We start from the raw sequence: 98,016 nt of genomic DNA, 5'->3' as shown, positions 1-98,016 counted from the left end.
GACGCCGTCATGGGCCACTCGATCGGTGAGATCACGGCCGCCCATGTGGCCGGGGTGCTCTCGCTGGCGGACGCGGCGGCGGTGGTCGCCGCGCGGGGCCGGCTGATGCAGGCGCTGCCGTCCGGTGGCGCGATGGTGGCGGTGGCAGCCACCGAGGCCGAGGTCGCCGAACTCCTCGGTGACGGCGTTGATCTGGCGGCGGTGAACGGTCCTTCGTCGGTGGTCCTCTCCGGCGAGGAGGCGGCCGTGCTGAAGGGCGTTGAAGCCCTCAAGGCCCAGGGCCGCAAGGTCAAGCAGCTGACCGTCTCGCACGCCTTCCACTCGGCGCTGATGGAGCCGATGCTGGCGGAGTTCGCCACCGTGCTCGCCGAGGTGGTCTGGCGCGAACCGCGGCTCCCGGTGATCTCCAACGTCACCGGCCGACCGGCCGAGCCCGGCCAACTGGCCGACCCCGCCTACTGGGTGGACCACGTGCGGCGCCCGGTCCGGTTCGCCGACGGCATCGCCGCCGCGGCCGGGGACGGCACCGCACTGTTCGTCGAACTGGGCCCCGGCGCCGCGCTCAGCAGCGCGGTGGCGGAGTCCGCCGGCGACGGCGCGCTCTGCGTCGCGGCCCTGCGCGACGGCCGCCCCGAGGCGCACACCGTGCTGGCCGCGGTGGCCGAACTCCTCGTCCGGGGCGTCGCGGTGGACTGGTCCGGCCTCCTGCCCGCCGACCCGGGCCACCTGGAGCTGCCGACCTACGCCTTCGACCACCGGCAGTACTGGCTGCAGCCCGCCCCGGCCGCCGACGCCGCCTTCCTGGGGCTGACCGAGACCGACCACCCGCTGCTCGGCGCGGTGATGCACCTGCCGCAGAACGACGGCCTGGTGTTCACCTCCCGGCTCTCGCTGCGCACGCACCCGTGGCTCGCCGACCACGCCGTCGGCGGGGTCGTCCTGCTGCCCGGCACCGGCCTGGTCGAGCTGGCCGTCCGGGCCGGCGACGAGGCCGGCTGCGGCGCCCTGGACGAACTGGTCATCGAGGCACCGCTGGTGGTGCCGGACCACGGCGGCGTCCGGGTCCAGGTCGCGCTCGGCGGCCCGGACCAGCGGGGCACCCGGACGGTGGAGGTGTACTCCGCCCGGGAGGACGCGGTGGAGGCCGGTACGGACGGCTGGACCCGCCACGCCACCGGCACCCTGCGGCCGGCCGGGACCGGCGCCGCACCGGAGTTCGACCTCACCGTCTGGCCGCCGCCCGGCGCCCAGCCGGTCGAGGTCGACGTCGAGGGCTTCTACGCCGACCTGATCCGGCTCGGCTACACCTACGGCCCGTCGTTCCAGGGCCTGCGGGCGGTCTGGCGGCGCGGCGAGGAGGTCTTCGCCGAGATCGCCCTGCCGGAGGACCACCGCGAGGGGGCGGGCCGCTTCGGCATCCATCCCGCGCTGCTCGACGCCGCCCTGCACGCCAACGGCTTCGTCCGCCCGGCCGACACCCCCGAGGCGGCGGACGAGCCCCGGACGGTCCTGCCGTTCGCCTGGAACGGGCTCACCCTGCACGCCGTCGGCGCCTCGGCGCTGCGGGTCCGGGTGGCACCGTCGGGCCAGGACGCGGTGTCGCTCCAGGCCGCCGACGAGACCGGCGGTCCGGTCCTGACGCTGGACTCCCTGGTGTTCCGCGCCGTCTCCGCCGAGCAGTTGGAGGCGGCGGCGGGTGCGCCGGGCGGCGACTCGCTGTTCCGGGTGGCGTGGACGGCCCTGCCGTCGCCGCCGCCGCTCGCGGCCGCGCCGAGCCGGGTGTCCGTCGCCACCGCCGACGAGGTGACCGCGCTGGCCGCGGCGGGCGGGGTGCCGGACGCCGTGGTGCTGACGGCGGCCGGCGCGGACGCGCTGGAGCTCGGCACCCGGGTGCTCGACGTGCTCCAGGCGTGGCTGGTCGCTCCGGCCCCGGAGACCTCCCGACTGGTCGTGGCGACCAGCGGCGCGGTGCCCGCCGGTGGCGACGCCGCGGTGACCGACCCGGCCGGCAGCGCCGTCTGGGGCCTGGTCCGGGCCGCCCAGGTGGAGAACCCCGACCGGATCGTCCTGCTCGACACCGCTGCCGGCACCGACGCCGACGCGGTCCTCGCCGCCGTGCTGGCCACCGGTGAGCCGCAGGTCGCGGTTCGCGGTCCGGTGCTCTCCGCGCCGCGCCTGGTCCGGGCCGGCGCCGTCGACCGGGCGGAGCCGGTGCTGGACCGGGCGGGGACGGTGCTGGTCACCGGTGGTACCGGGTCGCTGGGTGCGGTGCTGGCCCGGCACCTGGTGACCGAGCACGGGATCCGGCATCTGGTGCTGACCAGCCGGCGGGGCCTGGAGGCCGACGGTGCCCGGGAGTTGGTGGCCGAGCTGCACGCGCTCGGCGCCGAGTCGGTGGCCGTACCGGCCTGCGACGTGACCGACCGGGACGCACTGGCCGCACTGCTCGCCTCCGTGGTCGACGAGCGTCCGCTGACGGCCGTCGTGCACACCGCGGGCGTCCTGGACGACGGGGTGATCGGCGCGCTGACGCCCGAGCGGCTGGCCCGGGTCTTCGCCCCGAAGGTGACCGCCGTCGGCCACCTTGACGAGCTCACCCGCGAACTCGCCCCCGACCTGGCGGCGTTCGTCGTCTACTCCTCCGCCTCCGGCCTGTTCGGCTCCGCCGGCCAGGGCAACTACGCGGCGGCCAACGCCTACCTCGACGGCCTGATGGCCAGGCGCCGGTCGGCCGGCCTGCCGGCGCTCTCGCTCGCCTGGGGCCCGTGGGAGCAGAGCGCCACCGGGATGACCACCGGCGCCGAGGCGGCCGGGCGCACCCGGACGAACCGCCGCGGCGGCATTCTCGCGCTCGGGCCGGCGGAGGGCACCGCGCTGTTCGACGCCGCGCTCGGCGCGGACGAGGCGCTGCTGGTGCCGATCAAGCTGGACCTGCGGGCGATCAGGGCCGAGGCCGCGACCGGCGGGGGAGTACCGCCCCTGCTGCGCGGCCAGGTGAGGGCCGGCCGCCAGGTGGCCCGGGCCGCGTCCGGCGACGGCGGCGACGGCCTGGTGCGCCGGCTCACCGGGCTCGCCCGGGCCGACCAGGAGGCCCTGCTGGTGGACCTCCTGCGGGCCCAGGTCGCGCTGGTCCTGGGCCACACCGGACCGGACGGGGTGGTGGCCGGGACGTCCTTCAAGGACGCCGGATTCGACTCGCTCACCTCGGTCGAGCTGCGCAACCGGCTCCGCGAGGCCACCGGCCTCAATCTGTCCGCCACCGTGGTCTTCGACTACCCGACCCCGCTCGCCCTGGCCCGCCACGTGCACGGCGAGCTGCTCCCGGACGGCGCGGCGAGCGGCCCGGAAGTGGACGAGGACCGGCTGCGGCACGCCCTGGTCTCCCTCCCGATGGCCCGATTCCGGGAGGCCGGGCTGATGGAAGCCCTGGTCAGGCTGGTCGCACTGGACACCGGCGGACCGGCGGCCGACGCGGCGGACGAGGACGACCGGCCGGGCACGCTCGCCGACCTGGACGTCGACGACCTCGTCCAACTGGCGCTCGGCGGCGACGACGACGAGGGCCTCGAAAGCTGATGCGGTACAACGTGAATGGGGCAGTGAAGTGAGTACTTCATACGAGAAGCTTGTCGAGGCGCTGCGGAAGTCGCTCGAAGAGGTCGGCTCGCTGAAGAAGCGGAACCGCCAACTCGTCAGCGCCTCCAGCGAGCCTGTGGCGATCGTGGGTATGGCGTGCCGGCTGCCCGGTGGTGTCGACAGCCCGGAGGGGCTGTGGGACCTGGTCAGCGAGGGCCGGGACGGTGTCTCGGGCTTCCCCTCCGACCGGGGCTGGGACCTCGACGGGCTGTTCGACGAGGACCCGGAGAACCGCGGCACCTCCTACGTCGACCAGGGCGGCTTCCTGCACGAGGCCGGTCTCTTCGACGGGGGCTTCTTCGGGATCTCGCCGCGCGAGGCGCTCGCCATGGATCCGCAGCAGCGCCTGCTGCTGGAGACCTCCTGGGAGGCGCTGGAGCGGGCCGGCATCGACCCGGCCACGCTCAAGGGCAGCGATGTCGGGGTCTTCAACGGGATCATGGGCGTCGACTACTTCGCCGGCGGTAGCGTGCCGCCGGAGCTGGAGGGCTTCACCGGGACGGGCGCGGCCGCCAGCGTGGCGTCCGGCCGGATCTCCTACGTGTTCGGCTTCGAGGGCCCGGCGGTGACGCTCGACACCGCCTGCTCCTCCTCGCTGGTGGCGATCCACCTGGCGGCCCAGGCGCTGCGCCGCGGCGAGTGCTCGATGGCGCTGGCCGGCGGCGCGACCGTGATGGCCACCCCCGGCCTCTTCATCGACTTCTCGCGCCAGCGCGGGCTGGCGGCGGACGGCCGGTGCAAGGCGTACGCGGACGCGGCGGACGGCACGGGCTGGGCCGAGGGCGCGGGCGTGGTCGTGCTGGAGCGGCTCTCCGAGGCGCGGCGCAAGGGGCACCGGGTACTCGCGGTGGTCCGCGGCAGCGCGGTGAACCAGGACGGCGCGTCGAACGGTCTGACCGCGCCGAACGGTCCCTCGCAGCAGCGGGTGATCCGCAAGGCGCTGGCCAACGCGGGTCTTTCCACCGCGGATGTGGACCTGGTGGAGGGCCACGGCACGGGCACGGTGCTGGGTGACCCGATCGAGGCGCAGGCCCTGCTGGCCACCTACGGCCAGGACCGGCCCGCCGAGCGGCCGTTGCGGCTCGGCTCGCTGAAGTCCAACATCGGCCACACCCAGGCCGCCGCCGGGGTGTCGGGCGTGATCAAGATGGTGCAGGCGCTGCGGCACGGCGTCATGCCGCCCACCCTGCACGTGGACGCGCCGTCCACCCAGGTCGACTGGTCCGCCGGTGCGGTGGAGCTGCTGACCGAGGCACGGGACTGGCCGGAGACCGGCCGCCCCCGCCGGGCGGCGGTGTCCGGCTTCGGCGTCAGCGGCACCAACGCGCACCTGATCCTGGAGCAGGCCCCCGAGGAGGAGGCGCGGCCGGCGGCCGTGCCCGAGGGCGTCGTCCCGCTGGTGCTGTCGGCCGCCTCGGCCGCCGCCCTGGCCGGCCAGGCCGGGCGGCTGGCCGCCTTCGTCGAGGCGTCCTCCGTCGACGGGCCCGGGGCCGGGGCGCCGGTCGCGGTGGCGGGTGCGCTGCTCGCCCAACGCGCGGTGCTGGGCGAGCGGGCGGTGCTGGTGGCCGGCTCGCGCGCGGAGACACTGGCGGGCCTGGCCGCGCTGGCACGCGGCGAGTCCGCGCCCGCCGGGGCGAGTGGCAGCGCGTCCCCGTCCGGCGGCCCGGGGAAGGTGGTCCTGGTCTTCCCGGGTCAGGGTTCGCAGCGGGTCGGGATGGGCCGGGAGCTGGCGGAGCGGTACCCGGTGTTCGCCGAGGCCTTCGAGGCTGCGTGTGCGGCGTTGGACGAGCGGTTGGCGGGCTGGACCGAGCACCCGGTCAAGGACGTGGTGCTGGGCACGGCCGGATCGCTGGACCAGACCGTGTACACCCAGGCCGGGTTGTTCGCCGTGGAGACGGCGTTGTTCCGGCTGATCGAGTCCTGGGGCGTCCGGCCGGACGCGGTGATGGGCCACTCGATCGGTGAGATCACGGCCGCGCACGTGGCCGGGGTGCTCTCGCTGGCGGACGCGGCGGCGGTGGTCGCAGCGCGGGGCCGGCTGATGCAGGCGCTGCCGTCCGGCGGCGCGATGGTCGCGGTCGCCGCGACCGAGGCCGAGGTAGCCGAACTCCTCGATGACGGCGTGGACCTGGCGGCGGTGAACGGCCCGTCGTCGGTGGTGCTCTCCGGCGAGGAGGCGGCGGTCCTGAAGGCCGCGGAGCAACTGCGGGAGCAGGGCCGCAAGGTCAAGCAGCTGACCGTCTCGCACGCCTTCCACTCGGCGCTGATGGAGCCGATGCTGGCGGAGTTCGCCGCCGTGCTCGCCGACGTCGCCTGGGGCGAGGCACAGGTCCCGATCGTCTCCAACGTGACCGGACAGGTGGCCACGCCCGGTCAACTGGCCGATCCCGCCTACTGGGTGGACCATGTCCGCCGCCCGGTCCGGTTCGCCGACGGCATCGCCACGGCGGCCGACGGCGGCTCCGCACTCTTCGTCGAGCTGGGCCCCGGCGCCGCGCTGAGCGGCGTGGTCGCGGAGTCCGCCGGTGAGCGCGCGGTCGCGGTGGCCGCGCTGCGCGACGGCCGCCCCGAGGCGCACACCGTGCTGGCCTCGGTCGCCGAACTCTTCGTCCGTGGCATCGAGGTGGACTGGGCGAAGACGCTGCCCGCCGGCTTCACGCCCACCCATCTGGAGCTGCCCACCTACGCCTTCGAGCACGAGCACTACTGGCTCCCGGCCACCCCGCTGACCGACGCCACCTCGCTCGGCCAGGGCAAGGCCGACCACCCGCTGCTCGGCGCGGTCGTCCAACTGCCGCAGTCCGACGGCCTGGTGTTCACCTCCCGGCTGTCGCTGCGCACGCACGCCTGGCTCGCCGACCACGCCGTCGGGGGAGTGGTCCTCGTCCCCGGGACCGGTCTGGTGGAGCTGGCCGTGCGGGCCGGCGACGAGGTCGGTTGCGGGGTGCTGGACGAACTCGTCATCGAGGCACCGCTGGTGGTGCCCGAGCACGGCGGCCTGCGGGTCCAGGTCGCCGTCGGCGGCCCGGACGAGCGGGGCGCCCGCACGGTGGAGGTGTACTCCGCCCGCGAGGACGCGGTGGAGGGCACCGACACCGCAGGAGCCATGGACGCCTGGGTCCGCCACGCCACCGGCACACTGCTGCCGACGACGGCCGGCGCCGCCGAGCCGGAGTTCGACTTCACCGCCTGGCCGCCGCCCGGCGCGCAGCCGGTGGACATCACCGGCGGCTACGACCTGCTCGACCGCGCGGGGTACGCCTACGGCCGGTCGTTCCAGTGCGTGCGTGCGGTCTGGCGGCGCGGCGAGGAGATCTTCGCCGAGGTGGCCCTGCCGGACGAACTGCGCGAGCGGGCCGCCGGGTTCGGCATCCACCCCGGCCTGCTCGACGCCGCCCTGCACTCCAGCATGCTGGACGCGGCGGCCGCGCTGAGCGGCGCCCGGCCGGACGACGCACCGGACGAGGAGCCGGTGGTCCGGCTGCCGTTCGCCTGGAACGGGCTGGTGCTGCACGCGGCCGGGGCCGCCTCGGTCCGGGTGCGGGTCGCCCGGCCGGGGCCGGACGCCCTCTCGCTGGAGGCCGTCGACGACGCCGGCGGGCTCGTCCTGACGCTGGACTCGCTGGTCTCCCGCGCCGTCTCCGCCGAGCAGTTGGAGGCGGCGGCGGGGACGCCGGGCAGCGACGCGCTGTACCGGGTGGAGTGGACCGAGTCGGCCACCCTGCCCGCCGCCCCCACCCCCGGCCCGGTCCCCGCCCGGGTCACCGCCCCGGCGGACCTGGCGGCACTGTTCGAGGGCGAGGGCGAGGGCGAGGGCGAGGGTGAGGGCACCGGCGCCGCCGCGCCGACGGCGGTGCTGCTGGAGGCCGTCACCGACGGCCCCGGGGACACCCCGCTCGCGCTGACCCGGCGGGTGCTGGAGGTCGTCCGGGCCTGGCTGGCCGGGCCCGCCCCGGCGCGGGCCCGGCTGGTGGTGGCGACCAGGGGCGCGGTGCCCGCCGGCGGCGACGCCGCGGTGACCGACCCGGCCGGCGCCGCCGTCTGGGGTCTGCTCCGGGCGGCGCAGGCGGAGAACCCGGACCGGATCGTGCTGCTCGACGCCGAGTCCGGCACCGACCTCGACGCGGTCCTGACCGCCGTCCTGGCCACCGGTGAACCGCAGGTCGCCCTGCGCGGTGCGGCCCTGTCCGTGCCGCGCCTCGCCCGGGCCGGTATCGCCCGGGGCACCGCGCCGGTGCTGGACCGGGCGGGGACGGTGCTGGTCACCGGTGGTACCGGGTCGCTGGGTGCGGTGCTGGCCCGGCACCTGGTGACCGAGCACGGGATCCGGCATCTGGTGCTGACCAGCCGGCGGGGCCTGGAGGCCGACGGTGCGCGGGAGTTGGTGGCCGAACTGTACGCGCTGGGCGCCGAGTCGGTGGCGGTGCCGGCCTGTGACGTGACCGACCGGGACGCGGTGGCGGACTTGCTGACCGCCGCCCGGCGCGACGGTCACCGGCTGACCGCCGTGGTCCACGCGGCGGGTGTCTTCGACGGCGGTGTGGTCGGCGAGATCGACCCGGAGCGGCTGGAGCGCGTCTTCGCACCGAAGGCGACGGCGACCCGGCACCTGGACGAGCTGACCCGTGAACTCGCCCCGGACCTGGACGTGTTCATCACGTACTCCTCCGTCTCGGCGGTGTTCCTGGGCGCGGGCACCGGCGCCTACGCGGCGGCGAACGCCTACCTGGACGGGCTGATGGCCCGGCGCCGGGCGGACGGCCTGCCCGCGCTGTCGCTGGCCTGGGGCCCGTGGGCGCAGAGCGACGGCATGGGCGCCGACCTGGACGAGCTGTCCCGGAGCCGGATGAACCGGCGCGGCGGCGCCCAGCCGCTGACGCCGGCGGAGGGCATGGAGCTCTTCGACACCGCGCTGCACAGTGACCGGGCGCTGCTCGTCCCGGTCAAGCTGGACCTGCGGGCCCTGCGCACGGCCGCCACGGCCGGCGCCGGGGTGCCGCCCCTGCTGCTGGGCCTGGTCCGCCCCGGCCGGCAGTCGGCGCGGGCCGCCGCGACCGGCGCCGGCGGCGGACTCGCCGGCCGGCTGGCCGGGCTGGCCGCGGCCGAGCGCGAGGCGCTGCTGCTGGAGCTGGTCCGGACGCACGTCGCGTCGGTGCTCGGCCACGCGGGCGCGGCGAAGGTCGCGGCGGAGCGGGCCTTCAAGGACGCCGGCTTCGACTCGCTGACCTCCGTCGAGCTGCGCAACCGGCTGCGCGAGGCCACCGGCCTCAGCCTGCCCGCCACGGCCGTCTTCGACTACCCCACCCCGCTCGCCCTGGCCCGCTACCTGGACGGCGAGTTCGACGGCACGGCGGTCGCGGCGGGGCCGGTGGTACCGGCGGCGGCCGTGCACGATCCGGCCGATCCGGTGGCGATCGTCGGCATGGCCTGCCGGCTGCCCGGCGGGGTGGCCACCCCGGAGGACCTGTGGCAGCTGGTCACCGAGGGGCGGGACGGCGTGTCGCTGTTCCCCTCCGACCGCGGCTGGGGCCTGGACGAGCTGTTCGACGCCGACCCGGAGAGCGAGGGCACCTCCTACGTCAGCCAGGGCGGCTTCCTGCACGAGGCACCGCTGTTCGACCCGGCCTTCTTCGGGATCTCGCCGCGTGAGGCGCTGGCGATGGACCCGCAGCAGCGGCTGCTGCTGGAGACCTCCTGGGAGGCGATGGAACGGGCCGGCATCGACCCGGGCTCGCTGAAGGGCACCGAGGTCGGGGTGTTCAACGGCATCATGGGCGTCGACTACTACGCCGGTGGCAGCGTGCCGCCGGAGCTGGGCGGCTTCGCGCTGACCGGCGCCGGCGCCAGTGTGGCCTCGGGGCGGGTGTCCTACGTGTTCGGCTTCGAGGGCCCGGCGGTCACCGTGGACACGGCGTGCTCGTCGTCGCTGGTGGCGATCCACCTGGCCGCCCAGGCGCTGCGCCAGGGCGAGTGCTCGCTGGCCCTGGCCGGTGGTTCGACGGTGATGTCCAGCCCGAGCATGTTCATGGAGTTCTCGCGGCAGAAGGCGCTGGCGACGGACGGCCGCTGCAAGTCCTACGCGGACGCCGCCGACGGCACCGGCTGGGCCGAGGGCGCCGGTGTGGTGGTGCTGGAGCGGCTCTCCGAGGCGCGGCGCAACGGCCACCCGGTGCTCGCGGTGCTGCGCGGGTCCGCGGTGAACCAGGACGGCGCGTCCAACGGTCTGACCGCGCCGAACGGCCCCTCCCAGCAGCGGGTGATCCGCAAGGCGCTGGCGGCGGCCGGGCTGTCGACGGCCGATGTGGACCTGGTCGAGGGCCACGGCACGGGCACCGTCCTGGGGGACCCGATCGAGGCGCAGGCGCTGCTGGCCACCTACGGTCGCGGCCGTGACCCGGAGCGCCCGCTCTGGCTGGGCTCGCTGAAGTCCAACATCGGCCACGCCCAGGCGGCGGCGGGTGTCTCGGGTGTGATCAAGATGGTGCAGGCGCTGCGGCACGGCGTGATGCCCGCGACCCTGCACGTGGACGCGCCCTCCTCGCAGGTGGACTGGACGGCGGGCGCCGTCGAGCTGCTGACCGAGGCGCGGGAGTGGCCCGAGGTGGACCGGCCGCGCCGGGCCGGGGTCTCCTCCTTCGGCCTGAGCGGGACCAACGCGCACGTGATCCTGGAGCAGGCCCCCGAGGAGCAGCCGGCCGAGGCCGGGCCCGCCCCCGACGCCGTGGTGCCGCTGGTCGTCTCGGCGAAGAACGCCGCCTCGCTGGCGGCCCAGGGCGGGCGGCTGACGGAGCTCGCCGGGGCGGCCGCCCCGGCGGCGCTGGCCGGTGCGCTGCTCTCCCGGCGGGCGCTGCTCTCCGAGCGCGCGGTGGTGGTGGCCGGGTCCCCGGCGGAGGCGTCGGCCGGGCTGGCCGCGCTGGCCCGGGGCGAGTCCGCCGCCGGGCTGGTGACGGGCACCGCGGGCACGGTGGGCAAGCTCGTCCTGGTCTTCCCCGGCCAGGGCGCGCAGTGGGCCGGGATGGGCCGTGAACTGCTGGACACCTCACCGGTGTTCGCCGAGCGCATCGCCGAGTGCGCCCGGGCGCTCGGCCCCTGGGTGGACTGGTCGCTGGAGGAGGTGCTGCGCGGCGAGGCGCCGGCCGAGGTCCTGGACCGGGCCGATGTGGTGCAGCCCGCGAGCTTCGCGGTGATGGTCGGTCTGGCCGCCGTCTGGGCGTCGGTGGGGGTGATCCCGGACGCGGTGCTGGGGCACTCGCAGGGCGAGATCGCGGCGGCCTGCGTGGCCGGTGCGCTCTCCCTGGAGGACGCGGCCCGGATCGTCGCGGTGCGCAGCCGGGTGATCGCCGGTCAGCTGGCCGGGCTCGGCGGGATGGCCTCGGTGGCGCTCTCCGAGGCCGAGGCGCTGGCCCGGTTGGAGCGCTGGGCGGGCCGGCTGGAGGTCGCGGTGGTCAACGGCCCCGCGTCGGTGGTGGTCGCCGGTGACCTCGACGTGCTGGACGAGGCCGTCGAGGTGCTGGCCGCCGACGGGGTACGGGTGCGCCGGGTCGCGGTGGACTTCGCCTCCCACACCCGGCACGCCGAGGCCCTGGAGGAGGTCCTGGCGGAGGCGTTCGCGGACATCCGCGGCCGGGCGCCGCTGGTCCCGCTCTTCTCGACGGTGACCGGTGAGTGGGTCCGCGAGGCCGGCGTGATCGACGGCGGCTACGTGTACCGCAACCTGCGGAGCCAGGTCCGCTTCGGCCCGGCGGTCGCCGCGCTGCTCGCCGAGGACCACACGGTGTTCGTGGAGGCCAGTACCCACCCGGTGCTGGCCCAGCCGATCACCGAGGTCGCCGACGGGGTCGGGGTCGAGGTCCTGGTGACCGGTTCGCTGCGGCGGGATGAGGGCGGCCCGTGCCGCCTGCTGGCCTCCATGGCCGAACTCTTCGTCCGCGGTGTGGCGGTGGACTGGACGGGCGTGCTGCCCGACGCGGCCGGTGGCGCCGAGGTGGACCTGCCGACCTACGCCTTCGACCACCAGCACTATTGGCTCCCGATGACCGCGGCGGCCACCGACGCGACCTCGCTGGGCCTGGCGGGGGTGGACCACCCGCTGCTCGGCGCGGTGGTGGAGGTGCCGGAGACCGGCGGGGTGCTGTGCACCTCCCGGCTCTCCCTGCGCACCCATCCCTGGCTGGCCGACCACGCGGTCGGCGACGTCGTGCTGGTGCCCGGGACGGGCCTGGTGGAGCTGGCCGTGCGGGCCGGTGACGAGGTCGGCTGCGGCACGCTGGACGAGCTGGTGATCGAGGCCCCGCTGATCCTGCCCGAGCAGGGCGGCGTCCGGGTGCAGGTCACCGTCGGCGGTCCGGACGAGGGCGGTGCCCGCACGGTCGCCGTGTACTCGACCCGCGAGGAGGCCGTCGGCGACCCGTGGACCCGGCACGCCACCGGTGTCCTGACGGCCACGGCCCGGGCGTCCGGGTCGCGGTTCGACTTCAGCGCCTGGCCGCCGCCCGGCGCGGAGCGGGTGGAGATCGGTCCCGAGGAGTTCTACGCCGGTCTGCTGGAGCACAACTACGTCTACGGGCCGGTGTTCCGGGGCCTGCGGGCGGCCTGGCGGCGCGGTGACGAGGTCTTCGCCGAGATCGCCCTGCCGGAGGACCACCGGGGCAGCGCCGCCGGGTTCGGCATCCACCCGGCGCTGCTGGACGCGGCCCTGCACGCGAAGGCCTTCCTGAGCACGGGCGACCACCGGACGATGCTGCCGTTCGCCTGGAACGGCCTGGTCCTGCACGCCGCGGGCGCCTCGTCGCTGCGGGTGCGGGTCGCCCAGCCGGCGCCCGACGCGCTCTCGCTGGAGGCGGTCGACGAGGCCGGCGGCGCCGTCCTGACGGCCGACTCGCTGGTGTTCCGCCCGGTGTCCGCCGAGCAGTTGGGCGCGGCGGCGGGCCGCGCGGGCGGCGACTCGCTGTTCCGGGTGGACTGGACGGAGGTGCTCCCGGACGGGGCCGCCGGCTCGCCGTCCTGGGTACGGCTGTCCACCGCCGAGGAGGTGGCCACCCTCGCGGAGGACGCGCTGTCCGGGGCGGCCGTCCCGGAGACCGCGATCCTGGAGGCGGTCACCGGCGGCGACGCGGACACCCCGCTGGACGTGACGGACCGGGTGCTGGAGGTCGTCCAGACCTGGCTGGCCGGCGCCGGGCTGGAGGAGACCCGGCTGGTGGTGGTGACCAGGGGCGCGGTGCCCGCCGGTGGCGACGCCACGGTGACGGACCCGGCCGGCGCCGCCGTCTGGGGTCTGGTCCGCGCGGCGCAGGCGGAGAACCCGGACCGGATCGTGCTGCTGGACACCGACGCGTCCGACCTGTCGGAGGTCGAGCCGCTGCTGGGGCCGGTGCTGGCCGTCGGTGAGCCGCAGGTCGCGGTGCGCGGCGCGACGCTCCACGTGCCCCGGCTCGCCCGGGCCGGCGCCGTCGACCGGGCGGAGCCGGTGCTGGACCGGGCGGGGACGGTGCTGGTCACCGGTGGTACCGGGTCGCTGGGTGCGGTGCTGGCCCGGCACCTGGTGACCGAGCACGGGATCCGGCATCTGGTGCTGACCAGCCGGCGGGGCCTGGAGGCCGACGGCGCCCGGGAGTTGGTGGCCGAGCTGCACGCGCTCGGCGCCGAGTCGGTGGCGGTGCCGGCCTGTGACGTGACCGACCGGGACGCGGTGGCGGAGCTGCTGGCCGCCGTCCGGCGCGACGGCCGCCGGCTGACCGCGGTGCTGCACGCCGCGGGCCTGTTCGACGCGGGCGTGATCGGCGAGGTCGACCGGGAGCGGCTGGAGCGGGTGTTCGCGGCGAAGGTGACCGCGACCCGGCACCTGGACGAGCTGACCCGCGAACTGGCCCCGGAGTTGGACGCGTTCGTGGTCTACTCGTCGGTGTCGGCGGTGTTCCTTGGCGCGGGCACCGGCGCCTACGCGGCGGCGAACGCCTACATGGACGGGCTGATGGCCCGGCGCCGGGCGGCCGGTCTGCCGGCGCTGTCGCTGGCCTGGGGCCTGTGGGAGCAGGAGACCGGCATGGCGGCCGGCACCGACGACCTCACCCGCAGCCGGCTGAACCGGCGCGGCGGTCTGCTGGGCATGACCCCGGCCGAGGGCATGGAGCTGTTCGACACCGCGCTGCGCGGTGACCGGGCGCTGCTGGTGCCGGCCAAGCTGGACCTGCGCGCGCTGCGCGCCGACGCCGCGGCCGGGCGCGAGGCACCGCCGCTGCTGCGCGGCCTGGTGCGCGCGAGCCGGCAGCTGGCCCGGGCCGCGGTCTCGGGGGACGAGCGGCGCAAGCTGGCCGAGCGGCTGGCCGGGCTGCCCGGCGCGGAGCGCGCGACGCTCCTGCTGGACGTGGTCCGGGCCCAGGTCGCCGTCGTCCTCGGCTACAGCGCGTCCCACCACATCGACGTGGACCAGGGCCTCTTCGAGATCGGCTTCGACTCGTTGACCGCGCTCGAACTGCGCAACCGGCTGGGCGAACTGATGGGGGCGAAGCTCTCGGCCGGTCTTGTTTTCGATCACCCGACGCCGGGGATGATTGTCGCGCACATGCAAGAGCGCATGTTCGGCGAGGGCACGGGGGGTGTCGCGGCCATCTCGGTCTGAGCCGCCACGGCCGGGCCCCTGTCGCAGCCCCGGAGCGGTCCGGCGAGCGGCCCGGCCGACAAGCCGATGAACGACCCCGATGAACGACCCCGAACGAGCGGCCCTGATCCGGCTCGCGGACAAGAGAGGAGATGACGACGTGTTCGACGCGGACGCCTACCTCCGGCGCATCGGTTGCGCCGGGCAGACGCGCGTGGACATCGAGACGCTGCGCACCCTGCACAAGCGGCATCTCATGGCGATCCCGTACAACATCGCCGCCCAGGACTTCACCGACGGCATCAACCTCGTCGACCTCGACGAGGACGCCGTGTTCGAGACGGCCGTCGTCGAGGGACGGGGCGGCACCTGCTTCCAGCTGAACCGGCTGTTCTTCCGGCTGCTGGGCACCCTCGGCTACGAGGTCTCCCTGATGGCGGCCAGTACCGCCGAGGGCAGGGAGAACTTCGGCACCGAGATCGAGCACATGTTCGTCCGGGTGGCGCTGGACGGCGCCGAGTGGCTGGTCGACGTGGGCTACCCGGGGCCGTCCTACCTCGAACCGCTGCTCGTCACCGACGCGGTGCAGACCCAGTACGGCTGCCAGTACCGGCTGGTGGACCGGGGCGACGGTGAGACGGCGCTGCAGCGCCGGGGGCGGGTGACCCGCTGGAGCGTCGTCTACACCTTCAAGCTGCTGCCCCGGCGGTGGAGCGACTGGAAGGCACTGGAGGACCGCGCCCGGGAGAACCCGGCGCCGCCCCCCGAGGGGGACATGCAGGGCGTCCTCTACGGCCGGGCGTTCGAGGACGGCCAGGCCGTCCTGAAGGGCCGCCGGCACCTGACGGTCCGGGACGGACGGGAGCGGGTGCGCACCGTCGTCGACGACGACGAGCACCGTGTGCTCGTCGGCACGATCGTGTCCGGGGACCTCCCCTGACCGGCGGGAACACCGCCGGGAGCACTTCCGGCAGCACCATTCGCAGACGATGTACGACAATTCTGGAAGGGAATCCAATGGCGAAGAACTCGGCCGATGTGGTTGTCATCGGCGGCGGCCCGGCCGGCGCGGTCAGCGCCTTTGTCCTGGCCAAGCAGGGTCATTCCGTGGTGCTCCTGGAGCGCGACGAGTTTCCGCGCTTCCACATCGGTGAGTCCCTGCTGCCCTACATGATGGGGCTTTTCGACCGGATCGGCCTGCGCGAGGCGCTGGAATCCCGCGGATACGTCCCGAAGTTCGGTGGCGAATTCATCGACCCGACGGAGAAGAAGTTCTTCTCGGGCGTCTTCCGCGCGGACTTCAGCAAGCAGGGCGAGGGGCGCTTCGACCGCGCCTTCCAGGTCGAGCGGGCCCGGTTCGACGCGATGCTCGTCGAGGAGGCGGCCAAGGCGGGCGCCGAGGTCCACCTGGGCGCCGGCGTCAAGGACCTGCTGATGGAGGGCGACCGGATGGTCGGCGTCAGCTACGAGAAGGACGGCGAGGAGCACGAGGTCCGGGCGACCTACGTGATCGACGCCAGCGGCCGGTCCGGGCGGATCGCCAACAAGTTCGGGCTCCGCAAGACGCTGGAGAAGCTCCGGATGGTCGGGGTGTTCCGGCACTACGAGGGCCTCGACGAGAAGCACAACCTCGGGGCCGAGGGCGACATCCAGGTCGGCGCGCACAACGACGGCTGGGTGTGGGCGATCCCGATCTCCAAGGAGGTCATCAGCGTCGGCACCGTGATGCCGCGTGACACCTTCCGGGCGGCGGGCTCGCCGGAGGCGGCGTTCGACGAGCACCTGAACCGGGTGCCGCGGATCACCGCGCGGCTCACCGGCACCCGGCCGAGCATGGACCTCAAGATCGAGACCGACTACTGCTACCACGCGGACACCGTCACCGGCCCCGGCTGGGTGATGGTCGGCGACGCGGGCTGCTTCGGCGACCCGATGTTCTCCGGCGGCGTGCTGGTCGCGACCGCCACCGCCACCCGCGCCGCCGAGACCCTCGACGCGGCGCTGAAGTCCCCGGCGGACGCCGACGCGCTGATCGACGAGTACTCGAACTACTTCAAGACCGGGTACGACACCTACATCCGGCTGATCCACGCCTTCTACGACGGTGAGCTGGTCTCGGTGGCCGCCGACGCCGGCCGGACCACCTCCCGCGACGCGCTGGAGCGCTACCTGATCCGGCTGATCGGCGGCGACTTCTGGAGCGAGCACAACGCCGTCGCCCAGGAGATGCGCCGGCGCCCGGAGTGGGACACCTTCGCGCCGTTCCAGCGGGTCTTCGGCTGCCCGTCCTACCCGCAGCTCGACGAGCACGACCGCAAGGAGCGGGCCGAGGCCCGCATCCTGCGGGTGACCACCGGCCAGTAACGGCCGGGCACGTCCTGCGCACGCCCGGGATCCCGGCGGCCGACCGCCGCCGGGGCCCCGGGCGCGGGTCCGGGCCCGGGTGGCACCGGAGCAGGGGCCCCACCGCGGGCGCACCACCGAAGAGTCGGCGTTCGACGTTCTACAGGACAGGTTGAAGCGGCGTGAGAGAACAAGTTCCGGTGCGCATCGGCGACCGTTCGTACGACGTGCTCATCGGCCCGGGAGTGCGCTCCTCGCTGGCCGAGGTGATCCGGGGGCTCGGTGCCCGGCGGGTGGCGGTGGTGTCGGCGCGCCCCGCCCAGTGGGTGCCCGACACGGGTGTCGAGACCCTGCTGCTGCCCGCCCGGGACGGCGAGCCGGACAAGAACCTCGCCACCGTCGAGGCGCTCTGCGCGGAGTTCGTGCGGTTCGGGCTGACCCGCTCCGACGCCGTGGTCTCCTGCGGCGGCGGCACCACCACCGACGTGGTCGGCCTGGCGGCGGCCCTCTACCACCGCGGGGTGCCCGTCGTGCACCTGCCGACCACGCTGCTGGCCCAGGTGGACGCCAGCGTCGGCGGCAAGACGGCGGTCAACCTGCCGTCCGGCAAGAACCTGGTGGGCGCCTACTGGCAGCCCGCCGCGGTGCTCTGCGACACCGACTACCTGGCGACGCTGCCGCACCGCGAGATGCTCAACGGCCTCGGCGAGATCGCCCGGTGCCACTTCATCGGCGCCGGCGACCTGCGCCCGCTGGCCCTGGCGGACCGGATCGCCGCCAGCGTGACGCTCAAGGCCGGCATCGTCTCGGCCGACGAACGCGACACCGGACTTCGGCACCTGCTCAACTACGGCCACACCCTGGGCCACGCCCTGGAGGTGGCCACCGACTTCGCACTGCGCCACGGCGAGGCGGTCGCCGTCGGCACCGTCTTCGCGGGCCTGCTCGCGGGCGTCCTGGACCGGATCGACCCCGCCCGGGTGGACGAGCACCGGGCGGTCGTCGCCTCCTACGGCCTGCCCGGCGCGCTGCCCGAGGGCGTGCGGCCGGGCGAACTGGTCGAGCTGATGCGGCGGGACAAGAAGGCCCTCAGCGGGCTGGCCTTCGTGCTGGACGGCCCGGCGGGCGCGGAACTGGTCCACGACGTGCCCGAGCGGGCCGTCCTGGAGGCCCTGGCGCGGATGCCGCGCCGGCCGCTCGCCCGGCTCGTCGGGCACGGCGCCGACGGGCCCGCCGGGACGGGGGCGGCGGTGTCATGAGGTACTCACCACGGCGGCCGCCCGGCGGCCCGCCTGCCGCGCGGACCGGCCCGGCGGAACGGCTGCTCGCCGACCGCCTCGCCGCCGCGCTGGCCAGGCCCGCCGCGCAGCAGCCCGGCTGGCCGGACCGGGCCCGCGCGCAGGAGGTCGTCGCCCGGCTGCGCGCCGCCGCACCGATCGTCACGCCCGCCGAGACCGCCCGGCTCGCCGAGCGGCTGGCGGCCGTCGCCCGGGGCGAGGCCTTCCTGCTCCAGGGCGGCGACTGCGCGGAGACCTTCGCCGACAACACCGAGCCGCACCTGCGCGCCAACCTCGGCCTGCTGCAGCGGATGGCCCTGGTGCTCGCCCACACCACCGGGCTGCCGGTGGTGCCGGTCGCCCGGGCCGCCGGCCAGTACGCCAAGCCGCGCTCCCACCAGGTCGACGCCCACGGCCTGCCGGTCTACCGGGGCGACATCGTCAACGGCGTCGAACCCACGCCCGCCGCCCGCACCCCGGACCCGGAGCGGATGCTGCGGGCCCACGCCGAGGCCTCGCGGACGGTGGCCATCGCCCGCCGGCTCCGCCGGGACGGCCTGGGCGACCCGCACGCGCTGCACGCCGAGAACCTCCGCTTCGTCCGCGACGCGCCCGGGGGCCACCGGTACGCGCCGGCGGCCGAGGAGATCGGCCGCGGCCTGGGCCTCCCGGCCGGCCCGGGAGCCGACGGCGGGACGGCGCCCGGGAGCGAGGTCTACGTCAGCCACGAGGCCCTGCTGCTGGACTACGAGAGCGCCCTGCTCCGGGTGACGGACGACGGGCCGGAGCCGCTGTACTCCAGCGGACTGGCGCACTTCCTCTGGATCGGCGAGCGCACCCGCGGGCCCGAGGACGCGCACATCGCCTTCGCGGAGCTGCTGGCCAACCCGATCGGCGTGAAGATCGGCCCGGGCACCACCCCCGAGCAGGCGGTCGAGTACGTGCGCCGGCTCGACCCGCACGGCACCCCCGGGCGGCTGACGCTGATCAGCCGGATGGGGCACGCGCGGGTCCGCGAGGTGCTCCCGCCGATCGTCGAGAAGGTCACCGCCTCCGGCCACCAGGTGGTCTGGCAGTGCGACCCGATGCACGGCAACTCCCGCACCGCGGACAACGGGTACAAGACCCGCCACTACGACCACGTCGTCGAGGAGATCGCCGGCTTCCTCGACGTCCACCGCGCGCTCGGCACCCACCCCGGCGGCCTCCACCTGGAGTCGACCGGCGAGGACGTCACCGAGTGCCTCGGCGGCGCCCGGGGGATCGCCGAGCACGAGCTGCCCGGCAACTACCGGACCGCCTGCGATCCGCGCCTGAACGCCGAGCAGTCGATGGAACTCGCCTTCACCGTCGCGGAGATGTTCGCGGAGACGGTCGCACAGGGCACCGCACCCCGCCCCGGGAGGCCACGATGACCGACGCCCCGCAGCACGCCGTCCCGCCCGGCCCGCCGATCGGCGGGGCCACCCGGCTGTACGCCGTCCTCGGCGACCCGGTCGCCCAGGTGCAGTCACCCGGGCTGCTGAACCCGCTGTTCGCCCGGCTCGGCATCGACGCGGTGCTCGTCCCGGTGCACGCCCGGCCGGGGGACCTGGCCACGGTGGTCCGCGGCCTGCAGCACATCGGCAACCTGGACGGCCTGTTCGTCACCGTGCCGCACAAGGCCGCCGCCGCCGGCCTCGCCGACCGGCGCAGCCGCACCGTGGAGATCACCGGCACCGCCAACGTGCTGCGCCGCGAACCCGACGGCGGCTGGCTCGCCGAGAACTTCGACGGCTCCGGCTTCGTCGCGGGCCTGGCGCGGGCCGGCCACGACGTCCGCGGCCGCCGGGTCGCGCTGGCCGGCGCCGGCGGGGCGGGCAGCGCCATCGCGGCCGCCGTGCTCGCCGCGGGCGCGGAGCGGCTCGCCGTCACCGACCCGGACGGGCCCCGGCTGGCCGCGCTCGTCGCACGGCTGGCCGAGCACTGGCCCGGCCGGGTCCGGGCCTCGGCCGAACCGCCCCTGCACGACAGCGACATCGCGGTGAACGCCAGCCCGCTGGGCCTGCGCCCGGGCGACCCGCTGCCGTTCCGGCCGGACGCCCTCGCGCCCGGCGCCGTGGTGGCGGACATCATCATGCAACCGAGGGAGACGCCGCTGCTGCGGCTGGCGGCCGCCCTGGGGTTCGACGTCCACCACGGAATCCACATGCTGAACGGTCAGGTGGACGAGTACCGCGCATTCTTCGGGCTGCGCTGACGGGTGATCGGCAGGTCGGGGCCGACGACTACCAGAACGAGGGATGCGGGCCGCCGAGGGCGGCGCCTACTGTGAGGCCGCAATACCTTGCGTGAAATCCCAGGGGCCATTGTTCCGCTCTTCCGTCGGCCACGCGCCCCGCCCGCTCAATCCCGCCAGGCCGTCCAAAAGCGGAGACCAGTTCGTAGCGGAGATTTGGAGAGACATGAACGCGCGACCGGCACCGGAATTCCCCTCCTGGCCGCAGTACGACGACGACGAGCGGAGCGGCCTGATACGCGCTCTGGAGCAGGGCCAGTGGTGGCGCATGGGCGGGGACGAGGTGAACTCCTTCGAGCGCGAGTTCGCCGACCACCACGGCGCACCGCACGCCCTGGCGGTCACCAACGGCACGCACGCGCTGGAGCTGGCGCTGCAGTGTCTGGGCGCCGGCCCGGGCACCGAGGTCATCGTGCCGGGCTTCACCTTCATCTCCTCCTCCCAGGCCGCCCAACGGCTCGGCGCGGTCGCCGTCCCCGTCGACGTCGACCCGGTGACCTACAACATCGACGTGGCGGCCGTGGCCGCCGCGATCACCCCGCGCACCCGGGTGATCATGCCCGTGCACATGGCCGGGCTCATCGCGGACATGGACGCCCTCGGCAAGCTCTCCGAGTCCACCGGCGTCCCGCTGCTCCAGGACGCCGCGCACGCGCACGGCGCGCGCTGGCAGGGCAAGCGGGTCGGCGAGCTCGGCTCGGTGGCCGCCTTCAGCTTCCAGAACGGCAAGCTGATGACCGCCGGCGAGGGCGGCGCCCTGCTGTTCCCCGAGTCGGAGCTGTACGAGGCCGCGTTCCTGCGGCACAGCTGCGGCCGGCCGCGCACCGACCGCCGGTACTTCCACCAGATCGCCGGCACCAACATGCGGCTCAACGAGTTCTCGGCCTCCGTGCTCCGCGCCCAGCTGCGCCGCCTCGACGCCCAGACCGACCTGCGCGAGGAGCGCTGGAACCTGCTGTCCGGCCTGCTCGGCGCGATCGACGGCGTCGTCCCCCAGGGCAGCGACCCGCGGGCCGACCGCAACTCGCACTACATGGCGATGTTCCGGATCCCCGGCATCTCCGAGGAGGGCCGCAACGAGCTCGTCGACCGCCTGGTCGACGCCGGCCTGCCGGCCTTCGCCGCGTTCCGCGCGATCTACCGCACCGACGCGTTCTGGGAGACCGCCGCCCCCGACGAGACCCCGGAGGCGGTCGCCGAGCGCTGCCCCAACACCGAGGCCGTCAGCCGGGACTGCGTCTGGCTGCACCACCGCGTCCTGCTCGCCTCCGAGGAGGCCCTGCACGCCACCGCCGCGATCGTCGCCGACGCAGTGGCAGCCCTGTGAGGCATCGCGCCGCCGTCGTCGGGCTCGGCTGGGCCGGCCGGGAGCTCTGGCTCTCGCGGCTCAGGACGCACGAGGACTTCGACGTGGTCGCCGTCGTCGACCCCGACCCGGCGCTGCGGGCGGCGGTCGGCGAGGCGACGGGCATCCCCGCCCACGCGGCGGTGGACGCGCTGCACCCCGAGGACGTCGACGTCGCCGTCGTCGCCGTGCCCAACCACCTGCACGCCGAGGTGGCCGCGGCGCTGCTGCGGCGAGGCCTCGCGGTCTTCCTGGAGAAGCCGGTCTGCCTGACCTCCGCCGAGGCGGACGACCTGGCGCGGGCCGAGCTCGACGGCGGCATGCTGCTGGCCGGCAGCGCCGCCCGGCACCGCGCCGACGTCCGCGAACTGGCCGCGCTCGTCCCCGACCTGGGGCGGGTGCGGCACGTCGACCTGTCGTGGGTGCGGGCCCGCGGCGTCCCGAAGGCCGGCGGCTGGTTCACCCGGCGCAGCACGGCCGGCGGCGGGGTGCTGGTCGACCTCGGCTGGCACCTGCTGGACGCGCTGGCCGCCCTGGTCGGGCCGGCCGAGTTCGCCCAGGTGGTCGGCGCGACCTCCGACGACTTCGTCAACGTCGGCGCCTGGTCCGCCGCCTGGCGCCAGGACCGGCCCGCCGACGCGCTCACCGGCGACGTGGAGGACACCGCCCGCGGCTTCCTGGTCCGCGAGGACGGCATCTCCGTCTCGCTGCGGGCCAGTTGGGCCTCCCACGAGGCCCTGGACGTCTCCCGGATCGTGGTCGAGGGCAGCGCCGGCAGCGCGGAACTGCGCTGCACCTTCGGCTTCAGCCCCAACCGGCAGCCCGAGCCGGTCCTGACCCTGACCCGGGAGGGCACCACCCGTCGGATCGCCGTGCCGGCGGAGCCGATCGGGGCCGAGTACCGGCGCCAACTGGACGGCCTCGGGGCACTGCTGGCCGACCCCGCCCATCGCGGCCGGGCCATCGCGCAGGCGCGTGGCACGGTCCAGCTCATCGAGAGTTTCTACGAGTCGGCCCGCGTTGCCGGCCGGGCGCGATCCGCCCGTCCCGCAGCCGCCCACGAGGAGGTGAGGACCTCATGACCGCCACATCGGCACCCGGGTCCGCCACGACCACGGACAGAGCAGCGAACCCCCGGCAGGCGGTCGTCTTCGACCTGGACGGGGTCATCGTCGACAGTTTCGCCGTGATGGGCCAGGCGTTCTCCATCGCCTACGCCGAGATCGTCGGCGGCGGCCCGGCGCCCTTCGAGGAGTACCAGCGCCACCAGGGCCGCTACTTCCCCGACATCATGCGGATCATGGGCCTGCCGCTGGAGATGGAGGCGCCCTTCGTCCGCGAGAGCTACCGGCTCGCGCACCAGGTGCAGGTCTTCGACGGCATCCCCGAACTGCTCCAGGAGCTCCGTGACCGGGGCCTGCGGATGGCCGTGGCCACCGGCAAGGCCGGCGACCGGGCCCGCTCCCTGCTCGACGGCCTGGGCCTGCTCCCGTACTTCGCCCACGTGATCGGCTCCGACGAGGTGGCCCGGCCCAAGCCCGCCCCCGACATCGTGCTGCGCGCGCTGGAGCTGCTGGACGTACCCGCCGACCAGGCCATCATGATCGGTGACGCGCCGACCGACCTGGCCAGCGCCCGCGGCGCCGGCGTCGCCTCCGCCGCCGCCCTCTGGGCCGGTCCGGACGAGGCCGAGCTGCTCGCGGCCGGCCCCGACGTGGTGCTGCGCCGCCCGGTCGAGCTGCTCGCCCTCTGCCCGGCCCTCAGCGAGCGCTGACCCGACCGCGCGGAGGCGGCACACCATGCGGACCGGCGAGAACGGACCGGCACTGGGGCCCGGCGGCGCGGCGGACGCCGAGGAGGCGCCGCGCTACCTCGGCATCGACGTCGGCGGCACCAAGGTCGCCCTGCGGGCGGAGTCGGCGACGGGCCGGGCCGAGGAGACCTCCTTCGCCTGGGGCCCGGGCCGCGACGCCGACCACGACCTGGCCCGGCTCGCCGAGCACGTCGGCGCGCTGGCGGCCCGGTCGGGCGCGCCCTTCCGGGCCGTCGGTGTCGCGATGCCCGCCACCGTCGGCCCGGACGAGCGGGTCACCGCCTGGCCCAGCCGGCCGGAGTGGACCGGTCTGCCCCTGGGCCCGGCGCTGCGGGCGCTGTTCCCCGGGGCGGCCGTCGTCTGGGCGGACGACGGGGACCTCGCGGCCCTCGCCGAGGCCGAGGCGGCGGCCTGCGCCGACCTCCTCTACCTGGGCGTCGGCACCGGCGTCGGCGGCGGCCTCGTGCTCGGCGGCCGGCTCTGCCCGGGCCCGGCGCACGGCTCCTTCGAACTCGGCCACCTGGTCGTCGAACTGGACGGCCCGGTCTGCGTCTGCGGCCGCCGGGGGTGCCTCCAGGCGACCGCCTCCGGGCCCGCCACCCTGGCCCGCGCCGAGCGGCTGCGCGGCGCGCCCGTCACCTTCGACGAGCTGCGGGCGGGGCTGCGGGCCGGGCAGTCCTGGGCCGTCACGGCACTCGACCGGACCGGCCGCGCCCTGGCCGCCGCCGCCGTGGGCGTGGCGGAGCTGCTCCACCCCCGGCTCGCCGTGCTCGGCGGCGGCTTCGCGGCCGGGATCCCCGAACTCGCCGACCGGACGGCCGAGCACCTCGCCGCGCTCGCCCGGCCGGGCCTGGCCCCGCTGCCGGTCGCCCCGGCCCGGCTGGGCGGGCTCTCCTCGCTGCGCGGCGCCGTGCTGCTGGCCCGCGGGCAGTAGGGCGCGGGACGGCCCGCCCGGACCAGCCGGTCCGGGCGGGCCGTCGCCGCGTCAGCCCCCGTGGCCCGCCGCGCCCGCCGGTACGGCGGCTGTCAGCCCGGCCCGCAGCCCGTCCACCAGCGCGGCCGCGCCCGCCGGCTCGCCGGCCGCGCCGAACACGTGGTAGTCCGGGCGGACCAGCAGCGCGCTCGCCCCGTACCGCGCCAGGTAGGCCCCGTAGACGCCGTCCGTGTCCACCACCCGGACCTCGCCCGACTCCCCGGCGCCGCCGTCCCCCTGCCCGTCCCGGGTCCGGCCGGCCGGCAGCAGCCGCACCACGTGCGCCCGCAGCCCGGCCAGGAAGGAGAGCCGCTCCGCGCCGAGCCGGGCGTCCGCCCCGGGCGCGAGCAGCAGCACGAAGCCGCGCCCGACCACCTCGTCGAACAGGCCGCGGCCGCCGGGCCCGTCGACCACCCCCTGCGGCACGACCTCGCCGGCCGGCCTGAGCGGTCCGTCGCCCCCGCCGCCGTACAGCAGGCCCTCGGTGAGGGGCTTGGCCGGCTCCGGCCGGGTCGGGCCCCGGCCGTGCCGGTTGGCCAGCACCGTGGCGTCCCGCTCGGCGGCGGCGGCCGGGTCGGTCACGCAGATCACCCGGCCCAGCTGGACCGAGGCCAGGATCGACTCCCTGACCTGCGCCCGGCGTTCCCCGGTGTAGGTGTCCAGCACCGCCTCGTCGGCGAGACCCCGCAGCACGAGGTCAAGCTTCCACGACAGGTTGACCACGTCCCGGATGCCCGAGCACATGCCCTGCCCGGCGAACGGCGGCATCAGATGGGCCGCGTCACCGGCCAGCAGCACCCGGCCCGCCCGCCAGCGGTCGGCCCACCGGGCCTGGAACATGTAGGTGGTGCTGCGCAGCAGGGTGGCGGTGTCCGGCGTGACCCCGAACGGGGCGAGCAGCCGCCAGGCCGTCTCCTCGCGGTTCAGCTCGGCGGCCCGCTCGCCCGGCAGCCGCATGAACTCCCAGCGCCGGTGCCCGGGGCCGCTGCCCACCAGCGTGGTGGGCCGGGCCGGGTCGCAGATCTGCAGGTTGGTCGGTACGAACGCCCGCGGCTCGCGCAGTTCTACGTCGCACAGCAGCCACTCGTAGGAGAAGCCGAGGTCGGTGACGGGGACGTCGAGGTGGTCCCGGACGAAGCTGTTGGCGCCGTCGCAGCCGACCACCCAGCGGGCCGAGACCGTCCGCGCCGCGCCGTCCTCGTCCTCGGCCGTCACCAGGACCCGGTCGCCGTGGTCGGCGATCCCGACGACCTGCCGGCCGCGCTCCACGGTGATCCCGGGCAGCCGCGCGGTCCGGGCGGCCAGCAGCTCCTCCAGGGCGGGCTGGTGCATGGTGTTGGCATCCGGCCAGCCGTACGGGCCCGGGGTCCGGAACTCGATGTCCAGCAGGGTCTCGCCGTCCGCCGTCCGCCACTGGTAGCCGGAGGCCGGTTCGGTGATCCGGCCGAGGTCCGGGCCGATCCCGCAGGCGGCGAGCAGCCGGGCGGTCTCCCCGTCGAAGCTGGTCGCCCGGGGCAGTGTGTACGGGCGCCGGCGGCGTTCCAGCACGGTCGTCCGCCAGCCGTGCTGGGCGAGCAGGACGGCGAGCGCGGCCCCGATCGGCCCGTTGCCGACGACGACCACGTCCGTGTCCGTCGGGCCGGTCGGGGGCTCGTGCGGTGACACCTTGGGCATAGGGACCCCTCATCGCAGGGAGGCGGCGGACCGGTGCGGACCGGTGCACGGCGGGTGGGCACGGCGGCGGGAACACGGCGGAGGAGCGCGCAGGCGCTGCTCGGACGCCGCGGCGGCTGCGCGCGACAACGGGGCGCGACAGCCCTGGCAGGAACATCGGAAGACTACTACCGCGACCCGCGTGAAGCGTCAACGTCCGCCCCGGCTATCAGATCGGGGGATACCACGACCGGTCTTGATCGGCCTACTGTGCGGACGTCCCGAAGAATCCGGGGACCCGTGCGCAGTCCGCCCGCCACCGCCTTCCGGCGTGGGCCCGCGGCCGCGCCACGGACCGTTGCCCGAAGGGAAGATCCGGCATGGCCCAAGCGACGACCGCCCACTACGAGAAGTGGGTCAGTGTCTTCCACCCGGTGCCGACGAGCACCGTGCGGCTCGTCTGCCTGCCCTACGCCGGCGGGTCCGCGAGCTTCTTCTTCCCGGTGTCGCGGGTGCTCGCCCCGAAGGGGATCGAGGTGCTGGCGATCCAGTACCCGGGCCGTCAGATGCGCCACCAGGAGCCGGGCATCGACAACATCCCCGAGTTCGCGGACGAGATCTTCGCGGCGGTGCGCCACCTGGACGACAAGCCGCTGGCGCTGTTCGGCCACAGCATGGGCGCGGTGCTCGCGTACGAGGTGGCCCTGCGCCTGCGGCGGGCCGGACTCCCGGCACCGGTACGCCTGTTCGCCTCCGGCCGGCGGGCGCCGTCCCGCTACCGCGACGAGAACGTCCACACCGGCTCGGACGCCGACGTGGTGGCCGAGCTCAAGGCGCTGAGCGGTACCAGCCAGCTCATGCTGGCCGATCCGGAGAACCTGGCGATGATCCTGCCGGCCATCCGCAGCGACTACACCGCCATCGAGCGCTACCGGCACGACCCCGACCAGCGGCTGGACTGCCCGCTGACGGTGCTCGCCGGCGACAGCGACCCGCGGGTGTCGATCGACGAGGCGCGGGCCTGGGAGGAGCACACCACCGGGGCGACCGAGCTGGAGGTCCTCCCCGGCGGACACTTCTTCCTCGCCGACCGGAGCGCCGAGGTGATCGAGCTGCTGGCCCGGAGACTCACCGGGCAGGACGCCGCAACCAACCGCTGAACCACCTCCTGGAATGGGTCGACATGCGAACCGCCGCACCCGTGCCGACGATCGGTCAGCACTCGCTCCTGGTGTTCCTCCTCCAGGTCGCCGTGCTGCTCCTCCTGGCACTCGTCCTCGGCCGGCTGGCCCAGCGCTTCAACCTGCCCGCGGTGGCCGGTGAGCTGTGCGCGGGCGTCCTGCTCGGGCCCTCGGTCCTCGAACCGCTGCTGCCGGGCTTCTCCGACTGGCTGCTGCCGCAGAAGCCGGACCAGCTGCACCTGCTGGACGCCGTCGGGCAGCTCGGCGTGCTGCTGCTCGTCGGGGTCACCGGCGCGGAGCTGAAGTTCGCCCTGGTCCGCCGGCGCGGGCTGACCGCGGCGCGGGTCAGCATCGCCGGCCTGCTGCTGCCGCTGGGCCTCGGGATCGGCACCGGCTACCTGCTGCCGCGGTCCTTCCTGCCGAGCGGCGCGGACCCGGCGGTGTTCGCGCTCTTCCTCGGCGTGGCGATGTGCGTCACGGCGATCCCGGTGATCGCCAAGACCCTGCTGGACATGAAGCTGCTGCACCGCGACATCGGCCAGCTCATCCTGGCCGCGGGCGTGGTCGACGACGTGGTGGGCTGGTTCCTGCTCTCCGTCGTCTCGGCGATGGCCACCGCCGGGCTGACCGCCGGGGTGGTCACCACCGCGGTGCTGTACCCGATCGGCGTGGTGGTCTTCGCCCTGGTGGTCGGCCGCCCGCTGGTCGGCCGGGCCCTGCGCGCGGCCGGCCGGTCGGAGGGCCCGATGCCGACGATCGCCACCGCCGTGGTGCTGGTGCTGTTCAGCGCGGCGGCGACGCAGGCGATGCACCTGGAGGCCATCTTCGGCGCCTTCGTCTGCGGTGTGCTGATCGGCACCAGCGGCGAGCTGGACCCGGCGAAGCTGGAGCCGCTGCGGACCACGGTGCTGGCCTTCCTGGCCCCGCTCTTCTTCGCCACCGCCGGCCTGCGGATGGACCTCACCGCGCTGGGCCGCCCGATCGTCCTGGGCGTCGCGGTCGCGGTGCTCGCCGTGGCGATCTTCGGCAAGTTCGTGGGGGCCTTCATCGGGGCCAGGCTCAGCCGGCTCAACCGCTGGGAGGCGCTGGCGCTCGGTGCCGGGATGAACTCCCGCGGCGTCGTGGAGGTGATCGTCGCGATGACCGGCCTGCGGCTCGGCGTCCTGAACACCGAGACGTACACCATCATCATCCTCGTCGCGATCGTGACCTCGCTGATGGCGCCGCCCATCCTGCGGTACGCGATGACCCGCGCCGAGGAGGTGGCCGGGGCCGAACTCGGCCTGGGCGACCAGCACACCGACCCGGTACAGACCCCCGACCGGGCACCCGGCGCGATCCGCGTCTCCGACCAGCGAGGTGACTCATGACCACGATGCTTCTCCTGAACGGCCCCAACCTCGGGATCCTCGGCCAGCGCGAGCCGGAGATCTACGGCACCGACACGCTGGCCGACATCGAGAAGGCCGTCGCCGAGGAGGTGAGCGGCGTGGGCTGGGAGGTCCGCTCGATCCAGCACGACTCCGAGGGCGACCTCGTCCGGGCCATCCACGAGCACCGGCTCAGCAGTGTCGGCGCGGTGGTCAACCCCGGCGCGCTGATGATCGCCGGGTGGAGCCTGCGCGACGCGCTGGCGAGCTATCCGCAGCCCTGGGTCGAGGTGCACCTGAGCAACGTCTGGGCGCGCGAGCAGTTCCGGCACGAGTCGGTGATCGCCCCGCTGGCCGGCGGTGTGGTGGTCGGGCTCGGCGCCTTCGGCTACCGCCTGGCGGCCCGCGCCCTGGTGCACCTGACCGCCGCCGACCGCTGACGACCCGCCGGGCCGCCGCGGCCGGCCCGCCGCGTACGGCCGGGGGACACCGCCGGCCCGTCAGACACCTCCGGACCGTCCGGACCACGCGTTGAGAGGAAGACCCGGCCCATGAGGCTCAAGCTCCACGAAGTCGGCGACGGCGACAAGGTCGCCCTGCTCGTCCACAGCATCATCTCGTCGTCGGACACCTGGAGCCGGGTGGCGCCCCGGCTGGCCGACCGCGGCTACCGGGTGATCATGCCGGACCTGCGCGGCCACGGCGAGAGCCCGCAGGCCGACTCCTACTCGCCGGAGCTGCTCGCCGCCGACCTGGTGGAGTCGCTGCCGGCCGGCGCGGACCTCGCGATCGGCCACTCCTTCGGCGCCTCGGTGCTCTCGCTGGCGGTGGAGGGGCTGCGCCCGGCCAAGGTGGTCTACAGCGACCCCGCCTGGCGTTTCACCGAGAAGGCGGTCGCGGAGATCCGCGAGTTCGCCCAGTTCACCAAGGTGGCGACCGCCGAGGCCATCCGCCCGATGTTCCCGCGCTGGCAGCCCGAGGACATCGAGGCCGAGCTCGCCGGGTACGCGCGGTGGGACGTCCGGGCCGTCGACTGGCTGGAGAGCTCGCACAGCTACGTACCGGCCCGCCCGGTCGTGCCCTCGCTGGTCCAGGGCGCCGGCGACCACCACCTCGTCCCGGACGAGCTGGCCGAGACCCTGCGCGCGAGCGGGTTCGAGGTGCGGTACGTGGCGGACACCGGCCACTGCATCCACCGGGACGACCTGGACGGCTTCCTGGCCTCCCTCGAAGGCTGGATCTGACCCTATGGGCAACGGAAGTTGACGTCCAATCAGGCCGCTCGGCCGGCGACGCGACACGGTCGCCGGCCGAGCGGCCGAACGGTGATCGGCCTGCGTGGTAGTGTCGCCGCGTGAGCTCTGGCCGCCTTGATCACGCACATGAAGGCACTTCTCCGACCGACGGGAAACCGCAGGTCGTCCACGGTTCCTTCGCCCTGCAGGTCGGCTTCTCGGCGCCGCCGGAGCAGGTCTTCGCGGCCTTCGCCGAGCCCGCGCTGCGCACCCGCTGGTTCCGCCTCCCCGGCTCCTCGAAGCACGCCACCCACGCGCTGGACTTCCGGGTCGGCGGCAGCGAGGTGGCGACCAACCTGTTCGTCTCCGGGGACATCGAGGAGCGGCTCGAATACCGCTCCCGGTTCCACGACATCGTGCCCGGCGAGCGCATCGTCTACGTGTACGAGGCCCACGTGGACGGCCTGCGCCGCTGGGTCTCCCTGGTGACGCTCGAACTCGTCGCCCAGGGCGCCGGATCCCGGCTCGACTGGACCGAGCAGTACGCGTACCTGGTGCTGAGCGGGGACGGCACCCAGGACACCGCCCACCTCCAGGGCGGCACCCGGCTGATGCTCAACGGACTGTCCGCCGTGGTCGACCCGGAGCGCTACCGGGGCCTGGCGAAGATCCGCCCCGAAGAGTCCTGACCCTTCGTCAGTTTCTCGCGAGAGGCGCAGCCGGCACGGGCGGCCCCCTGTCGAGGGGGCCGCCCGGACCCCCGGCCGCGCCGGGACCTCGGGCGGAAGCCGGGATCCGCTCGCGCGGGGGCGACGAAGCGTCAGGTGTTCGAGGCGCGCACCGCGGTGAGGGTGGCCGGCTCCGGCTCCGCCGGGCTCGGCGCGGGACGGCGGCGCCGGGCGAGGGCGAGGAGGAGGGCGCCCGCGGCGGCGCCGGCGAGGAGGACGATCGCGGCGACCGAGGCCGCGCGGCCGACGGCGTCGGTGAAGGCCTGGGCCACGTCCTGCGGCCGCGGGTTCCGGAGGGCGCCGAGCCGCTCGCCGAAGCGGCTGGTCATCAGGGTGCCGAGGACGCTGGTGCCGAGCACCGCGCCGACCTGGCGGGCGGCGTTGACCGTGCCGGCGGCCGCGCCCTCCTTGCCGCGCGGCACATGGCCGACCGCCAGCGCGGTCGAGGGCGCGCCGGCCAGGCCGCAGCCGAAGCCGAACAGCACCAGCGCCGGGGCGTAGCCGCCGAACCCGTCGGCCGGTTCGACGGTGGCGAACAGGCCGGCGCCCGCCGCCGCCAGCAGCAGCCCGGTGATGATGAGCCGGGCCGCGCCGAACCGTGGCCCGAGGATCCCGGCGACCGCCGAGGCCAGGATGAACATGCCGAATTCCGTGAGGAGTTGGACGCCCACCTGGAGCGCGGTCAGTCCGCGCACCTGCTGCAGCCAGAGCACCTGGAGCATGGCGAGGCCGACGAAGCCGAACAGGACGGTGCCGGCCAGCAGCAGCGCCGCGCTGTACGAGGGGTCGCGCATCAGCCGCAGGTCGAGCAGCGGGTGGGTGCGGCGCAGTTCGACCACGACGAAGGCGGCGAGCAGGACGGCCGCGCCGAGGGCGGCGGCCAGTGGGGCGCCGCCGAGGTAGCTGTGGTGGCCGCCGTCGATCAGCCAGTAGATGAGCAGGGCGAGCCCGCCGGTGGCGAGGATCTGCCCGGGCCAGTCCAGGCGGACGCCCTCGGCCCGGGACTCGGTCACGCCGAACAGGGCGGCGGCGCCGGCGAGCGCGGCGATCACGGGGCCGAGCCAGAACGCGGTGTGCCAGGTCGACCAGCGCAGCGCCAGCCCGGCCGTGATCGGCCCGAGGGCGAGGCCGAGGCCGGAGGCGGCGGCCCAGGCGGCGATCGCGCCGGCCCGCCGGCGCGGGTCGGGGAAGGCGTCGGTCACCAGGGCGAGCGAGCTGGGGGTGATCAGCGCGCCGCCGAGTCCGGCCACCGCCTGCCCGAGCAGGACGGTGGACAGGCTCCCGGCGAACACCAGGACCACCCCGCCGGCGGCCATCGCGAGCGCGCCCAGCAGGAAGATCCGCCGGCGGCCCCAGCGGTCGGCGAACGCGCCGCCGCCCAGTACGACGGAGGCCACCACCAGGGTGTACATGCTCGGGATCCAGACCAGGTCCGCGGCGTCGAGGCCGAGGTCGGCGCGGACCGCGCCCAGCGTGCCGATGGTCTGGGTGGTCTGGATGAAGACGGTGAAGAGGCCGAGGCAGGCGGCCAGCAGCACGGTCCCGGTGCGGTCAGTGCGCGGCATCGGGCACCTCCGGGGTGCGGGGCGCGGCGGTGCGGGGGGCGGTCACGAGAGCTCCCAAGGGTGTGGGTTTGACATCGCGACTCACTGTAGCGCTGTGCGTTTGATAATCCAACTATGCAGGTGGATGGCGTGACGCAGCGGCGGGGCGCCCGGTGGATCCGAGGCGCCCCGCCGCTGCGGAGGAGTGGTCGGTCAGCTGGGCGTGCTGCCCGAGGCGCCGGGGCACGGCGGGAGGGTCGAGGGCGCGACGGTCGCACAGTTCGCCGTGGCCACCGTCGGCCCGGACGCCGTCGCCGAGTTCGCGGACGCCGTCGCCGTGGAGGGCGTCACGCTGGCGGTGGACGGGCCGGGCGGCGAGGACGAGGTGGGGCCGGCGGACTTGGTCGACGACGAGGCCGACGCCGAACCGGTGCTCGCCGAGGACGACGGGCCGGAGGACGGCCCGGACGGCGTGCCCGAGGAGCTGGAGGCCGAGGCCGACCCGGTCGACGGACCGGTCGAGCCCGAGGTCGAGCCGGAGGTCGAGGGCGAGCCCGAACCCGAGGTGGAGCCCGACATCGACGCCGACGGGGAGACCGGCTTCATCGGAGCGGCCGGCGGGATGCCCGGCACCAGGACCTCCGGCGGCTGGACCGTCTTGTCCACCACCTTGATCTGCCCGGTCACGCGGGCGAACCAGCCACCGGTGGTGATGTCCACCAGGACGAGCTCCGTCACCGGCTTCGGCGCCGCCACCACGATGACCAGCGAGGACGGCTGGAAGCCGGTCCACGACTTGCCCGTGTACTTGGCGTCGCTCACCAGCTCCGGCGGCTTCAGCGGGTTCCCGCAGCTGCAGCGCACCCGCGGTACGCCCTGCGCGTCGACCAGGACGGCGGTGCCGGCCTGCAGCACCGACTGGTAGGCGACCGACGCCCCGCCCTTGTAGCTGTGGTTGGTGACCCGGGTGTCCACCCGCAGGTAGGCGGAGGTCAGCGAGCGCAGATAGCCCGGGATGGCGGACTGCTCGATCCCCTGGGCGGCCGCCCAGGCCCGGCCGGTGTCCCCGGTCGACGTCATGGAGATCAGCCGTTCGACGTCGCAGGCCGGCTTGGACTTCTCACCGGCGTAGAGTCCGGCCGAGGAGCCCTGCACGGTGCGGATGCCGCCCGGCGAGGCCGCGGCGGTGCTCTTCGTGGCGCCGCCCGGACTGCCCGGGGCCGACGCGGGAGAGGAGACCGCGGTGGTCTCGACCGACTGGGTGAACGGCGCCGGTCCCGGATCGCCCGGAGTCTGCAGCGCCACCTCGTTCGCGGCCGGGATGGCATCGCTGGGGGTACCGCTCCCGCCGCCGCTGTTGACGATCAGCACCGTCGCCAGCACGGCCAGCGCCGCGGTGCCCCCGGCCAGCGCCAGCTTCGCGCGGGACCGCCACCACGGCGTCGGACGCCCGCCCGGCCCACCGGCGGAGGAGCCGCCGGAGGAGCCGCCCGGCCCGGACGGCCCGGACGGGGGAACGGACGGCGGTCCCGGCGGGCCGCTGGACGGCGGCCCGGAGAGCGGGCCGGACGGCGGTCCGGACGGGGGCCCGGAGAGGGGCGGTTGGGAACTCATCGAGGCTCCGTTTCGCGGGCGGCCGGCGAAACGACCGGCACAGAAGGCTCCTGTCACTGGCTTCCATTTCTGCCCCCGCCCGGCAACCGCCGCAACAGCACGCCACCGCCGGCTCGCCGTGCGCACACAGCGCGCGCGGCCCGGTCCTGGGTGACGCTGGACTCAGACGCGAGGGGGGCACCCGAGTCCACCAGGAGCCCGCATGCCCCAGGAGCCCCCCACCACGGCCCCCGGCCCGCCCGGCGTTCTGCGCGGCTGGCTGGACGCGTCGGCGGTCGTCCTCGCCGGGATCGCCGCGATGGCGGCGGTGGCCGCCCTCGGCCTCTGGGCCGCCGGCGCCGGCTCCCTGCCGGGCGGCGGCTTCCCGTACGTCCTGGCCGGTGCGCTGGCGCTCGCCGTCGGGGGCTCCGTGCAGCTCGACGGCGGGGCGGGCTTCTTCGCCCAGGTGGACGCCGGGATCACCGCGATGCCGCTGACCGTCGGACTGGTCGGCGCCCTGGTGATGGCGGAGGTCTTCCTGCGCCAGCTGCGCTTCCGGGCGGTCGCCGGCGGCGCCGAACTGCTCGGCCGGGTGGCCCGGACGGCGGCCGTCTGGGTGGTGGCCCTGGTGCTGATCACCCTCGCCGCCCGGCACACCTTCGTCGTCCCGCTCGGCGACGACCTCGTCCAGGACCTCGGGGGCGCCCTCGGCCTGACCCCCGAGATCGGCTTCCACGCGGAGCCGCTGAGCACCATCGGCCTCGGGCTGCTCTGGCTGCTGGTGGTCCTGGCGGCCACCTTCGCGGTCTCCCGCCGGGCGCCGCTGCCGCGCGGCCTGGTGCCGTTCCAGCAGGCCGTCCGGCCGGCCGCGTTCGCGATGCTGCTGGTGCTGCTCACCTGTGTGGTGCTCGGCCTGGTGGCGGGGCTCGTCACCGCCGTCGTGCACGGCGACGCCCGGGCGACGCTGGCCCTGCTCCTGCTGGCGCTGCCCAACCTGGTCTGGCTCGCCCTCGGGCTGGGGATGGGCGCCGAGTGGCACGGCCACCTGGTCGGGGCGATCGGGCTGCCCGTCCCGGAGTCGCTGTCCGAGGTGCTGCGCGCACCCGAGGGCAAGTCGGCCACCATCAGTCTCAGCACCCTCGCGGAGCAGGACGGCCGGGTCTGGTGGCTGCTGCCGCTGACGGCCGTGCTGCTGCTGGCGGCCGGCTTCCTCACCGCCTACCGCTCCCCGCGCGGGGTCCGGCTCTGGCAGCACGCCGTCCGGCTGGGCGCGGCCGCGGCCGTGACGATGCTGCTGGTGGGCGTCTGGTCCCGGGTCTCCGCCGACTACGGCCTCTCGGTGCTCGGGGTCGGCGCCGGGGACGGCGGGCTGGGCGATCTGCTCGGCTCCGTGCTCGGCGACACCAACCCGGTCGCGGGCCTCGGCGGCGGCTCGCTCGTGCTCGACCCGAAGCTCTGGCTGCTGGTGCCGCTGGCGGCGGCCTGGGGCCTGGTCGCCGGCCTGCTCGGCGGTCTGCTGGCGGCTCACCGGAGCAGGCGCGGCGAGATCGCGGCGGACGGCGGCTGACGGCCGGGACCGCCCCGTCTCAGCGTCCCCGGGGGTGGACGACCGGCGTCGCCCAGTCCGGCGGCTCGGGCACCGGGGGCGAGACGTACGGCCCGCCCGCGCCGCCGCCGTACGCCGGGAGCACCTGGGTGGCCGGTCCGTCCGCCAGCCAGGGCGTGGCGGGGCCGGGCGCCTCGGCGGTGGCGGCGCGCAGCTCGGCGACGAACTGCAGGCAGCTGGCGTACCGCTGCTCGGGTGATTTGGCGAGTGCCCGGGCCACCACGGCGTCCACCTCGGCGGACAGGTCCGGGCGGTGGTCCCGCAGCGTCGGCGGCGGGTCGTTGAGGTGGGCCCAGAGCAGCGCGAGGTCGCTCTCCCGCCGGAACGGCGGCGTCCCGGCCAGCATCTCGAAGACCACACAGGCCAGGCTGTACTGGTCGCAGCGGCCGTCCAGCGGCCGTCCGGAGATCTGCTCGGGCGCCGCGTAGTCCAGGGTGCCGACGATCTGCCCGACGGTGGTCAGGCCGCTGAGCGAGAGCGACTTCTTGGTGAGGCCGAAGTCGGCCAGGTACAGGTGCTCCGGGTGTTCGCTGTCCGTGCCCGCGGCGACCAGCACGTTGCCCGGCTTGACGTCCCGGTGGACCAGGTCCTGGTCGTGCGCGGCGTCCAGCGCGGAGCCGATCTGCAGGGCCAGCCGGGCCGCCCGGCCGACCGTGAACGCGCCGCCCCGGTTCATCAGCCCGCGCAGGTCGCCGCCGTGCACGAAGCGCATCGCGATGAACAGGATCCCGTCCGTCTCGCCCGCCTCGAACACCGGGATGATGTGCGGGTGGTCGATCGCGGCGGCGGCCTCCGACTCGTGGATGAACCGCTGGCGGAACACCTCGTTGCGGGCCAGCTCCGGCGCCAGCAGCTTCACCGCGACCGTCCGGCCCAGCCGCAGGTCCTTGGCCCGGTACACGACGGCCATGCCGCCCCGGCCGATCTCGGCCTCCAGCCGGTAGCCGGCCACCCGCCGCCCGACCATGCCGGCCGGCAGACCGGGGACCTCCTCGGTGTGCGAGCCGGTCGGTGGCGGCGGTTCGGTGGGCTCACCGCTGCCCGACTCCTCCGGGGGGATCACGGCTCACCCGTCCGGGTCGGCTCGTACCCGGTGGGGGCTCGGCCGGGCGCGGGCGCGGGCGCGGGCGCGGGCGCCGGGCCGGGCGCGGGCGGCGGCGAGGCGGCCGGGCGCGGGGTCGCGGCCGGGGAGGCGTTCGGCCGCCCGGGCGCCGCGTAGGTCTGCAATTGGAGGCCGTCGCAGTAGCACCAGCGGTCGTGCACCGGGTCGAACAGCCAGAGCGCCTCGCCGTCGACGACCAGCCCGATCCGCAGGCCGCGGGCCCGGTCCCGGAAGGTCTCCAGATCGGCGCTGCCGGCCGCGAGGTCCTCCAGCAGCGCCCGGTAGCGGGCCAGCGCGCCCTCGGCCTCGGCCAGCGCCGGGCGGGGGTCGGCCGTCCGGGCCGGCGGGCCGGTGGCGTCCGGCGGCGCCGTCGGGAGGTTGATCAGCAGTCGGCCGTCCACCCAGGTGGCCCAGCCGTTGGAGCAGAGCACGTGCCCCCAGTCACCCTGCCGGGCGATCAGCTGGACCGGCAGCAGCGGGTCCAGCCGGGCGGCCGGCTGCGCCGGGTCGGGGGCCGTCCAGGTGGCCATCCCGTCCGGCGGGGCGACATGGGTCGGGCGGAACGCGAATTCGTCCATGGGCTCCGTCCATCGGAGGCGTTCACTTCTGCGTGGTCACTTTCCAGCTGATCACCTGCGTCCTGCTCACCTGCGTCCCGCACACCCCGCGTCCCGGTCGCGCGCATCCGATCACTTCCGCATGATCGAGGGCTCCTGCCGGCGCAGCAGCGCCAGCACGGCGCCGCCCAGCACCACCGAGAGGCCCACCAGGATGCCCAGGCACCGCAGCCAGCGGGTGCGGTCGGGGCGGAACAGCGGGTCCGCGGTGATCGCGGTCGGGAAGACCGTGTGCAGGTCGACGGTCTGGGCCATGGCGGCCAGACCCCAGCGCGACGGCACCAGCCAGGCGAACTGCTCCAGGCCGGGCACTCCGTGCAGCTTCAGCATGGCGCCGCTGAAGACGATCTGCACCACCGAGAGGAGCACCAGCATCGGCATGGTGGCCTCCTCCTTGCGGACCAGCGCGGAGACCAGCAGGCCGAGCATCATGGCCGAGAAGGAGAGCATCGCGACGGCCAGGATCAGCTCGGCGAGCGGCGGCAGCACGACGCCGCTGTGCACCGTCACCCCGTTGGGCAGCGTCGGGCTGAGGTCCACCCCGGCCAGGCCGACCGTGGTCAGCACGGCCGCCTGGGCCACCGTCACGGTGCCGAGCACCACCACCTTGGAGACCAGGTACGCCGATCTGGAGAGCCCGACCACCCGTTCCCGCTGGTAGATCGGCCGTTCCTTGACGATCTCGCGCACCGCGTTGGCGGAGCCGGTGAGCAGCCCGCCGATGCACAGGGTGAGCACCACGTTGATGGCGTTGTCGGGGGAGATCCGGGCGCCGGCCATCGCCCGGCACATCACGCCGATGATGAACGGCAGGGCGATCATCACGGTGAGGAAGAGCCGGTCGGCGGCCAGCACCGCGGTGTAGCGGCGGACCAGGGTGCCCAGCTGGGAGAACCAGCCCTGCGGCTTCTCCCGTCCGATCGGGCTGCCGCCGACCGCGGCCGGGCGCCCGGCGGGGACGCCCGGCACCGCGCCGGCGGCGACGTACCGCTGGTACTGCGGGGACGCCAGGAACCTGCGCTGCCAGGCGGCGTGGTCCTCGCTCTCGAAGGCCTCGAAGGCCTCGGGCCACTCGGAGTAGCCGAAGAACTCCAGGGCCTCGCCGGGCGGCCCGTAGTAGGCGGTCCGACCGCCCGGGGCCAGCACCAGCAGCCGGTCGCAGACGGACAGGCTCAGGACGCTGTGGGTGACCACCACGACGGTGCGGCCGTCGTCGGCGAGGCCGCGCAGCATGGTCATCACCGAGCGTTCCATGCCCGGGTCCAGCCCGGAGGTCGGCTCGTCGAGGAAGAGCAGGGAGGGCTTGGTCAGCAGCTCCAGGGCGACGCTGACGCGCTTGCGCTGGCCGCCGGAGAGGCTGGAGATCACCAGGTCGGCCCGGCTGTCCAGGCCGAGTTCGTGGATCACCTCGTCGACCCGGGCCTCGCGCTCCGCCTTGGTGGTGTCCCCGGGGAAGCGCAGTTCGGCCGCGTAGGAGAGCGCGCGGCGGACGGTGAGCTGGGTGTGCAGGATGTCGTCCTGCGGCACCAGGCCGATCCGGCGGCGCAGTTCCGCGTAGTCGCGGTACAGGTCGCGGCCGTCGTAGAGGACGGTGCCCTCGTCGGCCGGGCGCAGCCCGGTGAGGGCGTTGAGCAGGGTGGACTTGCCGGCGCCGCTGGGCCCGGCCACCGCGAGCAGGGCCTTCTCGGCGAGCGGGAAGCCGACGCCGTCCAGCAGCACCCGGCGGTCGGGGCCGACCCGGACCACCAGGCCCTGGACGTCCAGCGAGATCTCGCCGGTGTCGGTGTACTCGACCAGCTCGTCGCCGGACAGGCAGAGCGCGAAGTGGCCGATGCCGACGATGTCGGCCGGCCCGACCGGGGCCCGGACCACCGGGCGGCCGTTGAGGTAGGTGCCGTTGTGGCTGGCGAGGTCGACGATCTCGTGCCCGCCGTCGGGGAGGGTGCGCAGCTCGGCGTGGTGGCGCGAGACCACCAGGTCGTCCAGGACGAGGTCGTTGTCGTCGGCCCGGCCGATCCGCACCGTCCGGCCAGGGAGCCGGATGATCGCGCTGGGCTGCCGGAAGACGCCGGAGGCCTGCGGGGCGATCAGCGACGGCCGCTCGCGGCCGGCCGGCGCGGGCAGCCCGGCGAAGGTCGCGGAGGGGCCGTCGGCGGGGTTGCCGAACCGCAGCCGGGTGCCGGGGCCGACGTCCTGGTGGTCGATCCGGCGGCCGTCGGTGAAGGTGCCGTTGGTGCTGCCGACGTCGTCCAGCAGCCAGTGGCCGTCACTGGTGTGCAGGACGGCGTGGTGCCAGGAGACCCGCGGGTCGTCGATGACGATCTCGCTGGTCGGGTCGCGGCCGACGTGGTACGACCGGCCGGGATCGATCAGCTGCGAGTCCCGGTCGGTGACGAGGACCAGAGGCGGCGCGACGGGCGCGCCTGCGCGCTCTCCCATGGTTCGGATTCTAGTCCGGCCGGGGCGGCCCGGCGTTCCCGGCGGGGCTCCGGGGGCGCTCCCGCCCTTGACCAGCCCGAGTCAATTGGACTGGACCACTGGATCGGAAGCGGACCGCTGCCCTATCGTTTGCCCCATCGTCCGGAGCGTCTGCCACGCCGTCCGGAGCGTCTGCCCGCCGCCCGGAGCGCTCCGGGCGGCCCCCCGCGAGCCCCTGGATGGACCGATGAGTCTCTGGCCGCAGTTGCGCGATTCCCGGCTGGTCCGGGCCGGCCGGGCCCCGGGGACCCGCCTGCGCTGCGGGCTGATGGACACCATGCTGGCCGACCTCTCGGTCTCGGTGGTCCTCTTCTTCGAACAGACCCTGGACGAGGACCGGCTCGCCGCCGGCCTCGCCCGGGCACTGGCGCAGGTCCCGGTGTTCGCCGGGCGGCTGCGCACCGACGGCGACGAACTGACCGCCGTCTGCGACGACTCCGGTGTACCGATGGACAGTTACGACGTCGACGGCACGCTGGCGGAGGCGATGGGCCGGGTCACCTCGGCCGGCGCCGCGCTGGTCGACCCGGTGGACGCCCCGGCCGCCCGGGCCGGCGGCGTCCCGCTGCTCACCGTCCGGATCACCCGGCCCTCGGCCGGCGGCACGGTGCTGGGCTGCTCCTGGCACCACGCGATCGGTGACCTGCAGAGCTTCATGCTGCTGATGCGGGCCTGGTCCGCCGCGGTCGAGGGTGAGGAGCTGCCCGAGGCCGAACTGGTCGAGGACCAGGACGCGTTGCTCGGCAAGGTGCTGCCCGCCGAGGACTGCGGGCGGCCCGGGTTCCGACTGCCCGGCCCGGCCGAGGCCGCCGTGCTGGCCGCTGCGGTGGCGGCCGGGCCGCGCGCCAACCGGACCGTCCAGCTGTACTTCGGCGAGGCCGAACTCGCCCGGATGCGCGAGGAGTTCAGCGCGACAGCAGGGCGAAGACTCTCCTCCGGCGACGTGCTCTGCGCCCATGTCGTCAGTACGGTGCGGGAGTTGGACGAGGACGGCGAGACCCGCTGGCTCACCGTCCCGGTCAACGCACGCCGCCCGCTCGGTCTGCCGCCGACCCTGGTCGGCAACCTGCTGGGGGACGTCCACCTGCCCCACGCGGCGCAGGACGGCCCGGCGGCCCTCGCGGCCGCCCTGCGCGAGGCGCTGGAGGGCTTCGCCGACGGGCACCTCAACCTCCGCTCCAATCTGGCCTTCCTGGAGGCGATCGGGCGGTCCCGGCTGCGCGACTGTGTGCCGCTCGGCTTCGACCCGGAGCACCGCCGGTTCAGCTTCTCCAACTGGAGCCGGTTCGGTGCCTACCGGATCGCCTTCCAGGGCCACCGGCCGGTGTTCTTCAGCCCGGCCGCCAACTACCCGCTGCCGTGGGTCTCCTGGACGGTGGAGGGGTTCCACGGGGCCGGAGCGCTCACCACGGCGGTGCTCCCGGCCCGGTTGGCCGCCCGGCTGCGCAGCGCCGAGGGGCGGGCGGCACTGCACCGCCACCGCGACCCGGCCGACGTGCTGCCCGAGCTGGCCACCACCCTCGCGAAGGTGCTCTGACCCGGTCGGGCCGCCGCATAACGGCGACGCCGACGAGGGGGTGGGCCGTCGGGCCCACCCCCTCGTCGGAGGTCCGGGAGGGCACCAGGGCGGTGCCGTCCGGTGCCGGTCAGGCCGGGAAGGCCTCCTCGATCGCCGTCCAGAGCCGCACCCGGGCGCTGAGCGCGAGCCGGACGGTCTCCGCGCAGGCCGCCCACTTGGCGTCGTCGTCGCCGCAGAGGTCGATCAGCATCTGCATCGCCATCGGGGTGTGCTGCTCGCCGTCCACCTCGATGTGCCGGGCCAGGTAGTCCTTGAACACGGTGAGCGCGCCGTCCGGGTCGTCGATGCTGATGACCTGGGCGAACATGTCGGGGATGAGGTCCTCGCGGCCGAAGGCGAACGCGGCCGCGCGGCAGTGCACCGGCGCGTTCTCGATGATCTCCCAGGTGGTCGCGGTGAAGTCCACGGCGGCCTGCGGCACCCCGGCGGTCTTCAGCGCCTCGGGCACCGGGGTGCCCGCGCGCAGCAGCTCCAGGAAGGCCTCGACCGGTGCCGGGTCGGCGCCGGCCTGCCGCATGCCCTCGACGTACAGCTCGAAGTGGCTGGTGAAGCCCTCGCCGAGCTCGTCGCTCTCCTCCACCAGCACGATGTCGTTGATCAGCCGGCGGCTGGCGGTCGGGCCGTTCGGGACCCACGGCACGTCGACGCAGGTCAGCTCGCGCTGCAGGCTCTTCAGCAGCGACATGAAGTCCCACACGGCGAAGACGTGCCGGTCCAGGAAGGTGCGCACGTGCCCGATGCTGGTCAGTCCGCCGTAGACGGTGTGGCCGACGACCTCGCGGCGCAGCGGGTCGATGGCCTCCTGGAGACCGGTCAGGCCGGGGTGCGAACGGTCCCAGTGGTAACGGCTGGTGGACATGTGGAGCTCCTTCACGGGGGAACGGGATTCTGCCACGAGGGGTGCGCGCCGAACAGGGGGCGCGCACCCTCGGGTTACTTCATGACGGCGCGCAGCGCGTGCCGCAGCTGCTCCCGGCCGGGCTGGAGGGCGCGGTCGAGGGCGGGGGCGAACGGCAGGACGGCGCCGTCGGGGCGGGTGACGCGGCGGGGCGGGGCGATCAGCCGCATCTCCTCGGCGGCGGTGGCCAGCACCTCGGCGCCGATGCCGCAGCTGCGGTTGGAGTCGTCGACGACCACCAGCCGGCCGGTGCGCTCCAACGAGGCGGCCAGCGCCGTCCAGTCGAAGGGGTGCAGCGTACGGGGGTCGAGCACCTCGACCGAGATCTCGTCGGCGAGCTCCTCCGCGACCGCCAGCGCGTCGTGCACCAGGTGGCCGACGGCGACCAGGGTGACGTCGGTACCGGTGCGGTGGACGCGCGCCGAGCCGAGCGGGATCGGCTCCAGCGCCCAGGTGACGGTCTCGCGCACGGCCAGCGCGGCGGCCGGCGCGAACACCACCACCGGGTCCGGGTCGCGCACGGCCGAGCGGAGCAGGCCGTACGCGTCCGTCGGCGTGGCGGGCACCACCGTCTTCACCCCGGCGTGCGCGAACAGGCTGTAGGGGTGGTCGGAGTGCTGGCCCGCCCAGCCGTCCCGGGAGCCGGATCCGGGGACCACGCAGGTCAGCGGGACACTGGCCTGGCCGCCGGTCATCAGGGAGAACTTGTGCGCCTGGTTGACGAGTTGCTCGAAGACGAGGAACAGCAGCGAGGGGATCTGGAACTCGATCACCGGCCGCCGGCCGCTCAGCGCCGCGCCGATCGCCATCGCCGTGAAGGCCTGTTCGGAGAGCGGGGTGTCGACGATCCGCCCGGGCCCGAAGCGGTCGAGCAGCCCGAGGGTCGGACCGGCCAGGCCGGCGCCGATGTCCTCGCCGAACACGCAGACCGCGGGGTCCTCGGCCAACTCGTCGGCCAGTGCCCGGTTCAGCGCCTTGGCGTAGGAGAGTCTGGTCATCCCGTCGCTCCCGCCCGCGGCCGCCGTCCGTCGGCGTACAGATAGTCCAACGCGCCCTCCAGGTCGGGCAGTTCGGAGGCGAGCGCGAATTGCTCGGCGGCCGCCAGCTCGGCCGCCACCGAGGCGTCGAGCTCGGCGGCGCGTACCTCGCCGATCGCGGCCGCGGCGCGCGGCAGCGGGTCGCGGCCCCGCCAGTCGGCCACCTCCTCCGGCGTGCGGTAGCGCAGCTTCATCCGGCGTTCCATGGTGTGGTGGCCCTCGAAGCGGTAGGTGCGGCACTCCAGGAAGCCCGGGCCGCCGCCGGACCGGGCCCGGGCGACGGCCTCCTCGGCCGCGGCCCGGACGGCCTCGGTGTCCATCCCGTCGACGGTGACGGCGGGGATGCCGAAGGCGGCCGCCCGGCCGACCGCGCTGCCCGCGACCGCGGTGGCGGCCGGCAGGGTGGTGGCGTAGCCGTTGTTCTCGCAGACGAAGACCACCGGCAGCCGCCACATCGCGGCCAGGTTGAACGACTCCAGCAGGACGCCCTGGTTGAGCGCGCCGTCACCGAAGAAGGAGACCGCCACCCGGTCGTCGCCGGCCTGCCGGGCCGCCCAGGCGGCGCCGACCGCGATCGGCGCACCGGCGCCGACGATGCCGTTGGCGCCCAGGATGCCCAGCGAGAGGTCGGCGGCGTGCATGGAGCCGCCCCGGCCCCGGTTCAACCCGTCGACCCGGCCCGCCAGTTCGGCGAGCAGCCGGCGGGGGTCGACACCCCGGGCGAGCACGTGGCCGTGCCCGCGGTGGGTGGAGGTGAGCCGGTCGCCCGGGCCCAGCGCGGCGCAGACGCCGACCGCCACGGCCTCCTGGCCGATGTAGGGGTGGATGCCGCCGGTGATCACCCCGGACTTCACCAGGGTGAGCGCCTGCTCCTCGAAGCCGCGGATCAGCCGCAGCATCCGGTACCGCTGCTCGGGGGTGCCCAGCGGCGCGGGCCCGGCGGCGCCCGGCCGGGGGACCGGGCCCGCCGGGGCCGCCGTGGTGGCGGTGCCGCCGACCGCCGTCACGGGGTGCCCCGCCAGAGGGTCGGGCAGATGTCCGGGTCGGCGTAGTCCGGCCGGCCGTCGGCGGTGCGGCGGACCACCACGTCGTGGTTGTAGACCACCGTGCCGCCGTCCGGCCTGAGGTGGTGGCGGTACTCGTTCCCGCCGTCCTGGAGGTGCAGCGAGACGGCGCGGCGCGGTGCGTCGGACAGGTTGGCACCGCTGCCGTGGTAGGTGCGGCAGTGGTGGAAGCTGACGTGCCCGCGCGGGATCTCGATGGGGACCTTGCGCACCTGCTGCCCGTTGTGGTGCGCGTTGGCGGCCAGGATCGACTCCAGTTCGGAGCGGTCGCGGTGGGCGAAGTGCCGGGTGGAGTCCTCGCCGGAGTCCAGCTCGCGCCAGCGGTGGCTGCCGTCGATCATGGTGATCGTGCCGTTCTCCACCCCGCAGTCGTGGAACGGCAGGAAGGCCGTGAGCATCCGGTCGGAACTGGACGTCTGCCAGTAGTGCTTGTCGAAGTGCCAGGGCACCTGGTTGGTCGGCTCCTCGGGCACCGGCGGCTTGTAGATCAGCGTCGCCTGGAAGACCCGGATCTCCTCGGCCTCGGCCAGCAGCGCGGCGACGGCGCCCAGCAGCGGCTTGCGCAGGATCGCGCCGATGGCGTCGCTCTCGTAGTGCACGTAGTCGTTGTGCCGCTGGACCGGGCCGTGCTCCGGCGTCCAGGCGGCGAGGTTCGGCGGGCGGACGGCGAGTTCACGGTCGCGGTGGCCCTCGTAGTACTTCTCGGTGGCGGCCTGCAGGGTGTCCAGCTCCTCGTCGCTGAACAGCCGGCGGGAGAGGTACCAGCCGTGTTCGAGGTAGCCCGCCACCTCCTCGGGGGTGGGCAGCAGTGCGCGCTCGGCCTCGGTGAGCCGGAACTCGGGTGCGGTGGTCATGCGGGGGCCTCCTTCTGCGGGGCGGGGGTTGCTCAGACGGAGGCGGTGGCGTTCGTCCGCTCGACGGCCTCGTACAGGGCCTTGATGTTCGCGGTGCCGAAGGTGCCCGCACCCTGGCGCTCGATCAGTTCCAGGAAGTAGGTCCGGCGCGGGTGGGTCGAGCGCAGGAAGATCTGGAAGAGCTGCCCGCCGTGGTCCTGGTCGACCAGCACGTCGAGTTCGCGCAGCGTGTCGACCGGGATGGCCGTCCCGCCGAGCCGCTCGGCCAGCGCGTCGTAGTAGGCGCCCGGGGTGGTGAGGAACTCCACCCCGCGTTCGCGGATGGTGCGCACGGCGGTGGCGATGTCGCCGGTGCGGAAGGCCAGGTGCTGGACGCCCGCGCCCTCGTTGTCGGCCAGGAAGGTGTCGATCTGGCCGGGCCGGCGGGAGGTGTCGGGCTCGATCAGGGTGAAGGTGACCTCGCCGGACGCGCTCTGCACCACGCTGGAGTCCATCGCCTGCTCGCCGACCTCGATGTACTCGCCGAAGATCCGGTGGAGGCCGAGCGCGGCCTCGCAGAACCGCACGGCGGGGGCGAGTTCGCCGGCCGGGACGCAGATCGCGGCGTGGTCCAGGGCGTCCAGCAGGGCGCCGGGGGCGGGCTCCGCCGCCGGGCCGGAGACCGCCCCGGCGGCGGTGTCGGGGACGAACCGCAGGGCGACGTCGCCGAAGCCCGCCACCAGGCCGCCGGTCCGGTCCAGGACGCGGGCGCCGTGCCGCTCGGCGCGCTCCAGCGAGGCCTGCGGGTCGGTGCAGCCGAGCGCGATCACCCCGACGCCGTCGCCGTGCACGGCAACGAACCGGGCGACCGGGTGGGCGGGGTCGGCGGCGGAGACGAGGTGCAGCCGGATGTCGCCCTGGCGCAGCCGGACGGTGCGTACGCCGTCCGGCCCGGCGGCCGGCTCCCCGGGCGCCTGCTCCGCCGACGTCCGGGCGTCGGGCGTGCGGGCGTCGGGCGTGCGTTCATCGGGCACGAAGCCGAAGTCGGCACGGAGGCCGGCCGCGGTCTTGTCGGCGTCCGCGCAGTGGAACTCGACATGGGTGATGGACTGGATGGACAACGGGTGCTCCCCGGGGGTGGCGAATGATGGGTGGCCGGGGCGCCGCGCCGGGCCGGGTCGGCTCCGGCGGGTGCCCCGGGGCAGGCCGGGGTGCGACCCCGGTGCCCGGTCGGTTACTTGACGGACCGGGTGGACGCCGGGCCGAAGACCAGGCTGAGGTTGTGCCCGCCGAAGGCGAAGGCGTTGCTCAGCGCGGCGCCCGGCGGTACGGACCGGGCCGCGCCGCGCACGTGGTCGAGCGCGCAGGCCGGATCGGGATCGGTCAGGTTGAGCGTCGGTGGCAGCGTCCCCCGGGCGACCGCGAGCGCGGTCACCACTGCCTCCAACGCCCCTGCGGCGCCCAGGAGATGGCCGGTCGCGCCCTTGGTGGAGCTGACCGCCGGACCGTGCTCGCCGAAGACCGCGCGCAGGGCGGCGGTCTCGGCGACATCGCCCAGTTTGGTGCCGGTGCCGTGCGCGTTGACGTAGCCGATGTCGGACGGCGCCAGACCCGCGTTGGCGATCGCGGCGCGCATCGCGTCGGCCGCGCCCGAGCCGTCCGGTCGCGGCATGGTCGGGTGGTGGGCGTCCGTCGAGGCGCCCCAGCCGGTGAGGTCGGCGTACCCGGCCGCGCCGCGGGCGTCCGCGTGCTCGGCCCGCTCCAGGACGAGGACGGCGCTTCCCTCGCCGAGGACGAAGCCGTTGCGGCGGGCGTCGAACGGCCGGCTGGCCTCGGTCGGATCGTCCCAGCCGGCCGACAGTGCACGGGCGTTGGTGAAGGCGGCGGCGATCGTCGGGTGCAGCGAGGACTCGCTGCCGCCGCAGACCACCACGTCGGCGTCGCCGGCCCGGATCAGCCGCAGCCCCTCGGCGACGGCCTGGGCGCCGGCCGCGCAGGCCGTCACGATGGCCGAACTGAAGCCCCGGATCCCGTGTTTGATGGCGATCCGGGCGGTGGCCATGTTGGAGAGCATGCCGGGCAGCAGGTACGGGCTGACGCCGGGCCGGCCGCGCTCCAGTCGGCGGTGCGACTGCTGCTCGAAGGTCTCCAGCCCGCCGCCGCCGGTGGCCAGCACCACGGCGGTGCGGTGCGGGTCGGCGTCCCGGCCGACCACCAGGCCGGCGTCGGCGAGCGCGTCGTCGGCGGCGGCGAGGGCGAGCAGCACGAACCGGTCCACGCACCTGGTCTCGGTGGGCGGCAGCACCTCGCGGCCCTCGACGGCGGGTGCCAGGCCGGCGGCGGTGAGCCAGCCGTGCGCGGCGTGGCCCTCGGGCAGCGCGCGGATGCCGGAGCGGCCGGCGGTGAGCGCCTCGAAGACCTCGGCCGGCTTCCGGCCGACCGGTGTGACCAGGCCGATCCCGGTGACCACGGCGCCCGGGCGGGCGGTGGCCGCGCTCATCGGGCGGCCACCGAGTCGAGGTAGCGGCGGCGCAGCAGCACCTTGCGGACCTTGCCGGTCGGCCCGAGCGGGATGTCGTCGCCCGCCACCACCAGGACCTGGCGGACGGTGGCCGCCGCGGCCTCGTCGAGGGCCGCGGTGACCGCCTTGGTGCGGTCGGCCGTCGGATCCGCGTCCGCGGTCAGGATCAGCAGGACGTCGGTGACCACCTGGTCGCCGTCCCGGACGGCGACCACCGTGCAGTCCGCCACGTCGGGGCAGGCGGCCAGTACCCGCTCCTCCGACATCGCGGTGAACAGCCGCTTGCCGTCGCCTAGTTCCACCGAGTCCACGGCGCGGTCGACGTGGTAGTAGTAGCCCTCATCGTCCCGGTACATGAGGTCCCCGGTGAGGAAGCGGCCGCGGATCCGGGTGCGGAAGGTCTTGACCGAGTCGTTCCAGTAGCCGAGTGCCAGGGTGGGGGAGGCGGTGGCGAGTTCGCCGACCTCGCCCGTCCCGAGCGGCTCGCCGTCCGGGCCGACCAGCTCGCAGTCGACGAAGGCGTGCGGGCGGCCGACGCAGCGGCCGTAGCGTTCGGTGTCGGGTCCGTGGGTGATGAAGAAGTGCGAGTGGCCCATCTCGGTGGAGCCGAGGCCGTCCACGAACAGCGAGCCGGGCAGCCGGACCCGGCCCTCGCGGGTGACGGCTTCGCGGCTGCCGGCGGCGATCAGCCGGCGGATGTGCACCTCGTGCGCGCAGTCGCCGGTGTTCCACCAGAGCGCGACCGACGACAACTCGCGCTTCGCCAGGTCGTGGTGGGCCAGCTCGGCCCAGGTGGCGGCGAAGCCGATGACACCGGTGGGCCGGCGCTCCTCGATGGCGTCCAGCACACCGGCGCCGGCCTGCCGGGAGAGCAGGTCGAGCCGGGTGTGCGAGCTGAGCGCGAGGTTCACCGCGATCAGGGTGGCGGCGTGCGGCGCGGGCAGTGCGCTGAGCATCCGCTCCTGGCCCTGCGGGCGGGGCAGTCGCAGGCGGTGGCGGATCGCCGCGTACAGGCTCGCGTGGGAGTGGACGACGGCCTTGGGCATCCCGGTGGTGCCGGAGGAGTGGGTGATCGCCACCGGGTCGTCGGACCAGTGCCGGTAGGGGGCGGGGGCGGCGTCCGGGTCCCCCGAGCCGAGCGTGCCGACCTCCGGGAGCAGCGGGGCGCCCGGGTCGTGGCCGGCCAGCGCGGCGAGGTGCGGGGCGTCGGCGAGGATGCCGACGGCGCCGATCCGGGCGATGTAGCGGGCGGCGCGCTCCCCGTCCACGTTCGGGTTCAGCAGCGCCGGGATGGCGCCGAGCCGGGCCAGTGCGAGGAAGGAGAGCACATGGTCGGCGACGTCCGTCGCGTAGACCACCACCGGATCGCGGCGGGTGACGCCGAGGCCGTGCAGGGCCGCGGCCCGGGCCCGGACGGCGCGGTCGAGTTCGCGCAGCGTGAAGGGCTGCCAGGCGGCATGGCCGTCCACCGGGGTGTCGAAGGCGAGCAGCGGTTCGTCCAGTCCGAGGCCCAGGGCCATCCGGCGGGTGAGGACGTTGCCGGCGCCGACGTCGGGGTCGTCCGCGAGAAGGGTGCGGATACTGCGGATGCTCACGGTGGTGAATCCCTCCCATGGTGCTGGGCGTACTTCGGCGGGGCGCGTCGGGTGCGCCGCTCGCTCGATGGCGGTGCGGGCGATACGGGGTGGCGGGGTACGGAGGCGGCGTGGTGTGCGGTGGCGGGGCGGCGCGGGTCAGCCGGCCGTGACCAGGACGGCGGCGGCCCGGTCCGTTCCCCCGGCGGACTCCGCCTGCTCGGCGGCGACGACGAGCACCTGGTCCGCGTCGCCGTCCGCGAGGAGCAGCGCCGCCAGGTCGAGCGCGTCCTGCGGCACCAGGCCGGGTACGGAGTCGGCCGGGCTGACCGACACCACCGGCCCGGTCAGGCCCCAGCGGGCGGCGATGTGTCCGAGCACGGCGTTCGGGTTGGACTGGAAGAACAGCAGGGGCGGCACCCGCCCCCCGGAGGCGGCGGCGTCGTCGATGGCGCGGGCGGTGGCGCGGTCGCCGCCCGCGCTGGCCAGCAGCAGGGCGGTCCGGCCGGGGGCCGGGGCGCTGCCGTGCCGGGCGCGCAGGCAGCGCTCGGCGGTCTCGGCGACCAGCGGATTGAAGGAGGAGGCGGTGAAGCCGGGGATCGGCGGGAGCGGCTCGTGGTGGCCCGGCTCCGGCCAGCGGGCTTCGGCGAGGACGCGCAGTGCGGTCACCGGGTCGCCACCAGGAGTGCGGTGTTGGCGCCGCCGAAGGCGGAGTTGAGCGTCAGCGCGTAGCGTGGCCGGTCGGCGCGCGGGCCGTCCAGCACGAGGTCCAGCCCGACGTCCGGGTCCGGGCCGAGCCAGCCGGCGTTCACCGGGAGTCGCCCGTCGCGCAACGCCCCGATGGTGACGGCGAGTTCGAGCAGGGCGGAGGCCTCCAGGGCGTGCCCGTGGACGGCCTTGCTGGAGCTCACCGGGAGCCGCCCGGCGTGCGCGCCGAACACCTGGTGCAGGGCATTGGCCTCGGCCCGGTCGGACAGCGGCGAACCGGTGCCGTTGGCGTTGACGTAGCCGACCTCGTCCGGGGCGAGGCCCGCCCGGGCGAGCGCGGCCCCGACGGCGCGGGCGACGCCGTCGCCGCTCGGCTCCGGGCGGCAGACGTGGTGGGCGTCCCCGGACCGGCCCCAGCCGGCCAGCCGGGCGAGCACGGGTGCGCCGCGCAGCTCGGCCCGCGGCTCCGCCTCGACGACCACGGCGGCGGCCGCGTCGCCGAGCAGGGTGCCGGTCCGGCCGGCGCTGAACGGGCGCAGCTCGCCGTCCCGGGCCAGCGCCCGGCCGGCGTCGAAGGCGGCGAAGACGCCCGGCTCCACCAGGTGGCCGGCGGCGACCAGCACCCGGGGGTGGCGGCCGGCGGCCACCAGGGCGGCGGCGTCGGCCACGGCGGTGCCGGCGGCGACGCAGGCACCGGTGTAGACGCGGGTGACGCCGGCGGTCCCCCAGGCGGCGGTGGCCCCGGCGGCGACGGCGGCGGTGACGTCCCGGGTGTGGAGGTCACTGTGCAGGGCGAGCAGGACGGGCATGCCCTCCCGGTCCGCCGCGGTCCAGCCGTCGCCGTCGGGGCCGTCACCGCCGCGCCCGGCGGGCAGGCCGGCCTGGCGGCAGGCCTGGTCCACGGCGGCGAGGACGGCGTCGGCCAGCGGCACCGGCTCGGCCAGCAGCGCGGCCCGGGTGGTCCGGCGCGCGGAGACGTCGAACCTGGTCACCGTGGTGAACGCGGTCTTGCCGAGGGCGGCCGCGTCGGTGAGCGCGTCCAGCCCGGTGCCGGCCGCGCTGAGCACGCCGACACCGGTGACCACGGGCCGGACGGCGGGCGGAGCGTGGCCGGTCATGACTGCGCGACCCCTGCGGTCCGTTCCGGCAGGGCGCCGGCGGCCGCCGCGAGGACGGCGGAGCGGAGCACCTCGACGGCGTCGTCCACCGTCCGGATCGCCTCGAAGCGTTCGTCGTCGAGATCCGGCTCGATGCCGTAGCGCTGCTCGAACTCGGCTATCAGCCAAGTGAGTTCCAGGGAGCCGAGTTCCTCGGGGACGGTGTCGGCGGCGCGCTGCCCGAACGCCGCCAGGATCGTCAGTACCTCGGCCCGGTCGGGGAGGACGGGCTCGGTCACGCGGGGCTGCCGGAGGTGGCGGTGACGGCGGCGAAGCGCTTGGCGACGTCGGCGGTGAACTCGTCGAGCGTCATCAGCGCGGTGCTCTCCATCTCGTCGAAGTCGAACTTGATCCCGAACTCGTCCTCGACCTGGACCGAGAGGTCGGCCAGCGCGAGCGACTCCAGGTCGAGCCCGGCCGGGCCGAGGTCGGTGTCGCCGGTGACCTCGGAGACGTCGTACTGCATCTCGGTCAGGGCGGCGAGGACGAACTCGCGGATGCGGTCCTGCATGGTGTGCTCCTGTACTCGCGCGCAGCGGCGCGCGGATCGTCGGGGGAGAAGCAAGCGGCGGGGAGAAGCGGTGGGGAGTCGGGGACGCGGCGGTCCGGGTGCGGCGGGTCTGTCCGGCGCCTCCCGGCGGGGCCGGTCAGCGGGGCGGTTCGGCGGCGGTCGCCCGCAGGGCGGCCGGGTCGCGCAGCAGCTTTCCGGTGGCGGTGCGCGGGAGTTGCGGGAGGAAGGACAGCCGGCGGGGCCGCTTGTAGGCGGCGAGCCGCCGGGTCAGCCCGTCCCGGACCAGCGCGTGGTCGGCGTCCTGGTCGGCGGCGAGGTACGCCTCGATGGCGCCCTCGTCGAAGACCACGACGGCCTCGCGGACCTGGGGCAGGGTGGCCAGGATCAGTTCGACCTCGGTGAGGTCCACCTTCAGCCCGCCGATCGAGACCTGGGAGTCCCGCCGGCCCAGCACGGTGACCAGCCCGGTGGCCCGGTCCAGCTCCGCGGCGTCGCGGGTGTGCAGCCAGCCGTCCGACCACCGGGTCGGGTCGTCCAGCCCAGGGTACGGCGAGGCGGCCGTTCTCAGCTGCAACTCGCCTGCCACCAGGCGCAGTTCCATGCCGTGCACGGGACGCTTCGCCGGGTGCAGCGCGCCGTCCAGATCGGTGGCGATGACGCCGAGCTCGGTCATCCCGTACATGGTGCCCAGCGGTACGCCGTACCGGGCGGTGAAGGCCGCCGGCAGGCCCGGGCGGACCAGCTCCCCGGCCACCACCATCCGGCGCAGCCGTGGCAGCGCCGGGGGCGCGGCCACACCGGCCAGCAGTTCGGCGTGGAAGGGGACACCGATCACGGTGGTCGGCCGTTCCCCCTCGTCGCCGACGGCGGCCAGGATGCCCGCCGCCGTCATCCGCTCCGGCACGGTGAGCGGCGCGTGGGCGTACAGGCCGTTCAGCAGTCCGCCGACCAGTCCGAGCACGTGCACCATCGAGGAGAGCAGCAGCACCCGCTCGCCTTCGCCGGGGAAGTCCGCCAACCGCCGGTAGCAGTCGAGTTCACGGAGCAGGTCGCCGGCGGTGCGGGCGATGACCTTGGCCGGGCCGGTGGACCCGGAGCTGAGCTGGACCAGCGCGTGGCCGGTCCGGGCAGGTCGCCCGCCCGGTAGCCGGACGGCCACCGGCTCGACCTCGGAGAAGCCGCGCAGCGCCGCCGAGGGCCGGTGCTCGGACCCTACCAGCACCTGCGGGGTCAGCCGTTCGACCGCCAGGGCGATCTCGTGGTCGGTCAGCCGATGGTCCAGCAGGGTTACCTGGGCGCGCAGTTGCCAGCAGGCGAGCAGCGCGGCGACGAAGCCCAGGGAGGGCGGCAGTCGCAGCGCCGCGGTGCCGCCGGGGCCGAGGCCGGCCGCGGTCAGCCGTGCGGCCTGCTCGTCGACCAGGGCGCGCAGGGTGGCGCGGTCGACGGGTGTGCCGAAGCGCAGGCACTCCGCGTCCTCGGGGCCGGCCAGCAGGAACCGTGCCACCCAGTCGTCCGGGGCGTCGGCGTGCGGCGGTGAGGAGGGTGGAAGTGCGGGGAGGGAAATGCCGGTCAACGCCACTCCACGGAGAGGAGATTTGACATGGACGCCGTTCTCAAACCAATACGGTCAATTCCGTTGCCAGACCTTTGCACAGACGTTTGGTCAAATCAAGGTCTATACCAATCTGGTCCGTACCTTCTACGCTGCCGAAGCGGGACTGGTCCGAGCGCGGCCGTCCGGGAACGAGGATGCCCGTGGGACTACTCACGCTGGCTGGGATGGAGCGCGCGGCGCGCGCCCAACTACCACCGGAAATATGGGACTTCATCGAGGGTGGCAGTGGATCCGAACGCACCCTGGCGGCCAACCGGGAAATGTTCGGTCACTATGCACTGCGCCCCCGCACGCTGGTCGACGTCTCGACCTGCTCGACCGCCGTCCCGCTGCTCGGAACCGAGCTCCGGACGCCACTCGCAATTGCCCCGATGGCCTACCACCGGCTGGTCCATTCGGACGGGGAAACCGTGACCGCCCGGGCAGCCGGCCGGGCCGGCGCGGTGCTGGTCGCCGGAATCTTCGCCAGCCGCAGCCTGGAGTCCATCGCGGCCGCGGCCACCGGGCCGCTCTGGTTGCAGCTCTACTGGCTGCGCCGGCGCGACGCGCTCGCCGCCCTGATCGAGCGGGCCGAGGCGGCCGGCTTCGCCGCGCTCATGCTGACCGTGGACGCGCCCCGGATCGGCCGCCGGCTGCGCGACCTGCGCAACGGCTTCGCCGTTCCGCCGGACATCCGCGCCGTCAACCTCGACCCCGCGCTGATGGCCGCCAGCCACCGGGCCGACGCGGGCTCCTCCGGCATCGCCGAGCACGCCCTGGAGCAGTTCGACCCCAGCCTGACCTGGTCCGACCTGGCCTGGCTGCGGGCCCGCACCCGCCTCCCGCTGGTCCTCAAGGGCATCCTGACCGCCGAGGACGCCCGGCTCGCCGCCGAACACGGGGTGGACGCCGTGGTGGTCTCCAACCACGGCGGCCGTCAACTGGACGGTGCGCTCCCGGCGCTGGCGGCGCTGCCCGAGGTGGTCGCCGCGCTCCCGCCGGAGGTCCCGGTGCTGCTCGACGGCGGCGTCCGCACCGGCACCGACATCGCCGTCGCCCTCGCGCTCGGCGCCCGGGCCGTCCTGGTCGGCCGCCCCGTGCTGTGGGGGCTCGCCGTCGACGGCGAGGCGGGAGTGGTCCGCGTCCTCGACCTGCTCCGCGACGAACTCGAGCACACGCTGGCCCTGCTGGGCCGGCCCACCCTCGCGGACCTGGACCGCAGCGCCCTCGCGCCCTGGCCCGCCGCCCCCGCGCCCCGGCCCACCGCCTGACGGCGCGACCCCGGCCCCCCGCCCCACCGCGCGGCCCCCGCCCCTCCCCCCGCGCCCGGCCCCCCGCCCCACCGCGCGGCCCCGCACCGAGCTCCGGACCGAAGTTCCGGGCCGAAGCACCGCACGCCCGACAGAGAGACCGACGACATGAAGAACCAGGACGCCTTCCCCGGCTGGGACTGGGACGACCCGGACGGCCTCGCCGTCCGCCTCGACGCGTTCAGCGCCGACGTCGCCACCTGCGAGAAGCTCGAACCGGCCGCCGGCGGCCTCCCGCGGGACCACCAGGGCTTCCGCGAACTCGGCATCACCGGAATCGAGTTCGCCGCCTTCCGGACGGCCCACCCGGAAGGCCTCGGCACCGACCTGACCGCCCTGCGCAGCCCCGGCGCCAGTACCGAACCCGGCACCCTCTACCGCGTCGACGGCGACCGCTGGTTCACCCAGCTCGACATCGGCCGCCCGCTGCCCTTCGCGGACGCCAGCGTGGACTGGGTCTACGCCGAGCACCTGATCGAGCACGTCACCATGCCGGTCGCGATCGGCTGGCTGCGCGAGGCCCGGCGGGTGCTGCGCCCCGGCGGCGTGCTGCGCGTCACCACCCCCGACCTGGCCCGCTACCTGGTCGGCTACGCGACCGACGACGGCTTCCTCACCAAGCACCGCCGGCGCCTCACCACCATGGGGTTCGGCCCGCCGATGCCGCCGCGCCCGGCCTTCCTGGTCAACCAGATCTTCCGGTACTACGGCCACCAGTGGATCTACGACCTGGACGAGCTGCGGCACGTCCTCACCCAGGCCGGCTTCGAGGCCGACGCGATCCGGCACTGCGCCTACCGGCAGGGCGTCCGCGCCGACGTCGCCGACCTCGACACCGCGTTCCGCACCGACGAGACGATCTACGTCGAGGCCGACCGCTAGGGAGTGTCGGCGAAGTCCCGCCTGATCCGACGCGACTTTGCCAGCACCCCCTAGGAGTTGTCCGACACCCCCCGCCGCGCTTTTGCGACGCGAACTGCTCGGACAAGCCCCAGGACTCCCCTCCGCGAACCTGTCCGGGCGTGACCGACCGGGCAGGCTCCGAGCAGGAGCGCCCGACCGCCGCCGTCCGATGGGATGACCATGCCCTTGCACCCCCAGGCCCAGGCCCTGCGCGAACGCCGTGCGCAGGCCGGCACACCCCCGCTCTACAGCCTCACCCCGGCCCAGGCCCGCGCCGCCGACCTCGCCGACATCCGGGCCGCCGCCGGCACCCCCGAGCCCGTCGCCGCCGTCGAGGAGCACCGGATCCCCGGCCCCGGCGGCGAGCTCGCCCTGCGGCTCTACCGCCCCGAGCCGGCCGGCCGGCCGCTGCCCGCGCTGCTCTACCTCTTCGGCGGCGGCTGGACCCTCGGCTCGCCCGACACCAGCGACGCGATCTGCCGCCGGCTGACCAACGCCGTCGGCTGCGTCACCGCCTCCGTCGGCTACCGCCTGGCCCCCGAGCACCCCTTCCCCGCGGCCGTCCACGACTGCCGCGCCGCCGCCCGCTGGTTGGCCGGGAACGCCGACGCCCTCGGTGTCGACCCGGCCCGGCTGGCCGTCGGCGGCGACAGCGCCGGGGGCAACCTGACCGCCGCCCTCACCCTGCTCGCCCGGGACGAGGGCGGCCCGGCCCTGCGCCACCAGCTGCTGGTCTACCCCAACACCGACCACCGCGCGGTCGCCGCCGCACCGCCGGAGCGGCACGACGACCCGCTGCTCTTCAACCGCCGCTCGGTGGCCTGGTACTGGGGCCACTACCTGGCCGATCCCGCCGACGGCGCCCACCCCTACGCCTCCCCGCTGCGCGCCCCGAGCCTGGCCGGGCTGCCGCCCGCCACCGTGATCACCGCGGAGTACGACCCGCTGTGCGAGGAGGGGGAGCACTACGCCGACGCGCTGCGGGCAGCCGGCGTCCCGGTCGAGTCCCGCCGGTTCGCGGGCATGCCGCACGGCTTCTTCGCCATGACGGGCGTCCTGGACGCGGCCGGCGAGGCCCAGCGGTACGCCGCCGATCGGCTGCGCGAGGCCCTGCGGTGACCGCCCTGCGCCCGCTCGCCCCGCCCGGCGCCCCGGCCGTCGAGCCCCTCGCGCTGTCCGGACTGCACGCCTCGCTGTCGGATCCGCTGCTGGACGCGATGACCTTCCTCAACGAGGTCACCACCCGCTACCCCGGGGCCGTCTCCTTCGCCCCCGGCCGCCCCTACGAGGGCTTCTTCGAGCCGGAGGACGTCCACGGCCACCTGGACGCCTATCTGGACCACCTGGCGGCCCGCGGCCTCGACCGGGACGCCGTGCGCACCACGCTGTTCCAGTACGGCCCGACCAAGGGCGTCATCGCCGACCTGGTCGCCCGCACCCTGGCCAACGACGAGGGCCTCATCGTCGCCCCCGAGTCCCTGGTGCTCACCGTCGGCGCCCAGGAGGGCATGCTGCTGACGCTGCGCGCCCTCTGCGCCGGCCCGCAGGACGTCCTGCTGGTCAGTTCGCCCTGCTACGTCGGCGTCACCGGCGCCGCCCGGCTGCTCGACCTGACCACCGTCCCGGTGCCCGAGGGCCCCGACGGCGGCCCCGACCCGCAGGCCGTCCGGGCAGCCGCCCGGGCCGTCCGGGCCGGGGGCGGGCGACCGCGGGCCCTCTACGTGGTGCCCGACTTCGCCAACCCCTCGGGCACCAGCATGCCCGTCGGCGCCCGGGCGAGGCTGCTGGAGACCACCGCCGCGGAGGGGCTGCTGGTCATCGAGGACAACCCGTACGGCTTCTTCGCCCGTGACCCGGGCGAGCGGCCGACCCTGAAGGCGCTGGACCGCCGCCGGCAGGTCGTCTACCTCGGCTCCTTCGCCAAGACCTGCTTCCCCGGCGCCCGGCTCGGCTACGTCGTCGCCGACCAGGAGGTGGCCGGCCCCGGCGGCCGGCGCTCGCTGCTCGCCGACGAGCTGGCGAAGCTGAAGAGCATGACGACGGTGAACACGCCCGCGCTCAGCCAGGCCGTCATCGGCGGCATGCTGCTGCGCCACGACTGCCGGCTGCGCGCCGCCAACGCCCGTGCGACGGCCTACTACGCGGCCAACATGACGGCGCTGCTGGGCGCCCTGGAGCGGGAGTTCCCGGCGGCGGAGCGCCGGCGGCTGGGCCTGTCCTGGAACGAGCCGGAGGGCGGCTTCTTCGCCGTGCTGACGGTGCCCTTCACGGCCGACGAAGCGGCCATGGAGCGGTGCGCCAGGGACTTCGGAGTGCTCTGGACGCCGATGGCGCCGTTCTACCCGGCGGGCGGGGGAGAGCACCGGCTCCGGCTCTCGGTCAGTTCGCTGACGGAGGACCAGATCGACGCCGGCGTCGCCGAGCTGGCCCGCTTCATCCGGGCGCAGGCCCGGTAGCGACACGGACGAGGGCGGGGCCGGGGCTTGAGGAAGCCCCGGCCCCGCCCTCGTACCGCACGGGGAACGCGCGGGGCTCAGCGCACCCGGGTCGAGAACAAGCGGGCCGACCAGTACACGGACACCACCGTCATCAGGACGACCACCAGCAGCCCCTGCCAGACCACGCTGTCCCCGACATGGCCGGAGAACAGCGCTCGCATGCCTTCCACGGCCCAGTAGAAGGGGTTCCACTTGGCCACGTTCTGCAGCCACACCGGCGCCAGCACCAGCGGCAGCAGGACGCCGGAGAGCAGCGCGATCGGCTGCGCGAGGGTGTTCACCACCGGCGCCATCGCCTCGTCGGCCGGGAGCACCAGCGCGATGCCGTAGGAGATCGCCGAGGTCATCAGGGCCAGCAGGCCGAGCAGCAGGTACGCCAGCAGCAGGTCCAGCGGTGCCACCCGCAGCCCGAACGGCAGCGCGATCAGGGTGATCAGGACGGCCTGGACGAGCAGCGCCACCGTCTCGCGCAGCGCCCGGCCGAGCAGCAGCGCCAGCCGGCTCACCGGGGTCACCCGGGACCGTTCGATGATCCCGGCCTTCAGCTCGCCGAGCAGGCTGAAGCCGGTGTACAGGCCGCCGAAGATGCAGAGCACCGCCAACAGGCCCGGTACGTAGATCTGGTAGGCGTCGGCGTAGGTGATCGCGCCCATCGGCGCCAGCACCGTCTTGAGCAGCGGGGCGAACAGCAGCAGGTAGAAGAGGGGCTGGATCAGCCCGACGGCGATCCAGATCGGGGTTCGCCACATGATCAGCAGCTGTCGCTGGAAGACCAGCCAGGTGTCGCGGGCGAGCTTCATGGGGGCCTCTCGGGGATCAGTGCTCAGGACTGCTCGATGGAACGGCCCGTCCGGGCCAGGAACACGTCGTCCAGGCTGGGCCGCTGCAGCTGCACGGTGCCGGGCACGACGCCCGCCCCGTCGAGGGCGCGCAGCAGTCGCGGGATCGCGGCCGCGCCGTCGTCGAGGTAGAGCCGCAGGTCGTCCTCGCCCTGGGTCTCCAGGCGGTGGAGGTACGGCTGTTCCCGCAGCGCCTTGGTGGCGCGTTCGGCCTCGCCGGCCGCCAGGCCGACCAGGACGACGTCGCCCGAGATCTCCCGCTTCAGGCTCTCCGGGGTCCCCTCGGCGACGACCTCGCCGTGGTCGACGATCGCCACCCGGTCGCAGAGCGCGTCGGCCTCCTCCAGGTAGTGCGTGGTCACCACGACGGTCAGGCCCTCGGCGTTCAGGCGGCGGATCTCCGCCCACACCTGCACCCGGCTGGCCGGGTCGAGCCCGACGGTGGGTTCGTCGAGGAAGAGCACCCGCGGCGCGTGGATGACGCCCAGTGCGATGTCCAGCCGGCGGCGCTGGCCGCCCGAGTAGGTGCGGCACGCGCGGTCGCCGAACTCGGTGAGCCCGAAGGCCTTCAGGGCCTCCTCGGCCCGTTGCTGGGCCAGGGTCTTGCGGGCGCCGTACATCCGGGCCTGCATCACCAGCTCCTCGCGGGCGGTGACGGCGTCGGCGGTGCCGCCGCCCTGGGCGACGTAGCCGATCCGCTGCCGGACTCCGGCCGGGTCGGTCAGCAGGTCGGCGCCGGCGATCCGGACCGCACCGCCGTCCGGCCGGATGAGGGTGGCGAGCATGCGCAGGGTGGTCGTCTTACCGGCGCCGTTGGGCCCGAGAAAGCCGAAGATCTCGCCTGCGGCCACGTCCAGGTCGATGCCGCGGACGGCGTCGACGGCAGCCTGGCCGCGTTGTTTGGACGGATAGGACTTGCGAAGTCCTTTGGTCTCGATCAACCAGAACTCCCGTGCGGGGATGGATGTGCCACGTCGACGACGTCCAGCGCACACAGGGCTGGACGGTCCGTGCGGGGAAGGTGGCCGGGGCACCTGGGAAGCGGTGCTTCGCGCCACACTAGGGTCTGCGGCGCCCCGGATACAATGGCCTAGACCAATGGATTCGATCGTTCTGCCCCGGTTCCGACCAGCGCCTCCAGTCGGTCGGCCGCCGTCAGGGCCCCGCCGCCGGACCGCAGTTCGGCGCCCACCCGGGCGGCCGCCGCGCCGTGCTCCGGCGCGTCGAGGACGGTGCGCAGCGCGGCCGCCAGCCCCTCGGGCGTGACGCGCGCGAACGGCACCCGCAGCCCGGCGCCGGCCGCCGCCACCTGGGCCGCGACGAACGGCTGGTCGTGTCGGATGGGTGCGGTGACCAGCGGGATCCCGTGCGCCAGCGCCTCGCCGACGGTGTTCATCCCGCCGTGGCACAGCACCGCGTCCAGCGCTCCCCGCGCCATCAGCTCCAGCACCGGCGCCCGGTCCACGGCCACCGCGTGGCGGGGCAGTTCGGGCAGCAGGGCGGCGGGCGCGGCGATCACCGGCTGGACGTCGTCCCCGCACAGCGCCAGGGCCCGGACGGCCCGGGCGTGGAAGTCCGCGCCGAGGTCTCCGGCCAGCGTCCCCATGGTGACCAGGACCCGGCGCCGGCCCGGCTCCAGCCGTTCCCAGGGGAAGGCCGGGTCGGCCGGCCGTTCGGCGAGCACCGGCCCGACCAGGGCGTAGTGGGCCGGGAGCGGTGCCGGACCGGCCAGCGCGGGACCGGTCGTCGCCAGGACGAGGGCGGGGGAGAAGCGCGGGTCGGTGTACTCCTCCTCCGGCAGTCCGGCCCGTCGCCAGAGCCCGGTGAGCAGCCCGGTCATCCAGGCCTCGACCTTCGGCAGCGCCCGGAACGGCCGCCCCAGCTCCATCGCGCCCGGCGCCAGGCTGGCCCACGGCAGACCGTGCCGGTGGGCGACCAGCGCGCCCGCGGGCGTGTGCTGGTCGACCAGCAGCGCGTCCGGCCGGTACTCCCGCACCGCCGCGTCCAACGGCTTCGCGGTGAACCGCGCGTAGGGGACGATGAAGCCCTCCCAGAGCGAGCGCAGGGCGGCCAGTCCGTGCCCGCCCTGCGTCCGGAACGCCCGGGTGCCCGTCCCCAGGACGACCGCCCCGGGGCCGAGCAGCGGCCGCAGGACCGACTCGGTGCCGGTCCAGGCGACCTCGTGGCCGCGCGCGGCCAGCTCACGGGCGATCCCCACGACCGGATTGACGTGTCCCGTCAACGGCGGTACCACCAGCAGGAATCGGCTCATCGGACGGGCTCCTCGGCGGGCAGCAGCCGCTGCACCTCGGCGACGGTCAGGGCTTCCAGCTCGGCCAGGTCCAGCCCGGCACGGTGTGCGGCGAGGCCGGCGGCTGCCCCGAAGTGCCCGCACAAAAGGGCATCGAGCACCGTCAGTTCGTACTCGTCCAGCAGCAGATCGGCGTCCAGCCGGGCCTGCGGGGTGACCAGCGCGGCCCACTCGGGCGGCGCGCCGGCGGCCCGGGCCAGCAGGGCTACCAGCTCCGGACGGACCTGGGCGGCGGAGGATTCGGGTTCGGAAGAGGTCATGGGGGCTCCACCTGCTCGACGGCACGGGGGCGGATTGAGACTGCGAAGGGCCCGAGATCACTTGTGCGACCCGTCGGGCGTCGGAATACTAGCCCGCGTGACAGCACTGGAGGCAGTGGCCGTCCACCTCCCCCACCACACCGTGCCCATTGAGGCAGTGGGCGAGCGGATCGGCCTGACCCCGCGTCAACTTCGACTCTTCCGCCGTTTCCACGGTCTGGACCAGCTGCGGCTGGACCCGGACGGGAAGCTGCCCGACCTGCTCGGCGCCGCCGTCGAGGCCTTACCGGAGCTGCGCGGACGCGAACGGCACGTCCGTTTCGTGATCCACGCCCGCAGCATGCCGGTGGCGGTGCCGTACCCGCTCAACCCCCTGCACGAGCTGCTCGGCCGGTACGGCCTGGCGCACGCCTCGGCCTTCACGGTGACCCACCACGCCTGTGCGGTGGGTCTGCTGGCCGTCGACCTGGCCGGCCGCCTGCTCGCCGGGCAGGACGACCCGGAGGCCCTGGCGCTGGTGCTGGCCGGCGAGAAGACCTTCACCAAGGACGCCCAGGTGGTGCCCGAGACCGGGATCTTCGCCGAGGGCGCGGCCGCCTGCCTGGTCCGGGCCACCGGCGAGCGCAATCGGGTGCTCTCCTACGCCGTCCGCCACCGCCCCGAGTTCGACGGCCGCCTGGCCGGGGACGCGGACCTGCTGGCGCGCTACCAGCGGGAGTACCCGGTGGTGATGATCGAGGCGATCGAGGCCGCCCTCGACCAGGCAGGTCTGGACCTCTCGGACCTCGCCCTGGTGCTCCCGCACAACGTCAACCAGGCCTCCTGGCGGATGATCTGCCGACGGATCGGGTTCCCGGTGGAGAAGGTCGTGCTGGACAACGTGCGCTCCGTCGGGCACAGTTTCGCTGCAGACAGCCTCATCAATCTCCACACCGCCACCACGCGGGGGCTGCTCCACCGGGGCGACCGCTACCTGATCGCCGCCGCCGGTGTCGGAGCCACCTTCTCCGCCATGGCCGTCGAACACTGACGCATCGTCGTTTCGGCGCACCCGGGCGACGCATCGGCACGGCGAGGACGACCACGCCTCCGCCCGCCGCACCCATTCACCTCTCACGCACGACGGGACGGGACATCCATGCCAGAACCCGCGGTCCAGACCACTGATGTCGAGCTGCGCGACCGGATCCTGCGGAGCATCGGCGAGCTGCTGCCGCGCGTCCTCAAGCGCGACCTCCCCGAGATCCCCGAGAACGCCTGCCTCTTCGACGACCTCGGCCTGACCTCGGCCGGCACCATCGAGCTGATCCTCGAAGTCGAGGAGACGCTGGACATCCAGGTCGACGTCGAGCAGATCGGCGAGGACGACCTGCGCTCGGTGACCAGCCTGGCCGATTACGTCGCCGGGCACATCATCCCCGAGGACTGACCGGGTGGCCGCCGATTCCGCGCCGCCGCTCGCCCTGGGCGTCACCCGGATCCTCGCGCGGTCCTTCGACGGCAGGTCGGAGACCTCGCTCGACCCGGACCTGCGGGTGTTCGTCACGGACCTGGTCCGGCCGTACGGCCTGCCGGTGCGGGAGGACCTCCTCGCCGAGGGCGTCGGCCACTCCTACGAGGAACTGGCGGAGGGCCTGCTGGCCGAGGCGCTCGCCGACGGCGTGCCGGTGGACCTGCTGATCCTCGCCTTCGACTCGCCCGACGTGCGCCCGGGGGCGCCCAGCTCGCTGGCGCTCAGCCGGTCCTGCCCGGGCACGCCGCTGGCCTTCGCCCTCTGCGACCAGGGGTCGGCGGTGGCCTTCAGCGCCCTGCGGGTGGCCGCCGAGTACCAGCGCACCGGGGCCTGCCGGCGGGCGGTGGTGGTACTGGCGGAACAGACCGCGCTGCACTACCGGCCGGCGGCGCCGGTCGACCTGCCCGAGCGGCACAGCGTCGTCGTGCTCGTCCTGGACGAGACCGCCGACGTGGAACTGACTGCGCGTCAGTTCTCCGCGCTCGACGGCCGGAAGGCGGCCGAGGTGGTCGGCGCGGAGGTCGGAACCCTCGGGGCCGACGCGGCCGTCCTGCTGGGCTCCGGCCTGGCGGCCGAGCCGGTCCCCGGGGTGGCCGCCGCGGCCGGTCTGCCGTTCGCCGATCTGCCGTTCACCGGCCTCTGGGCGGAGCTGGCCGAGCGGCTGCCCGAGTGGCAGGAGAAGGGGCGGCCGGTGCTGGCCGCCGGTTTCGACCGCAGGCTGGGTGTGCTGAGCACCCTGACCCTTCGGGCCGGCCCGTGACGGCGGGGCCGGCCACCGACACCGCCTCCGCGTCCACCTCAACCTCCGATGTCGCCTCCACGTCCGACACCGCCTCCACGCCGGACACCGCCGACCGGGTCGACCTCTGGACCATCCCCACCGACCAGCCCGACGAAGTCGTCCGGAGCCTGCGAAGCCTGCTGGACCGTGACGAACTCGCCCGCGCCACCGGCCGGGGCCCCGCCCGCGATCCCGTGGCCGGCCGGCGGTTCACCGTGGTGCACGGCGTCGTCCGGCTGCTGGTGGCCGAACGCCTCGGCCTGCACCCCGCCGAACTCGCCTGGCGCTACGGCCCGCACGGCAAACCCGAACCGGCGGTGGGGCACGGGCGGGTCGGCGTCAGCTACTCCGGCTCCGGCGCCCTGGCCGTGCTGGCCCTGACCGCGGGGCGGCCGGTCGGTGTCGACGTCGAGGAGGTCCGCGACGCCCGGGTGGCCACCCGGGTGGCCGAGCGCTACTTCCCGGGCGCCGAGGCGGAGTTCCTCGCCCGGTCGGCCTCGCCCACCGTGCTGGCCGAGCGCTTCACCACCCTCTGGTGCCGCCGGGAGGCCTGCGTCAAGGCCTACGGCGGCCGACTGGTGCAGGGCTTCGGGCTGCCGCTTTCCGGCCCGGCCCCGCTGCGTCTGGCCCACCCGGGCACGCTCGGCGACGGCCCCTGCCTGCTCGACGACGTCCCGGTGCCCGGGCCGTTCCGCGCCGCCGTGGCGGTGCTCGGGGAGCAGCCGTTCCGGCTGCGACGGCACCGCTGGAAAGCCTTGTCAGAGGCCTGCCAGCCTTTCTGGCAGCGGAACTGACGGTCCGTCGGCGCCCCCAGAAATCTGGTCTGTACCACTTCGTCGGGCCGCTGATAGCGTCCCGACCCGCACTCCGCTCCAACCCCAGGCCGGCCGAAGGGCGCGTACGACGTGAGAGAGACCAGCCGGCGGATCACCGTCCGGTACAGCGGCGCGAGCAGCGGCTTCGGGCCGCTGACCCTCGGCCAGGACAACATGATCCGCTGCATCCGGCGGGACCGACCCGAGCAGATCAACAAGGAGTCCGTCTGGCCGGTCCCCGACGGGGCGACCCTGACGGCCGCGCTCGACGCCGTGCGGCGGCTCGTCGAACGGCACGACTCGCTGCGGACGGTGTTCCCGCCCGGGCCGGGGCCGGACGCCTTCCCCGAGCGTCAGCTGGTCTGCGGCGAGGGCGAGTTCGGCGTCACCGTGGTGGACAGCCGGTCGACCGGCGGGGCGGCGGGGATCGACGCGCTCGCCGAGGAGCTGGGCCGGGCCGACGTCGCCGTCCCGTTCGACCTGGCGGCCGGGCCCCGGCTCCGGTTCACCCTGCTGACCGAGGACGACCACCCGCTCCGGCTGGTGGTGGTCGTCTGCCACGCGGGTGCGGACGGCGCCGCGACGACGCTGCTCATCGAGGACTGGTTCGCCCTCGCGGCCGGCAAGGAGCTCCCGCCCGTCACCGCCCGGACGCCGCTGGAGGTGGCCGCGGTGGAGCAGAGCGACCAGGGCCGGCGCAAGGCCGCCGCCGCGCTGCGGCACTGGCAGAAGGTCCTGTCCACCGCGCCGCAGGCCGCCTTCGCGGACTCCCGGATCACCGGCCCGCCGGACGGCGTCGCCGCCGTCGTCCTGCGCTCGCGGCAGGCCGCCACCGACCTGCTCGCCACCGCGCGGCGCACCGGCGCGAGCCCCTCCGTCGTCCTGCTGGCGGCCTTCGCGGCCCTGGTGGCCCGCCGGGCCGGCCGCGGCGACCTGGTGATGTCGGCGCTCTCCGCCAACCGCCAGCGCGCCGCGATGGCCGACCACATCGGCACCCTCGCCCAGGACGCCCTGATCGCCCTGGACACCGACGCGGCCGACCTCGACGAGGTGATCGGCCGGGCCAAGGCGGCGTCGCTCGCCGGCTACTGGCACAGCACCCTCCCGGCGGGCGCCGTCTGGCAGCTGATCGAGGACGTCGCCCATCTGCGCGGCTCCCGCTTCGCCCGCCAGGTCGTGGTCAACGACCTGAGCATGACCATCCCCGAGGCGATGTCCGACGCCCGCCCGTCCCCGACGAGCGACCCCGAACTGACCTGGCTGCCGGACCAGCCGGTCGCCGTCCGGCTGATGTTGAACATCCTGCGGACCTCGAACAGCCTGGAGTTCGCACTGGTCGCCTGCCCGCAGGTGCTCGACCGCGAGGAGACCGGCCGTTTCGCGCTGGCCCTGCCCGCGCTGCTCGAAGCCGCCGCCCGGGGGCCGGTCCCGCTCGCCGGTCTGCCCGCGCTGACCGGTCTGGGCGGCGCCGTCCGGACCGGTGCGTGGCAGCGGATCGAGAACTCCTGGGTGGACCTGGACGCCGTCCGGGCCCTGGTCGTCGACGCGCTCGGCACCGCCACCCGGGTCGACTTCGTCGACGGCCGTCTGATCGCCCGGATCGCCACCGACGACCCGGGTTTCACCCCGCTGGTCGCCCACCGCACGGTGATCGAGGCCCTGCCCGGCCGGGACACCGCGATGGCCCCGCAGCACTACCTGGTCCATGCCGCCGCCCACCCGGCCGGCCCGCCGTGCTGGGACGACGCGACGGTGGTGGCCGAGGGCTCCGGCCGGTGCCCGGAGATCGCCGGCCGCCTCGCCCCGCGCTGAGCGCCCGGGGCGGGCGCCGCCCTGCGCCCGCCCCGTCCGGAGATCGCCGGCCCGGGGACTCACCCGAACGGGGCCGGGCCGTCCCACCGCCCGGTTCACCCCTGCGCGCCGTCCCAGGAACAGACCGAGGTCGCACCCGAGGTCAGCCCCCACGGGCTGGGTACGTCACCGCTCCGGTCCGGCTCGCCGTGGTCGTTGTCGCCGTGGCCCGGGTCGCCGCGGCCCGGGTCGCCCTGGCGCGGCAGGCGGTCGATCACCTCGACCAGCGCCGGGGGCAGTTGCGGCGCCAGGCCCCGGTGGCAGCGCGAGAGCACGTCCCGCCGGACGTCGTCCGGCAGCAGCGGCCGGTCCACCCGCGGCGGGGTCGGTCCGCGCGGGCGCGCTCCCGGCGGGCCCAGGGCGGCGGCGAGCTGGTCGGACCAGGCCCGCCAGTAGTCGGCGTCGTCGGTCTCGCCGTACCGCAGGTGGTACAGGTGCAGGCAGTACGCCGCCGTGCCGCTGCCCGATCCGGCGGCGAACCGCCACCAGAACTCGGCGCCCTCCTCGCGGCCGGTGGCGTAGAGCAGCGCGGCGAACACCTCCGCTCCCTCCGGCTGGATCCGCCGCGCGTTGACCAGCAGGTCCAGCCCCCGGGCCGCGTCCGGGGTACCCAGCACCAGGGCGACCACCAGGCCCAGCTCGAAGGCGGCCTGTTCGTGCTCGGACGGCAGGTGGGTGGGCGCGGCCGTGAGCCTGGCCAGGCGCAGCGCGGCGATCCGCTCGGCGTGCGGCCGTTCGGGCCGGGGGATGTGCGGCGTCGCCGTCCCGCCCTCGGCCGGTGGCACGGCCCCTGGTGGCGTGGCCGGTGCGGCGGGCGCCTCGGCCGGGGGCCGGGGGATCACTGTTCGCCTCCCCGGTCCGGCAGTTCGCGCACACCGAGCCGTCTGGCCAGCCGCTCGCGGGCGTGCCGGAGGTTGGAGTGGACGGTGGCGACGGGCCGGCCCAGATAAGCGCCGATCACCTTGACGTGCAGCCCGAGCAGGTACCGCAGGACGACCACGTCCCGCTGCCGGTCGGGGAGTTCGAGGATCGCCGCATAGAGCCGGACCTCGTCCGCCTCGCTGTGCAGCAGGCCGTTGGCGACGTCCTTGAACGCTCCGATGACGGCCTCGAAGGTGACCGCCTCCACGTCGACCCGCTCCTCGCCGGACACCCAGTCGGCGACATGACGGTTCGCCAGCCGCCAGGCGTACGCGGCCGGTTCCTCGAACCGCAGGACGTGGGCCCAGTGCCGGGCGAGGTCCTCCTTGACCGCCTCGACGATCAGCGCCGCGTCCGCGCGGTTGCCTATCCGGGTCAGGGCGAGGGCCCGCCAGGCCGGCTCATGGGTCTCGCAGAACGCCGAATAAGCGAGCTCCAGGCGGATGTTGGCGTACTCCGGGCCGCTGTACCCGTGCTCGTCGGCGTCTCCGTGGCCGTCCCCCCGGCGGCCGCCCCCGCCCGGGCCCGCCGGCGCCGGTCCTCCCCGGTGCCCGAGTACCCGGACACCCCTGTCGATCGTCATCGAACCTGCCTTCCACCGCCGCCGACCGACCGCCGGCCGCCCGAGGGTGCGGGCCCCGTGCCCGCGGACCCCATTCCACCAGGTTTCGTCACCGCAGGCGTTTGTGCGAATACCGACAGTCATTGCGTCCGATCTACGGATCATCGGCTAGCGGAACTCCACGGGCCGGAAAGGCGGTTGACGGACCGGTAGCGTGGGCAACGACGGGTGAGTCCTGCGGCGGGGGAGAGCGATGAGCCTTTACGACGGTGTCGACCTACGACTGAACGTGCCGCACTCGGCCCGGATGTACGACTACTTCCTGGGCGGAATCACCAACTTCGCCGCCGACCGCGAGGCGGCCGGCCAGGCGCTCGCCGCGCTCCCCTGGGTGCGCGCGACCGCGCGCGCCAACCGTGCCTTCATGCACCGCTCGACGCGCGCCCTCGCCGAGGCCGGCCTGGACCAGTTCCTCGACATCGGCACCGGCATCCCCACCTCGCCCAACCTGCACGAGATCGCCCAACAGGTGAACCCGCGGGCCCGGGTGGTCTACGTCGACAACGACCCGATCGTGCTCTCGCACGCCCAGGCCCTGCTCACCGGGGCCCGCGAGGGCCGCACCGCGTACGTCGAGGCCGAGCTGACCGAACCGGCGGCGCTGCTCGCCGCACCCGGCCTGCGGGACACCATCGACCTCGCCCGCCCGGTCGCCCTCTCCCTGAACGCCGTCCTGCACTTCGTCCCCGACGACCCCGACGCGCCGGACGGCCCCGACGGCGCCGCGGGGCAGCGCGCCCACGCGATCGTCGAACACCTGAAGGCCGCCCTCGCGCCCGGCAGCGCCCTGGTGCTCTCCCACGTCACCGCCGACTTCGCGCCCGAGGAGATCGCCCGGCTGGCCGGCATCTACCGCGCCGCGGGCGCCCCCGGCCAGGCCCGCGCGCACCACGAGATCGCCCGGTTCTTCGACGGCTGGACGCTCCTCGCCCCCGGGCTCGTCCCCACCCCGCGCTGGCGCCCGGCCGGCCCCGAGGACACCGCCGTGTCCGACACCGAGGCCTCCCTCTACGCGGCCGTGGCCATCAAGCCGTGACACCGGCGCGCCGGCCCGCGCCGGTGCGGCGGCCGCCGTGCCCGCACCCCGTGCGGGTGCGCCCGCACGGGACCAGACTGGTCGTGGAGCCCGCCCCGAGGAGCGAGGAGAGTCATGCTGCTCGGACTCACCACCGCCCTGGTCGCGACCGTCTGCTTCGGCTTCGGCTCGGTCTTCCAGGCGCGCGGCGCGCGGTCGGCGCCGCGGTCGGACCGGGTGCGGGTCGGGCTGCTCGCCGCCCTCGCGCGCTCCTGGCAGTTCCTGCTCGGGACCGCGCTGGACATCGGCGGCTTCGTGCTGAGCGTCGTCGCGCTGCGCAGCCTGCCGCTCTTCCTGGTCCAGGCGGTCACCAACGCGGGTCTGGCGGTGACGGCGCTCGCCGCGGTCTGGCTGCTCGGCGCCCGGCTGCGGCGCGGCGACGTGGCCGCGATCGTGGCCGTGGTCGCCGGGCTCACCCTGCTGGCCCTCGGCTCCGGGCGGGAGGGCCGTGAGCACGCCGCGCCGGCCTTCCACTGGGCGCTGCTCGGGACCACCGTCCTGATGCTGCTGCTCACCCTGGTGCTGGCCCGCCGGGGCGGCGGCGCCGCGGCGGCCGGTCTGGGCCTGCTCGCCGGGGTCGGCTTCGGCGTGACCAGCCTGGCCGTCCGGGTGCTGGACGTCGGCGGGGTGGCCGACGTGCTGACCGACCCGGCGGCGTACGGGCTCGCCCTGGGCGGCCTCGGCGGCTACCTCGCGTACGCGCTCGCGCTGCAGCGGGGCACCGTGACGGCGGCGACGGCGGCCGGGACGGTGACCGAGACCTTCGGTCCGGCCCTGGTCGGCGTGGTCGCGCTGGGCGACGCGGCGCGGCCGGGCTACGCCTGGTGCGCGCTGGTCGGCTTCGCGGTGGCGGTCGGCGGCACCTTCGTGCTCTCCCGCTTCGGCGAGGTGGAGGCCGAGGTGCGGCCGGTCGCGGCGGCGGCCGACGGCCGGAGCGAGGCGGCCGCGATCCCACCCCGGTAGCCCGGACGGCGCCCCCGTGCGAAGGTGACTTGCCGGACAAAACGGACGGCCAGGTGTGGGAAGGACGGGAGCAGCCATGGTGGACGAAGGCCGTCACCGGCCCCGGCGGCCGGACCGGCCCGGGGCCCCTGCCGCCGGGCCGCCGGTGGCGCTGGTCACCGGAGCCTCCTCCGGCATCGGCGCGGCGACCGCCGCCCGACTCGCGCCGTCCGGCTGGCAGCTGCTGCTTTCCGGTACCGACCGCACCCGGCTGGACGCGGTCGCCGCCCGCACCGGCGGCCGGGCCCTGCCCGAGGACCTCTCCAAGCCGGACGGCCCGCAGCGCCTCGCCGAGGCGGCCCTGGCCGCCGCCGGGCAGGTCGACGTCCTGATCGCCAGTGCCGGCCTCGGCTGGCGCGGCCCCTTCGCGCAGACGCCCACCGACACCCTGGACCGGATGATCGAGGTCAATCTGGCCGCCCCGCTGCGGCTGGTCCGCCTGCTGCTCCCCGGCATGCTGGAGCGCCGGCGCGGCCGGATCGTGCTCCTCGGCTCGATGGCCGGGCAGGTCGGCGTCCGCGACGAGGCCGCCTACTCGGCCACCAAGGCCGGGCTGGCGATGTTCGCCGAGAGCCTCTGGTACGAGCTGCGCGGCACCGGCGTCGGCGTCCGGATCGTCCTGCCGGGCGCGGTGGACACCCCCTTCTTCGCCCAGCGCGGCACCCCCTACCAGCGTGAACGACCTCGGCCGGTGACCGCCGAGCGGGTCGCCGAAGCCGTCGTCGGGGCGATCGGCACGTCCTGCGACCGGCCCTTCGTCCCGCGCTGGCTCGGCCTCGCCGCACGCGTCCACGGCGTCGCACCGGGGGTGTTCCGGCGCATGGCGTCCCGGTTCGGCTGACCCGGGACGGGCACCGATGGACCGGACGCGCACCGCCCGCCGGGCGGCCCTCACCGTGGCGGGCGCCGAGCTGCTCCACCTCGCCCCGGCCGCCGTCCGCCTGCCGCCCGTGCGCCGCACCCTCGCCCGGCGCACGGCCGGGTACGGCGACGCGGACCGGCACGTCGCGCTGACCTTCGACGACGGCCCGGACCGGCGCAGCACCCCGTACGTCCTGGACGCGCTGGACGGCCTCGGTGTCCGGGCCACCTTCTTCCTGCTCGGCACGATGCTGGAGCGGGCCCCGGAGCTCGGCCGCGAGCTGGTGGCCCGGGGTCACGAGGTGGCCGTGCACGGCTGGTACCACCGCCCGCAGTGGTACCCGGCCCCCGCCCGCGACCTGCGCGAACTGCGCCGCGCCACGGCGGCGGTCACCGAACTCTGCGCGGTCCCTCCGTCCTGGTACCGCCCGCCGTACGGCGTCCTGGCGGCCGGCCCGGCGCTGGCCGCCCGCCGCCTCGGCCTGCGCACCGTGCTCTGGACGGCCTGGGGCCGGGACTGGACCGACGACGCCACCGGCGCCTCCGTGTACGCCACCGCCCGCCCCGGCCTGTCCGGCGGCGCCACCCTCCTGCTGCACGACTCGGACTGCACCTCCGCCCCCGACTCCTGGCGCGCCACCCTCGCCGCCCTCCCCCTGATCGCCGCCCACTGCCGCACCCACGGCCTCACCCTCGGCCCACTCCGCGACCACGCCGTCCCGCCCCGCACGGGTCGGACCGGCTAGGGGGTGTTGGCAGAGTCCCGCCGGATCAGGCGGGACTCTGCCAACACCCCTAGACCAGCCCGACCTGGGCCAGGGCTGCCGCGAAGCCGGTCCGCCAGCCCTCCGGGGAGGCGCCGGCGGAGGGGGGCGGGGCCGGGCGGTCCAGGGCGGCGAGGGCGGTGCGGACCACGTCGGCCGGTCGGGCGGAGGTGACGTCGGCGTGGCCCAGCTCCAGCTCGTGCTGGAGGTTGTCCCGGCCGTGGCCCTGGACGACGTCCAGCAGGAGCAGGCGGCGGCCGAGTGCCCGGGCCTCGCTGCAGGTGTCCCCGGAGCTGGTCACCACCAGGTCGGCGGCGGTCATCAGGGCGGGGATCCGCTCGGTGTAGCCGAACGGGTGCAGGCGCGGACGGCGGCCGGCGGCGTGGCGCAGCCGGCGCTCCAGCTCGCGGTTGCGCCCGGCCACGGCGAGCACGTGCGGCCCGGCGTCCGCCAGGTCGGCGGCGGTGCGGGCGAGCGGTCCGAGCCCCCAGGAGCCGGACATCAGCAGCACGCACCTGGCGTCGGGCGGCACCCCGAACTCGGCCCTGGCCGCCGCGCGGGTGGGCGGGTGGTAGAACGGCGCCCGCAGCGGCGCCGGCAGCACGGCGATCGCGGCCTCCGGCCGGTAGCGCCGCACCGCGCAGGCCGCGACCTCGGAGGTGACCAGGAAGAGGTCGGTGCCCTCCTGCACCCAGAGCCGGTGGGGTGTCACGTCGGTGCAGAGCACCAGGTGCCGGAAGGCCGGCCCGCCGGCCCGCCGGGGCAGCCGGTTCACCGCCGCGGTGGCGGTGGCGAACACCGACACCACCAGCTCCGGCCGTTGCCGCGCGACCAGTTCCCGCAGGGCCGGGACGAGCCTGGTCCGCGCAGCGGCGTCGGCGAGCAGGGCCGGCCGGGTGCCGGGGCGCAGCGCGGCGAAGTGGAAGGCGTCGTAGACGCCGGGCAGGTCGAGCAGCCGGCGGAAGACCGCCTCGCCGACCGCGCCCGCGCGCTGTCCGAGCAGCGCCATGGCGTCCACCGTGGCGGTGGTCCAGCCGCGCCCCCGCAGCGAGTCGGCGCAGGCCTGGGCCATCACGTCGTGGCCCTGCCCGAGCGAGCCGGAGACCAGCAGGGCGTGCGGCACCGGGGGCGCCGCCTCAGGAGCCGCCGGCCGCGCGGCCGGCGCCCGGGCCGCCCTCGTCGCGGTACCAGTCCGCGTAGCGCCGCACGCCGTCCGTGAAGGTGGTCTTCGGCGACCAGCCGAGCAGCCGCTTCGCCTGGGCGGCCGAGATGCGGCGGCCGTCGTAGTCGGCGGCCCGGGCCTCGATGTGCGAGATGGAGACCGGGCCGAGCAGCCGGTCGACGGTGTCGGCGATGTCCCGGACGGAGACGGCGGTGGAGCCCTCCAGGGCGAAGGTCTGGTCCTCGGCGGCGGGGGACAGGGCGCGCACGTGGGCGTCCGCGAGGTCCTCGACGTAGACGAAGTTGCGGCTCTGCCGGCCGTCGCCCGCGATGGTGATCGGCCGGCCGGCCAGCGCGGCCTGCACGAACCGGGCGACCACCAGCTCGTCCCGCATCCGCGGTCCGTACGGGATGCCGTAGCGCAGGATGGTGAAGTGCTGCCCGTACAGCTCCCGGTGGCTGTGCACCAGCATCTCGGCGGCCAGCTTGGTGGCGACGTACAGGTGCCCGCTGCGCTCCAGCTCGATGGGCACGTGCTCGTCCAGCTCCTGCGCACCGCCGTCCAGCTGGTCGTCGGTGAGGGCGGCGCCGTAGACCCAGACGGTGCTCGCCAGCACGGTGCGGCTGAGGCCGCTGCGGCGGGACGCCTCCAGGACGGCCTCGGTGCCGTCGATGTTCATCCGCACGGCCCGGACGGGGTCGGCGGCGACCTGCTCGACGTCGGCCATGGCGGCGAGGTGGAAGACCACCTCGCAGCCGTCCAGGGCGCTGGTGAGGGCGGTCAGGTCGAGGATGTCGATGCGGGCGTGCTCGGCGTCGGCGTTGAGGTACTTGTCGGTGGTGTCCACCGCGAGCACCTCGTGGCCGGCTGTGATCAGCCGGTCCACGACGTGTGAGCCGATGAATCCGCATCCCCCGGTGACGGCTACGCGCACGGTCTCTCTCCTTGTCCGGCCTTCGCCCGGACCGTCCGGTCCGGGGGCGTCCCGGTGGTTCCGGTGGTTCGGGGCTTCCTGGTGGTTCCGGTCATCGGGACCGGCCGACCCGTCCGGCGGCCCCGGCGGTCGCTGTGGTTCCGCCGGCCCTGGCGGCCCCGGTGCTCTCGGCCGTCCCGGTCATCCGGCGAGCCGCCGGTGGACGGCGGTGACCGCCTCGATCACCCGGTCGGTCTCGTCCTCGGTCATGTCGGAGTGCACCGGCAGGCAGATCTGCCGGGCGCAGAGGTCCTCGGCGACCGGCAGCGGCCCGCGCCGGTAGGGGGCCAGCACCGGCTGGAGGTGCAGCGGCAGGTCGTACACCTCGCCGGAGAGCCGCACCCCGTGCTCCTCGGCCACCGCCCGCTTGAACGCGGCGCGGTCGACGCCGGCCGGCAGCAGGGCGACGTACTTGTAGTAGTTGCTGCGGCAGCCGACCGGCTCGACCGTCGGCCGCAGCCCGTCGAGCCCGGCGAGCGCCGCGTCGTACCGCTGGGCCACCCGGCGCCGGGTCTCCACGAACTCCTTGAGCCGGCGCAGGTGCACCGCGCCGACGACGGCGTTGAGCTCGCTCAGCCGCCACGAGGCGCCGAACCGGACGTGGTGGTTGGTGGTGAACGAGCCCTTGCCCTGGTCCCGGTGGATCCGTGCCTCGTCGCGCAGGTCGGACGACTCGGTGAGGATCATGCCGCCCTCGCCGCTGGTGGTGACCTTGGTCGGGTAGAACGAGAAGGCGCCGGCCAGGCCGAACGACCCGGCCGCGCGCCCGGCGTAGCTGCTGCCGTGCGCGTGGGCGGCGTCCTCGACCAGCGGGATGCCCCGGCGGTCGCAGATCGCGCGCAGCTCGTCGACCTCGGGGGTGATCAGGCCGCCGATGTGCACCAGCACCACGGCGGCGGTGTCCGGGGTGAGGGCCGCCTCCAGCGTCTCGGGGGAGAGCGCGAAGGTCGCCGGGTCGACGTCGGCGAGGACGGGGCGTCCGCCGGCGTGGACGACGGCGGCGGCGGTCGCGTAGAAGGTGACCGCCGGGACGACCACGTCGCGGTCACGGACGTCGACGGTGCGCAGGACGATCTCCAGCGCGGCCGTCCCGCTGGCGACGGCCACGGCGTGCGAGGCGCCGTGCTCGGCCGCGAAGGCCTGCTCGAAGCGCTCCGTCCAGGGGCCGAGGGTCAGCGCACCGGTGGCGAGGATCTCCGCCACCGCGTCCGCGACGGCCGCGCGGTCGCTCTCGTCGAACACGATGCGAGCGGCTGGAACGCCCATGAGGCCACCTCCGGCAGCAGGATGATCAGATCATCGAGCGGGTTCGTTTCCGGCCGGACCGGACAAATCGGTCGGGCCAGGCACATCACGCTACTTCGCCTGCCCGTTCCCGGCCCGTCGTCACCGACCGCCCGGGTGACTGCCCCGGTGACCGGGCGGTCACCGGATCGCCCGGGCCCGCCGGACCCCGCCGTCCGCCCCGGACCACCCCGGTGGAGGGCGGGCCGGGGAGCCGGAAGGCCCGGCGGCTGCTCCCCGCGGTGCAGCTGACGTACTCCGTGGTCTTCGCCGGGCTGACGGTCGTCATCGCGCCGGCCGGGCTCTCCGTGGTGGGCATCCCGATCCTCGCCGAGATGGGCAGGGCGGCCGCCGGTACGGTCGTGATCGCGGTCGTGATCGCCCTGACACTGGTCCCGGCCCTGCTCGGCTTCCTCGGCGACCGGGTGCTCCCGCGCCGGGCCCGGCGCGCCGCCCGCCGGTGCCGTGTCGGCCGGCTGCGTGCCGTCGCCGACGGCACGACCGCCGGGAGCCCGGTGGCCCGGGCCGCCGCCGAAGCGGAGCGGCAGCCGGCCAACGGCGGCACCCGCTGGGCCCGCCTGGTGCTGCGCCGCCCGGTGGCCGTGCTGCTGACCGGTGTCGTGGGCCGCGGCGTCCTCGCCCTGCCCGCCCTCGATCTGCGGCTCGGGCTGCCGGGCGCGGAGTCCCAGCCGACCTCCACCACGGTCTGACCAACGAGGAGATCGCCGAGCGGATGTACGTCAGCCCGTTCACCGTCCGGACGCATGTGCACCGCGCGATGTCCAAGCTCGACGCCCGCGACCGGGCCCAACTGGTCGCCATCGCCTACCAGTCCGGCCTGGTCCCGGCCGCCCGCGCGGCACGGCCGCCGTGCTGAGCCCGGTCGCCCCGCTGTACCCGGCTCCGTGGAGCCCGTCGCGCCCGGGGCTCGCGGGCCCGGGCGCGCCGGGTTGACGGGGCACCACGGCTGCTGCGGCCGCCGGGCGTTGGGCACGCGACCGGCCCCGCGCTCTCCGGACCCCGGCAGCCGCGCTGTCCGGGCGGCACCGTTACCATGCGCACGATGGCCCGCCAGCGGGGCGGCCGGAGCTGCTTCCCCGGGTGAGCGGGGAGCGGGAGGGGCGAGGATGTCAGGCATGGGGTGGATGTCAGGGAACCGGCAGGAGCGGCGCTGGCCGGGGGTGGACCTGCGGATGGACGTCCCGCACTCGGCCCGGGTGTACGACTACCTCATCGGCGGCAAGACCAACTTCGAGGCGGACCGGACCGCCGCCCACGCCTCGGTCAAGGCCTGGCCGGCCCTGCCGACCTCGATGCGCACCACCCGCACCTTCATGCAGCGGGTGGTCCGCCACCTCGCCGAGGAGCACAAGGTCCGCCAGTTCCTGGACATCGGCACCGGGATCCCGACCTCGCCCAACGTGCACGAGATCGCCCAGGGCATCGCCCCCGAGGCCCGCGTCGCCTACGTCGACAACGACCCGATCGTGCTGACCCACGCCCGCGCGCTGATGTCGAGCACCGAGGAGGGCCGGACCTCCTACATCGACGCCGACTTCCGCGACGTCGACTCGATCATCGGGGCCCCGCAACTGCGCGAGGTCCTGGACCTGACGCAGCCGGTGGCGCTCTCGCTGATCGCGATCGTGCACTTCGTCCTCGACCAGGACGACCCCCAGGGCATCGTGCGGCGGTTCATGGACGAGCTGGCCCCGGGGAGCTTCCTGGCGCTGACCGTCTTCACCGGGGACACCGACCCGGTGGGTGTGGGCGGTGTCGGCCGCGAGTACAACGCGCGTGGGATTCCCCTGCAGATCCGCGACAAGGACGAGACGCTCGCCTTCTTCGACGGCTACGACCTGCTCGACCCGGGCGTGACCCTGGTCCACCAGTGGCGGCCGGACGCGGACGCGGCGCCGGTGCGCGACCAGGACATCGCGATGTACGGCGGCGTGGCCGTCAAGCGCGGCTGAACCGCCCGCCGCCACCGGGGCGGCCCCGCCGGTGCCCGCCGCACCCGTGCCCGCCGTTCCCGTGCCCGCGTCGAGGGCGGGCACGGGAACCGTCAGCCGCCCCCTGCGGTCCGGTGCCGGGAGGTGCCGGACCGGGCGGCCGGGCCGGGAGAGCCCGGACGCCGACATCTGCTCCTCGTAGGAGAGGAATCCCGGCGAGCGGTAGGAGGCGTGGTTGCGCTGTCCCTCCGGCGTCGACTCGTGGCCGGTGGAGAACCGGGCGAGCTCCACGCCCCGGCGGTAGTGCGCGGGTGGACGAGCCCGTCCTGGACGTAGCGGACGCGTTCGCCGTCGGAGTCGGTCCCGGCCGACCGACGCCTCGCGTGCGGCAATGACCGGGTGAGAGTTGGCCGGACCGCGTCATAGGGCTCGCACACTTCCTCGCAGTCGAACTCGACCTCGCGCGCGACGATCACACGTCCCCCGATCCGTGCGGCGGGGCCCTCCCGCCGTCCCGGGCGCATCGTTTGATGATCTTGTCCGCAGTGCAAGGCACCCGATACGTCCCCGAGGGGGCGGAGCGGACGACGGCGCCCGGGACCTCCGGAGCGACGGCTGCCCGGCGGGGCGCGGTGGCACACTTCGGACAGGCCCCGGGGGTGACACCCCACGGGGAAGCCGAGCCGGCTCGTACGGACGTCCCGTCGCGGGCACGAACAGCACCGAGCGGAGGGCCGCTGTGGACCGGATCGACCCCGCCGTACCGCACCCCGTCGGCTCCACCGCGCCCCATCCCGGCCAGGTCGGCCAGGCCTGTCGGGACGGCAGCTGGGTGGTCGGGATCGATGTCGGCGGCACCGGAGTCCGGCTCGCCCTGGCTCCCGGCGGGTGGCCCGCCGACCTCGCCGGCGCCCGGACCGACCGGATCGCGGCCCCGGCCCGGATCACCGCAGGAGGGCACGACGCGCAGGCGTTGCTGAGCCGTGTACTCCCCGCCCTGGGCACGCTGATCGCCGGCCTGCCGCCCGGCGCGCGGATCGGGGCGGTGGCCGTCGGGGCCACGGGCATGGCCCTGCTCGGCCGGGACCTCGCCCGCGAACTCCCCGTCCCGCTCGCCCGCGCGACGGGTGCGGACCGGTTGGTGCTGGCCGGCGACGCCGTCACCGCCCACGTGGGCGCCCTCGGACGTCGAGCGGGTGTGGCCGTGGCCGCCGGGACCGGTCTGGTCGCGATCGGCGTCCACCCGGACACGGGCTGGCACCGGGCCGACGGATGGGGCCAACTGCTCGGCGACTGCGGCAGCGGCGGCTGGATCGGCCGGGCCGGCCTGGAGTCGGCCCTGCGCGCCCACGACGGCCGGACGGGCGGCTCGGCCGTACTGCTGGCGTCGGCCGAGCGCCGCTACGGCCCGGTGGCCGGCCTGCCCGCCGCCCTGCAGCCGCGCCCCGACCGGGCCGCCCTGCTGGCCGCCTTCGCCCCCGACGTGGTCGACGCGGCCGACGGCGGCTGCCCGGTCGCGGGCGCGATCGTGCGGCGGGCGGGGGAGGAGATCGCGGACGCGGCCGCCGCAGCCGTCCGGGCCGTCGGGCTGGCCGAGCCGCGGGTCGCCCTGACCGGGGGCCTGTTCGCCCTGGACCGCCTGCGTGGGGCGGCGCTGGCGGCGCTGACCGACCGCCTCCCGACGGCGTGCCCGCACCGCCCCGACGGGCCGCCACTGCTCGGTGCGCTGCGCCTGGCGGCGAGCGCCTCCGGCGCCGCGCTGCCCTGGCCGGTCGATCCACCGCTGCTCGACGTCCGCACCCTGACGGACGGCCGGGGAGGACTCTGAGGCCCGGACCGGTCGGACGGTCCGCGCCAACCGAACGCCCGGGCCCGGCCAACCCGGTGGTCGAGGGTGTACGCCCCTCCCGAGGGCCGTCGCACGGCTCTGTGCCGCGGGCAGCGGCGGCTGCCCGATCGGGCAGCGTGCCCCCGTGGCCCGGAGCCGATCCAAGGAGGCGGTTGACACCGGAAGTTGGTCTAGTCCACCGTAGGGGAATGCCAGTCGGCGGCGCGGGGGCGCCTTGGCGGGAGTCCCCGTCGTGGGCATCAACTACCCATCTGAAACGGTGAGTTGTGGCGGTTCCGGTGTGTGGTCCACCGGCGGCCGGTCACGCCTTCGCCGTGCCCCGGCCCATTCGGTCCTTCGGGCCCGTTCAGCCTGTCCGGCCGGTTCGGGTGGTGCCGCTGCCGGTGCCGGTGCCGGTGGTGGTGCCGGAGCCGCGCCCGCTGCCGGCACCGGTGGGCGCCGGTCCGGCTGCCGCAAGGAGTACCTGATCGGCGTGGTGGCAAACGGACTCGACCTCTGGAGTGACCGGAACGGATGCCGGACGGCGCTGCGCCGGTCCACGGCGCGCCCAGCGCTTCGCCACCGCGCGCACCGGGTCTTCGGTCCACGCTCGACCTCGCCCAACTCGCGGTAACAGCAAGACACCTGATGACCGAACGGAGAACTGGCATGCGCAGGATCTGTCTGGCCCTGCCCACCAACCGGGCCTGTGCCGAGACGATTTCGGCGATCGGCAAGGAGGCCGCGTACGCCGCCGAGCACTTCGAGGTCGAGGTGCGCCTGGTCGTCCTGGACTCCTCGGACGCGTCGACCTTCGCGGCGCACGCGCGCGCCGTGGCCGAACTGCCCGGGGCGGCGGGCGTGGTCGTGCACCACCTCGACGAGGCCCGGCAGCGGGAGTTCCTGGGGCGGGTGGTCGACGCCGCCGGCGTGGCCGAACCGGCCCGACTGCTCGATCTGATGCTGCCCGACGCCGTCTCCTACGGTGCCTGCACCAACCGGGCGTTCCTGATCGCCGCCGCCCTCGGCTGCGACTCCGTCCACCGCCGGGACTCGGACAGCGACTACCAGGTCCTGGACGGGAAACCGGTCTTCCCGATCCACCAGGAGCTGCTGTCGCTCGGGAAGCGGGCGGCCGACGCGGAGGCGGCCGTCACCAAGAGCGAGCTGGAGCCGGCGGACGCCGAGAAGCCGGTGTCACTGGTCGGCAGCTCCTTCATCGGTGAACTCTCCGTCGACGTCAGCGAGATCCGCGAGCTGGACCCGGCCCTCTACTACGACGTGGTCAGCCTCTGGGCGCCGCCCGTCTGGTCCGAGGAGGAGAAGCGGCAGCTGGTCGAGGCGTCGTTCACCGGGGGCGGGACGGACCCGTTCACCGCCGACGAGTCCGTGCTCGGTGCTCCCGACATCTGGCAGGTGGACATGTGCAACATCGGCTTCGATCACGAGGTCTACGAGCGCGTCCCGCTGCCGCCCGCGACCGAGACCATCGGCAGTGACTACTTCCTGCTGCACGTGGTCCTGGACGCCACCCTGCCCGGCGTGGTGCACAACCGGCACATCGTGAACTACTACACCCCGGGCCGCCGGAGCGGCGCCGGATTCACCGCCTACCAGCTGCGGTTCACCAAGTTCCTGCTGTCGATGCTCTACCTCTACCCCGTCTACGGCCGGATGATGGCGGCCGGCGGCGAGCTGCTCGACGAGCAGCACCACGTACGGGTCGACACGATCCTGGAGTTGGTCAGGGACAGCGCCGGGACGGACCGGGCGGAGAACGTCCACCGGCTGGACGTCCTCGACCGCTCGTACCGGCAACTGGGCGGGAAGTACGCGGAGTTCGCCGAGCACCTGACCCCGCTGCGGGAGCGCCTGCTCGACGAGGCCAAGGCGGACGTCGAGGACTTCGCGCGACTGATCGCCGCCTGGGGCCCGATGGTGGCGGCCGCCCGCACCGACGGCCTGACCGGCCCGGGCGGCAGCCCCGCCGGCGGAGCCGGTGCCACCGTCGGAGGGGCCGAGTAGATGACGGACGACATCAGCTTCCGCCTGCTGGCCGACGAGGACTGGGACGCCGTCGTGGCGCTGGAGTCCGACGCCTACGCGGCGGACGACCTCTCCGAGGGCCGGGAGGCGCTGCAGTCCAGGGCGCGTTCCTCACCCGACACCTGCTTCGTGCTGGAGCACGGGGGCAAGGTCGGCGGCTACCTGCTGAGCCTGCCCTACCCGCTCTACCAGTGCCCGGACCTGGGGCAGATGGAGGAGGCCGACTTCCAGTCGCGCAACCTGCACGTGCACGACTTCGTCATCGCGGAGCCGCTGCGCGGCAAGGACGTGGCGCTCCGGTTCATCCGCCACATCCGCGAGGAGGCGCAGGAGCAGGGCTTCGAGCGGATCTCCATGGTGGCGGTCCGGCGCAGCGACATCCTGCTCGCCCTGCTGGGCTACCGCACCCACCGCGAGGTCGCCGTTCCGGCCTGCTACGGCAAGCGCGCGGTGTACATGTCCATGGAGATCTAGCCGCGCCCGCCGACCGGCGGTACGGCACGGGAGCCGGGAGCCGGGAGGCAGGGCGAAGGGCACAGGAGGCAACGGACACCGGGCTCGCTCCAGCGGGCGGGCCGCCCGGCCGATGTTCTCCCCATGAGCACATGCCAGCCGCCCGTCGAGCGGCATGCCTCCTGGACCGAGCTCTTCTTCGACCTGGTCGTCGTCACCTCCGGCCGCCGGGTGCTGCGACTGGCGTAGGAGCGGATGGACCGCCTGATCAGGAAGCGGGGGACCGCGGAGCGCGTGCCGGTGGTCGAGGCGGCCTACGCCGACGTCCCGCACCTGGTGGAGCGGCTGGGCCTGTTCGTCATCATCGTGCCGGGCGAGGGGGTCATCCAGATCACGTCGGTGGCCGGGGCGTTCTGGCGGCGGATCCTGCGCTGGGCGCTGCCCCGCCTCGGGCTGACACTGCTGCTGGCCGGGTGTCCGGCCACTTCGGCGTGGGGTGGCTGATCTGGGGGCTGACCGCGGCGGTGGCCTGGCAACTCCTGTGCGCGTCGGGCGTACCGGCCCGCCCGGCCCGGCGCCGTGGCGTGTGAAGGACGCCCGGGCCGCCGTCCGCCCGGGCCGTACTCGCCGTCCCCCCCGGACCCCGTTCGCCGTTCGGCCGCAGTGATCGCGACGCGGCCTATACTCGGTCTGCTTGACCGGCGAACGGCACAACGGGGGGCGTTCATGGAGAGCTACACGGAGACTCCGCTGGGCCTGATCATCCTGGTCCTGGGCGGCGTCGCACTGGTCGTGCGGACGGTGTCCTTGCCGCTTCTGATGCGGGCTCAGCAGGCCACCCGCCATCGCGCGATCGGTCGCCTCGCGGGCCCGGGCGGGAGGGTGGCGGTGCCGTCGGGGCTGACGGCGGCGGCGGTCGGTGAACAGGTGCTCGTGCTGCTGAGCGCGGCCGGCCTGCTGGCCCTGCTGAACTCGACGATCGCCGACACCGACTTCGTCTACATGATGCCGTCGATCGTCTCGGAGAGCCCGCTGGCCATCGCCCAGGCCCTGGACGTCCACTTCTCCATCACGCAGCCGATCTACCTCATCCCGGCGGTTGTCGCCCTGCTCGGCTGGGTGTTCCTCTGGCTCCTGACGCAGCGCAACCTGCTGGTCGTCGGCATGCCCCCGGGGGCCGGGACGACCACCGGCAGTATCGTCCGGCTGATCGGCGGCTTCGTCCTCCGCGCGGTGCTCGGTGCACTGGTGCTGCCGATCGGGGTGGTCGAGGGTGCGCTGATGTTCCAGATCATCGCGCTCGTGACCAGCCGGCGCCCGCTGGCCGGCGGTGCCGGCCGCACGGCCCACGTCCCGCCGGATGCTCCGCCCGCCGCCCGGCCCGCGCCCTACCAGCCGATGCCCGCCGCCCCGGTCGACGCGCCGTGGTCCGTCCCCGCCCCACCGGCGACGCAGGTCGCGCCGGCTCCGCTGCACCTCGGGCGCGTCGAACCCGCCGGGCAGGCCGGACCCGCCTCACCCGCCTCACCCGTCGGGCACGTCCCGCACCAGGCGCTGTACCCGCACGAGCCGCGGACGATCGGCGGGTACCAACTGCTCGGCCGGATCGGGGCCGGCGGCATGGGGACGGTCTACCTGGCCCGTCGGGAGGGCTCGGCCACCCAGGTCGCGTTGAAGACGATCAACCCCGAACTCCTCGGGGAAGCCGACCTGTTGCGTCGCTTCGAGCGCGAGGCGGAGGTGCTGGCGATGGTCTCCGGCGCCTACACCGCCCGGGTGCTGGACGCCGGTGTGGACTCCGGGCGCCCCTACCTGGCCATGGAGCTGCTGGACGGCCGCCCGCTCGACGTCCATCTGCGCGAGCAGGGGCCGATCCGCTCCCCGGAGGCGCTGCGGGCCCTCGCGCTCGCGCTGGCCGTCGCGCTGCGCGGGGTGCACCGGCTGGGGCTGGTGCACCGGGACCTCAAGCCCGCCAACATCATGCTGACGACGGCGGGGCCGCGGCTGCTCGACTTCGGCATCGCAGCGATCGTCGACGGCACCCGGCTGACCCGCACCGGCGGCGGCCCGGGGACGCTGACCTACATGGCGCCCGAACAGTTCGGCGACGGGCCGGTCGGCCCGGCGGCGGACGTCTGGGCCTGGGCCTGCTGCGTGGTGTGCGCGGCCCACGGGGGGAGTCCGTTCGCGGCCGCCAGCACGGGGGCGGTGATCCGCCGGATCGTCGACACCGGCCCGGAGCCGACGGCTCTGGCAGCTCTCGCCGCGCTCGACCCGGCGCTCGCGGCGGTGGTCGGCCGGGCGCTGACCGCGGACCCGCAGACCCGCCCCGGCGACGGTGGCGCACTGCTGGACCTGCTGACGACGCGCCACGGCCCGGGCAGCACCGAGCCCGACGCGGGCGCGCTGCGCGAGGAGATCACCCACGGCTGGCGCACCCTCGCCCTCCGTGCGGACCAGGACTTCCCCCGACAGTGACCGCCTCCCCGGTACCGGAGCGGTAGCCGGAGTCCGCTCCGCTACCGGAGAAGACCAGGGCCCCGGCTCGGGCCGCCGAAAGGCTGACGGTCCTTGCCGTCCTACCCACGGCGGCGCACCGTCCGGCACACGGTGGCCGGCCGTCCGGCCGCAGGCTCGGGGCCCTCTCACAGGGCGAAGGGCCGGTACCCCAACGCCTGACCGACGACCTCGGGAGCCGTCGGCTGCCTTCCCTCGGGCCAGAAGATCAAGTCGCTGCCGTAGCCGCTCGGACAGCCGAGGGCCTTGCCCAACGCCACCGTCACCCCGCACGGCTCGGCATCGTCGGCACAGTCCGCGTCCATGATCTTCCGCACCCACGCAACGGCCGCTTCACGAGCCGTCTCCGTCACAGCCACTCCTTCCAATGGAGGGCCGAGCCCGGCCCGTCACCTGATCGGCCGGACAGCTCCAGGGCGCGGGGCCGCTCCCACGGCCTCGCCGGTCCCCGCCACCGAAGCGTGCCGCAGCGAGTGCAGGCCTGCGCCGGGCAGGCTCACCTGCTGGGGGCCTCGACGTGCACCCGCTCGGCCTCCCCGGAGGGCCGACCGCGCGGGTGCACGTCGACGAGTGTCGGGGGCCGCCAGCCCGCGTACCCCTTCTCCGGCCGGTCGGGTGCCGCGGTGCTCGCCGGGCGCCCCGCCCCGTCGCGGCGCAGGATGGAGATCCCGGGTGTCCGACGACGGCACCGGCGACACGGGAGGCTGCGGTGAACGGGAGGCTGCGGTGATCGGAATGGCTGACATCAGGGAGTGGCGCGGCCACGCCGTGGTCGACGAGAAGGACCACCGGATCGGCACGCTGGAGTCGGTGTACGTGGAGACGGCCAGTGACCAGCCGTTCTTCGTGACCGTCACGGTCGGCCTGCCGTCCCGGCGGCGGCTGGTGTTCGTCCCGCTCGACGGCGCCGTGGTCGGGCCCGGCTACGTCCGGGTCGCGTTCGCCAAGGGCGTGGTCAAGCAGGCGCCCTCGATCGGCACCGACGACGTGCTGCCCGCCGAGGACGAACCGGCGGTCTTCGCGCACTACGCACTCGCCTACACCCCCGGCGCCGGCGGTGAGCGGCGGCTGGCCAGGCGCTGAGCGGCCCGGGGGAGGGGTGCGTACGGGTCGGCCGCGGCGGCCGCGATACCCCACGGGGTACGCTGGAGGCTCGGTCACGACGGCGGAAGGCGGCTCCCGGGATGCAGGTGGACGAGGAAGCGGTGGGCGCCGTCCTGAACCGGCTCCGTCGGGCCCAGGGGCAGCTGGCCGGTGTGATCGCGATGATCGAGGCAGGCCGGGACTGCAAGGACGTCGTCACCCAGTTGGCGGCGGTCTCCCGCGCCCTGGACCGTGCCGGATTCAAGATCGTGGCCAGCGGGATGCGCCAGTGCATGGCCGCCGTCGACGGGGATGCCCCGCCGATGAGCGAGGCGGAGCTGGAGAAGCTCTTCCTGACCCTCGCCTGAGGCCGGACGGCCCGGGCCCGGTCGCACGCCGTGACCGGCCGCGCCGATCGGCGGAGAATGGTCCCGGCGGAAGGTGGAGGCCATGGACGACATCGGCTTCGGCCGAGCGATGGAGGGCCTGCTGGCAGCCTCCCAGCGGATCGGCCCCGGTGAGCTCGCGACGGCCGTCCGGGACGCGGCCCGGGCGATGGGGCTCGCCGACGCGCTGGTGCTGCTCGCCGACGTGCGGCAGGTGCAGCTCGCACCGCTGCTGCCACCGGCGGCGGAGGGCACCGACGCTCCCACCGGGCCGGTCGTCGTGTCCGAGGTGCCCGATCTCCCCGGCTCGCCCCCGCACGCCGGCACTCCGGCCCCCGAACGGTCGCCGAGCTGGGTGCTCCCGCTGGAGGGAAGCCCGGCGAGCCGGGCCTACTGCACGGGGGTGCCCCAGTCCGTGCCGGCCGAGGACGGGACCGGCCGGGTGCTGTGGCTGCCGATCGTCGACGGTGTCGAGCGGATCGGGGTGCTCCGCGTCGACGCGCCCCCGGACGCGGCCGTCGACATCGACCGCTGCCTGGCCCTCGCCTCGCTGGTGGGCCTGATCGTGGTGGCGAAACTGTCCTTCGTGGATGATCTGATCGACACCACCAGGGTCGTTCCGATGACCCTCCAGGCCGAACTGGCCTGGGCCTTCATGCCACCGCGCACGGTCGGCACCAGGCACGTGACGTCGACCGCGGTGCTGGAGCCCGCCTACGAGATCGGCGGCGACGCGTTCGACCACAGCTTCAGCGGGAGCCGGCTGCGGCTCACCGTCGTCGACGCGATGGGGCACGACCTCGCCTCGGGCGGGTCGTCCGCACTGGCGATCGCGGCCTGCCGGGCCGTCCGCCGGGCCGGGGGCGGGCTCGCGGACATCGCCGCCGTGATCGACCGGGAACTGGACCGGTGGTTCCCGGAGCGGCTGCTCACCGGGGTCTTCGCCGAGCTGGACACCTCGGACGGCCGGCTGAGCTGGGTGAACCGCGGGCACCCCGCGCCACTGCTGATCCGCCGCCAGCGGGTGGTACCGGCCGCGCTCGAACGGGCCGCCGAACTCCCCCTCGGGCTCGCCGGGTACGAGCGGATGCCCGGCACCGTCCACGAGGTCCTGCTGGAGCCGGGCGACCGCGTACTCATCCACACCGACGGCGTCACCGAAGCACGTTCCGCCGCCGGCGAGCTGTTCGGCGAGGAACGGCTGACGGACATGGTCGTCCGGGCCGCGGAGGCCGGGGAGGCCGCTCCGGAGGCACTGCGGCGGCTGATCCACGCACTGCTGGAGCGCCAGGACCACCGGCTCACCGACGACGCCACGATCGTCCTGGTGGAATGGCACCCCGCCCACTGATGCGGGGACCCCGCCCCGGCCGGCGACGCGGTGAGCCGCCCGCGGTTCCGTCCCGGATCCGGACCGGGCGTGAATTCCCGGCGCGCCGTGCCCCGTTCGGCGCACCGGGGTGGGAGGCTCGTCTGTCCCCGCAGGGCAGCCGCCGACCGGCAACCGCCCCGCGCACCGAACGCCGAACGCCGAACACCGCCTCCGCCGGACCGGCCGGACCCGCCCCACATCCACCCCACCACGACCCCCGGGCCACCACTGATGACCGTCTCCATCGCCCTGCTCACCCAGGATCTGCGCCTGCACGACAACCCCGTGCTCCGGGCCGCCGCCGAGGCCGCCGACGAGGTCGTGCCGCTGTTCGTCCTCGACCCCGAGGTCGACGCCGCCGGCTTCGCCCCGCCCAACCGGATGGCCTTCCTCGCCGACTGCCTCACCGACCTCGACGCCGCGCTGCGCCCGCTCGGCGGCAGGCTGCTGCTGCGCCGGGGCACCGCCGCCACCGAGACCGCCCGGCTGGCCACCGAGGTGGACGCCGTCTCGGTCCACGTCGCCGCCGGCGTGAGCGCCTTCGCCCACCGCCGTGAGCAGGCCCTGCGCGACGCCCTCGGCTCCCGTCTGCACGTCCACGACGGCGTGCTGACCGTGGCCGTACCGGGCGCGGTCAGACCCGCCGGCAAGGACCACTACGCCGTGTTCACCCCGTACTTCCGCACCTGGCAGCAGGCCCCGCGCCGGACGGTGCACCGCGCGCCCCGGGCGCTGCGCACGCCCGAGGGCCTCGCGAGCGAGCCCGTCCCGGCCGTCACGCCGGATTCGCCGGGGCTGCCGCCGGGCGGTGAGCGCCCCGGCCGCAAGCTCTGGCAGGGCTACGCCCTGGAGCGGTACGAGGAACTGCACGACGACCTCGCCGCCGACGGCACCTCGCGCCTCTCGCCCTACCTGCACTTCGGCTGCGTCTCCGCGGCCGAGCTGGTGGCGTCCGCCGAACGACGCGGCGGCAGCGGTGCGGAGGCGTTCGTCCGGCAGCTGGCCTGGCGGGACTTCCACCACCAGGTGCTCGCCGCCCGCCCGGAGGCGGCGCACGCCGACTACCGGTCCAAGGGGGACCACTGGCTGCCCGACGACGCGGAGTCCGAGGCCTGGCGCCGGGGCCGCACCGGCTTCCCCCTGGTGGACGCAGGCATGCGCCAACTCGCCCAGGAGGGCTGGATGCACAACCGGGCCCGGCTGGTGACGGCCTCGTTCCTGACCAAGACGCTCTACAAGGACTGGCGGACGGGCGCCGCCCACTTCCTGCGGCTGCTGGTGGACGGTGACTTGGCCAACAACCAGCTCAACTGGCAGTGGGTGGCCGGGACCGGTACGGACACCCGGCCCAACCGGGTGCTCAACCCGCTCGCCCAGGCGGACCGGCTCGACCCGGACGGGGCCTACGTCCGGCGTTGGATCCCTGAGTTGGCCGACCTGCCCGGTCGCTCCGTGCACCGCCCGTGGCGGCTGGACCGCCCACCGGCCGACTACCCGGCGCCGATCGTCGAGCCCGAGACGATCTCCGCCCGGCTCCGCCACGCCCGCGGCCTCGACTGAGCCCCCGACCGAACCGTCGGTTCGGCGCCCCTCGCGGGCCAGTAGGGCGACATGACGAGCGGTCAAGTGTACCGGCCGGAGGTGTTCGAGCGGTTCTGACACGCATGGTCCCCGCCGGCGGGGGTAGCCGGGCGTGCACCACTGCCGCAACAGAAGGGGGGCGCACGGTGCCCGAGATCGTCGAGGACGTCATCGAGGCCTGTCTCGTCGGCCCGGAGCCCCGGCCGGTGCTCATGGGGCTGCGCTACGACCCGGCCGACCCGTTCGCGCTGTCGCTCGGTTTCGGGGCCGGTGCCTCGCTCGGACTGGAGGGTGCACTGTCCTGGACGGCGGCCCGCGAGCTGTTCGGGGAGGGGCTGCGCAAGCCGTCCGGTCTGGGGGACCTACGGGTCCGGCCGTGGGCTCCCGGCGTGATCGCCGTCGAGTTCCACGGCGACGGGGGCTGTGCCGTCCTGGTGTTGTCCTCCCGGGACATGGTGCACTTCCTCCGCCGGACGTACGAGGTGGTCGCCCCGGGGACGGAGCACCGGCTGCTCGACTGGCCGGACACGGTGGCGGGCCTGGTGGGGGAGACCGGCTGAGCGGAGCGCGACGACCGGGGGCGGTGGCGACCTCAGCACGAGGCTGCGTCGCCGCCCCCGGTCATGGGCGGGGTTCCGTCCGGAGCGGGCTTCGGGCGCAACCACCCGCGTCGGCCGGTGAGCCGCGGAGAGCCCGGTACGACGAACAGCCGACGCACGAGGATCGACCGGAGCACGACGAACACCACGGCCCGGGCGGGGAAACCGCCCGGGCCGTGGCCCGTGTCCTGCTGACCCCCGAGTGCCCTGACCCCCGAGTGCCCTGACCCCCGAGAGCCCTGAAGCCTGAGCCGCTCAGCGCCCGGGAGCGAGCCGGGCGGTGTCGATCTCGACCCAGACCGCCTTGCCCTGCTCGTGGCGCTCGGCGCCCCAGCGGTCGGCGGCCCGCTGGATGATGAACAGGCCGTGGCCGCCGGGCAGCCCCGGCCGGTGCGGCAGGCGGGGCTCGGGGAGCGCGGACTCGCCGTCGCTCACCTCCACCCGGAGCCGGGTCGCGGACGCGTCCAGTACGAGTTCGAGCGGTCCGCCGCCGTGCATCATCGCGTTGGCCACCAGCTCGGCCACCAGCAGCACGACATCGTCCGCCACGTCCGGGTCCGCGCCGCTCTCCGGAGCCAGCCACGCCCAGTCGGCGAGCGCTTGCTGGGTGAAGGCACGCGAACGGGCCACCGGCTTGGGCAGGCCGGCCAGCCGCAGCCGCCGGCGTTGGCCGGCCTCCGGTAGCGTGGCTCCGGACCGGTTGTCGTCCAGGGTGCCCCGGCCCCTCGTCATATGCGGTTCACCCCTTCGTGCGGTTGCTGTGGCTCGTCGTCCGATCGGATTCCCGGGCAGCGCCAGGATATTCCTGTGACGGCCGTTCGACTGGTCGCCCGTGGTCATGGGCGGGCGGAGCGGGCCGGATCGCACGGTCGTGCTCAACGGACGAGCGCCGCGCCGACCGAGTCATGGATGGAGAACACGGCGCCGGCGCCGGTCAGTTCCAGGACGCGGGCGACCGGCGTGGCCACGGCCGCGAGGCGGAACTCCACCCCGGCGGCGGAGGCGGCCAGGCGGGTCTTCAACAACAGGTTCAGGCCGGAGGAGTCGCAGAAGCCGACGCCCTCCAGATCGACCACGACCAGGGGGGTGCCCTCGTCGACCAGGGAGGTCAGCGCCCGCTCGGCGGGCAGGAGGCTGTCGATGTCGAGATCACCCGCCACCGCGCAGACCGCCGCCTCGGCGTCGGCCCGCCTTATGTCCACGGTCAGCGCGTGCGGCAGAGTGCTCGCCGCCGCCGTGATCCGGTACTGCTCGTCCTCGACTGGCATCGTGGTTGTCTTTCCCCTCCAGAGAGTTCCCTTCGACCATACGCGGGGGAAAGCCCGCGGCCAAGGCGCACGCCCCACAGGAGGAGTGACGCCCCGGCCGCCGGGGTCGCTCGGTCAGTCCTGGTCCAGACCGGCGCGGAGCCGGCCGAGGATCCGGCTGAGCAGCCGGGAGACGTGCATCTGGGAGACGCCCAGCCGGGCGCCGATCTCGGACTGCGTGAGCTCTTCGGTGAAGCGCATCGAGAGGATCTGCCGGTCACGCTCGGGCAGCGCGGCGATCAGGGGCTTCAGGGCGACCAGGCTCTCGATCTTCTCCAGCCGGCCGTCCTCCATGCCGAGCCGGTCGGCCAGGGAGCCCCGGGAGTCGTCGTCGGTGGACTCGGAGCCCAGGTCGAGCGACCCCACGGTGTGGCCGTTGGCGGCGGTCAGCCCCTCGGTCACCTCCTCCGGGGTGAGCGACAGGTGCTCGGCCAGCTCGGCGACGGTCGGGGCGCGGTCGAGCCGCTGGGTGAGCTGCTCCTGGGCCCTGGCCAGGGTCAGCCGCAGCTCCTGGAGGCGGCGCGGCACGTGGACCGCCCAGGTGGTGTCACGGAAGTGGCGGCGGATCTCCCCGAGCACCGTCGGCACCGCGAACGTGGTGAACTCCACACCGTGCCGGGAGTCGAAGCGGTCGATCGCCTTGATCAGGCCGACGATGCCCGCCTGGACCAGGTCCTCCTGCGGCTCGCGGCTGGAATTGAAGCGCCGGGCGGCGTAGCGGACCAGGGAGATGTTCAGCTCGATCAGCGTGGCCCGCACATAGGAGTACTCCCGGGTGCCCTCCTCCAGTGCGTCGAGCCGGGCCAACAGGGTCCGGGTCAGTTCACGCGCGTCGGCGGGGGAGACCTCGCTCGGTTCGGCGATCTCGGGGAGCTCGGGAAGCTCGGTGATCTCCGTGGTCGTCGAGAGGCCGGAGAGACCGGGCGTTCCGGAGGTGGCTCCCAAAGGCCCGGCGCTCGGCCGGGCCTGGCCCTGAACGGGGAACACGGGGGTGAGGAGAGCATCACTGGACGGAGCCATGTCGGTCCTTTCATCGGTTCCGCGACGGTCTGTCCCTGTGTACCCGGGATCTTCGGGCCGATTCCCCTTTGATGTGTGGTGATTCTGCAAAGAGGGTGTGATTACCCCGACATGTGAGCCTCGTCTCGTCCTGCGGCGCGGGCGACCGGCACCCGGGGCAGGGCGTGCGGATGGGTCTCGCACAGGTAGCCGACGAGGTGTTCGCGGACCTGGCAGCGCAGCTCGAACGCGGCGTCGGCGTCGGGCGCGGTCATCAGGGCCCGCACCACGATGGTGGTCGGTGTGGTGTCGACCACCTGGAGGGCGCTGCCCTCGCCGTCCCACAGCGAGCTCTTGGCGAGGAACGCCTCGAACTCCGCCCGCAGCTCGGGCACCGGGGTGCGGTGGTCCAGGTGGAACAGCGCGGTGCCGGTGATCTTGCTGGTGCGCCGCGACCAGTTCTCGAAGGGGCGGCCGGCGAAGTACGACATCGGCATCACCAGTCGCCGCTGGTCCCAGGTGGCGATCACCACCGAGGTGAGCGTGATCTCCTCAACCGTCCCCCACTCGCCGGCGACCACGACGACGTCGCCGATCCGGATCAGGTCGCCGAAGGCCATCTGGATGCCCGCGAACAGGTTGGCGAGGGTGCTCTGGGCCGCGATCCCGGCCACCACGCCGACCAGCCCGGCGGAGGCGAGCAGGCTGGTCCCGAGCCCCCGGACGGCGGGGAAGGTCATCAGCATCGCCCCGAGGGCGACCACGGCGACGGTGGCCTGGAAGATCCGGCCGAGCAGACCTGCCTGGGTCCGGGCCCGGCCCGCCCAGGCGGGGTTGCGCCGCCGCCCGGCGAGTTGCATCGCGCCGCTCGTCGCCAGGGCGATCAGCCGCGCGGCCAGCCAGGCGCAGGCGGCGATGGTCGCGAGCACCAGCAGATGCCGGACGGCGGCGTGCACGACCGGGGCGGTACGGGCCCACGGCTCCCCGGCGAGCATCAGTCCGCAGGCGGTGGCCGCCAACAGGGGTGGCCGACAGGCGCGGAGCAGGGTCGGTGTGGGACCGGTGTGCCCGCGTGCGGCGACCAGTCGTGCCACGGCCTCCGTGAGCAGGTTGAGGCCGTAGGCGGCGACGGCGGCCGAAGCGGCGACGACGATCAGGCGGACGAGGCTCCACCCCATGGTGTGCGGTTCCCTTCCTCGGGTCGGTCCCGCGGGGGCGGTCCGCGGGAATGGGTCCCGCCTGCCCCCGGCTCCGCCGCCCACACCCGCCCCGGCCCCGCCGCCCGCTCCCCGGCCTGCCCGGCGGCCGATCGTCCCCCCCGCCGCCGCCGGATCCGCGCTGGGCCGGCCGGGTGGCGTCTGACGGATCGTCGGCCCGGGTGCATACCGGGGCGGGGCCGGGGCAGGCGCCCCTACGACCGACCGCCGGCCCGGCGGTCGGACCTCGGCGGAGAAGGGAAACGTGATGACACAGATCGAGGAGTCGGTCCTGGTCGACGTGCCGCTCGCGGTGGCGTACGAACAGTGGCGGAAGGTCGAGGACTTCCCGCGCTTCATGCGCGGCGTGGTCAGCATCGAGCGGCGTGGCGGGGAGCTCACCCACTGGGTGGTCGGCGTGGCCGGCGCGCACCGCGAGTTCGACGCCGCGACGACCGAGGTGGTGCCGGACGAGCGGGTGGCCTGGGCCGCGGTGGCCGGGGAGGTCCGGCAGTCGGGCGTGGTGACGTTCCACCGTCTCGGGGAGGACTGCACGCGGATCATGCTCCAGCTGGAGGTCGAACCGCAGGGTCTGCTGGAGCGGATCGGGGAGGCGCTCGGTTTCGTCGACCGTCAGGTCATCGACGACCTGCACGACTTCAAGGAGTTCGTCGAAGCCGCCCACGGCGGCCCGCCGAGCGCACCCCCGGGCGCCGACCCCGGCACGCCCCGGGCGGCCTGACCGCCCACCGGTCGGCACCGCCGCCCGTCCACCCACCCGCCAGCGCGCCCGATCGACGCCCGCCGCGCCGGCGGCCTGGTCAGGGCCGGAGTTCCCGCAGCGCCCGACACCGCGTCATGCGTCGTTCACGTGACGGTCGCCGACCTTGGGATGAATGGGGTCGCCCGCAGTTGTACAGCCAACTGCCGGCAACCCTCATCCCGATCTCCGTGACCAGCCGCGGACGGGCCCGGCCGTGCCCTCCCGCGGACCGGTCGCCCGGGCGCGGCGGACAGGACCACCGTGGCCGCAGGCAGCGCCCTGACGCTCAGCTCATCCGCCAACCCGGTCGAAGGCGACAGGCTCACCTTTCACTGGAGCACCGACGCCCCGGACGCCAAGAACTGGGTCGGCGTCTACGACGGCAGCAGGAAGCCCGGCACCGGCTCGTCGCTGCTCTGGAAGTACACCCCGGCCGCCGCGGGGGACGTGCAGCTCGACACCTCGGCGCTGACCGGCGGCCCGTACACCGCGTACCTGCTGGCCAAGGACGGCTACGGCGTCCTGGCGCAGACCGCGCCCTTCACCTTCCGGCCCAAGCCCGCCGTGGTCCGCCCGCACAGCGCGGTCGACGCGCTGACCACCGCGGCGGTGGCGCCCGGGGGCGCCCTCTCGGTCAAGCTCGGCGGTCTTTGGTCCCGGCCGGCCGGCAACCCGGCGGGCACCGCGGCGTTCCGCAAGATCAGCGGCCCGGCCTGGGCCTCCGTCGGCTCCGACGGCACGCTCACCGGGACCGCGCCCGCCACCGCGCCGAAGAACCCGGAGGTGGTGGTCCTCGGCGTGAAGGACAGCGCGGGCGCCACCGACACCGTCACCGTGCAGATCCCGGTGGCGGACCCGGCAGGGCCGCTGCGGCTGAAGGTGGCGAGCTGGAACCTCGCCGAGGCCGGCGCGGCCTTCACCGACGCGGTGGAGAAGCAGCTGCGGGTGGTGCTCGCCCAGGGCCTGGACGTGCTCGCCCTCCAGGAGACGGCCGGCAGCGCCGCCCAGAGCCTGGCCACCGCGCTCGGCTGGTACGCCTACCAGAGCGCGGGCAGCGTCGGCGTCCTCAGCCGCTACCCGCTGTCCGCCGTCACCCCGGTCACCGCCGGGCTGCCCGCGGCCGGTGTGACGGTGCAGCTGCCGGGCGGCCGGGGCGTCCGCTTCTGGGCCGCCCACCTGGACGAAGCGAACTACGGCCCCTACGCGGTGCAGGACGGCCAGAGCGCTGCCCAGGTGACCGCCGGGGAGAGCGCCTCCGCTCGCCTCCAGCAGGCCACGGCGCTCGCCGCGGCCGTCCGCGCCGAGGCCGCCGCGCACACCCCGGTGGTCCTCGCCGGCGCGCTCTCCTCGCCCTCGCACCTGGACTGGACGGCGGCCACCGCGGCCAGCCACGGCGGGGTAGGCCCGCTGAACTGGCCGGTCACGGTGGCCCTCCAGGAGGCCGGACTGACCGACAGCTTCCGTGCGGAGAACCGGAACCCGGCCAAGGCGCCCGGGGCCACCTGGTCGCCGGTCCGCAAGCAGCGGGGCAGCAAGCCGGAGCCGCAGGACCGGATCGACTACGTGCTGTACGCCGGCCCGCTGAAGCTGGTCGAGGCGCACACCCTGGTGGCCGACTGGCCCGCCACCGGGACCGACCCGGCCGCGATCGCCGCCAACCAGTGGCCCTCCGACAGCGCCGCCGCGGTCGCCACCTTCCAGCTCTGACGGCCTCCCGCCCCGTCCTGCTCCCTCCCCCGCCCCGAGAGGCCAGTTCGCCATGTCCGATCTCTCCCGTCGTTCCTTCGTCGGCGCCACCGCGGCCGCCGGCGCCGCCGCACTGACCGGCCTGCCCGCCGCGCCCGCGAGCGCCGCTCCCGCCGCCGGCCGGCCCACCGGCACCATCAAGGACGTCAAGCACGTCGTGGTGCTGATGCAGGAGAACCGCAGCTTCGACCACTACTTCGGCACCCTCAACGGCGTCCGCGGCTTCGGTGACAAGCAGGCCCTCCGGTTCCCGGACGGCACCGACGTGTTCCGCCAGCCCGACGCCGGGCGCGCCGACGGCGGCGCGATGCTGCCGTACCGGATGGACACGGCCAAGTACAACGCGCAGAACGCCGGCGGCCTCCCGCACGACTGGGCGACCGGTCACCAGGCGATCAACAACGGCGCGATGAACAAGTGGATCGCCGCCAAGGGCGAGCGCACCATGGGGTACTTCACCCGCGCCGACATCCCCTACCAGTACGCGCTGGCCGACGCGTTCACCCTCTGCGACGCCTACTTCACCTCGCTGGCCGGCCCGACCGACCCCAACCGGCTCTACCTGTGGACGGGCACCTCCGGCCCCGGACGGGACGGCACCACCGGCCCCTGGATCGACAACACCCCGGTGACCGACAACCCCGTCGCCGACTGGACGACCTACGCCGAGCGGCTGCAGGCGGCCGGCGTCTCCTGGCGGGTCTACCACAACCCCAGCAAGGACGACCGGACGGGCGACTACGACGACAACGCCCTGTCCTACTTCAAGCAGTTCCACAACTTCCCGAAGGACGACCCGCGTTACGTCAACGCGATGACCAGGTTCGACCCGGCGGCCTTCGACGCCCACTGCAAGGACGCCACCCTGCCGACCGTCTCCTGGCTGGTCGCACCCTACCTGTTCAGCGAACACCCCAACGCCGGCCCGGCGTACGGCGCGCACTGGGTGAACCAGGCCCTCCAGTCGCTGATGTCCAACCCCGCCGTCTGGCAGCACACCGTCTTCCTCGTCATGTACGACGAGAACGACGGCTACTTCGACCACATGGTGCCGCCCACCCCCGAGGCCGGTACGCCCGAGGAGTTCACCCAGGGCCGCGCGATCGGCCTCGGCAACCGGGTGCCGCTCTGGGTCGCCTCCCCCTGGTCACGCGGCGGCTACGTCAACTCCCAGGTCTTCGACCACACCTCGGTCCTGCGCTTCATGGAACAGGTCACCGGGGTCGCCGAACCCAACATCTCCGCCTGGCGCCGGGCCGTCTGCGGCGACCTCACCAGCTGCTTCGACTTCGCGGCCCCGGACTTCTCGATACCGGAGCTGCCCGACACCGTGGCCCTGATGGCCAAGGCCGACGCGGGGGCGGCGCTCCCCGGCGTCGCGCTGCCCGCCGCCGGCACCCAGTCGATGCCCGTCCAGGAGCCCGGCGAGCGCCCGCACCGCCACCTGCCCTACCAGCCCTGGGCGGACGTCGAGGTGGACCGGAAGACCGGCAAGGTCACCTGCACGATGAGCAACGACGGCTCGGTCGCCTTCCCCTACACCGTCTACCCCAACATCGTCCTCCCGTTCGCCGGGACGCCGTACACGGTGGCGCCCGCTGCCACCGCCACCTACGTCTGGGACGCCGCCGCCACGCACGGCCGGTACGACTTCACCGTCCACGGCCCCGACGGCTTCGTCCGCCGCTTCGCCGGCACCGTCGTCCGGGACGGTGAGGACGGCCAGAACGACATCGGCGTGCCGATCGTGACGGCCGATCTGAGCGACTCCTCCCGGCTCACCCTCCAACTGGTCAACGACGGCCTGACCGACGTCGGCTTCACCGCGGTGCCCAACGACTTCGCGGGCACCGCGCAGACGGTCTGGGTCAAGCCCGGCAAGCAGGCCAACCTGGCCTGGCCGCTGGACAGGCAGGGCCGCTACGACGTCGTCGTGACGGCGGGCACCGGTCTGCGCTTCACCCAGCGGTACGCGGGCTGGGTGCACTGACCCCGGCGCCGCCGCCCGGGCCCGGGCGGGAACGGCCGGAGGCGCCGAACCGGTGACCTCCGGCCGTGGCTCGGCCGCCCGCCGCGGCCCGGCGGCTAGCGTCGGGCCATGCAGAAGATCACCACCTTCCTCTGGTTCGACGACCAGGCCGAAGAGGCCGCCCGCTTCTACACCTCGGTCTTCGCCAACTCCCGGATCACCGGCGTGACCCACTACGGCGAGAGCGGCCCCGGCGAGCCGGGCCGGGTCATGACCGTCACCTTCGAACTCGACGGTCAGCAGTTCGTCGCCCTCAACGGCGGTCCGGTGTTCCACTTCACCGAGGCCATCTCGCTCCAGGTCGACTGCGCCGACCAGCAGGAGGTCGACGACCTCTGGGCCAAGCTCACCGCCGACGGCGGCGCGGCCAGCGAGTGCGGCTGGCTCAAGGACCGCTACGGGCTCTCCTGGCAGATCGTCCCCCGCGTGCTGACCGAACTGATCGCGGACCCGGACCCGGCCAAGGCCGCCCGGGTGGTGGCGGCGATGCTGCGGATGCAGAAGATCGAGATCCAGCCGCTCCTCGACGCCGCCCGGGGCTGAGACCGCCTCCGCCGCGTCGGTCCTGAGGACCCCGGCCGACGTCGGGGCCCTCAGGACCGCTGCCCTCAGGCCCGACGCCCTCAGGCCCGCTGTTTGACCGCCCGCCGCCTCCGCAGCCGGCCCGGGTTCAGCCGCTCGCCCCGGGCCAGCCTCCGCAGCCGGGCGAACCGGGAGAACCGCTCCCGGTTCGCCACCGAGGCCCGGTCCAGTTCCTCCATCAGCCGCCGGCTGCGGTGCTCCAGATCGAGTTCGTCGAGGATCCGGTCCACCTCGGCCAGCAGCGAACCGTGCAGCTGCCAGGCCTCCGGGTGCTCCTGCACCCGGAGCAGCAGCAGATGGGCGACGTTCTCCCGGCTGGCCCAGGCGGCGGCCAGCTCGGAGGTCAGCCGCCGCTCGGCCTCCTCGGCGTTGCGGCTCACCTGGGTGGTGACCAGTACCGCGAAGCTCACCAGCGCCCCGCCGAGGTGGCTCAGCAGCTCCTCCAGCGCGACCGCGACGTCGGCCGGGAACAGCCGCTCGCCCGGGGCCCGCCGCTTGGCGAGGTCGGTGAGCGACCGGGCCAGCACCCGGATCACCACCACGCAGATCTCCAGCGTGTCCAGACCGGTCCGCAGCACCAGCCGGGAGAGCAGCCCCTCGCTGATCCGGGGGTTGAGCCGCAGGCTGTCCTCGGCCTGTCGCAGGGCGCCGTCGACGTCCGCGATGGCCTGGTCGAGCCGACGGGCCTCGTACAGCCGTTCGGCCGCGCGCTCCACGGGGGTGGGCTCGCCGAGCTCCTCGGCGATGCCGAGCAGCAGGTGCCGGGCCCGCCGGGCGAGGTCCTCGATCGACTCGCCCGCCGTGTCGATCCAGACCGGCGGGGCGAACAGCAGATTGAACAGCAGTCCGACGGTGGCGCCGATCAGCGTCTCCAGCACCCGGTCCCAGGCCTGTGAGGTCACCTGGCTCACGCCCAGGATGAGCATCGCGCTGATCGCCACCTCCTGGACGAACTCGTCCACCCGGACGAACCGCCCGATGATC

79 protein-coding genes and 2 pseudogenes (1 of these 81 only partly in view) are annotated in these 98,016 nt (G+C 74.9%); 48 read left to right on the top strand and 33 right to left on the bottom strand.

The features are described from left to right. From ACZ34W_RS18900 to ACZ34W_RS18850, 11 genes are all read left to right on the top strand, one after another. Window positions 1-3,576, top strand: a 3,576-nt coding sequence (locus tag ACZ34W_RS18900; RefSeq protein ID WP_465605500.1) for a type I polyketide synthase, incomplete at its 5' end; no start/stop codon positions are given. Window positions 3,577-3,604: 28 nt separating this feature from the next. Next, on the top strand, window positions 3,605-14,257 hold the full coding sequence (locus ACZ34W_RS18895; RefSeq protein WP_465605498.1) for a type I polyketide synthase: 10,653 nt from the start codon (window positions 3,605-3,607) through the stop codon (window positions 14,255-14,257). Between the two features lie 79 nt (window positions 14,258-14,336). Further along, complete coding sequence (locus tag ACZ34W_RS18890) at window positions 14,337-15,176, top strand: arylamine N-acetyltransferase (RefSeq protein ID WP_465605496.1); 840 nt, start codon at window positions 14,337-14,339, stop codon at window positions 15,174-15,176. A gap of 77 nt (window positions 15,177-15,253) precedes the next feature. Then, window positions 15,254-16,600, top strand: coding sequence for an NAD(P)/FAD-dependent oxidoreductase (locus ACZ34W_RS18885; protein ID WP_329491268.1), 1,347 nt, complete (start codon window positions 15,254-15,256; stop codon window positions 16,598-16,600). A 161-nt stretch (window positions 16,601-16,761) separates the two neighbouring features. Next, a complete protein-coding gene (locus ACZ34W_RS18880) occupies window positions 16,762-17,838 on the top strand; it encodes a 3-dehydroquinate synthase family protein (protein ID WP_359807022.1) in 1,077 nt (358 codons plus the stop codon). After that, window positions 17,835-19,271: a 3-deoxy-7-phosphoheptulonate synthase gene (locus tag ACZ34W_RS18875; RefSeq protein ID WP_465605493.1), complete on the top strand. Its 1,437-nt coding sequence runs from the start codon at window positions 17,835-17,837 to the stop codon at window positions 19,269-19,271. Before ACZ34W_RS18880 ends, ACZ34W_RS18875 begins: the two co-directional genes overlap by 4 nt. Then, complete coding sequence (locus ACZ34W_RS18870; protein ID WP_465605491.1) at window positions 19,268-20,095, top strand: shikimate dehydrogenase family protein; 828 nt, start codon at window positions 19,268-19,270, stop codon at window positions 20,093-20,095. The genes ACZ34W_RS18875 and ACZ34W_RS18870 overlap by 4 nt, the downstream gene beginning before the upstream one ends. Window positions 20,096-20,300: 205 nt before the next feature. Next, a complete protein-coding gene (gene rifK / locus ACZ34W_RS18865; protein ID WP_329491272.1) occupies window positions 20,301-21,461 on the top strand; it encodes a 3-amino-5-hydroxybenzoate synthase in 1,161 nt (386 codons plus the stop codon). After that, the gene (locus ACZ34W_RS18860) at window positions 21,458-22,561 is read left to right on the top strand and encodes a Gfo/Idh/MocA family protein (RefSeq protein WP_329491274.1); all 1,104 of its coding nucleotides are present in this window, start codon (window positions 21,458-21,460) and stop codon (window positions 22,559-22,561) included. Before rifK ends, ACZ34W_RS18860 begins: the two co-directional genes overlap by 4 nt. Further along, window positions 22,558-23,253: an HAD-IA family hydrolase gene (locus ACZ34W_RS18855; RefSeq protein ID WP_329491275.1), complete on the top strand. Its 696-nt coding sequence runs from the start codon at window positions 22,558-22,560 to the stop codon at window positions 23,251-23,253. Before ACZ34W_RS18860 ends, ACZ34W_RS18855 begins: the two co-directional genes overlap by 4 nt. Window positions 23,254-23,278: 25 nt before the next feature. Then, window positions 23,279-24,226, top strand: coding sequence for an ROK family protein (locus ACZ34W_RS18850; protein ID WP_465605489.1), 948 nt, complete (start codon window positions 23,279-23,281; stop codon window positions 24,224-24,226). Between the two features lie 51 nt (window positions 24,227-24,277). Here ACZ34W_RS18850 and mhpA read toward each other — a convergent pair whose 3' ends face one another. Beyond that, the gene (mhpA, locus tag ACZ34W_RS18845) at window positions 24,278-25,939 is read right to left on the bottom strand and encodes a bifunctional 3-(3-hydroxy-phenyl)propionate/3-hydroxycinnamic acid hydroxylase MhpA (protein WP_465605487.1); all 1,662 of its coding nucleotides are present in this window, start codon (window positions 25,937-25,939) and stop codon (window positions 24,278-24,280) included. A gap of 359 nt (window positions 25,940-26,298) precedes the next feature. Here mhpA and ACZ34W_RS18840 point away from each other — a divergent pair, with 359 nt between their 5' ends. The 5 genes from ACZ34W_RS18840 to ACZ34W_RS18820 all read left to right on the top strand — a co-directional run bounded on the left by ACZ34W_RS18840 (window position 26,299) and on the right by ACZ34W_RS18820 (window position 30,393). Next, complete coding sequence (locus tag ACZ34W_RS18840) at window positions 26,299-27,078, top strand: thioesterase II family protein (protein WP_329491278.1); 780 nt, start codon at window positions 26,299-26,301, stop codon at window positions 27,076-27,078. A 23-nt stretch (window positions 27,079-27,101) separates the two neighbouring features. Continuing rightward, window positions 27,102-28,469, top strand: coding sequence for a cation:proton antiporter (locus tag ACZ34W_RS18835; protein WP_359807038.1), 1,368 nt, complete (start codon window positions 27,102-27,104; stop codon window positions 28,467-28,469). Next, a complete protein-coding gene (locus tag ACZ34W_RS18830; RefSeq protein WP_329491280.1) occupies window positions 28,466-28,909 on the top strand; it encodes a type II 3-dehydroquinate dehydratase in 444 nt (147 codons plus the stop codon). The genes ACZ34W_RS18835 and ACZ34W_RS18830 overlap by 4 nt, the downstream gene beginning before the upstream one ends. A 111-nt stretch (window positions 28,910-29,020) precedes the next feature. Continuing rightward, a complete protein-coding gene (locus ACZ34W_RS18825; RefSeq protein WP_465605484.1) occupies window positions 29,021-29,713 on the top strand; it encodes an alpha/beta fold hydrolase in 693 nt (230 codons plus the stop codon). A 110-nt stretch (window positions 29,714-29,823) separates the two neighbouring features. Beyond that, window positions 29,824-30,393, top strand: coding sequence for an SRPBCC domain-containing protein (locus tag ACZ34W_RS18820; RefSeq protein WP_465605482.1), 570 nt, complete (start codon window positions 29,824-29,826; stop codon window positions 30,391-30,393). A gap of 131 nt (window positions 30,394-30,524) precedes the next feature. Here ACZ34W_RS18820 and ACZ34W_RS18815 read toward each other — a convergent pair whose 3' ends face one another. Further along, entirely contained in the window at window positions 30,525-31,997 is a 1,473-nt protein-coding gene (locus ACZ34W_RS18815) for an MFS transporter (protein ID WP_465605480.1), read from the bottom strand. A gap of 192 nt (window positions 31,998-32,189) precedes the next feature. Then, window positions 32,190-33,590: a DUF6777 domain-containing protein gene (locus ACZ34W_RS18810; RefSeq protein ID WP_465605478.1), complete on the bottom strand. Its 1,401-nt coding sequence runs from the start codon at window positions 33,588-33,590 to the stop codon at window positions 32,190-32,192. Window positions 33,591-33,792: 202 nt separating this feature from the next. On the opposite strand from ACZ34W_RS18810, the gene ACZ34W_RS18805 reads away from it, so the two are divergent. Beyond that, a complete protein-coding gene (locus ACZ34W_RS18805) occupies window positions 33,793-35,136 on the top strand; it encodes a streptophobe family protein (RefSeq protein WP_329491285.1) in 1,344 nt (447 codons plus the stop codon). 19 nt (window positions 35,137-35,155) lie between these two features. On the opposite strand, the gene ACZ34W_RS18800 is transcribed toward ACZ34W_RS18805, so the two are convergent. From ACZ34W_RS18800 to ACZ34W_RS18790, 3 genes are all read right to left on the bottom strand, one after another. After that, window positions 35,156-36,142: a serine/threonine-protein kinase gene (locus ACZ34W_RS18800; protein ID WP_329492374.1), complete on the bottom strand. Its 987-nt coding sequence runs from the start codon at window positions 36,140-36,142 to the stop codon at window positions 35,156-35,158. A 92-nt stretch (window positions 36,143-36,234) separates the two neighbouring features. Then, on the bottom strand, window positions 36,235-36,855 hold the full coding sequence (locus ACZ34W_RS18795) for a hypothetical protein (protein ID WP_465605476.1): 621 nt from the start codon (window positions 36,853-36,855) through the stop codon (window positions 36,235-36,237). A gap of 111 nt (window positions 36,856-36,966) precedes the next feature. Further along, on the bottom strand, window positions 36,967-39,333 hold the full coding sequence (locus tag ACZ34W_RS18790) for an ABC transporter ATP-binding protein/permease (protein WP_329491287.1): 2,367 nt from the start codon (window positions 39,331-39,333) through the stop codon (window positions 36,967-36,969). Between the two features lie 226 nt (window positions 39,334-39,559). On the opposite strand from ACZ34W_RS18790, the gene ACZ34W_RS18785 reads away from it, so the two are divergent. Beyond that, entirely contained in the window at window positions 39,560-40,909 is a 1,350-nt protein-coding gene (locus ACZ34W_RS18785; RefSeq protein ID WP_465605473.1) for an acyltransferase, read from the top strand. Between the two features lie 109 nt (window positions 40,910-41,018). Here ACZ34W_RS18785 and ACZ34W_RS18780 read toward each other — a convergent pair whose 3' ends face one another. From ACZ34W_RS18780 to ACZ34W_RS18725, 12 genes are all read right to left on the bottom strand, one after another. After that, window positions 41,019-41,810, bottom strand: a complete 792-nt coding sequence (locus tag ACZ34W_RS18780; RefSeq protein ID WP_329491289.1) for a DUF3050 domain-containing protein — start codon at window positions 41,808-41,810, stop codon at window positions 41,019-41,021. Between the two features lie 74 nt (window positions 41,811-41,884). Beyond that, the gene (locus tag ACZ34W_RS18775) at window positions 41,885-42,847 is read right to left on the bottom strand and encodes an alpha-ketoacid dehydrogenase subunit beta (RefSeq protein WP_465605471.1); all 963 of its coding nucleotides are present in this window, start codon (window positions 42,845-42,847) and stop codon (window positions 41,885-41,887) included. Continuing rightward, entirely contained in the window at window positions 42,844-43,893 is a 1,050-nt protein-coding gene (locus ACZ34W_RS18770) for a thiamine pyrophosphate-dependent dehydrogenase E1 component subunit alpha (protein WP_465605469.1), read from the bottom strand. Before ACZ34W_RS18770 ends, ACZ34W_RS18775 begins: the two co-directional genes overlap by 4 nt. Beyond that, window positions 43,890-44,804 (bottom strand): phytanoyl-CoA dioxygenase family protein, encoded by a 915-nt coding sequence (locus ACZ34W_RS18765; protein WP_329491292.1) that lies wholly within the window; start codon window positions 44,802-44,804, stop codon window positions 43,890-43,892. Before ACZ34W_RS18765 ends, ACZ34W_RS18770 begins: the two co-directional genes overlap by 4 nt. Before the next feature lie 32 nt (window positions 44,805-44,836). Beyond that, a complete protein-coding gene (hppD, locus tag ACZ34W_RS18760) occupies window positions 44,837-45,904 on the bottom strand; it encodes a 4-hydroxyphenylpyruvate dioxygenase (RefSeq protein WP_465605466.1) in 1,068 nt (355 codons plus the stop codon). 113 nt (window positions 45,905-46,017) lie between these two features. Then, window positions 46,018-47,283, bottom strand: coding sequence for a beta-ketoacyl-[acyl-carrier-protein] synthase family protein (locus tag ACZ34W_RS18755; RefSeq protein ID WP_329491294.1), 1,266 nt, complete (start codon window positions 47,281-47,283; stop codon window positions 46,018-46,020). Beyond that, window positions 47,280-48,899, bottom strand: coding sequence for a class I adenylate-forming enzyme family protein (locus ACZ34W_RS18750; RefSeq protein ID WP_465605464.1), 1,620 nt, complete (start codon window positions 48,897-48,899; stop codon window positions 47,280-47,282). Before ACZ34W_RS18750 ends, ACZ34W_RS18755 begins: the two co-directional genes overlap by 4 nt. Window positions 48,900-49,037: 138 nt before the next feature. Beyond that, on the bottom strand, window positions 49,038-49,547 hold the full coding sequence (locus tag ACZ34W_RS18745; RefSeq protein ID WP_465605462.1) for a beta-ketoacyl synthase N-terminal-like domain-containing protein: 510 nt from the start codon (window positions 49,545-49,547) through the stop codon (window positions 49,038-49,040). Continuing rightward, a complete protein-coding gene (locus ACZ34W_RS18740; protein WP_465605460.1) occupies window positions 49,544-50,704 on the bottom strand; it encodes a beta-ketoacyl synthase N-terminal-like domain-containing protein in 1,161 nt (386 codons plus the stop codon). The genes ACZ34W_RS18745 and ACZ34W_RS18740 overlap by 4 nt, the downstream gene beginning before the upstream one ends. Then, the gene (locus tag ACZ34W_RS18735; RefSeq protein ID WP_465605458.1) at window positions 50,701-50,982 is read right to left on the bottom strand and encodes an acyl carrier protein; all 282 of its coding nucleotides are present in this window, start codon (window positions 50,980-50,982) and stop codon (window positions 50,701-50,703) included. Before ACZ34W_RS18735 ends, ACZ34W_RS18740 begins: the two co-directional genes overlap by 4 nt. After that, window positions 50,979-51,254 carry an acyl carrier protein gene (locus ACZ34W_RS18730; protein ID WP_329491299.1) on the bottom strand — a complete coding sequence of 92 codons (276 nt, stop codon included), beginning with the start codon at window positions 51,252-51,254 and terminating at the stop codon, window positions 50,979-50,981. Before ACZ34W_RS18730 ends, ACZ34W_RS18735 begins: the two co-directional genes overlap by 4 nt. A 136-nt stretch (window positions 51,255-51,390) precedes the next feature. Beyond that, window positions 51,391-52,827, bottom strand: coding sequence for a class I adenylate-forming enzyme family protein (locus ACZ34W_RS18725; RefSeq protein WP_465605456.1), 1,437 nt, complete (start codon window positions 52,825-52,827; stop codon window positions 51,391-51,393). A gap of 176 nt (window positions 52,828-53,003) precedes the next feature. Between ACZ34W_RS18725 and ACZ34W_RS18720 the strand changes: the two genes are divergently transcribed. The 4 genes from ACZ34W_RS18720 to ACZ34W_RS18705 all read left to right on the top strand — a co-directional run bounded on the left by ACZ34W_RS18720 (window position 53,004) and on the right by ACZ34W_RS18705 (window position 57,517). Then, window positions 53,004-54,119, top strand: coding sequence for an alpha-hydroxy acid oxidase (locus ACZ34W_RS18720; protein WP_465605454.1), 1,116 nt, complete (start codon window positions 53,004-53,006; stop codon window positions 54,117-54,119). Between the two features lie 147 nt (window positions 54,120-54,266). Then, window positions 54,267-55,040 (top strand): class I SAM-dependent methyltransferase, encoded by a 774-nt coding sequence (locus tag ACZ34W_RS18715; RefSeq protein WP_359807082.1) that lies wholly within the window; start codon window positions 54,267-54,269, stop codon window positions 55,038-55,040. Between the two features lie 201 nt (window positions 55,041-55,241). After that, window positions 55,242-56,180 carry an alpha/beta hydrolase gene (locus ACZ34W_RS18710; protein ID WP_329491303.1) on the top strand — a complete coding sequence of 313 codons (939 nt, stop codon included), beginning with the start codon at window positions 55,242-55,244 and terminating at the stop codon, window positions 56,178-56,180. Beyond that, entirely contained in the window at window positions 56,177-57,517 is a 1,341-nt protein-coding gene (locus ACZ34W_RS18705; protein WP_465605451.1) for an aminotransferase-like domain-containing protein, read from the top strand. Before ACZ34W_RS18710 ends, ACZ34W_RS18705 begins: the two co-directional genes overlap by 4 nt. Before the next feature lie 77 nt (window positions 57,518-57,594). Here ACZ34W_RS18705 and ACZ34W_RS18700 read toward each other — a convergent pair whose 3' ends face one another. From ACZ34W_RS18700 to ACZ34W_RS18685, 4 genes are all read right to left on the bottom strand, one after another. Further along, window positions 57,595-58,359, bottom strand: coding sequence for an ABC transporter permease (locus ACZ34W_RS18700; protein ID WP_329491305.1), 765 nt, complete (start codon window positions 58,357-58,359; stop codon window positions 57,595-57,597). Between the two features lie 23 nt (window positions 58,360-58,382). Further along, window positions 58,383-59,339, bottom strand: a complete 957-nt coding sequence (locus tag ACZ34W_RS18695) for an ATP-binding cassette domain-containing protein (RefSeq protein WP_352294601.1) — start codon at window positions 59,337-59,339, stop codon at window positions 58,383-58,385. 149 nt (window positions 59,340-59,488) lie between these two features. Beyond that, the gene (locus ACZ34W_RS18690; RefSeq protein WP_465605449.1) at window positions 59,489-60,670 is read right to left on the bottom strand and encodes a glycosyltransferase; all 1,182 of its coding nucleotides are present in this window, start codon (window positions 60,668-60,670) and stop codon (window positions 59,489-59,491) included. Then, window positions 60,667-60,969 (bottom strand): hypothetical protein, encoded by a 303-nt coding sequence (locus ACZ34W_RS18685; protein ID WP_329491308.1) that lies wholly within the window; start codon window positions 60,967-60,969, stop codon window positions 60,667-60,669. Before ACZ34W_RS18685 ends, ACZ34W_RS18690 begins: the two co-directional genes overlap by 4 nt. A 97-nt stretch (window positions 60,970-61,066) precedes the next feature. Here ACZ34W_RS18685 and ACZ34W_RS18680 point away from each other — a divergent pair, with 97 nt between their 5' ends. From ACZ34W_RS18680 to ACZ34W_RS18660, 5 genes are all read left to right on the top strand, one after another. Beyond that, entirely contained in the window at window positions 61,067-61,999 is a 933-nt protein-coding gene (locus tag ACZ34W_RS18680) for a 3-oxoacyl-[acyl-carrier-protein] synthase III C-terminal domain-containing protein (protein WP_465605446.1), read from the top strand. Window positions 62,000-62,107: 108 nt separating this feature from the next. Beyond that, window positions 62,108-62,398, top strand: coding sequence for an acyl carrier protein (locus tag ACZ34W_RS18675; RefSeq protein WP_329491311.1), 291 nt, complete (start codon window positions 62,108-62,110; stop codon window positions 62,396-62,398). 4 nt (window positions 62,399-62,402) lie between these two features. Continuing rightward, window positions 62,403-63,242 carry a hypothetical protein gene (locus ACZ34W_RS18670; protein WP_465605444.1) on the top strand — a complete coding sequence of 280 codons (840 nt, stop codon included), beginning with the start codon at window positions 62,403-62,405 and terminating at the stop codon, window positions 63,240-63,242. Beyond that, window positions 63,239-64,057: a 4'-phosphopantetheinyl transferase family protein gene (locus ACZ34W_RS18665; RefSeq protein ID WP_465605442.1), complete on the top strand. Its 819-nt coding sequence runs from the start codon at window positions 63,239-63,241 to the stop codon at window positions 64,055-64,057. The genes ACZ34W_RS18670 and ACZ34W_RS18665 overlap by 4 nt, the downstream gene beginning before the upstream one ends. A 111-nt stretch (window positions 64,058-64,168) precedes the next feature. Further along, a complete protein-coding gene (locus tag ACZ34W_RS18660; protein ID WP_465605440.1) occupies window positions 64,169-65,890 on the top strand; it encodes a condensation domain-containing protein in 1,722 nt (573 codons plus the stop codon). 95 nt (window positions 65,891-65,985) lie between these two features. Here the strand turns inward: ACZ34W_RS18660 and ACZ34W_RS18655 are convergent, their stop codons facing one another. After that, on the bottom strand, window positions 65,986-66,771 hold the full coding sequence (locus ACZ34W_RS18655; RefSeq protein ID WP_465605438.1) for a hypothetical protein: 786 nt from the start codon (window positions 66,769-66,771) through the stop codon (window positions 65,986-65,988). Next, window positions 66,768-67,433 carry an RNA polymerase sigma factor gene (locus ACZ34W_RS18650; RefSeq protein WP_465605436.1) on the bottom strand — a complete coding sequence of 222 codons (666 nt, stop codon included), beginning with the start codon at window positions 67,431-67,433 and terminating at the stop codon, window positions 66,768-66,770. The genes ACZ34W_RS18655 and ACZ34W_RS18650 overlap by 4 nt, the downstream gene beginning before the upstream one ends. A 232-nt stretch (window positions 67,434-67,665) precedes the next feature. Between ACZ34W_RS18650 and ACZ34W_RS18645 the strand changes: the two genes are divergently transcribed. From ACZ34W_RS18645 to ACZ34W_RS18630, 4 genes are all read left to right on the top strand, one after another. Then, window positions 67,666-68,508 (top strand): SAM-dependent methyltransferase, encoded by an 843-nt coding sequence (locus ACZ34W_RS18645; protein WP_465605434.1) that lies wholly within the window; start codon window positions 67,666-67,668, stop codon window positions 68,506-68,508. 114 nt (window positions 68,509-68,622) lie between these two features. Then, window positions 68,623-69,510 (top strand): hypothetical protein, encoded by an 888-nt coding sequence (locus tag ACZ34W_RS18640; protein WP_329491318.1) that lies wholly within the window; start codon window positions 68,623-68,625, stop codon window positions 69,508-69,510. 76 nt (window positions 69,511-69,586) lie between these two features. Continuing rightward, window positions 69,587-70,390: an SDR family NAD(P)-dependent oxidoreductase gene (locus tag ACZ34W_RS18635; RefSeq protein ID WP_465605432.1), complete on the top strand. Its 804-nt coding sequence runs from the start codon at window positions 69,587-69,589 to the stop codon at window positions 70,388-70,390. Between the two features lie 16 nt (window positions 70,391-70,406). Continuing rightward, window positions 70,407-71,156: a polysaccharide deacetylase family protein gene (locus ACZ34W_RS18630; protein ID WP_329491320.1), complete on the top strand. Its 750-nt coding sequence runs from the start codon at window positions 70,407-70,409 to the stop codon at window positions 71,154-71,156. Window positions 71,157-71,205: 49 nt separating this feature from the next. Here ACZ34W_RS18630 and ACZ34W_RS18625 read toward each other — a convergent pair whose 3' ends face one another. From ACZ34W_RS18625 to ACZ34W_RS18615, 3 genes are all read right to left on the bottom strand, one after another. Beyond that, a complete protein-coding gene (locus ACZ34W_RS18625; protein ID WP_465605429.1) occupies window positions 71,206-72,297 on the bottom strand; it encodes an MGDG synthase family glycosyltransferase in 1,092 nt (363 codons plus the stop codon). Window positions 72,298-72,310: 13 nt separating this feature from the next. After that, on the bottom strand, window positions 72,311-73,270 hold the full coding sequence (locus ACZ34W_RS18620; protein WP_359807124.1) for an NAD-dependent epimerase/dehydratase family protein: 960 nt from the start codon (window positions 73,268-73,270) through the stop codon (window positions 72,311-72,313). Window positions 73,271-73,450: 180 nt separating this feature from the next. Further along, window positions 73,451-74,575 carry a DegT/DnrJ/EryC1/StrS family aminotransferase gene (locus tag ACZ34W_RS18615; RefSeq protein ID WP_465605426.1) on the bottom strand — a complete coding sequence of 375 codons (1,125 nt, stop codon included), beginning with the start codon at window positions 74,573-74,575 and terminating at the stop codon, window positions 73,451-73,453. A gap of 275 nt (window positions 74,576-74,850) precedes the next feature. Here ACZ34W_RS18615 and ACZ34W_RS18610 point away from each other — a divergent pair. The 8 genes and pseudogenes from ACZ34W_RS18610 to ACZ34W_RS18575 form a co-directional block, all read left to right on the top strand. Beyond that, window positions 74,851-75,297: pseudogene (locus ACZ34W_RS18610) on the top strand (MMPL family transporter); the annotation flags it as partial. Next, window positions 75,297-75,470: pseudogene (locus ACZ34W_RS18605) on the top strand (response regulator transcription factor); the annotation flags it as partial. The pseudogenes ACZ34W_RS18610 and ACZ34W_RS18605, both read left to right, overlap by 1 nt. A 250-nt stretch (window positions 75,471-75,720) precedes the next feature. After that, on the top strand, window positions 75,721-76,566 hold the full coding sequence (locus ACZ34W_RS18600) for an SAM-dependent methyltransferase (protein WP_465605424.1): 846 nt from the start codon (window positions 75,721-75,723) through the stop codon (window positions 76,564-76,566). Between the two features lie 718 nt (window positions 76,567-77,284). Next, window positions 77,285-78,373 carry an N-acetylglucosamine kinase gene (locus tag ACZ34W_RS18595; protein ID WP_465605422.1) on the top strand — a complete coding sequence of 363 codons (1,089 nt, stop codon included), beginning with the start codon at window positions 77,285-77,287 and terminating at the stop codon, window positions 78,371-78,373. 669 nt (window positions 78,374-79,042) lie between these two features. Next, window positions 79,043-80,398, top strand: a complete 1,356-nt coding sequence (locus ACZ34W_RS18590) for a DUF6271 family protein (protein WP_465605420.1) — start codon at window positions 79,043-79,045, stop codon at window positions 80,396-80,398. Then, the gene (locus ACZ34W_RS18585) at window positions 80,399-80,893 is read left to right on the top strand and encodes a GNAT family N-acetyltransferase (protein WP_465605418.1); all 495 of its coding nucleotides are present in this window, start codon (window positions 80,399-80,401) and stop codon (window positions 80,891-80,893) included. 234 nt (window positions 80,894-81,127) lie between these two features. Beyond that, window positions 81,128-81,376, top strand: coding sequence for a hypothetical protein (locus ACZ34W_RS18580; RefSeq protein ID WP_465605416.1), 249 nt, complete (start codon window positions 81,128-81,130; stop codon window positions 81,374-81,376). A 222-nt stretch (window positions 81,377-81,598) separates the two neighbouring features. Continuing rightward, a complete protein-coding gene (locus ACZ34W_RS18575; RefSeq protein WP_465605414.1) occupies window positions 81,599-83,350 on the top strand; it encodes a serine/threonine-protein kinase in 1,752 nt (583 codons plus the stop codon). Window positions 83,351-83,517: 167 nt separating this feature from the next. On the opposite strand, the gene ACZ34W_RS18570 is transcribed toward ACZ34W_RS18575, so the two are convergent. Further along, window positions 83,518-83,742, bottom strand: coding sequence for an e9imm peptide (locus ACZ34W_RS18570; protein ID WP_465605412.1), 225 nt, complete (start codon window positions 83,740-83,742; stop codon window positions 83,518-83,520). A 382-nt stretch (window positions 83,743-84,124) separates the two neighbouring features. Here ACZ34W_RS18570 and ACZ34W_RS18565 point away from each other — a divergent pair, with 382 nt between their 5' ends. The 5 genes from ACZ34W_RS18565 to ACZ34W_RS18545 all read left to right on the top strand — a co-directional run bounded on the left by ACZ34W_RS18565 (window position 84,125) and on the right by ACZ34W_RS18545 (window position 88,371). Next, on the top strand, window positions 84,125-84,472 hold the full coding sequence (locus tag ACZ34W_RS18565; protein ID WP_380390802.1) for a PRC-barrel domain-containing protein: 348 nt from the start codon (window positions 84,125-84,127) through the stop codon (window positions 84,470-84,472). Window positions 84,473-84,573: 101 nt separating this feature from the next. Then, window positions 84,574-84,840 (top strand): metal-sensitive transcriptional regulator, encoded by a 267-nt coding sequence (locus ACZ34W_RS18560; protein WP_465605410.1) that lies wholly within the window; start codon window positions 84,574-84,576, stop codon window positions 84,838-84,840. A gap of 82 nt (window positions 84,841-84,922) precedes the next feature. After that, complete coding sequence (locus ACZ34W_RS18555; RefSeq protein ID WP_465605408.1) at window positions 84,923-86,209, top strand: PP2C family protein-serine/threonine phosphatase; 1,287 nt, start codon at window positions 84,923-84,925, stop codon at window positions 86,207-86,209. Window positions 86,210-86,461: 252 nt separating this feature from the next. Beyond that, window positions 86,462-87,790 carry a cryptochrome/photolyase family protein gene (locus ACZ34W_RS18550; protein WP_465605406.1) on the top strand — a complete coding sequence of 443 codons (1,329 nt, stop codon included), beginning with the start codon at window positions 86,462-86,464 and terminating at the stop codon, window positions 87,788-87,790. A gap of 167 nt (window positions 87,791-87,957) precedes the next feature. Next, on the top strand, window positions 87,958-88,371 hold the full coding sequence (locus ACZ34W_RS18545; RefSeq protein WP_329491333.1) for an SsgA family sporulation/cell division regulator: 414 nt from the start codon (window positions 87,958-87,960) through the stop codon (window positions 88,369-88,371). Window positions 88,372-88,665: 294 nt separating this feature from the next. Here the strand turns inward: ACZ34W_RS18545 and ACZ34W_RS18540 are convergent, their stop codons facing one another. From ACZ34W_RS18540 to ACZ34W_RS18525, 4 genes are all read right to left on the bottom strand, one after another. After that, window positions 88,666-89,142 carry an ATP-binding protein gene (locus ACZ34W_RS18540; protein WP_465605404.1) on the bottom strand — a complete coding sequence of 159 codons (477 nt, stop codon included), beginning with the start codon at window positions 89,140-89,142 and terminating at the stop codon, window positions 88,666-88,668. A 143-nt stretch (window positions 89,143-89,285) separates the two neighbouring features. Beyond that, window positions 89,286-89,678, bottom strand: a complete 393-nt coding sequence (locus tag ACZ34W_RS18535; RefSeq protein WP_329491335.1) for an STAS domain-containing protein — start codon at window positions 89,676-89,678, stop codon at window positions 89,286-89,288. Between the two features lie 114 nt (window positions 89,679-89,792). After that, window positions 89,793-90,737 (bottom strand): SigB/SigF/SigG family RNA polymerase sigma factor, encoded by a 945-nt coding sequence (locus ACZ34W_RS18530; protein ID WP_442906904.1) that lies wholly within the window; start codon window positions 90,735-90,737, stop codon window positions 89,793-89,795. A gap of 101 nt (window positions 90,738-90,838) precedes the next feature. Next, window positions 90,839-91,894 (bottom strand): mechanosensitive ion channel family protein, encoded by a 1,056-nt coding sequence (locus tag ACZ34W_RS18525; protein WP_329491337.1) that lies wholly within the window; start codon window positions 91,892-91,894, stop codon window positions 90,839-90,841. Window positions 91,895-92,180: 286 nt separating this feature from the next. On the opposite strand from ACZ34W_RS18525, the gene ACZ34W_RS18520 reads away from it, so the two are divergent. The 4 genes from ACZ34W_RS18520 (at window position 92,181) to ACZ34W_RS18505 (ending at window position 96,993) form a co-directional block, all read left to right on the top strand. Continuing rightward, entirely contained in the window at window positions 92,181-92,654 is a 474-nt protein-coding gene (locus ACZ34W_RS18520; RefSeq protein ID WP_329491338.1) for an SRPBCC family protein, read from the top strand. A 282-nt stretch (window positions 92,655-92,936) separates the two neighbouring features. Further along, window positions 92,937-94,382 (top strand): endonuclease/exonuclease/phosphatase family protein, encoded by a 1,446-nt coding sequence (locus ACZ34W_RS18515; RefSeq protein WP_465605400.1) that lies wholly within the window; start codon window positions 92,937-92,939, stop codon window positions 94,380-94,382. A 52-nt stretch (window positions 94,383-94,434) separates the two neighbouring features. Next, the gene (locus ACZ34W_RS18510) at window positions 94,435-96,411 is read left to right on the top strand and encodes a phosphocholine-specific phospholipase C (RefSeq protein WP_465605398.1); all 1,977 of its coding nucleotides are present in this window, start codon (window positions 94,435-94,437) and stop codon (window positions 96,409-96,411) included. Window positions 96,412-96,519: 108 nt separating this feature from the next. Then, window positions 96,520-96,993: a VOC family protein gene (locus ACZ34W_RS18505; protein WP_329491341.1), complete on the top strand. Its 474-nt coding sequence runs from the start codon at window positions 96,520-96,522 to the stop codon at window positions 96,991-96,993. 80 nt (window positions 96,994-97,073) lie between these two features. Here ACZ34W_RS18505 and ACZ34W_RS18500 read toward each other — a convergent pair whose 3' ends face one another. Beyond that, a protein-coding gene (locus tag ACZ34W_RS18500; protein ID WP_329491342.1) for an FUSC family protein crosses the window boundary here: on the bottom strand, window positions 97,074-98,016 show its 3' portion. Its footprint extends 314 nt past the window's final position; only the last 943 of its 1,257 coding nucleotides appear in the window; the start codon falls outside the window, past its right edge; it ends in the stop codon at window positions 97,074-97,076.

The organism is Kitasatospora sp. NPDC022856 (assembly GCF_055561235.1).
Note: the sequence above shows the minus strand (reverse complement) of the source record. Positions and strands in the feature narration are given on the sequence as shown.

Bases quoted from the DNA above. Each gene is read 5' to 3' on its own strand.
- ACZ34W_RS18550 (WP_465605406.1), top strand. From the start codon at position 86,462: ATGACCGTCTCCATCGCCCTGCTCACCCAGGATCTGCGCCTGCACGAC.
- ACZ34W_RS18875 (WP_465605493.1), top strand. From the start codon at position 17,835: ATGAGGTACTCACCACGGCGGCCGCCCGGCGGCCCGCCTGCCGCGCGG.
- ACZ34W_RS18590 (WP_465605420.1), top strand. From the start codon at position 79,043: ATGCGCAGGATCTGTCTGGCCCTGCCCACCAACCGGGCCTGTGCCGAG.
- ACZ34W_RS18795 (WP_465605476.1), bottom strand. From the start codon at position 36,855: ATGGACGAATTCGCGTTCCGCCCGACCCATGTCGCCCCGCCGGACGGG.
- ACZ34W_RS18830 (WP_329491280.1), top strand. From the start codon at position 28,466: ATGACCACGATGCTTCTCCTGAACGGCCCCAACCTCGGGATCCTCGGC.
- rifK (WP_329491272.1), top strand. From the start codon at position 20,301: ATGAACGCGCGACCGGCACCGGAATTCCCCTCCTGGCCGCAGTACGAC.
- ACZ34W_RS18890 (WP_465605496.1), top strand. From the start codon at position 14,337: ATGAACGACCCCGAACGAGCGGCCCTGATCCGGCTCGCGGACAAGAGA.
- ACZ34W_RS18790 (WP_329491287.1), bottom strand. From the start codon at position 39,333: ATGGGAGAGCGCGCAGGCGCGCCCGTCGCGCCGCCTCTGGTCCTCGTC.
- ACZ34W_RS18520 (WP_329491338.1), top strand. From the start codon at position 92,181: ATGACACAGATCGAGGAGTCGGTCCTGGTCGACGTGCCGCTCGCGGTG.
- ACZ34W_RS18530 (WP_442906904.1), bottom strand. From the start codon at position 90,737: ATGGCTCCGTCCAGTGATGCTCTCCTCACCCCCGTGTTCCCCGTTCAG.
- ACZ34W_RS18720 (WP_465605454.1), top strand. From the start codon at position 53,004: ATGCCCGTGGGACTACTCACGCTGGCTGGGATGGAGCGCGCGGCGCGC.
- ACZ34W_RS18690 (WP_465605449.1), bottom strand. From the start codon at position 60,670: ATGAGCCGATTCCTGCTGGTGGTACCGCCGTTGACGGGACACGTCAAT.
- ACZ34W_RS18800 (WP_329492374.1), bottom strand. From the start codon at position 36,142: ATGGTCGGGCGGCGGGTGGCCGGCTACCGGCTGGAGGCCGAGATCGGC.
- ACZ34W_RS18835 (WP_359807038.1), top strand. From the start codon at position 27,102: ATGCGAACCGCCGCACCCGTGCCGACGATCGGTCAGCACTCGCTCCTG.
- ACZ34W_RS18710 (WP_329491303.1), top strand. From the start codon at position 55,242: ATGCCCTTGCACCCCCAGGCCCAGGCCCTGCGCGAACGCCGTGCGCAG.
- ACZ34W_RS18565 (WP_380390802.1), top strand. From the start codon at position 84,125: ATGGCTGACATCAGGGAGTGGCGCGGCCACGCCGTGGTCGACGAGAAG.
- ACZ34W_RS18780 (WP_329491289.1), bottom strand. From the start codon at position 41,810: ATGTCCACCAGCCGTTACCACTGGGACCGTTCGCACCCCGGCCTGACC.
- ACZ34W_RS18825 (WP_465605484.1), top strand. From the start codon at position 29,021: ATGAGGCTCAAGCTCCACGAAGTCGGCGACGGCGACAAGGTCGCCCTG.
- ACZ34W_RS18885 (WP_329491268.1), top strand. From the start codon at position 15,254: ATGGCGAAGAACTCGGCCGATGTGGTTGTCATCGGCGGCGGCCCGGCC.
- ACZ34W_RS18740 (WP_465605460.1), bottom strand. From the start codon at position 50,704: ATGACCGGCCACGCTCCGCCCGCCGTCCGGCCCGTGGTCACCGGTGTC.
- ACZ34W_RS18715 (WP_359807082.1), top strand. From the start codon at position 54,267: ATGAAGAACCAGGACGCCTTCCCCGGCTGGGACTGGGACGACCCGGAC.
- ACZ34W_RS18685 (WP_329491308.1), bottom strand. From the start codon at position 60,969: ATGACCTCTTCCGAACCCGAATCCTCCGCCGCCCAGGTCCGTCCGGAG.
- ACZ34W_RS18580 (WP_465605416.1), top strand. From the start codon at position 81,128: ATGGACCGCCTGATCAGGAAGCGGGGGACCGCGGAGCGCGTGCCGGTG.
- ACZ34W_RS18575 (WP_465605414.1), top strand. From the start codon at position 81,599: ATGGAGAGCTACACGGAGACTCCGCTGGGCCTGATCATCCTGGTCCTG.
- ACZ34W_RS18640 (WP_329491318.1), top strand. From the start codon at position 68,623: ATGCTGCTCGGACTCACCACCGCCCTGGTCGCGACCGTCTGCTTCGGC.
- ACZ34W_RS18600 (WP_465605424.1), top strand. From the start codon at position 75,721: ATGTCAGGCATGGGGTGGATGTCAGGGAACCGGCAGGAGCGGCGCTGG.
- ACZ34W_RS18535 (WP_329491335.1), bottom strand. From the start codon at position 89,678: ATGCCAGTCGAGGACGAGCAGTACCGGATCACGGCGGCGGCGAGCACT.
- ACZ34W_RS18775 (WP_465605471.1), bottom strand. From the start codon at position 42,847: ATGACCAGACTCTCCTACGCCAAGGCGCTGAACCGGGCACTGGCCGAC.
- ACZ34W_RS18525 (WP_329491337.1), bottom strand. From the start codon at position 91,894: ATGGGGTGGAGCCTCGTCCGCCTGATCGTCGTCGCCGCTTCGGCCGCC.
- ACZ34W_RS18645 (WP_465605434.1), top strand. From the start codon at position 67,666: ATGAGCCTTTACGACGGTGTCGACCTACGACTGAACGTGCCGCACTCG.
- ACZ34W_RS18765 (WP_329491292.1), bottom strand. From the start codon at position 44,804: ATGACCACCGCACCCGAGTTCCGGCTCACCGAGGCCGAGCGCGCACTG.
- ACZ34W_RS18555 (WP_465605408.1), top strand. From the start codon at position 84,923: ATGGACGACATCGGCTTCGGCCGAGCGATGGAGGGCCTGCTGGCAGCC.
- ACZ34W_RS18615 (WP_465605426.1), bottom strand. From the start codon at position 74,575: ATGGGCGTTCCAGCCGCTCGCATCGTGTTCGACGAGAGCGACCGCGCG.
- ACZ34W_RS18635 (WP_465605432.1), top strand. From the start codon at position 69,587: ATGGTGGACGAAGGCCGTCACCGGCCCCGGCGGCCGGACCGGCCCGGG.
- ACZ34W_RS18815 (WP_465605480.1), bottom strand. From the start codon at position 31,997: ATGCCGCGCACTGACCGCACCGGGACCGTGCTGCTGGCCGCCTGCCTC.
- ACZ34W_RS18675 (WP_329491311.1), top strand. From the start codon at position 62,108: ATGCCAGAACCCGCGGTCCAGACCACTGATGTCGAGCTGCGCGACCGG.
- ACZ34W_RS18870 (WP_465605491.1), top strand. From the start codon at position 19,268: ATGACCGACGCCCCGCAGCACGCCGTCCCGCCCGGCCCGCCGATCGGC.
- ACZ34W_RS18540 (WP_465605404.1), bottom strand. From the start codon at position 89,142: ATGACGAGGGGCCGGGGCACCCTGGACGACAACCGGTCCGGAGCCACG.
- ACZ34W_RS18855 (WP_329491275.1), top strand. From the start codon at position 22,558: ATGACCGCCACATCGGCACCCGGGTCCGCCACGACCACGGACAGAGCA.
- ACZ34W_RS18650 (WP_465605436.1), bottom strand. From the start codon at position 67,433: ATGACGATCGACAGGGGTGTCCGGGTACTCGGGCACCGGGGAGGACCG.
- ACZ34W_RS18700 (WP_329491305.1), bottom strand. From the start codon at position 58,359: ATGAAGCTCGCCCGCGACACCTGGCTGGTCTTCCAGCGACAGCTGCTG.
- ACZ34W_RS18585 (WP_465605418.1), top strand. From the start codon at position 80,399: ATGACGGACGACATCAGCTTCCGCCTGCTGGCCGACGAGGACTGGGAC.
- ACZ34W_RS18630 (WP_329491320.1), top strand. From the start codon at position 70,407: ATGGACCGGACGCGCACCGCCCGCCGGGCGGCCCTCACCGTGGCGGGC.
- ACZ34W_RS18810 (WP_465605478.1), bottom strand. From the start codon at position 33,590: ATGAGTTCCCAACCGCCCCTCTCCGGGCCCCCGTCCGGACCGCCGTCC.
- mhpA (WP_465605487.1), bottom strand. From the start codon at position 25,939: ATGCCCAAGGTGTCACCGCACGAGCCCCCGACCGGCCCGACGGACACG.
- ACZ34W_RS18755 (WP_329491294.1), bottom strand. From the start codon at position 47,283: ATGAGCGCGGCCACCGCCCGCCCGGGCGCCGTGGTCACCGGGATCGGC.
- ACZ34W_RS18805 (WP_329491285.1), top strand. From the start codon at position 33,793: ATGCCCCAGGAGCCCCCCACCACGGCCCCCGGCCCGCCCGGCGTTCTG.
- ACZ34W_RS18730 (WP_329491299.1), bottom strand. From the start codon at position 51,254: ATGCAGGACCGCATCCGCGAGTTCGTCCTCGCCGCCCTGACCGAGATG.
- ACZ34W_RS18505 (WP_329491341.1), top strand. From the start codon at position 96,520: ATGCAGAAGATCACCACCTTCCTCTGGTTCGACGACCAGGCCGAAGAG.
- ACZ34W_RS18840 (WP_329491278.1), top strand. From the start codon at position 26,299: ATGGCCCAAGCGACGACCGCCCACTACGAGAAGTGGGTCAGTGTCTTC.
- ACZ34W_RS18560 (WP_465605410.1), top strand. From the start codon at position 84,574: ATGCAGGTGGACGAGGAAGCGGTGGGCGCCGTCCTGAACCGGCTCCGT.
- ACZ34W_RS18850 (WP_465605489.1), top strand. From the start codon at position 23,279: ATGCGGACCGGCGAGAACGGACCGGCACTGGGGCCCGGCGGCGCGGCG.
- ACZ34W_RS18510 (WP_465605398.1), top strand. From the start codon at position 94,435: ATGTCCGATCTCTCCCGTCGTTCCTTCGTCGGCGCCACCGCGGCCGCC.
- ACZ34W_RS18785 (WP_465605473.1), top strand. From the start codon at position 39,560: ATGAGTCTCTGGCCGCAGTTGCGCGATTCCCGGCTGGTCCGGGCCGGC.